Origin of the sequence: Streptomyces venezuelae ATCC 10712, assembly GCF_008639165.1 — a bacterium.
Taxonomy (GTDB): domain Bacteria; phylum Actinomycetota; class Actinomycetes; order Streptomycetales; family Streptomycetaceae; genus Streptomyces; species Streptomyces venezuelae.
In genome coordinates this window covers 6,134,840-6,250,182 of the sequence record NZ_CP029197.1, presented here as the reverse complement: position 1 = coordinate 6,250,182, position 115,343 = coordinate 6,134,840, and the positions used below count along the sequence as shown (strand labels likewise).

General features: G+C 69.8%; 97 protein-coding genes and 2 pseudogenes (2 of these 99 running past the window's edge). 63 read left to right on the top strand and 36 right to left on the bottom strand.

Annotated elements, in window-relative coordinates; translation table 11 throughout:
- Positions 1 to 203: pseudogene (locus tag DEJ43_RS38345) on the bottom strand (hypothetical protein); its annotated part reaches 49 nt to the left of the window's first position; the annotation flags it as partial.
- 85 nt (positions 204 to 288) lie between these two features.
- A complete protein-coding gene (gene fabV / locus DEJ43_RS28850) occupies positions 289 to 1,503 on the bottom strand; it encodes an enoyl-[acyl-carrier-protein] reductase FabV (protein WP_071891556.1) in 1,215 nt (404 codons plus the stop codon).
- Between the two features lie 397 nt (positions 1,504 to 1,900).
- Between fabV and DEJ43_RS28845 the strand changes: the two genes are divergently transcribed.
- Complete coding sequence (locus DEJ43_RS28845) at positions 1,901 to 2,239, top strand: transposase (protein WP_015036929.1); 339 nt, start codon at positions 1,901 to 1,903, stop codon at positions 2,237 to 2,239.
- 139 nt (positions 2,240 to 2,378) lie between these two features.
- Here the strand turns inward: DEJ43_RS28845 and DEJ43_RS28840 are convergent, their stop codons facing one another.
- The 7 genes from DEJ43_RS28840 to DEJ43_RS28810 form a co-directional block, all read right to left on the bottom strand.
- Positions 2,379 to 2,852, bottom strand: coding sequence for a hypothetical protein (locus DEJ43_RS28840; protein WP_106433761.1), 474 nt, complete (start codon positions 2,850 to 2,852; stop codon positions 2,379 to 2,381).
- A gap of 812 nt (positions 2,853 to 3,664) precedes the next feature.
- A complete protein-coding gene (gene drmC, locus DEJ43_RS28835; protein WP_015036926.1) occupies positions 3,665 to 4,426 on the bottom strand; it encodes a DISARM system phospholipase D-like protein DrmC in 762 nt (253 codons plus the stop codon).
- Positions 4,423 to 6,333 carry a DUF1998 domain-containing protein gene (drmB, locus tag DEJ43_RS28830; protein WP_015036925.1) on the bottom strand — a complete coding sequence of 637 codons (1,911 nt, stop codon included), beginning with the start codon at positions 6,331 to 6,333 and terminating at the stop codon, positions 4,423 to 4,425. Before drmB ends, drmC begins: the two co-directional genes overlap by 4 nt.
- Positions 6,330 to 10,190 carry a DISARM system helicase DrmA gene (gene drmA / locus DEJ43_RS28825; RefSeq protein ID WP_015036924.1) on the bottom strand — a complete coding sequence of 1,287 codons (3,861 nt, stop codon included), beginning with the start codon at positions 10,188 to 10,190 and terminating at the stop codon, positions 6,330 to 6,332. Before drmA ends, drmB begins: the two co-directional genes overlap by 4 nt.
- 125 nt (positions 10,191 to 10,315) lie before the next feature.
- Positions 10,316 to 12,568 carry a sigma factor-like helix-turn-helix DNA-binding protein gene (locus DEJ43_RS28820; RefSeq protein WP_015036923.1) on the bottom strand — a complete coding sequence of 751 codons (2,253 nt, stop codon included), beginning with the start codon at positions 12,566 to 12,568 and terminating at the stop codon, positions 10,316 to 10,318.
- A 133-nt stretch (positions 12,569 to 12,701) separates the two neighbouring features.
- The gene (locus tag DEJ43_RS28815; RefSeq protein WP_015036922.1) at positions 12,702 to 13,175 is read right to left on the bottom strand and encodes a hypothetical protein; all 474 of its coding nucleotides are present in this window, start codon (positions 13,173 to 13,175) and stop codon (positions 12,702 to 12,704) included.
- Positions 13,176 to 13,178: 3 nt separating this feature from the next.
- Positions 13,179 to 14,495 (bottom strand): AAA family ATPase, encoded by a 1,317-nt coding sequence (locus tag DEJ43_RS28810; protein ID WP_015036921.1) that lies wholly within the window; start codon positions 14,493 to 14,495, stop codon positions 13,179 to 13,181.
- A gap of 117 nt (positions 14,496 to 14,612) precedes the next feature.
- On the opposite strand from DEJ43_RS28810, the gene DEJ43_RS28805 reads away from it, so the two are divergent.
- Together DEJ43_RS28805 and DEJ43_RS28800 are read left to right on the top strand one after the other, a co-directional pair.
- Positions 14,613 to 16,262, top strand: coding sequence for a restriction endonuclease fold toxin-2 domain-containing protein (locus tag DEJ43_RS28805; RefSeq protein ID WP_015036920.1), 1,650 nt, complete (start codon positions 14,613 to 14,615; stop codon positions 16,260 to 16,262).
- Between the two features lie 86 nt (positions 16,263 to 16,348).
- A complete protein-coding gene (locus DEJ43_RS28800; protein WP_015036919.1) occupies positions 16,349 to 16,801 on the top strand; it encodes a hypothetical protein in 453 nt (150 codons plus the stop codon).
- A 1,098-nt stretch (positions 16,802 to 17,899) separates the two neighbouring features.
- On the opposite strand, the gene DEJ43_RS28790 is transcribed toward DEJ43_RS28800, so the two are convergent.
- The 7 genes from DEJ43_RS28790 to DEJ43_RS28755 form a co-directional block, all read right to left on the bottom strand.
- Positions 17,900 to 18,097, bottom strand: a complete 198-nt coding sequence (locus DEJ43_RS28790) for a DUF397 domain-containing protein (RefSeq protein WP_041663013.1) — start codon at positions 18,095 to 18,097, stop codon at positions 17,900 to 17,902.
- On the bottom strand, positions 18,012 to 18,929 hold the full coding sequence (locus tag DEJ43_RS28785) for a helix-turn-helix domain-containing protein (RefSeq protein WP_015036916.1): 918 nt from the start codon (positions 18,927 to 18,929) through the stop codon (positions 18,012 to 18,014). Before DEJ43_RS28785 ends, DEJ43_RS28790 begins: the two co-directional genes overlap by 86 nt.
- 392 nt (positions 18,930 to 19,321) lie before the next feature.
- Complete coding sequence (locus tag DEJ43_RS28775; RefSeq protein ID WP_015036915.1) at positions 19,322 to 23,554, bottom strand: Eco57I restriction-modification methylase domain-containing protein; 4,233 nt, start codon at positions 23,552 to 23,554, stop codon at positions 19,322 to 19,324.
- Positions 23,551 to 26,799, bottom strand: a complete 3,249-nt coding sequence (gene drmD / locus DEJ43_RS28770) for a DISARM system SNF2-like helicase DrmD (RefSeq protein WP_015036914.1) — start codon at positions 26,797 to 26,799, stop codon at positions 23,551 to 23,553. The genes DEJ43_RS28775 and drmD overlap by 4 nt, the downstream gene beginning before the upstream one ends.
- A 125-nt stretch (positions 26,800 to 26,924) precedes the next feature.
- Positions 26,925 to 28,112, bottom strand: a complete 1,188-nt coding sequence (locus DEJ43_RS28765) for a hypothetical protein (RefSeq protein ID WP_015036913.1) — start codon at positions 28,110 to 28,112, stop codon at positions 26,925 to 26,927.
- Positions 28,109 to 28,606, bottom strand: coding sequence for a DUF4365 domain-containing protein (locus DEJ43_RS28760; protein ID WP_015036912.1), 498 nt, complete (start codon positions 28,604 to 28,606; stop codon positions 28,109 to 28,111). Before DEJ43_RS28760 ends, DEJ43_RS28765 begins: the two co-directional genes overlap by 4 nt.
- Positions 28,607 to 28,755: 149 nt before the next feature.
- Entirely contained in the window at positions 28,756 to 31,374 is a 2,619-nt protein-coding gene (locus DEJ43_RS28755; RefSeq protein WP_041664308.1) for a GmrSD restriction endonuclease domain-containing protein, read from the bottom strand.
- Between the two features lie 223 nt (positions 31,375 to 31,597).
- Here DEJ43_RS28755 and DEJ43_RS28750 point away from each other — a divergent pair, with 223 nt between their 5' ends.
- Entirely contained in the window at positions 31,598 to 33,670 is a 2,073-nt protein-coding gene (locus DEJ43_RS28750; RefSeq protein ID WP_306663840.1) for a UvrD-helicase domain-containing protein, read from the top strand.
- 566 nt (positions 33,671 to 34,236) lie between these two features.
- Here the strand turns inward: DEJ43_RS28750 and DEJ43_RS28745 are convergent.
- The 3 genes from DEJ43_RS28745 to DEJ43_RS28730 all read right to left on the bottom strand — a co-directional run bounded on the left by DEJ43_RS28745 (position 34,237) and on the right by DEJ43_RS28730 (position 36,541).
- Positions 34,237 to 35,352 (bottom strand): tyrosine-type recombinase/integrase, encoded by a 1,116-nt coding sequence (locus tag DEJ43_RS28745; RefSeq protein WP_041663010.1) that lies wholly within the window; start codon positions 35,350 to 35,352, stop codon positions 34,237 to 34,239.
- Between the two features lie 49 nt (positions 35,353 to 35,401).
- Complete coding sequence (locus tag DEJ43_RS38625; protein WP_015036908.1) at positions 35,402 to 35,713, bottom strand: helix-turn-helix domain-containing protein; 312 nt, start codon at positions 35,711 to 35,713, stop codon at positions 35,402 to 35,404.
- Positions 35,714 to 36,352: 639 nt separating this feature from the next.
- Positions 36,353 to 36,541 (bottom strand): hypothetical protein, encoded by a 189-nt coding sequence (locus DEJ43_RS28730; protein WP_041663009.1) that lies wholly within the window; start codon positions 36,539 to 36,541, stop codon positions 36,353 to 36,355.
- Positions 36,542 to 37,075: 534 nt separating this feature from the next.
- On the opposite strand from DEJ43_RS28730, the gene DEJ43_RS28725 reads away from it, so the two are divergent.
- From DEJ43_RS28725 to DEJ43_RS28715, 3 genes are read left to right on the top strand one after another with little or no spacing between them, the layout of a single operon-like run.
- Complete coding sequence (locus DEJ43_RS28725; protein WP_041664307.1) at positions 37,076 to 37,780, top strand: hypothetical protein; 705 nt, start codon at positions 37,076 to 37,078, stop codon at positions 37,778 to 37,780.
- A complete protein-coding gene (locus DEJ43_RS28720; protein WP_015036905.1) occupies positions 37,777 to 39,759 on the top strand; it encodes a hypothetical protein in 1,983 nt (660 codons plus the stop codon). The genes DEJ43_RS28725 and DEJ43_RS28720 overlap by 4 nt, the downstream gene beginning before the upstream one ends.
- A gap of 36 nt (positions 39,760 to 39,795) precedes the next feature.
- Positions 39,796 to 41,880: a hypothetical protein gene (locus tag DEJ43_RS28715; protein WP_015036904.1), complete on the top strand. Its 2,085-nt coding sequence runs from the start codon at positions 39,796 to 39,798 to the stop codon at positions 41,878 to 41,880.
- A 15-nt stretch (positions 41,881 to 41,895) separates the two neighbouring features.
- On the opposite strand, the gene DEJ43_RS28710 is transcribed toward DEJ43_RS28715, so the two are convergent.
- Positions 41,896 to 42,237: a hypothetical protein gene (locus tag DEJ43_RS28710; protein ID WP_051025947.1), complete on the bottom strand. Its 342-nt coding sequence runs from the start codon at positions 42,235 to 42,237 to the stop codon at positions 41,896 to 41,898.
- Positions 42,238 to 42,420: 183 nt separating this feature from the next.
- On the opposite strand from DEJ43_RS28710, the gene DEJ43_RS28705 reads away from it, so the two are divergent.
- The gene (locus DEJ43_RS28705; RefSeq protein WP_015036902.1) at positions 42,421 to 43,536 is read left to right on the top strand and encodes a hypothetical protein; all 1,116 of its coding nucleotides are present in this window, start codon (positions 42,421 to 42,423) and stop codon (positions 43,534 to 43,536) included.
- Between the two features lie 45 nt (positions 43,537 to 43,581).
- On the opposite strand, the gene DEJ43_RS28700 is transcribed toward DEJ43_RS28705, so the two are convergent.
- From DEJ43_RS28700 to DEJ43_RS28685, 4 genes are all read right to left on the bottom strand, one after another.
- Positions 43,582 to 44,475, bottom strand: a complete 894-nt coding sequence (locus tag DEJ43_RS28700) for a phosphotransferase family protein (protein ID WP_015036901.1) — start codon at positions 44,473 to 44,475, stop codon at positions 43,582 to 43,584.
- Positions 44,472 to 45,854, bottom strand: coding sequence for an NsdA family TPR-like regulatory protein (locus DEJ43_RS28695; RefSeq protein ID WP_015036900.1), 1,383 nt, complete (start codon positions 45,852 to 45,854; stop codon positions 44,472 to 44,474). Before DEJ43_RS28695 ends, DEJ43_RS28700 begins: the two co-directional genes overlap by 4 nt.
- A gap of 197 nt (positions 45,855 to 46,051) precedes the next feature.
- Positions 46,052 to 46,240: a DUF397 domain-containing protein gene (locus DEJ43_RS28690; protein ID WP_041663008.1), complete on the bottom strand. Its 189-nt coding sequence runs from the start codon at positions 46,238 to 46,240 to the stop codon at positions 46,052 to 46,054.
- 7 nt (positions 46,241 to 46,247) lie between these two features.
- Positions 46,248 to 47,168 carry a helix-turn-helix domain-containing protein gene (locus DEJ43_RS28685; protein WP_015036899.1) on the bottom strand — a complete coding sequence of 307 codons (921 nt, stop codon included), beginning with the start codon at positions 47,166 to 47,168 and terminating at the stop codon, positions 46,248 to 46,250.
- 287 nt (positions 47,169 to 47,455) lie between these two features.
- Here DEJ43_RS28685 and DEJ43_RS28680 point away from each other — a divergent pair, with 287 nt between their 5' ends.
- The 9 genes from DEJ43_RS28680 to DEJ43_RS28645 all read left to right on the top strand — a co-directional run bounded on the left by DEJ43_RS28680 (position 47,456) and on the right by DEJ43_RS28645 (position 56,496).
- Positions 47,456 to 48,061, top strand: a complete 606-nt coding sequence (locus DEJ43_RS28680) for a DUF6624 domain-containing protein (protein ID WP_015036898.1) — start codon at positions 47,456 to 47,458, stop codon at positions 48,059 to 48,061.
- Positions 48,062 to 48,415: 354 nt separating this feature from the next.
- Positions 48,416 to 49,156 (top strand): hypothetical protein, encoded by a 741-nt coding sequence (locus tag DEJ43_RS28675; protein WP_015036897.1) that lies wholly within the window; start codon positions 48,416 to 48,418, stop codon positions 49,154 to 49,156.
- Complete coding sequence (locus DEJ43_RS28670; protein ID WP_015036896.1) at positions 49,153 to 49,866, top strand: hypothetical protein; 714 nt, start codon at positions 49,153 to 49,155, stop codon at positions 49,864 to 49,866. Before DEJ43_RS28675 ends, DEJ43_RS28670 begins: the two co-directional genes overlap by 4 nt.
- Positions 49,863 to 50,504 carry a GntR family transcriptional regulator gene (locus tag DEJ43_RS28665; protein ID WP_015036895.1) on the top strand — a complete coding sequence of 214 codons (642 nt, stop codon included), beginning with the start codon at positions 49,863 to 49,865 and terminating at the stop codon, positions 50,502 to 50,504. Before DEJ43_RS28670 ends, DEJ43_RS28665 begins: the two co-directional genes overlap by 4 nt.
- Before the next feature lie 854 nt (positions 50,505 to 51,358).
- Entirely contained in the window at positions 51,359 to 51,556 is a 198-nt protein-coding gene (locus DEJ43_RS28660; protein ID WP_041664300.1) for a DUF5999 family protein, read from the top strand.
- A 353-nt stretch (positions 51,557 to 51,909) separates the two neighbouring features.
- Positions 51,910 to 53,856, top strand: a complete 1,947-nt coding sequence (locus DEJ43_RS28655) for a glycoside hydrolase family 15 protein (RefSeq protein WP_078508914.1) — start codon at positions 51,910 to 51,912, stop codon at positions 53,854 to 53,856.
- Complete coding sequence (locus tag DEJ43_RS28650) at positions 53,853 to 54,752, top strand: helix-turn-helix domain-containing protein (RefSeq protein ID WP_015036892.1); 900 nt, start codon at positions 53,853 to 53,855, stop codon at positions 54,750 to 54,752. The genes DEJ43_RS28655 and DEJ43_RS28650 overlap by 4 nt, the downstream gene beginning before the upstream one ends.
- Positions 54,749 to 55,093, top strand: coding sequence for a hypothetical protein (locus DEJ43_RS37610; protein WP_015036891.1), 345 nt, complete (start codon positions 54,749 to 54,751; stop codon positions 55,091 to 55,093). Before DEJ43_RS28650 ends, DEJ43_RS37610 begins: the two co-directional genes overlap by 4 nt.
- A gap of 182 nt (positions 55,094 to 55,275) precedes the next feature.
- Positions 55,276 to 56,496, top strand: a complete 1,221-nt coding sequence (locus tag DEJ43_RS28645) for an MFS transporter (RefSeq protein ID WP_158506270.1) — start codon at positions 55,276 to 55,278, stop codon at positions 56,494 to 56,496.
- Positions 56,497 to 56,540: 44 nt separating this feature from the next.
- On the opposite strand, the gene DEJ43_RS28640 is transcribed toward DEJ43_RS28645, so the two are convergent.
- Positions 56,541 to 57,968 (bottom strand): NsdA family TPR-like regulatory protein, encoded by a 1,428-nt coding sequence (locus tag DEJ43_RS28640; RefSeq protein WP_233448002.1) that lies wholly within the window; start codon positions 57,966 to 57,968, stop codon positions 56,541 to 56,543.
- A 383-nt stretch (positions 57,969 to 58,351) separates the two neighbouring features.
- Between DEJ43_RS28640 and queC the strand changes: the two genes are divergently transcribed.
- From queC to DEJ43_RS28495, 29 genes are all read left to right on the top strand, one after another.
- A complete protein-coding gene (gene queC / locus DEJ43_RS28635) occupies positions 58,352 to 59,062 on the top strand; it encodes a 7-cyano-7-deazaguanine synthase QueC (RefSeq protein WP_015036888.1) in 711 nt (236 codons plus the stop codon).
- Positions 59,059 to 59,763, top strand: a complete 705-nt coding sequence (locus tag DEJ43_RS28630) for a 6-pyruvoyl trahydropterin synthase family protein (RefSeq protein WP_015036887.1) — start codon at positions 59,059 to 59,061, stop codon at positions 59,761 to 59,763. Before queC ends, DEJ43_RS28630 begins: the two co-directional genes overlap by 4 nt.
- On the top strand, positions 59,760 to 60,476 hold the full coding sequence (locus DEJ43_RS28625; protein ID WP_015036886.1) for a 7-carboxy-7-deazaguanine synthase QueE: 717 nt from the start codon (positions 59,760 to 59,762) through the stop codon (positions 60,474 to 60,476). Before DEJ43_RS28630 ends, DEJ43_RS28625 begins: the two co-directional genes overlap by 4 nt.
- On the top strand, positions 60,466 to 60,915 hold the full coding sequence (locus DEJ43_RS37605; protein ID WP_041664298.1) for a DUF6884 domain-containing protein: 450 nt from the start codon (positions 60,466 to 60,468) through the stop codon (positions 60,913 to 60,915). Before DEJ43_RS28625 ends, DEJ43_RS37605 begins: the two co-directional genes overlap by 11 nt.
- Entirely contained in the window at positions 60,912 to 61,481 is a 570-nt protein-coding gene (locus tag DEJ43_RS37600; protein ID WP_015036884.1) for a phosphoribosyltransferase, read from the top strand. Before DEJ43_RS37605 ends, DEJ43_RS37600 begins: the two co-directional genes overlap by 4 nt.
- Positions 61,482 to 61,533: 52 nt before the next feature.
- Positions 61,534 to 62,232: a PIG-L deacetylase family protein gene (locus DEJ43_RS28615; protein WP_015036883.1), complete on the top strand. Its 699-nt coding sequence runs from the start codon at positions 61,534 to 61,536 to the stop codon at positions 62,230 to 62,232.
- Positions 62,232 to 62,936: a WbqC family protein gene (locus tag DEJ43_RS28610; protein WP_015036882.1), complete on the top strand. Its 705-nt coding sequence runs from the start codon at positions 62,232 to 62,234 to the stop codon at positions 62,934 to 62,936. The genes DEJ43_RS28615 and DEJ43_RS28610 overlap by 1 nt, the downstream gene beginning before the upstream one ends.
- Positions 62,936 to 63,535: a GTP cyclohydrolase I gene (folE, locus tag DEJ43_RS28605; RefSeq protein ID WP_015036881.1), complete on the top strand. Its 600-nt coding sequence runs from the start codon at positions 62,936 to 62,938 to the stop codon at positions 63,533 to 63,535. The genes DEJ43_RS28610 and folE overlap by 1 nt, the downstream gene beginning before the upstream one ends.
- Before the next feature lie 134 nt (positions 63,536 to 63,669).
- Positions 63,670 to 64,221 carry a formylglycine-generating enzyme family protein gene (locus DEJ43_RS28600; protein ID WP_069202178.1) on the top strand — a complete coding sequence of 184 codons (552 nt, stop codon included), beginning with the start codon at positions 63,670 to 63,672 and terminating at the stop codon, positions 64,219 to 64,221.
- Positions 64,218 to 65,321: a glycosyltransferase family 4 protein gene (locus DEJ43_RS28595; protein WP_015036879.1), complete on the top strand. Its 1,104-nt coding sequence runs from the start codon at positions 64,218 to 64,220 to the stop codon at positions 65,319 to 65,321. The genes DEJ43_RS28600 and DEJ43_RS28595 overlap by 4 nt, the downstream gene beginning before the upstream one ends.
- On the top strand, positions 65,318 to 66,121 hold the full coding sequence (locus DEJ43_RS28590; protein WP_015036878.1) for a reverse transcriptase domain-containing protein: 804 nt from the start codon (positions 65,318 to 65,320) through the stop codon (positions 66,119 to 66,121). Before DEJ43_RS28595 ends, DEJ43_RS28590 begins: the two co-directional genes overlap by 4 nt.
- A 20-nt stretch (positions 66,122 to 66,141) precedes the next feature.
- Positions 66,142 to 67,521 carry a glycosyltransferase family 4 protein gene (locus tag DEJ43_RS28585; RefSeq protein ID WP_015036877.1) on the top strand — a complete coding sequence of 460 codons (1,380 nt, stop codon included), beginning with the start codon at positions 66,142 to 66,144 and terminating at the stop codon, positions 67,519 to 67,521.
- The gene (locus DEJ43_RS28580; RefSeq protein WP_015036876.1) at positions 67,518 to 68,351 is read left to right on the top strand and encodes a 5'-3' exonuclease; all 834 of its coding nucleotides are present in this window, start codon (positions 67,518 to 67,520) and stop codon (positions 68,349 to 68,351) included. Before DEJ43_RS28585 ends, DEJ43_RS28580 begins: the two co-directional genes overlap by 4 nt.
- Positions 68,348 to 69,112: an HAD family hydrolase gene (locus DEJ43_RS28575; protein ID WP_015036875.1), complete on the top strand. Its 765-nt coding sequence runs from the start codon at positions 68,348 to 68,350 to the stop codon at positions 69,110 to 69,112. Before DEJ43_RS28580 ends, DEJ43_RS28575 begins: the two co-directional genes overlap by 4 nt.
- 65 nt (positions 69,113 to 69,177) lie before the next feature.
- A complete protein-coding gene (locus DEJ43_RS28570) occupies positions 69,178 to 70,521 on the top strand; it encodes an aminotransferase class I/II-fold pyridoxal phosphate-dependent enzyme (protein WP_015036874.1) in 1,344 nt (447 codons plus the stop codon).
- A 541-nt stretch (positions 70,522 to 71,062) separates the two neighbouring features.
- Positions 71,063 to 73,030: an ATP-binding cassette domain-containing protein gene (locus DEJ43_RS28565; RefSeq protein WP_041664294.1), complete on the top strand. Its 1,968-nt coding sequence runs from the start codon at positions 71,063 to 71,065 to the stop codon at positions 73,028 to 73,030.
- Positions 73,031 to 73,103: 73 nt separating this feature from the next.
- A complete protein-coding gene (locus DEJ43_RS28560; protein WP_015036872.1) occupies positions 73,104 to 74,666 on the top strand; it encodes an NUDIX hydrolase in 1,563 nt (520 codons plus the stop codon).
- Between the two features lie 62 nt (positions 74,667 to 74,728).
- Complete coding sequence (locus DEJ43_RS28555; RefSeq protein WP_233448001.1) at positions 74,729 to 75,976, top strand: methyltransferase domain-containing protein; 1,248 nt, start codon at positions 74,729 to 74,731, stop codon at positions 75,974 to 75,976.
- Positions 75,977 to 76,121: 145 nt separating this feature from the next.
- Positions 76,122 to 76,550 carry an HIT family protein gene (locus tag DEJ43_RS28550; RefSeq protein WP_041664291.1) on the top strand — a complete coding sequence of 143 codons (429 nt, stop codon included), beginning with the start codon at positions 76,122 to 76,124 and terminating at the stop codon, positions 76,548 to 76,550.
- Positions 76,547 to 77,383, top strand: coding sequence for a class I SAM-dependent methyltransferase (locus DEJ43_RS28545; RefSeq protein WP_015036869.1), 837 nt, complete (start codon positions 76,547 to 76,549; stop codon positions 77,381 to 77,383). Before DEJ43_RS28550 ends, DEJ43_RS28545 begins: the two co-directional genes overlap by 4 nt.
- Complete coding sequence (locus DEJ43_RS28540; protein WP_015036868.1) at positions 77,380 to 79,269, top strand: phosphotransferase; 1,890 nt, start codon at positions 77,380 to 77,382, stop codon at positions 79,267 to 79,269. Before DEJ43_RS28545 ends, DEJ43_RS28540 begins: the two co-directional genes overlap by 4 nt.
- A complete protein-coding gene (gene fxlM, locus DEJ43_RS37860) occupies positions 79,175 to 81,163 on the top strand; it encodes a methyltransferase, FxLD system (protein ID WP_237531838.1) in 1,989 nt (662 codons plus the stop codon). Before DEJ43_RS28540 ends, fxlM begins: the two co-directional genes overlap by 95 nt.
- A 2-nt stretch (positions 81,164 to 81,165) precedes the next feature.
- On the top strand, positions 81,166 to 82,026 hold the full coding sequence (locus tag DEJ43_RS28525) for a hypothetical protein (protein ID WP_233448000.1): 861 nt from the start codon (positions 81,166 to 81,168) through the stop codon (positions 82,024 to 82,026).
- 25 nt (positions 82,027 to 82,051) lie between these two features.
- On the top strand, positions 82,052 to 82,861 hold the full coding sequence (locus DEJ43_RS28520) for a PIG-L deacetylase family protein (protein ID WP_015036865.1): 810 nt from the start codon (positions 82,052 to 82,054) through the stop codon (positions 82,859 to 82,861).
- A 74-nt stretch (positions 82,862 to 82,935) separates the two neighbouring features.
- A complete protein-coding gene (locus tag DEJ43_RS28515; protein WP_324603807.1) occupies positions 82,936 to 83,994 on the top strand; it encodes an NUDIX hydrolase in 1,059 nt (352 codons plus the stop codon).
- A 239-nt stretch (positions 83,995 to 84,233) separates the two neighbouring features.
- A complete protein-coding gene (locus DEJ43_RS28510) occupies positions 84,234 to 85,814 on the top strand; it encodes an ISL3 family transposase (protein WP_202491755.1) in 1,581 nt (526 codons plus the stop codon).
- Between the two features lie 62 nt (positions 85,815 to 85,876).
- Positions 85,877 to 86,239 carry a DUF4259 domain-containing protein gene (locus DEJ43_RS28505; protein WP_041663001.1) on the top strand — a complete coding sequence of 121 codons (363 nt, stop codon included), beginning with the start codon at positions 85,877 to 85,879 and terminating at the stop codon, positions 86,237 to 86,239.
- A 2-nt stretch (positions 86,240 to 86,241) separates the two neighbouring features.
- On the top strand, positions 86,242 to 86,781 hold the full coding sequence (locus tag DEJ43_RS28500) for an NUDIX hydrolase (RefSeq protein WP_308339655.1): 540 nt from the start codon (positions 86,242 to 86,244) through the stop codon (positions 86,779 to 86,781).
- A gap of 356 nt (positions 86,782 to 87,137) precedes the next feature.
- Positions 87,138 to 87,572: an NUDIX hydrolase gene (locus DEJ43_RS28495; RefSeq protein ID WP_015036859.1), complete on the top strand. Its 435-nt coding sequence runs from the start codon at positions 87,138 to 87,140 to the stop codon at positions 87,570 to 87,572.
- Positions 87,573 to 87,937: 365 nt separating this feature from the next.
- On the opposite strand, the gene DEJ43_RS28490 is transcribed toward DEJ43_RS28495, so the two are convergent.
- From DEJ43_RS28490 to DEJ43_RS28480, 3 genes are all read right to left on the bottom strand, one after another.
- Positions 87,938 to 88,195: a hypothetical protein gene (locus tag DEJ43_RS28490; protein ID WP_015036857.1), complete on the bottom strand. Its 258-nt coding sequence runs from the start codon at positions 88,193 to 88,195 to the stop codon at positions 87,938 to 87,940.
- 125 nt (positions 88,196 to 88,320) lie between these two features.
- Positions 88,321 to 88,986 carry a response regulator gene (locus tag DEJ43_RS28485; RefSeq protein WP_015036856.1) on the bottom strand — a complete coding sequence of 222 codons (666 nt, stop codon included), beginning with the start codon at positions 88,984 to 88,986 and terminating at the stop codon, positions 88,321 to 88,323.
- Positions 88,983 to 89,936 (bottom strand): HAMP domain-containing sensor histidine kinase, encoded by a 954-nt coding sequence (locus tag DEJ43_RS28480; RefSeq protein ID WP_041664289.1) that lies wholly within the window; start codon positions 89,934 to 89,936, stop codon positions 88,983 to 88,985. The genes DEJ43_RS28485 and DEJ43_RS28480 overlap by 4 nt, the downstream gene beginning before the upstream one ends.
- A 277-nt stretch (positions 89,937 to 90,213) precedes the next feature.
- Here DEJ43_RS28480 and DEJ43_RS28475 point away from each other — a divergent pair, with 277 nt between their 5' ends.
- Genes DEJ43_RS28475 through DEJ43_RS28465 form a run of 3 tightly spaced genes read left to right on the top strand, consistent with a single transcriptional unit; the run spans position 90,214 to position 92,279 of the window.
- The gene (locus tag DEJ43_RS28475; RefSeq protein ID WP_041663000.1) at positions 90,214 to 90,684 is read left to right on the top strand and encodes a cation:proton antiporter regulatory subunit; all 471 of its coding nucleotides are present in this window, start codon (positions 90,214 to 90,216) and stop codon (positions 90,682 to 90,684) included.
- A 6-nt stretch (positions 90,685 to 90,690) separates the two neighbouring features.
- Positions 90,691 to 91,944 (top strand): cation:proton antiporter, encoded by a 1,254-nt coding sequence (locus DEJ43_RS28470; protein WP_015036853.1) that lies wholly within the window; start codon positions 90,691 to 90,693, stop codon positions 91,942 to 91,944.
- Positions 91,941 to 92,279: a hypothetical protein gene (locus tag DEJ43_RS28465; RefSeq protein WP_015036852.1), complete on the top strand. Its 339-nt coding sequence runs from the start codon at positions 91,941 to 91,943 to the stop codon at positions 92,277 to 92,279. Before DEJ43_RS28470 ends, DEJ43_RS28465 begins: the two co-directional genes overlap by 4 nt.
- Position 92,280: 1 nt before the next feature.
- On the opposite strand, the gene DEJ43_RS28460 is transcribed toward DEJ43_RS28465, so the two are convergent.
- The 3 genes from DEJ43_RS28460 to DEJ43_RS28450 are packed head-to-tail and all read right to left on the bottom strand — an operon-like array spanning position 92,281 to position 95,412.
- The gene (locus tag DEJ43_RS28460; protein WP_015036851.1) at positions 92,281 to 93,801 is read right to left on the bottom strand and encodes a potassium/proton antiporter; all 1,521 of its coding nucleotides are present in this window, start codon (positions 93,799 to 93,801) and stop codon (positions 92,281 to 92,283) included.
- A 9-nt stretch (positions 93,802 to 93,810) separates the two neighbouring features.
- Positions 93,811 to 94,092, bottom strand: a complete 282-nt coding sequence (locus DEJ43_RS28455) for a DUF3040 domain-containing protein (protein ID WP_015036850.1) — start codon at positions 94,090 to 94,092, stop codon at positions 93,811 to 93,813.
- Between the two features lie 21 nt (positions 94,093 to 94,113).
- Positions 94,114 to 95,412, bottom strand: coding sequence for an ArsB/NhaD family transporter (locus DEJ43_RS28450; protein WP_015036849.1), 1,299 nt, complete (start codon positions 95,410 to 95,412; stop codon positions 94,114 to 94,116).
- Between the two features lie 939 nt (positions 95,413 to 96,351).
- Here DEJ43_RS28450 and DEJ43_RS28445 point away from each other — a divergent pair.
- The 3 genes from DEJ43_RS28445 to DEJ43_RS28435 all read left to right on the top strand — a co-directional run bounded on the left by DEJ43_RS28445 (position 96,352) and on the right by DEJ43_RS28435 (position 99,065).
- Positions 96,352 to 96,795: a hypothetical protein gene (locus tag DEJ43_RS28445; protein WP_306663856.1), complete on the top strand. Its 444-nt coding sequence runs from the start codon at positions 96,352 to 96,354 to the stop codon at positions 96,793 to 96,795.
- Positions 96,796 to 96,925: 130 nt separating this feature from the next.
- The gene (locus DEJ43_RS28440) at positions 96,926 to 98,161 is read left to right on the top strand and encodes an MAB_1171c family putative transporter (protein ID WP_015036847.1); all 1,236 of its coding nucleotides are present in this window, start codon (positions 96,926 to 96,928) and stop codon (positions 98,159 to 98,161) included.
- Positions 98,162 to 98,435: 274 nt separating this feature from the next.
- Complete coding sequence (locus tag DEJ43_RS28435) at positions 98,436 to 99,065, top strand: HAD-IA family hydrolase (RefSeq protein ID WP_015036846.1); 630 nt, start codon at positions 98,436 to 98,438, stop codon at positions 99,063 to 99,065.
- Between the two features lie 129 nt (positions 99,066 to 99,194).
- Here the strand turns inward: DEJ43_RS28435 and DEJ43_RS28430 are convergent, their stop codons facing one another.
- A complete protein-coding gene (locus tag DEJ43_RS28430; protein ID WP_015036845.1) occupies positions 99,195 to 100,052 on the bottom strand; it encodes a helix-turn-helix domain-containing protein in 858 nt (285 codons plus the stop codon).
- 672 nt (positions 100,053 to 100,724) lie between these two features.
- On the opposite strand from DEJ43_RS28430, the gene DEJ43_RS28425 reads away from it, so the two are divergent.
- The 9 genes and pseudogenes from DEJ43_RS28425 (at position 100,725) to DEJ43_RS28380 (ending at position 108,382) form a co-directional block, all read left to right on the top strand.
- Entirely contained in the window at positions 100,725 to 101,777 is a 1,053-nt protein-coding gene (locus DEJ43_RS28425) for a hypothetical protein (RefSeq protein WP_051025943.1), read from the top strand.
- The gene (locus tag DEJ43_RS28420; protein WP_015036843.1) at positions 101,774 to 102,526 is read left to right on the top strand and encodes an ATP-binding protein; all 753 of its coding nucleotides are present in this window, start codon (positions 101,774 to 101,776) and stop codon (positions 102,524 to 102,526) included. Before DEJ43_RS28425 ends, DEJ43_RS28420 begins: the two co-directional genes overlap by 4 nt.
- A 118-nt stretch (positions 102,527 to 102,644) precedes the next feature.
- Positions 102,645 to 103,328, top strand: a complete 684-nt coding sequence (locus DEJ43_RS28415) for a WhiB family transcriptional regulator (RefSeq protein ID WP_015036842.1) — start codon at positions 102,645 to 102,647, stop codon at positions 103,326 to 103,328.
- Positions 103,325 to 103,774, top strand: a pseudogene (locus DEJ43_RS28410) (DUF2637 domain-containing protein); the annotation flags it as partial. The gene DEJ43_RS28415 and the pseudogene DEJ43_RS28410, both read left to right, overlap by 4 nt.
- Positions 103,775 to 104,478: 704 nt before the next feature.
- Positions 104,479 to 104,658 carry a hypothetical protein gene (locus DEJ43_RS28400; RefSeq protein WP_041662999.1) on the top strand — a complete coding sequence of 60 codons (180 nt, stop codon included), beginning with the start codon at positions 104,479 to 104,481 and terminating at the stop codon, positions 104,656 to 104,658.
- Between the two features lie 236 nt (positions 104,659 to 104,894).
- Positions 104,895 to 105,389 (top strand): plasmid mobilization protein, encoded by a 495-nt coding sequence (locus DEJ43_RS28395; RefSeq protein ID WP_233447997.1) that lies wholly within the window; start codon positions 104,895 to 104,897, stop codon positions 105,387 to 105,389.
- Positions 105,390 to 105,393: 4 nt separating this feature from the next.
- On the top strand, positions 105,394 to 107,103 hold the full coding sequence (locus tag DEJ43_RS28390) for a relaxase/mobilization nuclease domain-containing protein (protein WP_015036839.1): 1,710 nt from the start codon (positions 105,394 to 105,396) through the stop codon (positions 107,101 to 107,103).
- Between the two features lie 268 nt (positions 107,104 to 107,371).
- On the top strand, positions 107,372 to 107,605 hold the full coding sequence (locus DEJ43_RS28385; protein ID WP_233447996.1) for a hypothetical protein: 234 nt from the start codon (positions 107,372 to 107,374) through the stop codon (positions 107,603 to 107,605).
- A gap of 81 nt (positions 107,606 to 107,686) precedes the next feature.
- Complete coding sequence (locus tag DEJ43_RS28380; RefSeq protein WP_015036837.1) at positions 107,687 to 108,382, top strand: hypothetical protein; 696 nt, start codon at positions 107,687 to 107,689, stop codon at positions 108,380 to 108,382.
- A gap of 341 nt (positions 108,383 to 108,723) precedes the next feature.
- Here the strand turns inward: DEJ43_RS28380 and DEJ43_RS28375 are convergent, their stop codons facing one another.
- The 3 genes from DEJ43_RS28375 to DEJ43_RS28365 form a co-directional block, all read right to left on the bottom strand.
- Entirely contained in the window at positions 108,724 to 109,401 is a 678-nt protein-coding gene (locus DEJ43_RS28375; RefSeq protein ID WP_015036836.1) for an SPDY domain-containing protein, read from the bottom strand.
- A 73-nt stretch (positions 109,402 to 109,474) separates the two neighbouring features.
- A complete protein-coding gene (locus DEJ43_RS28370; protein WP_015036835.1) occupies positions 109,475 to 109,780 on the bottom strand; it encodes a hypothetical protein in 306 nt (101 codons plus the stop codon).
- Positions 109,781 to 109,790: 10 nt separating this feature from the next.
- Positions 109,791 to 110,153 carry an SPDY domain-containing protein gene (locus DEJ43_RS28365; protein WP_041662995.1) on the bottom strand — a complete coding sequence of 121 codons (363 nt, stop codon included), beginning with the start codon at positions 110,151 to 110,153 and terminating at the stop codon, positions 109,791 to 109,793.
- 503 nt (positions 110,154 to 110,656) lie between these two features.
- Between DEJ43_RS28365 and DEJ43_RS28360 the strand changes: the two genes are divergently transcribed.
- Positions 110,657 to 112,480, top strand: a complete 1,824-nt coding sequence (locus DEJ43_RS28360) for an ATP-dependent nuclease (protein ID WP_199868642.1) — start codon at positions 110,657 to 110,659, stop codon at positions 112,478 to 112,480.
- Positions 112,470 to 114,179: a UvrD-helicase domain-containing protein gene (locus DEJ43_RS28355; RefSeq protein ID WP_015036832.1), complete on the top strand. Its 1,710-nt coding sequence runs from the start codon at positions 112,470 to 112,472 to the stop codon at positions 114,177 to 114,179. The genes DEJ43_RS28360 and DEJ43_RS28355 overlap by 11 nt, the downstream gene beginning before the upstream one ends.
- 339 nt (positions 114,180 to 114,518) lie before the next feature.
- On the opposite strand, the gene DEJ43_RS28350 is transcribed toward DEJ43_RS28355, so the two are convergent.
- Positions 114,519 to 115,343: the 3' portion of an MSCRAMM family protein gene (locus tag DEJ43_RS28350; protein WP_015036831.1), read on the bottom strand. It continues 153 nt past the right edge of the window; 825 of the gene's 978 nt are visible here — the last part of the coding sequence; its start codon lies off the right edge, out of view; it ends in the stop codon at positions 114,519 to 114,521.

Genomic DNA, 115,343 nt, shown 5'->3' with positions numbered 1-115,343 from the left:
CCGGCCGTGGGGTTGCAGCCGGTCCATGCATTCAGGGCGGCCTCGGCCTGGTCGACCCGTTCGGCTCGTTCGGCGGGGGTCAGCACGGTCTCGGCGAGGCGGGCGAGGTAGGCGCGCAGGGACAGGCCCTCGGCGGCGGCCACGGCGGCCAGCCGGTCGCGGGCTTCTCGGGGATTCCACCTCCCGGACCTTTCCGGCGGCATGCGGCCCCTACGTGACAAGTACGCCATCGACGAATAGTGAGAGCCTCCCAGCGGGGGCGTTCCGCGTGGCGGATTCGTGCCGGGATCAGGACGCGGGGGCGGGCCAGGGAATGTCGGTGGCCACTGCGGCGGTGTAGTCGACGCCCGGGACGGAGAATCCGTACAGGCGTTGGACTTCGGCATGGAACCAGCCGAGGTCGGCGAGACCGGCGATGGTGTCGGTCGTGGCGGCCTCCCAGCGTTCGGCGACTGCCGCCTGGACGTCGTCAGTGAGTTCCCAGGCGTCCAGACGGATTCGGCCTTCGTCATCCAGGGCGAGCGGCGCGGCACCGGTGAGCTGGTCCCACAGGGCGGCGAGCTGATGTACCGGTGGAAGCAAGTCCCGTCCAAGGACGCCGCGCAGCAAGCCGGTGTACAGGGCGATGCCGGGGATGGCGGTGGAGGACTGGGTGACGGCGGCGCCGTTGACGGAGGTCACGGCCCGCCCGCCCACCGTTTTGTCGAGCCGCTCGTTCAGGGTGCGGGCGGTGGCCTCCAGGTGAGCCTTGGCCGCGCCGATGGTGCCCTGCCGGTAGATCGCCGCGGTCAGCGGCGATCCGATGTATGACAGCGCGGCGGTAGCGAAGCCCTTGCCGAGCAGTCCCCGACCGGCCAGGTGGTCGATCCAGCGTTCCCAGTCCGCACCGCCCATAACGGCCACAGTCTGCTCGACATCGTCGCCCTCGGCCGGCCCGGTCTCGACCTCGCGCACCTCGGGAACGCCCTGGTCGTCGAAGACAAGGGTCTTGGTGCGGTTCGCCTGGCCGATCGGCTTGAGGACGGAGGTGTACGTGGTGCCGGTGTCCGGGTCGGTGCGCCGTGGCGCGGCCACCGAGTAGATCAGGTAGTCCAGCCTGCCGCCGAAACGCTGCTCGATGAGGTCGGCGACCTGGTCCTTCATCGTGTCGGAGAACGCGTCGCCGTTGAGAAAGACCAGATCCCTCCCGGCGGCACGGGCGATGTCGGCGGTGGTGGCGGTGCGGTACCAGCCTGCCGTAGCGGTACGCCGTTCGGTGGGGGCCTTCTCAAAGGAGACCATGATGCCGCGGATGCCGGCGCGCTTGAGTCCGGCGACAGCGGCCGCCAAGCCATATCCGGCCGAGGAGCCGATGATCAGAGCCACCGGACCGTCACCCTGCGGCACGTCGGCAGAGTCGGGGCATGCCTGCCACATGTCGGCCACCAGCCGCTCGCAGCCCGCTGGGTGGGAGTCGAGGAAGAGGAAGCCCCGGTTGCGGGGGATGAGAACGCGCTCGCTCACGATTGCAGTCCTTGGGTCGACTGGGCCAAAGCCGCGGCAACCAGCCAGGGTCACCACGCCTTGCAAGTCTGCGACAGGACGGACACGGAAAGTGGCCCCACTGGGGACAAGGATCATCAGCCGATCTTGGTGTGTTTCACTACTTCCAGCAGAGCCTCAGCCCCACAGCATTGTCTCTGAAGCGGCCGTCGCTCCCACGCCCGTGGCTCGTGGGATGCAGTCGAACGTCCCCTTCACCGGCTGCACGGACGCCGGCCGGCTCTTCCGTGAAGTCCGTGAGCGTGGATTCGGTGGGACGGTTCAGACGGTCCGCAGATACGTCGCGACTCTTCGAGACGGCACTGCCATACCTGTGCCAGCACCGATCCCAAGCCCACGCGCGATCACGTCCTGGATCATGCGTCGCCGTGAGCCGTTGAGCGAAGAGGACGAGGTCCGGCTCGGCGAGGTCTGCCTGGCCTGCCCCGACATCGCACGCACCCGCGAGATCGCGCAAGGGTTCACCACCCTGGTCCGCGACCGCACAGGTCATCTGCTGCCCGACTGGATCAGCGATGTGGAGCGTGACGCACCTCAGCCGATCCGCGGGTTCGCCCGGTTCATGAAGTTCGACATCGACGCCGTCACCGCTGGCCTGACCCTGCAATACAGCTCCGGCGTCGTAGCAGGCCATGTCAACCGCATCAAAAAACGATCAAACGGCAGATGTACGGCCGAGCCTCGTTCCACGTCCTGAGAGCCCGCATTCTCATCCAGTCGTAGTCATCACGGAAGCGCGGTCACAGCCTTGAAAAGGGCCGAGGTCGCTCCTCGCCTCACTTGGTTGGTCCTTGATCCGCGTGGGGAGGGGCCGACCGCTCCCGGCCGCAGTCCTCTTACGCCACGGCCTGCCGGGCCGCCGCCTCGGCCGTTGCCCGCTCCCGCTCGACCGCCGCCTGCGCCTCGACCTCGGCGCGGGCCGCCGCACGGCGCTCCGCCCGCTCCCGGGCCTCAGCCTGACGGGCTACGAAGTCGGCGGCCTCGGCGTGACGGCGCATCCGGGCCTCGATCTCCCGGTACCGCGCGTCCGTCTCCAGTCCGGGCAGCTCCTGGTTGACGTCGGCGGCGATCCGCACCCGCCACGCCCGGCGCGAGTGCAGGACGTTGTCGCAGTTGTCGCAGTCGGCGCCGGTGTCGAGCCGCACGCCGTCATCGCACCGTACGTCCGAGCACGACGGTCGGCGCACTAGCCCACGGCGGGTGATCCAGCCGAACGGGCGGGTGACCAGGGCCTCGCCGCCGGTCTCCTCGAGCCGGGCCGTCAGGCGGGCGGCCAGCACCGACGGGGCCTGCCCCGACCACTCCAGCACCCGGCCGTCATCGGAAACGCGTCAACAACAAACATGTCAAGAAAAATTGCAGGGCAGGAGCGTGCGCGACACAAATCGGATTCGAGATCGATGTGCATTGCGTGCGCTATGGGCGCTACGTGCACACCTTCGACGCGCCATGCCTCCAAAGAGGGCCTCTGAGACCGACCGACAACAAGGGGTAAACCTAGGAGCACTCGCCCCATGGCTGACGGCGACACCAACTCCCCTCACGGCCGGCACGCTGCAAGCGATCCGGAAGTGAGTCGGCAAGCGGGACGCGTCAGCGTGCCTGGAGTGGGCCGCGCAACGGCAGATCGAGCCTGACACCTGGACGAGCTGATCGCCCGCTTCGACAAGCCGCATGGCTCTACCGACCGGAAGCGGTCGCCGCAAAGCGGGCCAAGCACACCGACCGAGCCCCCCCGACTCCGGGGCGGCCGCTCGAGCGGCGCCCTCGTCCTGTATGGCGAGGGACTAGCCAAGGCTGCACGATGCGACCACGACGTCCACGAGTGCTTCACCGCCGCCCGCTACGCTTACCCTGCGGGGCATCTGGACGCATTCGGCTGCCCGAGCATCTCTACCGCTCGGCGGAGGTGCACCTTTGACGGGGTGCCAGGCAGACGCCTGAACCAGGGAAACGCCGGAATCGGCAACCGCCTCCGGAGCCGTGTGCGGAGGTTCGAAGCCTGCCGGGGGCACTTCGCATAGAGTGCCGAAAGGCTCCGTGATCGGCGGAAACGCTGCCAGCGAGGTCTTGGTGCCTGCCATGAGGTCTGGATGCTGTTCACAGTGAGCGGCCCCAGACTTCACCAGTAGCGCTCGAGTACTCCCCGACGCTGGAGCTCCTGCACATGCTCGGCCGCTCGCGCAGGTGCGGAGCCACCAGTGATGAGCACGCCTGCCTCTATGTTGCGGTCGACTCCCGAGAGGGTGAAGTTCGCGCTCGTCGTCAGGAGCGTATGTCGGTCCGCCACCGCCAATTTCGCGTGGGTCTTGGCCCCCTTATCGGTTCTGCGGACTGTGGGCCAGTGCCAGAGGCGAATCCCGGTCACATCGGCGAATGCCGTTGCGGGCTCCACTCCCGTGAGGGCGTTGCCCGCGCCTTGCAGGGTCTCCACGACGACGTCGACGACGACACCCCGGGCGATCGCGGCCCGAAGAGCTCCTTCCAGCGGCGCGTAGCGTCTTGCCGAGTAGGTCATCAGTGTCAGCTCGGCTTTCGCCTCCGTGACGAGCTGGAGCAGCACCCGGGCTGTCGATCTCACCGGGACGCGATGGGTCGACGGCCCGCTCCACACCAGGGAGACGTCTTGTTCAAGCGTTCTGAGTTCGTATCCGGCGGCGAGGCCATGCAGGTACGCGGCTGCCTCCTGCGGTGACGCCCCGTCGGTCACCGCGGCGTCCAGGACCGCGGCCGCTGCCTCCATGTAGCCCGTGGAGGCACGGGTCGTCAGCAGCTCTGCCCGGGGGCTGCCCGACGCCATGGCGTCGGCCAGCGTCCTGAGTGCTTCGGCACCTATCGAGGCCAGTGCTTGCGAGGCTGCCGAGTGCAAGGTCGCCGGTTTCACTTGAGGCCCTGGAGAAGAACGAGTTCCGGGTCGTCGATGGGGACGACGAATCGACGGTCCAGGAACCGGTTGCCTCGTTCACATGTCGTTTCGGAGACGAAAAGGCAGACATGGCAGGCCGCGCCGTGCAGGAAGTCCTCGTGCGGGGGGCGGGGCAGCCGGTCCGCACAGAGCGGGTCGGAGGAGCAGCGCTGGGCGTCCCTGAGCGCACGCTGGACGATCCGTACGAACTTCTCCGGCTCGGCGAGCGACACCAGGCCGCCCAGCGTGCCCTCCGCGTCCGGGACGGCCGTGTAGATGAGGATGCCGGTACGCCGGTCGTCCTCGCGGCCCGCGTAGATCCGTTCGGACAGGCTCGCCGAGGAGTAGCCGCATTCCAAGGAGATCGCACGGATCAGCAGGTGCGACAAGGTGTGCAGGGCGATATAGCGGGCCCCGGGCCAACCACGCAGGGGGTCGTCGGCGTCCTGCACCCTTCCCGAGTACCGGTTGCGGCGGAACTCGACGTAGGCGTCGCGATGCGCCGCGAGAGCGGCGGATCCCGCGACGCGCTGCTCCCAGTCGGCGACCAGGGAATCCGCGACGCGCAGGAAGATCCCCTCGCCGCGCACCTCGCTCGCCGGCACCCACGAGGGAACCCGGGCACGGGACAGCGGGGCACGGGCGACGAGGGTCGGATCCTCGGGGTCCGGCGCGTCGAGCCGAGTGAATCCGATGAGCGCGCGCACCTCTCGCAGCCGCTCCGCCTGGACCACGTGGGAGAACACGCCGCTCAGGGCCGAGGGTACGGGGACGTCGTGGAGTGCGAAGTCCTCGGTCGGTTCGGGTACCTGCGGGCTGGTGAAAATCTCCCACTCGGGGGTCAGGAGGTCGGGGTACGCGGGAGGCTGCGCGGCCGCCGTGTCCTGGGCCCCCGAGCGCTGTGCCTCGATCGCCTCCCACACCTCGGGCTGGCTCCATTGGTGCAGGGGGCGGAACTGTTGGAGCCCCCAGAAGGCATTGAGGATCTCGGGAGACGTCGCAGCCTGGAGATCCCCCCACAGCTGCTCGACCTTGCCCTGGAGGGCGCTGCCGCTCGTCGGGGGAACGGCGAGCACACTGAGGGTCTGCGCGAACCACTGGTTGGAGGCACCGATGACCAGCGGCTTGGGAGACTGGCGGCATCCCTGGGGGGCGAACGTCGCCAAGTGAGGGTGTCGGCCCCGGCAGCGCGGCAGGGTGGACTCACCGCGCTGCCCCATGGCGTCGCGGATGTTGCGGTCCTTGCCGCAGTTCACACAGCGCACCTTGACGTTGGCCGCCTGGTTGCCGCCGTGGTCGAGCATCTCCAGACGGGGATGACTCGCCTTGTCGCACTCGCCTCCCCGGTGCACGAACCAGGTGTAGGGAAAGTCGTCCAGATGTCCGTCGGAGCAGGTCAGGACGAAACGAGCGGCCACCGCGAGCGGACGCTTGCCCTTGCGCTTGGCCGTGCAGCTCTCGTGGAAATAACGGGCGCGATCGGGACGGCGCGGTGTGGCGTTCTCGAACTTGAAGATCTTCGAGTCCAGTCCGCCGAGCGCGTTGCAGGCGGTGCAGCGGAGCCACTGCGGGAACGGGAGAACGGGCACTCCCACTCGGGCGGCGGGGCCGTTGGGGTCGGAGTCCGTCCCGTCCGTCCAAGGGGCCGGCCGCAGCTGGGTGACCTGTGATCCGTTCTGGTCGCCGAGGAGTCCGTTGACCGCCCGCAGGAGCCGAGGCTCCTTGAGGTCCGTCCAGTCGAAGGAGTCGTAGTTCCAGTCGTCGATCCCCCTGACGAGTACGGCGAAGTTGGGCAGGTCGACGAGCGCGCCGACACCGCCGGTGAACATCAGATGGCTGGGGCGCACCGATCCGACGCGTCGGCGGTACTGGGGCTGGTCCGTCATGCCTGGGCCTTCTTCCCGTGCTGCCCGGCGGCTCCGGATCGGGTGTCCAGGACCGCGCCGGTCTCGTCTCCTTCGGGCGATTCCTCGTCCCCGGTGCCGTCTGGTCCACCAGAGCCGGAGTAGCTCCAGTCGGGGGCTCCGCCGACCACGTCGAACAGACCGCTGCCCGGCAACAGCAGATTGATCTCGTTCTCCGTCTCACGCATCGACTGGGCGACCGTGAGTTCGTCCCAGCCGGCGCCCGTCGCCCGGTTGAGCAGTCCGCTGAGCTGTTGCCCCTGCCACTTGGCCTCTTCGTAGCCGAGACGGGCGCTGCCCTGTTTCTTGCGTGCCCAGGCGTCCTTGAGCACCTCGATGCGTTCGGACAGGTAGCCCCGCGCCCGTGGGCCGCCCACGACGTCTGCCCGGGCCAGGAAGCGCTCGGTGACGCTCTGCGCGATCGCGCCGTCCAGGTCCACGTCGTACGCGTCCTGGTTACGGGAGTGGGGTGCGGTCGCGTTGCGTACGGCAGCGATCCAGGCGGCCGCGGTCGTGCGGTCCAGGGAGCGGCGCGCGAACGGGGTGACGGAGAGGGCCTCGACCTGCCGGTAGAAGGTGGCGTGGTAGTGGCCGAAGTTCTCGAAGTGCGCCAGGTCCCGGGGCCGGGTCCAGTTGTAGAGCGTGACCACGAGTCCGGGGCGCTTGGCGTCACGGCCCACGCGCGAGGACGCCTGGATGTACTCGGCGGTGTTCTTGGGCTGGCCCACCACCAGCATCAGGCCGAAGCGGGACACGTCCACACCGACCTGGAGCATGGAGGTGGCGAGCACCACGTCCACGGCCCCGGCCCCCTCGTTGCGGAGGCCCAGCTTCGACACGTCCAGACGCTGCTTGTGTTGTGCCGCCGCCTTCAGTTCCTCGACGACCGCCTGGCGGCGGATCGTCGTGTCCATCTCTTCGTCGAAACCGACCTCCAGTCGGGCCAGGACCTCCGTGATGTCGCCCGAGGAGATGCGGGAGGTGAGCTCCTGGACGGAGAGCATCTCGGTCCGGCGGAGCAGGCGGTTCGAGAGCCCCTTTCGGGTGCCGTGGACACGCACGCGCGTGGAGATGTCGTCGTCCAGGAAGCGCCGCATGCCGGCCAGTTCACGGGTGGCGTTGAAGTAGCCGACGAGCGTCATGTAGGGGTCGGCGACGGCTCCGTGCTTGTCGAACAAGGTCTGGCCCGCCAGCAGGAGGATCTCCGCCACCCTGATCTCGGCCTGCTTCATCCTGACGCCGTGGGCGCAGATGCCTAGGTAGCGACGGCCCGGAGCCTTCTCCGAGAGCTCGACCTGCTGCGAGAAGAACGTGTCACCGATGTCGATGACCTGGGGCGGGAAGATCGCCGACTTCCGTGCGAAGACGCCTGTGATCTGCTCCGCCGCGCGTTTGGTGGTCGCCGTGGAGGCGACGATCTTGGGCCCGACGAGCCGGAGGCCGCCGTCCGGGGCGGGCGCACGCCAAGTGCACAGCTCGTCGACCGCCGCCTCGAAGAGCCCGACCGTCGTGCCCAGCGCGCCCGAGATCAGGTGGAGTTCGTCCTGGATGATCAAGTCAGGCGGGCGCAGCCGGGTCACCTCCGTGCTCTTGACGGCCTCCAGCTTTCCCTTGGCGTGGTGCCTTTCGCCGCACTTCGTGCGGGCGTCGAGATCGGCGTGTCGGTAGCCGTGGCGCGGGCAGAGGTCGGTGACCCGGCCGAAGAGCATGCCCGCCGCCCCGCGCCACGGCAGCTGCGCGAGCTTGTCCACGGTGGCGATCAGCAGGCTGGGCGCCAGCCGGTAGATCTCCTCGTCCACGGTGAGGATGGGCAGGCCCTCGCGGGGCGAGCGGCGCTTCGAGAAGGGGCAGGCGCCCTTGCCCTCGCCGTTGGCGCAGTAGAGGAGGACTCGGCGCAGGTCGTCGTCGGGGTGCAGGTCGTCCTGGGCGTTCAGGGCCGTGCCGCACCACGGGCAGGCGAGGGTCTGGAGCACCTTGGCGCCCCGCCCGCTGCCCGCCTGCTTCGCCTCGGCGATCTGCTGCGCGGCTTCCTCGTAGCGGTTCGGCGAGACCGCTCCGCCGACCCACAGCCCGATGCGGAAGGGGGTGGCGCCCCACCGGTAGTCGCCCCCGTCGTACGCCTCACGGCGCAGAACCTCGGCGGCGCAGACCAGCGCGGCGGCACGCTGGAACTGCTGGGCGGTGAGCAGGCGCAGGGTGTACCGCATCAGGACGGCCACTCCCGCTTCGCCGCTGCGTGCGTCCTCACCTGTGCCGATGGTGCCCTGGAGTCTGCGGATGGCGAAGGTGAAGGCGGCGAGTCCCAGGTACGCCTCGGTCTTGCCGCCACCGGTCGGGAAGAACAGGAGGTCGACCAGGGCCGCGGGCGAGGCCTCCCGCTCCGCCGAGGTGGGATTGGCTAGCGCCCTCAGGTTGAGCAGGAAGAACGCCAGCTGGAACGGGCGCCAGGACGCGGCTTCCGGGCCCTGCTCCGCGACCCGCTCGCGCGCCGTCTCGAAGCCGAGGCCCTCCCGCTCGCGGAGGGCGGCGATGGCCGTGTGGCGCCGCTGGAGGGCCATGGCCCGGTTGGCGAAGCGGAATGCCTCCAGGACGTCCGGACGGTCGGGGTGCGACAGCAGGTCCACGCCGAGCGCGATGCGGACGGACGAGTCCCGGGCCTGCCGTACGGCGTTCAGGGCGCTGTTCCGGAGGGTTCGTGGCAACCGCTCGGCCTCGGACTCGCGCTCGTCGAGCCACGCGCTGTACCCGTCCGCGAGCGGGGCGAGAGCCTCTCGCAGTGCCGCGGGAGGCAGTTGGGCGAGCTCGTCCATGGAGAGCTCGAGACCGTTCAGGTGCGTCGTCTGCCCCCCGGACGGGGCGATCGTCGCCGGTACGTCGTGCGCGGGAAGCCAGGTCGTGGTGAGGGCGCGTGCCCGGCGGCTGCCGTCCTCGCGGACGACGTCCACGGCGACGTTGCGGCCCGCCGCGTGCTTCAGGCGGTCGCGGTAGAGGAGCGTGAGGTGCTGCTCCTCGGGGTCGTCGAGCCCCCAGGCGTCCTCGTCCTGCGACGCATCGTCGAGAGGGTCGGAGATCGGCAGGAAGACGGCGGAGCCCCCGTCCAGGGCCGTGACGTGCAGCTCGGTCTGGAACAGCCAGACCGTGTCCTTGGCCGCCGCGGGCTCTTCCTGGGCGTTGACCAGGGCGAGCTCCACGACGCGGGTGGGGCCGGCGGGCCCGGGGCGGTGCCGGACCTCGGCGAGCAGACGCACTCCGGGCGCCTCCGGGTCCTCGGAGGTCAGCGGCAGCACCTGCCGGGCGGGACCGTCGAGCCGGACCTCACGGGTCTCCTCGACCTGCTCCCGCGTCCACGTCGACCGCGCGACGCCCTCGTCGTTCAGCACCTGGGAACGGTGGTAGCGGCCCCAGCGGGCCCTGACGGAGATCGCGTCCACGCCCTCGTCCGCCGGTACGGCGCACATGAGACCCATCGAGGAGGCCCACATGCGCCCGGCGTTCTGCGTGGTGAGCCGTTCGGGAAGCCCCTGGTCGGTGCCGTCCCCCTCGCCGTCGGAGTCGTCCAGGGTCTGGGTGTCAGCGGCCGTGAGCGAGGTGGACAGCGCCCGCTTGGGTCCGATCAGCCCCACCAGATAGCGGTCCCTGGGGCCGGCGGCCCGGTGGTCAAACTCCTCGTCGGAGCCGTCCCAAGGCCCCAGCAGGTCACGGCTGATGAGCTCACCCAGCTCCTCCCTGACCTGGTAGGACGTCGCGGGGTTGAACGACTGCGATACCTCACGGACCCGCTGGAGGAGGTCCTGCTCCAGCGATCCGGGCGACACATCGGCGTTCTTGGTCGGCGGCATCCGCGGCGTCCCCTTCTCGTCCCTCGTACGTGGCCCCGTGCGGGCCGTTCGGTCGTGCGGCTGTGCCGCCGGGACCGTGACGACCCGCCACGGTCCCGATGCTAACGGCCTGCTCCGACAGCCAGTCAGTTCACTGGAACAGTCCCGGTCAGCGCCTGCTCAAGCAGCCCGACGATGTCCCGGTCCCCTCGGTCACCGAGGTGCTGGAGAAGAGCGGTCGCTTCCTGCCCGGGGCCCATGCCGGTCCGGAGCCCGATGACGTCGATCGCTTCGGACGCAGTCACGGCGGCGGTCCAGCCGGTGAGCCGGGCCGCTCTGGCCTCCGGGCGGGCTTCCGGCTGCGCGGCCGGCAGCCGCAGCGCCGACAGCTCCCCATCGGTCACGTTGAGGAAGACCTGGTCGCCGACGGTTGACCCGATGTGCTCCATCAGCGGACGGATCGATCCGAGTACGGGCTGGGTCCGCCACTGGAGCACGCTCTCGCCGGCCTCGTGCCGCAGTTGGATCGGCTCACAGGCGGGCGCGGCACCGAGGTGGGCCGCCCAGCCGGACGGGACGGGGGCGCCGGAACCTCGCAGGTGGTCCCCGGTGACCTCGAAGCGGTACCACCAACGGCCGTCGGTGCCGACGAAGCACCGTCTGGTCCCGGCCACGTCCTTGCGCGGGTTGTACGGAGCGGCTTCGCCGTCACTCGGCTGCTCTGTGGCGAGCCCCACCCAGCCGCGTCGGGTGCGCGTGAACTCGGGTGCGGCGAGGTTCGTACGTACGGAGGCCGGGACGACGTCGAAGCGGCCGCAGATCGCGTCGACGAGGGCGTTGACCTCGATCTCTCCGCCGGCCTGCCGGATCTCCCGGGTGATCATCTCCCGGATGCCCAGGTACTCTTCTCCGCCCCACTGACGCAGCCCGTACAGGTTCCGGTCGAGCCGGACGAAGCGCTCGTCGGTCCAGATCTGGTTGCGCATGCTGTTGATGGTGGTGCCGTCGGCGAGCCGGTCGTGGATGTCCTCCATGGACATCGGCGCTCCACGCAGGGAGAGCACGGCCACCGCGCGGTCGTTGACCGATCGGCCCCAGTACAGCATGTGTCCGTCCATGGTCTTGAACCGGCCGATCTCGGCCGCCCAGTCCGCCAGTACCTCGGCCCGGACTCCGTGGTGCTCACCGACGGCGACGGCCTCGTCCCACGCGAGCGGGGTCCCACCGCAGGCGGCGAGCAGGTCGTTTGCCATGGCCGTCCTCAGCGCTGCGTTCCCCTGGACGATCCACTCGCCGTCGACGGCGCGGTCGGGCAGGAGGCGGGCGACGACATCCCTGAGCGGCAGGCCGAGCGCGTCCACGGGCCGGGGGTGGTCGGGGTGCATCGTATGGACCTCCGCGAGGCGTCCCACCGCGCCGAGACGTCCCGCGACGACGGCCAAGTGCGAGGCGAAGGCACGGCCTTGCTCGTCGTACGCGAGCCACTGCGCGATCGAGTCCAGAATGGACCGCTCCAGCTGACGGACGCGCTCCCGGCTGACCTCGAAGCGGTCGCCGAGCGCCGCAAAGGTCTCCGGCTGCTCGGCGAAGATCCGCCGCGCGGCGATCGTACGCTCCCTCTCGTCCCAGGTGGAGGCGTAAGCGGCGAAGGCCGCGAGCGGGGTATCCGCCAGGTTCAGGTGGGCGGCGGGAAGCTCGCTGCCGGGCTGGGCCTCCGCGTCCGCCGACTCGGAAGCCCTCGGCTCCGACCCTTTCCCCACCACGTCTTCCGCCGCCGGCTCACCGGCCTCGGCAGCCGGTGGTGCGGCGACTTCCTCGGGGGCGCGCTGCGCGGGCAGGGCGACGGGCTCCGGCACGGCGGCTGCCGCAGAGCGGCGCTCGGCACCGTCCCGCGCCCCATGCTCCTCCGGCGTCTCAGCAGAGTCCTGTTCCAGCTTCCGGAGCACCGCGAGGGCCGCGCGCACCTCGGCCGGCGCGTCGGCGGGCAGCCACTCGGAGATCACGGCCACCGCGGCCCGGGCGTCCAGGGTGGCACGGGGCGCGCTGCGCCCGTGGAGCCGGTCGAGCAGCGCGCGTACCAGAGCGGCGAGCGCCTCCTCGCCGGCCTCTTCCGCGCTCGTGTGCGGCGGGACCGCTTCGGCGTCCAGGAGCCGCGACACGGGGAGGAGTTCGCGGGTCCGGATCTGCGGCCACAGGGCCCGAAGCGCCCGGGCCACGACGTACGCCAGCGCCGGGGATCCGATCGTCCGCTCGGCCGTCGTGAGCGGGGTCGCGTACCACCAGCCGAGCGGGAGCCGCTCCTCGCCGAGCCGCTCCGCGAGCGCATGCGGGTCGGCGTACCGGAGGGCGGGGACGAGGTCGGCGAGGCAGGTTGACGCGTGGGGCGCGGGCGAGGTCATGATCGGGCGGCACTCCTGGGAAGGGGACGACGGCCACGGCTGACGTGTTGTCCATGACCTTAGGAGCCCCCACTGACAAGCCCCCATGATCACGACATGTCACCGCTCTGACCAGGGGTGGAGCGGATTTCCGTCAGGTGTGCGCGGCCAGTCCCCCGTCGAGCGTCCACACCGTGGCCTCCACCCCGGAGGTACGGGCGAGGTAACGGTCGCGCTCGATGAGGATGTTGACGTCTCCGCAGCCGACCCTGTTGACGGCATGGTCGACCAGGCTCATTCCCGAGCTGCCGCCCGCGATCAGCGCTTCGAGGTGGGCCGCGTTCCACTCGACCTCGTTCAGCGCCCACGGCGCCTCACCCGCCACGACCAAGCGCAGCACGGCGACGAACTTCTCCGCGCAGGTGCGGCGCTGAAACCCGTCGGCCAGCTGCGCGATGTGGTTGCCGGTCTCGATGACGGCGGTCACCGGGAGCAGGAGGTCGCAGTCGTGCGCCGCCAGCTTTCCCCGCAGTTCTTCCCTGACCTTCTCCAGGTCCTGGCATTTGCCCGGCACCTCGAGGAGGTTGCACAGGATCGACGTGTCGACGAATTCCACTCGGCGGGCCATGCCTCACCCGATCCCGAAGAGCCGGTTGAACTCGCTGTAGTCGCGCTCGGCCCGGCCGGTCAGGTCGAGTCTCCCTCGGGTGACGACGTCCCCCAGGGACCCGGCCGCCATCGCCTTGGGGTAGCCGTCGAGCTCGGTGAGCCGGGTGAGTCTGCTCGTACCCGTCTTCCGGTCACGGGAGCACACCACGACCCCTTCGTGGTCGGTGCTCTCGAGGGCGGAGAGGAGTGCCGGACTGTGGGTGGTGACGAGGACCTGGGTGCCGTTCGCCGCGCTGGCGTTCCGTACGAGCCTAAGCACTTGGGAAGCCTGGGTGGGGTGCAGTCCGTTCTCCAGTTCCTCGACCACCATCATCAGGAACGTCCCCTCCTTGAAGCTGGAGGAGGGCGAGGAGCCGAGGTCGAGCCCGTCGCCGCCGGTGAGCAGTGCCGTGGTGACGGCGAGGAAGCGGAGCATGCCGTCGCTCATCTCACGGGCGGGGGTCAGCCCGAGCGCGCCTTCGTCGAGCGCGAGCATCACGTCACCGAGTTCGGACTTGGTGACGGACAGCCGTTCGATGTCGTGGTCGGCAAGGTCCCTGAGCTGGTGCACCAGGGACTCGAACAGCTCGGGCTGGGTTCGCTGGATCCCGCCGACGGCGGCCGAGAGGTTCTCGGCGGTACGGCGGAGGCGGCTGTCCCGGGACTGGACGTACTGGCGCATGAGGTGCGGGACCGGGTCGAGGTGGAACACTCCGACGAGGGCGGCCAGCATGGCCTCGGCGCACCAGATGGTCTCCCACTCCCCCTCGCTCTCGCCGGCGACGCGGCCGGGGAGCTGGGAGGTCAGCAGACGGGAACCGCGGAAGGGGCCGCTGGGGTTCTTGCCGGGTTTGCCGTTGTGCCAGGACGCCTGGATGTCGCCGGAGTACGGGCTCGGCTCGCCGCTGACGAGGATCTTCCGGGGTCCCTTGGCCGTACGCCTGGTCAGTCTCTCGTCGATGATCCGCACCTCGGGCTCCACCTGGACCGTCACGTCCAGGTCCAAGGGGCCGTCCTCAGTCCGTACCGTGCAGCCGAGGGAGAACCGGTCGGATCCGTGCGGCACGCAGCCGGCGAGACCACCGCGCACCGGTCCGGAGGAGCTGCGCCGGCTCTCCAGGGCCTCGATGACGTCCTCGCCGCGGGCGAGCCTGGACAGCACTTCGAGGCCGTCGAACGCGTTCGACTTGCCGCTGCTGTTGCGCCCGATGAGGACGGTCAGCGGCGCGAGCGGGAACCTCTCGTCCCGGAAGCTCTTGAACGCGGTGAGGCGGACCTCTTCGATGGCCAGGGCAGTCACACCGGCCAAGTTACCGCAGCGCACTGCCGTCGCACCTGGTTGTCGTCGCCGTGCGATAGAACTGTCGTCACACGGTCCATTGTTCGCACCCGCGATGCGGGGCACGGGAGGGGCGAAGTGACGAGTGGGCTGGCACCACACCTCAAGTTCATCGCCGAGGGGATGATCAAGGGCGCGATGGGCCTGACCGACACCATGCGGGAGGCTCGGGACACCGCCATCGCCCTGTACCACGAGCTGGACCGGCAGCGCGGGATGGCAGGGGACGACGACGCGGGGCGCGCGTTCGCGAAGGTGTATCGATCGGCGGCCGCCGCCACGCTGGACAAGATCGGCTCCAGCTCGTACGTGCTCGGCGAGGCAAGCCGCGGGCTGATGCGCAACGCCCGCGAGTTCATGGCCCAGGAGAGCGCGGTCGTGGCCGCGCTCCTCGGCAGGCAGGCCGATCTGACCGCCGGCATGGGCGACCCGGGGGACGGCTGTCCCGAGAACTACCTCGGCCTGGGCCGGGAACTGCCGGAGACGGTCGGGGAGACCGCGTGGTACGAGCAGTACGCCCCCGGCGGCGGCAGCGACCGCTACCGCGGATCACCCGAGAAGCTGCGCGAGGTGGCGGGGTCCTGGCGCCGTGGCGGCAGGCTGATGCTGCGGTTCCTGGAGGACGCCCAGGCATCGGCCATGACGGCCGACAAGGCGCACTCGGGTGAAGCCGCCGACGCGTTCCGGACGTATTTCAAGATGTCCGTCGGACTGACCTGCCCGCCCGGCCAGGTCCAGGAGGACGAGCCGCTCGTCGCCAACCTCGTGGCCGCCTGCAACGAGATCGCCAAAGCCTGCGACCGGTACGCCGAGCACGTCGAAGCGGCCGAGTCGGCGATCCGGCAGCACAAGCTGGACCTGTTCGCCGTCGACATGCCCTGGGACAGTCCGATGTTCGGTGGGAACGGCTTCGACGGGGGCCTGCTCGACGCCGTCCTGGGAGACCCGTGGATCCGTCGCCTGGGCGAAGTGGGGCATGCCCTGGACTCTGCCGAGAAGCGGGTACGGCTGCCGGAGGGCGGTAAGGCGCCAAGCTCACCAGGGCTGCCGTTCCTGCCTCCGCTGATCCCCGTTCCGGTGCCGGTACCGGCGCCCGTGCCGCTCGTCCTCGCCTCGTACACCGGCGGGATGCCGGGGATCGTGCCCGCGGTCTACCGGGACCCCGATCCGGGCATCCCGTGGCGGGATCCGATTCCGCCGGCCGCGGCTCCTCCGCCACGGTTGCTCACGCCGGAGGAGCGGAAGGACTTCGTCAGCTGGGTCAACGGCCTGAAGGCGGCGGGCTTCGGGGGCAAGCCGGACGCCACCACTCCGGAGAACGCCTACCAACTGCGGATCGCCGGTTACCCCGAGCGGATCATCCCCCTGCCCGCCGACTACGAGAAGCCCGCGATCGGCGCGGACGGCATGCGGCCCGCCGACGGGATGATGGTGGACGCCAAGTACGTCAAGGACGCCGACGACGACTGCCGGAAGAGCACCTGGCGTCGCCAGTCCACGTTCGAGATCGAGGACGAGTACAAGGAGGACGGGACGAAGAAGTGGAACAAGAAGGACGTCCTTATCGGCAAGGACGAGGGTGAACTCGAGAAGTACCGCCAGGCGATGAACGAACACGAGCAGATCCGGGGCCTGGAGATCGTCACCAACGACAAGGAGGCCGTGCCGTACTGGCAGACGCTCATGGCCCTTCAACAGGTGCCCGGCACTGCCCGCTATGTGAAGTGACGCCGGGCTCACCGACCCCGAGTCCGCCCCGGCTTCCCGCTCCCGTTCCCGTTTCCCTTTACCTCTCCTCCCGCAAGGACTTGCCCGTGGCTCACGATGACGACGACCGGACCACCTTCCTCTTCTACGCGCCGGAGCGGCAGCCGCACGCCTGGTCCCTGGATCTCGCCGGCCTGGGCGAAGCGCTGCGGCAGTCGTTCACCGAGGCCCGCTACAAGGTCCGCCAGGACCACACCCACCAGGGCGAGCCGTACCTCTCCTTCTGGGCCGCCACCGACGACGGCACCGAGTACGACGGCACGGCCACCGTCCACGGGCGGGACTGCCTGGTGCTGGCCGACACGACGGCCTGTGAGGCCGCGTCCTTCCTCCTCTGGCTGCGGGACGACCACCTGCCCTCTCCCGATCTGATCCGCTTCAGCAGCGAGGCGGCCGTGGACCAGGGCATCGAGACGGACTGGCGCCTGCCGGGTACGGGCGACGCCGCGCGAGTGGCCGACGAACTGCGCCACCACCTGGCGGTCGTGGACGAGGCCTGATGCACGCGACGGCGGCCTCACGGCAGTCCCCGCAGGACGCGCCCGGGTCGTGGCTGCGGAAGGCCCGCTCACAGCCGTCGCAGGTGACGAGGGGCGCCGGGCCGGGCGGCCGTGACTCCTCCGCCGAGAGGGACGGCGGGAGGAGATGACCGAGCCGGTACTCCAGGAACCGGGCCGGATGGTGGATCGGTACGGGCTCGGGCGGAAGGTTCGCGGTCAGGGTCCGGGTGATCTGGGCGGGCGTCGCGGCGCGGGAGAGCCAGGTCTCGACGGCGGGCACGAGGCGCTGGACGTCTCCGGCGGAGAGCAGCAGCCGGGTGTCGGTGAGCCGGAAGCGGGCGAGGAGGTCGGCGGCCGGGCCGGTGGGAGGCTGCTGCGGCGGCTCTGGAGGGGCCGAGGGCTGGGGCTGTGCCTGGGGCTCGCTCGGTGCGGGTGGGACCGCAGAGGCGAAGGCAGGTGCGGGAGCCTGCGCCAGGGCCGGTTTCGGCTTCGACTTCGGTACGCAGCCGGGCTTGTCGTACGAGAGCGTGCGGGTGGCGAACCTGCCGCCGCCGAGGGGGATGCGGGGGCGGGCGATGTACCCGGCGCGCTCCAGTTCGTTCAGGGCCCGGCGGATGGTCGTCTTCGCTGAAGTGGAGTGCCAGGGCTTTGGCGGTCACGGAGACGCCGTCCGGGAGTGACTGGATGTAGACGGCGATGCCGATCGCGGCGGCGGAGAGCTCGGCGTGCTGGGCGAGGTGGTTGCCGCCCACCGTAAAGCGCTCGGTGTGGCGGTGCCGGATGTGGATCACGCCGGAGGGTGGGGCGTCGGCGGGGATCGCGGGGTATGCGGACGTGGCCGCGTTAGACTGCGGGTCAGCCATCGGGAAGCTTCTCTCTTCCAGATTGGTCAGGCCCTCGTCAGGATTGCAGTCCTGTCGGGGGCCGAATGCGTTTATGAGGTTGTCGGGGCCGACCGTACCGCAGCTGTCCGGTTTCCGGACGATCTGTCACCCGAGCGTGTGAGGACGGGGATTGGTTGGGTGGGTTCTCATCCGGTCCTTTTTCTTTGGGTGACGCGGGCGACCGAGACGCGCAGGGGCGCGCCCCGGTGAGCGATCACGGGCGCTTGATCGCCTCGACGAAGGTGGCCCAAGCGAGGGCGGGAATGAGGAGGGCGGGGCCGGCGGAGTTCTTGCTGTCCCGGACGGGGACGGTGTGGGGCATGTTGTCAGCGATCTCTACGCAGTCGCCGCCCTGCGTGTTGCTGTAGCTGGACTTGCGCCAGGTTGCGGCGCTGAGCTCGGGTTGGGACACGGGCTTCACGAGACAAGTCCTCCATCGCAGATCGGATCAGGCCTGCGGACCGGGCAGGAGACAGCGCCATGGCGCGCAGATGATCAAGTGCCAGTACGTACTCTGCGACGGTGTCACGGGACTCGACAAGTTCACCGGAGTGCGAACTCTCCAGGTAGGCCACGCAAGTGCGCCTCGGCGACGTCAGAATACTGAGCGAACCCCCGAGGAGCGGATGCTCCCCTTGCTCGAACGGCAGGACTTGCACGGTCACGTGCTCCCACTCATCGACGACGCGCAGCAGATGTCTCAGCTGCTCCCGGAACATTTGCCTGTCTCCGATGGGACGGCGAAGCACGGCTTCGTCAAGAATGGCCCAGAGGACCGGAGGCTCCGCGCGCGTAAGCGCTGCCTTCCGCCTCATCCGGGCTTCCAGCATCCGCCCCAGACCTGGCCCCACGCTTGGCCGCGCCACGGTGAGCAAGGCCCGCGCATAGGCCTCTGTCTGGAGCAGACCGGGAACGATGTGCGCCATGTACTTCTCGATCTTGAGCGCCTGCTGCTCCAACGACATGTACTTGCTGGCCCAGTCCGGGAACGGCGTCCGGTGGATGTGACCCCACAGGTCCGTCAGATCACCGTCAGCGCCCAGGATCGTGTCCAGCTTGGCGTCCACATCCTCTGGGGGGACCTCGTTGCCCAGTTCGAACTGAGCGACCCGGCTGTGGGCGATGGGGACCTCAGCGCCCAACTGGCGCTGGGTGAGACCGGCCCGCAAGCGGAGTTTGCGCAACTTCGCGCCGTACAGGGCCGCGAGGGAGGCCGATGGGTCGAGTTCCTTCGGTGCGGGCACTGACGGTCCCCCCGTTTTCGCTCTGCGGTTCCGAAAACCGTTACCCTGAGTGATCGTAGCCACACGCATCCATGCTCGTCACAGGAAGTCACGAACGACGAGGAGAGTGTGCGGACTATGGGAACGGCGAGTCAGGGGGCAAGTGTTGAGGCGATCGCGGACGCGAGGGCCGCGCGGGACGAACTACGGCAGGCACTGACAGAAGCGGACGTGCTACTGCCGTCCCTGGGACTCGACACCATCCCCCTGGCCTGCGCGTACGGCCCCGTCCTCGTGGACCTCGGGCGGTGCCGGCCGGATGTGGCGAGGCGGCTGGCTTCGGTGTTGCGGAGCTGCTCGGGGTGAGGGTGGGGTGGAGGCGTCTTGGGACGTCTCCACCCTTCCCCTGCGGGTCAGAACAAGCTCGGCGGCTCCTCGGCAGGAGGCTTCGGCTTCCGCTTGGCGGGGGCCGCCGCCTTCTTCTTGGCGCCCTTCTTGTCGTGCAGGCCAGCCGTGACTTCGGCGGCGTAGCGGCGCTGGTTCTCTTCGAGGAGCCGGTCGAGGATTTCCTGACGGACGGCGGGGCCGACGGTGTAGCGGGGGCCTTGGCGTGTGTCGTGGAAACCGTGGTCGAGACCGCCGGGCTGGGTGAGGAGGTCGTCCCAGCCGTAGGCGCGGGCGACTTCCTCGTCGATGGCGCGGTGAATCTCGCGGAGTTCGGCGATGTCGGGGTCGGTGCAGGTCTCGTCATGGACGAGGTTGTAGGTGGCGGTCAGCCCACCGCGCTTGAGCATGATCTCGCGGCGGCGGGTGTCAAGCTGGTCGCCCAGCTCGCGGAGGGCGGGAGTAAGTTCGGGGCGAGCGAAGGTCTCGAACACGTCGGACGGAGTGTAGCGAATCCGTGTTTCGAGCGTTGAAGCGCGCTCAACCGTCCACCAGTAGTGCGGCGCGCTGCTCAGTAGCGCCAGCAGCGCCGTGTCGTCCGACACGAAGACAATCGCGGCTTCGCTAATGACCTGCCGTGTGGAGACCAAAAGCGGCATGACAGCCTTGCTCACCCTGGTAATAGCCAGCACGCGATCAAACTTCTTCATCCCCGTGACCAACGCTGGGCGCTTGTCCGCGTAATGCCAGTAGCGCTGCGGCAGCGGGCTTCGGAGAACGTATTCGCCCTTCGCATCCTTCCTCTGACGTTCCGGCTTAACTTCATGCTCAATAATTTGGAACACGTCGCCATACGTCCGCGCTCGCTCTTGAGTCCAGTCGTGAAAGTTGATCACCCAGCGACTAGCCGAGAAATCTGGACGGGAGTTCAGATCCTGCCCATTGAGATACGGGAACAGCACGTCGCGGTTACGTTCATCCCGTGCGATCAAATCCCGGGCTTCTTCAGGCGACATCATGAATCCTAGCCCCAAGACGATAGACCCTTGAAACGAAATACCCTGGTTCGAATCGAGGCGTTCGGCGCTGCCAGTCACCCTCGACGCTGCGTCCAGCGAAGGCGTGATGCCCTGGACGGGTACTCCGTCGGCCACCCGGACCCCATCATTGGCAATAGGCGCTCGACTCGTCCACACAGCGCAGTACTCCAGAACTGCGCTTCGCGACGGCCAAGGACTACTCTTGACAGACTGACGAATTGCAACGCCTTCATCAACCAGCTGATCGAGTCCGACTTCGCGACTGTCTCCCTGCGCGAGAGTGTTCGTCGCGATAAGACCTGTCTGGCCGAAGTTGTTGAGAACATCGTGAGCTCTCAAAAGGAAGTAGGCCACCAAGTCCGCACTCCCCCGGACGCCACCTCCCAATTCCCCTACTAGATATTCGCGATACTCGTCCCCCATGGCTCCGGTGAGTTTCTTGCCTCCCAGAAACGGCGGGTTCCCCACCACTGCATCGAACCCGCCCCTCTCCTCCCACACCTCCGGGAACACCAGCGGCAAGTGCACCGGCTCCCTATCAAACGCGCCCTCCGGCTGCCCCGTAGCCAGCCACTCCCGCGCCAGCCGCTCCGCAGCCCGCAGCTCCTCCGCCTCCGCCTCGCCCTCCGGCGCGTCCGCCACGTTGTGCGCAGCGGTCACCGCCTCGAATGACAGGCGGTCCTGCTCCTTCTCGCCCCGGCCCGCGCTCGCCAGTGCCGCGCCCACCACCAAATCCGCGTACACGCTCGCCTGGCGGGTCTTCTCCCGCACCCGCGCCAGGATCGCGCGCTTCTCCGCCAGCTGCTCCAGGTCCGTGCCTGGAATGCCCGCCAGCTTCCGCCGCTCGGCGGCGACCTCCGTCACCACCCGCCGTACGCCGCCCGTGAAGTCGATGCCGTCGCCGTGAAGCTTCCGCCCCCGCGCCGGGTCCAGGTGCATCGCCTCCAGCTGGTCCACCGACGTCACGCCCAGCAGCGAGTCACCCGCCACCAGCCTGTCGTCCAGGAACGTGAACGGGCGCTCCCGGTCCATCGAGACCAGCCACAGCGACAGCTTCGCCATCTCCACGGCCATCGGATTGATGTCAACGCCGTACAGGCAGTGCTCTATGACCTGCCGCCGCGCCTCCACCATCACCGGGTCCGCCTCCGCGTCTACCGCCGAGGCGGACAACGATCCCGCCGCCTCCAGGTAAGCCGCAGCCCGCTCGTCGCCTTCGCGACTCCAGGCTTCCACCAGCGCGTTCGCCAGGTAGCGGCACGCCGCCACCAGGAACGCCGCCGAGCCCATCGCGATGTCCGCGACCTTCAGCTTGAGCAGCTCGCTCGACGGCTTCGGGCGCCACTGGGTCTTGTTCGCCGTCTGGAGCGGGCCGTACTCGTAGATCAGCGGCTCCAGCGCGCCGTCCGCGACCTGCTGGGCCAGGGTCTTCGGGGTGTAGTGCGTGCCCGTGTTCTTGCGGAGCGAGGACTCCGTCACGTACAGGGCTCCGGGCTGGATCACGACCGGGAGACCGCGCAGGTCCGGGCGGATGATGCCCTGGAAGGGGAGCAGACGCTCGGTGAGCTCCGCGTCGCCGCCGGTCGCGGCGAGGAGCTTGCGCCGGGCCTCGCCAAGTGCCGGCTCCTCCAAGGGGGCCAGCGCCTTGGTCACCTTGGCCGCCGCGCCCAGACCGGTCGTCTTGTTGTACTCGTCCGCGAGGGCCGCGCCCAGGCCGTCCCCGTGCGTGCGGGCCAACGATTCAAGGCGGGTCAGCAGGACCTCCGCCTCCAGGCCCGGCTTGCCCACCAGGCCCACGATCGTGTCCTCGGCGCGCCGGCCCTGGTACGAGAGCAGGCCCTCGTACACGTAACCGATCTGCTCGACGTCCAGCGTGCGGAAGGTAAGGCGGCGGCGCTCGCGCTTCTTGCCCGTCCCGATGGAGACGTACTGCACGGACTGGAGCATGTGGAGGACGGTCCGGTCGTCGATCGGGAGTGGGTCCGTGGGGTCGTCGGCACCCGTGCCTCGCCCCTCCAGCCAGGGGAAGGCGTTCGGGTCGAAGATCGAGCCGTCGTAGGCGTGCATCGACAACGACGGGTGGTCGACTCCGCCGTAGACCGCGTTGAAGAGGGCGATGAGCCGGTGCCAGCCGGCCCAGGACAGCTCCAGGTCCTCCTCGGTGGTCTCCGCGGCGCGGTCCTCCAGGTCCTTGCTGAGCCGGCCGGCTGAATAGGACTGGACGTACAGCTCGTTGTCGCTGGGGAGGAGACCGCGTTCCTCGGCGAAGAGGAGGAAGACGACGCGCATCATGATGGCGACGGCGCCCCGGTAGACGTCGTGGGCGGGGACCTCGGCGAGTCCGCGGCGGCCTTCGGCGCGTTCGTTAATGTCGGCGCGGCCGATGGCCTCGACGAGGAGTTCGACGGCCTGGCGTACCTGTACACCGAGGGCGTCGGTGACGTCTTCCTGGCTGTCCAGGGACTCGCGGAGCAGCGGCAGCAGCATCTCGTCGTCCTCGACGGAGAAGAAGCGACGGCGGCTGAGGAGCGAGCGGAAGGCGCGGACGACCACGCGCTCGGCGGGTGCGGGCCAGTCGACGGTGTCGAAGACGGCGGAGGTGGTGACGCCGCCGCGCGGCGCCCACACCAGGGCCCACCAGCGGCCGTCGGTGACGAGGCCGAGTTCGATGCCGTGGTGGCGGCAGAGGTGGGCCATGCGGTCGATGGGGGTGGCGGACCAGGTGGAGGCGGGGACGCGCTTGGCGGGGTGCTGGCCGGCGGGGACGGACAGGCCGAGGATCGCGCAGTCGGCGACCAGGGAGGCCGTGTCGGTGGCTGTGCTGCCGGGCTCCAGGAGGGCGAAGGTGGGGGCCACCCGCTCGCCGTCGTGTTCCGGGATGTCGACGGCGAGGGCCTCGGTCAGGCTCTCGCCCGTCCGCAACGCGTCTCCCCAGCCGAGGAGTTCGCCGAGGATGAAGTCGGTCCACGCCTCCTGGCCGGCCGCCGGGTCGGAGAGCCAGACGCCGTGTTCGTAGCGGAGGCTCGTCCGCAGGGGCTTGTCGATCGCGTCGAGCTGCGGCCAGGCCTTGAGCAGGACGGGCAGCGTGAGGAAGGGGCCAGACACGTCGACCAGGCTGAGCCAGTCGAGGTGCTGCTGCTTTCCGTCGGGAGCCGCCGGGCGGAAGGCTCCGCCTCGGGCGCGGCCCCGGCCGCCGGTACCGCTCGTACGGTTGGTGCTCACTTGACGGCCTCCCGGCGGGGAACGACGAAGACGACGGCGACGGGGAAAAGGAGCGCCTTGGGGTCGGCATAGCGCGCGGCGACGGAGGCGAGTTCGCGTTCCTTCTCGCTCTCCAGGGCGTGGACGCGCCGCTCCCAGTTCTCTCGGTCGCGACGCTGCTGCTCGGCCTCCTCGAACTCCAGCTCCAGCTGGCCCTCCTCGGTGTCCGTCCGGCCGATGGCCGCGCGCAGGGAGTCGCGGAAGCGGTCGATCTGGGCGGAGATCCGCTCCGCCTCGTCGCGGCGGCGATTCTCCAGGCGGCTCTCCAGGGCGGTCTGGCGGTTGCGGGCGCGCCACTCCAGCGAGGAGACGAGGCCTTCGCCCACGTGGGGCCAGGCCGCGGTGAGCCGGTCGCGGAGCAGTGGGGAGGCCTGGGTGGAGTCGGTGAGGGCGTCGTCGAGGATCTCGCGGACCGTGGTGACCTTCTCCAGACGGCTGAAGCGGGCCGGGGCTCCGGTCTCCTCGCGGAGCCAGCCGCCGGCCTGGAGCACTTCCTCGTGGAGGCGGATGCCGTCCGCGCCGACGAGGACGAAGCGAGCGAACGCGCCGACGAGGGTGGTCTCCAGCTCGGGGTGGTCGCTGACGACGGCGGCGACACGGGCGAGGCCGGCCTGGTTCTTGTTCCACACGGCGGCGCGCAGCAGGCGCGTGGACATGGAGACCAGGGGGTGGCCGAGGTGGGCGAGGACAACGTCGTCGCGGCCCTTCGCCGAGGCGGCGTCGAAGGTGACGGGGCGCTGGACCTCGGGGCGCAGCTTGTCCGCGAGGCCCTGCGAGGCGCGCTCCCAGGAGCTGGTGAGCGTGGGGACCTCGTAGAAGCCCTCCGCGAGAGCCCGCTCGTCGGGGATCGGGCGGATGTCGTGCTGGCGCGCGAGCGGGAGGGCGGTGGAGACGACCCGGGCCACCCTGCCCGGGGTGATGCCGAGCGTGTCGACCGTGGCCTCGACCTGCTCCTTGAGGCGCTGGGCCTGGGCCTGGGCGTCGCGCTCGGCGGCGACGTTGCCGCCGCGCCGGGCCTTCTTGTTCGCGTACATCTCGGCGCGGTCGACATCGAAGTCGGCGCCGAGGTCGCCGGTCATCCGCCGCTGGACGGCCTCCGCGAGGACGGCGTTGACCTTGCCCAGGTCCTCTTCCATACGGGCGACCTTGATGGCGACCCGGGAGAGGAATTCGAGGTCGGCGTCGTAGGTGTCGAGGGTCTTCTCGAAGCCGCTGCCGATGAAGTGGACGATCTGCGGCGCGGTGGTCTGGCCGTAGCGGTCGATGCGGCCGATCCGCTGCTCCAGCTTGTTGGGGTTGAAGGGGATGTCGTAGTTGACCAGGCGGTGGCAGTGCCGCTGGAGGTCGATGCCCTCGCTGGCGGCGTCGGTGGCCAGCAGGATGCGGACGTCGTTCTCCGCGGGCTCGGCCTGGAAGGCGAGACGGAGCCGTTCGCGTTCCTCGGCGTTCATGCCGCCATGGAGGAGGGCGACGCGGTCGCCGCCGAAGCCGTGGTCGCGGAGGAGGTTCTGGAGCCAGATCTGGGTGTCGCGGTACTCGGTGAAGACGACCACGCGCTCGTTGAGCCAGTGTCCGCCGTCGGCGGTCAGGCACTCCGCCTTGAGGTAGTCGATCAGTTCGCGGGCCTTGGAGTCGGCCTGGGCCTGGTGGCGGACGGCCCACTCCCGCATCTGCTCCAGAAGGCCCGCCTCGTCGCCGTCGGTGCCGGGCTGGAGGGTGGTCGCGCGGGCGATGGCGTCGTCCTCGGCGTCCGCCAGGGGCTCGTCGTCGTAGTCCGCGTAGTCGTCGAAGAAGGTCTCCTGCCAGTCCTCGATCTTCTCAGCCGCCTCCTGCTTCCTGGTCCGCAGGGTCTCCAGGTAGACCTCGATGGTGCGGGCGAAGGCGTCCGGTGAGGAGAAGAGGCGCTTCTTCAGGAGCAGGGTGACGAGGTCGGCGGCCTTGCGTCCGCCCTTGAAGCGGGTGCCGAGCTTGGCGCGGCGCAGCGCGGCGTACTCCTTGAGGAGCCGGTGGATGCGCCGCTCGTCCTCGGTGTAGTCGACGGGCAGCGCCTTGGTCCCGCGCTTCAGGAAGCGGCGTTCGCCGGTCTCCGGGTCGCGGATGTCGTCCTTGAGGCGGCGGACGACGGTGTCCTTGACCGCTTCCGGGTCGGGCTCGACGCCCCGGGCGAAGCGCTGGCCGTCGATGATCTCGAGCAGGGCGGTGTACGACTCCTGGTAGCCGTTGTGCGGGGTGGCGGACAGGAAGAGCCGGTGCTCGAAGTACGGGGCGAGGCGGCGGATCAGCTTGGTCTGCTGCGAGTCGACGGGGTACAGCTGCTTGGGCGCGGAGGGGGCGACGTGGTGCGCCTCGTCGAGGATCAGCAGGTCGAAGGGGCGCTTGGTGGGTACGGCGGTGTCGGCGTCGGAGTCCTGGGCGGGCAGGACCTCGGAGAGCAGGCGCTGCGCCTTGGCGCCGCGCAGCCAGGGGAGGCTGACGATCGACAGCGGGTAGATGTTGAAGGGGTTGGCGGCGCTTCCGTGGGTGCGGCGGACCTCGGCGCTGCGCTCGGAGTCGATGACCGTGAAGTCAAGACCGAACTTCTCGGCCATCTCGTCCCGCCACTTCACGGTGAGACCGGCGGGGCAGACGATCATGATCTTGTGGGCGCGGTTGCGGAGGATCAGCTCGAGGGCGACGAGGCCGGCCTCGATCGTCTTGCCGAGGCCGACGTCGTCGGCGAGGAGCAGGTTGACGCGGGGCGCCGCGATGGCCCGGGATACCGGTTCGAGTTGATAGGGCTCGATGGCGACGCCGGACCGGAAGGGCGCCTGAAGCGTCCGCACGTCCGCCGAGGTGACCGCCGACCAGCGGACGGCGTCGAGGAACGCGGCGAGACGCTCCGGCGGGTCGAACTTGCCGGCCGATACGTCGGGGAGGGAGCCGGTGGGCAGCCTTCGCCGCCCCGGCTCGACCTCCCAGATGACGGAGAGGGTGTCGTTGTAGCGGCCCTCCTCGACACTGTTGAGGGTCACGAGCGAGCCCGCGCCTGGCCTGCCGGTCCCGCCCGTGTCCGTACCACCCTGGTCGACCTCGGCGACGACCCAGCGCAGGCCCCGGACCTCGACGAGGTCGCCGATCTCGGGGACCGCCCGCTCGTCGCCGGCCTCGGCGCTCCGGCGGACCGCCCGCTGTGCCACACCCGCCAGGTCGGTGGTCGGCGTCGTCATCGCTCTCCGCACTCCTCTTACCGCCCCGGCCTGGGCGAATACGTCAAACACAGCCATTCAAGCACGTGGGCGACGGCCCACCGGGCCCACTCTGGCACGGCCGGGCACCCGGCGTACCGGTGTTGTCACAGCACGTCGAAGCCGGTGATCCGGGTCAGCTCGTGGTAATTGCCGCGCCGTGTCAGGTCGCCCTCGATCCGAAGGTCCCGCCGGTCCCGGTGGGCCTCGGTGGCGCGGTCGTACTCGGCTTCCGTGAGGTGGATGTGGATCTGCCGCTCCTGACCGACGAGGTCGCCGTTCTCTCTCATCAACCGGGCTACGACGGTCACATCGCCGGGGCCGATGTCGGCGGCGCGCTTGAGCTTCGTGGTCCGGCCCACGATCGTCACGCCTCGCTCGGGCGCCTGACGCCGCAGGTCCTGCGCGCCTTCGCGCAGGATTCGCACATCTCTCGGCGAGAACTCCAGAGGGCCGCTGCCGTACGGCACGGGCCAGCGCGGCGACCAGCCGAACGAGAGCGAGAAGCCGTGCAGCGACGCCTCGTCCCGCCCCTCACGTCCGTCGTGGCCTCCCATGCCGGCGAGCGCCTCGCAGAGGTCGGCCGAGACTCCCTCGTCGACGGCTGACGTGAACGGGTCCGCGTCATCGAGATCGTCGGCGTCGTACGCCGCCGACCGAGCCGCGCTTACCGCCTCGTACATCCGACGGGAGACTCGGCGGGCGAACGGCTCCGGCGCCATGTCCCACTCGGGCACGTCCTCGAAGAGGTGTCCCTGCGGCCCTTCCTCCGGCAACGGCACCTGGACCTGGAAGACGTAACTTCCCGGCGCCGACGGGCCGAACCGGGCGTTGTCGACGAAGTCCTTGGCCCGCTGGGGCTTGCGCCGGGGATGGACCAGGCGTGGCCCGTCCAGGACGGTGTCGCACGCGGCCGCCATCAGCAGGTCCCGCGCACTGGTGACCGCGAGTACCGCCGCCTGCACCGGAATGGTGCCCGACGGGGTGCGCGGCATGGTCCGGATGTACTGCACGTCGAGCCCGGACAGGGTCAGGTCCTGGTGGACGGCGGCCGGGGGCCGCCCCTCCAGCTCGGCGAGCGCACCGATCAGATCGGCCATGCGGTCCGTGTAGTCGGCGAGCTCGCGGTCCAGGGGAAGCAGTACGCGGCGCGGCCGGCCGTCCCACTCCCGCTCCCAGCGATCGCTGTAGCGGACACGGCCGCCCGGGCGCCAGCCCCTCTGGTACAGATACCGCTCCACGTCGCGCGGCCGCAACCGCTCCAGCTCAGGCTCGGGCACCCCTACTGCCGTCATGGTGCGGGCACCTCCTCGCACGCCCGGTGGAAGAACTCGTGCGCGTCGACCGTGAGCAGATTCTCCCTCGGGACAGTGACGGTGACACTCTTCTGACCCTGCTGGATCGGGAGCGGGCGGTCTTCCAGCGAGACCCAGTACGCGGAGTGCCAGAGGACCAACTCGAACCCGCTCACGCGGACGTAGGCGGCGGGGTCCTGCGGCACCAGGACGACCACCAGATAGCACGGCACCTGCCGGCGGCCGCGCAACCGCTTGAACTGGTCGATCGTCAGGGTGATCTTGAGGCCGCCGGCCGGGTCGAGGTCGCCGATCCTCCGGGTCTTCACCTGGAGGGCGATCTGGACATCGAGCTCGGGATCCTCGTGGTCCCGCCCGAGGATCATGTCCTTGCCGATGTCCGGATAGGGCACGGCCACCTGGAAACCCGCCGCGGCGGCGATGGCGGCCACGAAGGTCTCCCCGTACCACCCCTGGTGGTTGTTGTGCTCCATCCGCCCCCGCGCTCCGGTCGCAGGCCACCCGCCACGCGCCCACGCCCGGAGTGACACCGATCACTGCCGGCAGAGTAACCGAACGGTGATCTTGCGTTAAGGGCAGATCCGGCCAGGGTCCGCGACCATGTCAGGTCGCGTCGGTCGGGTCACCCGGCACCCCCGGGAGCATCGTCGACAGGGCGGCGGGCCTCCGCGAGCGCGACGGTGTGGACGAACCACTCCAGGACGCCGCGCAACTCCTCACCGTGGTCGGCGAAGACCTCCAGCGGGAACGAGGGACGCAGGTCCAGCTTCGCCTCCGCGAGCACGATGCCCTCCACCCGGTTCAGTCGCGCCATCAGCTCGCGCCGCAGCACCTCGTCGTCGAAGGGCGGCCGACGCTTCAGGTGCTGAAAGACCACCTCGGCGGTGCCCGTCACCGGATACAGGGCCAGAGGCCAGAGCGATCGGGCGCGCGCACCGTCCAGGGACAGCATCGGGAAGCAGCTGGTCTCGCTCTTCTTCCCGTAGTCGAGGGAGCCGCCCTGCTCCTCCCAGAACCGCAGGGTGGCGAGCACTCCCTCCGCCGTGCCGGGCGTCTGGTTGTCGCGCAACAGCATCTCGAAGCGCGCCGCCGCGGGCTCCCCGTCAGCAATGCCCCCGGAGCCTCCTGCCCCCTCGGCGGTCCGAACCGGTGTCTCGTCCTCGAAGTCGTCCTTGCCCACCAAAGCGGCCAGGTCCCCCGCCGTGAGTCGATGGGCCCGGCGAGCACGACCCCACTCGTCGAACGGAACGCCCTCGGACTCCAGAACGCTCTGCGGATCGGGCGTGTCCTCCTGCCCCTCGGGCCAGCGGAAACCAGGCGAGATCTTGCCGTCGGCCGTCAGCACGCGATAGGCCCCGTGCAGCGCGGGACGGGTGCTGATGTGGTTGCCGACCGCGACGGCATGAGTACCGATGAGGGCGGCGAGGTCACCGTACGTCGTCCACGTACCGGCCGGCATGCTCAGCAGTGCCCGGCGCAGCTCTCCCCAGCCGGCCCACTCGGCGTCGGCGTGGACCACCCCGTCGATGGGCCCGGGCCACAGCTCCACGGCCCGGTCACTCATCTCCTCGGCGCGCGCGAGGATCTCCGCCCTCCCCCAACGCTCCTGGGCCGCGATGTGCTGGTTCATGCGCAAGGCGCTGGAGTCGAGGATCTGCTGCTTGCGGTGGAAGGGGTGGTTGGAGAGGCGGGTGTTGTCGCCGGAGAGCGTAAGGTTGCCGAGGGTGTGCACCAGCTGGGTGTGCAGCTCCTCCGGGCTCTCGGTCTCTCCGGCCTCCTCCGCAAGGAGGTCGAACCACTGCTGGGCGGGGTGCTGCGGCAGCACGTGCTCCACGGTGAGCTTCGCCTTGCCGTAGTCGACGGGCTCGCTGGCGGCGTAGCTCTCCTCGAAGCGGCGCAGGATCTCGAAGCGCTGGTGCGAACGCCCCGTCTTGTAGAAGGGGCGGCTGCGGATCGACTCCCGCGTCACCGCGTCGGAGGGCCAGACCCGCGTCCCCGTCTTGGCGGACAGAGCGCGTCGTACCGCGTCCGCGAGCGAACGCCCGTTCTCCAGCTCCTTCTCCACCTCCTTGGGCAGTTCCATGAAGGTGCGGTTGTTACCCGTAGTGGAGTGGCCGGCGAACAGGCGCCGCACCATGTAGCTCTCTGCGTACGCGAGAGCGGCGCTCGCTTCCTTGGGGTCGCAGTCCCCCTCGTCCAGCCGGTCGAGTAGCTGGAGCGCGAGCGGATAGTGGGTCTGGCCGCCCCAGCGGGCGAGCCTTTCCAGGACCTCGCGCAGACCGGGGTCGCTCTCCCTCGACGGCTCGACGATCCGCATGAGGCGACCGGCCCGCACGTACAGCCTCGAGACCTCCGCCTCCAGTGCGTCCTCGTCCGAACTGATCGGTTCGAGACGCCTCTTCTGGTCCCGGTAGATCTCGCTCTGCTTGGCCCGGTTGTCACCGTCGACGACCAGGTCGAGCCAGACGAGCAGCTCCAGCCTGGCCGGGCCGAGCAGCTCCTGCATCGGCAGCCACAAGGTGCGGTAGACAGTCTCGCCACGCTTGGGAAGGCACATGAAAAGGTAGTTGCGCAGCAGATCGCTCTGACTGAGGCCGACACCCGTGTTGTTGATGGACTCGAAGATCCGGTACACGTTGTCGCCCTCGGTGGCGGTGATCGACACGATGGAGAGGAAGCCCCTGAGTACGGACTCCACGGCGCCGGTCCATTGATCGTCGGCGCGCTCCTCACCCTCGGTCAGAGCGGCCAGGAAGAACCGGTAGGCGCCACCGATGTTGCCCGCGCCGCCGGCCGTGGGGAGCGACTCCACGCAGGCGACGAACGCCTCACGGTCGGCCTGCGTCGGCAGGAGACGGTAGTGGTCGTTCCCGTCCTGGTAGCCGTTGACCAGGATGAGGTCGTGGATGCGGGCGGCCTTCTTCTCCCGCCCGCGAGCGCGGTGGTGATCCCGCAGGGCGGTGAAGGCGAGCATCAGCGTGGTCAGCCGCTGCTGGCCGTCGACGACGAGCCAGCGCTGCATCCCGCCCGCCGCGACCCGCTCCGGCGCGAGCACCACCGACCCGAGGAAGTGAGCCGCCGGCTCCCCGCCCTCCAGCTTGTCCTCGACGAGTTCCAGCACGTCGTCCCACAGCTGCCGCAGCTCGTCACGCTGCCAGGTGTAGGTGCGCTGATACAGCGGGACCTGGAACTGCGTCTCGCCGTGGACCAGCTTGCTGAACGTCGTCTGCTGCGCGTGCACGCCCATTCCCTCCCCAAGTCTTGCCCCGTCGGCCCGTCATTGTGCCGTACCCAGGTACGGTGATCAGCGGAATCGACGACCGTACGACCGGGGGCGCACCATGGCGACACTGGGAATCCACAAGGACTTCCTCCTGGAATTCGCCAAGTTGGAAAAGCCTGTCCAAAAACGTGTGCATGAGGTCTTCGACAAGTTTCGGAAACACCGCCACGCGGGGCTGCACTTGGAGAAGCTGGAGAAGTCCCGCGACCCCCGCATCCGGACCATCCGCATCAACCAGTTCATGCGCGGCGTGGTTCTGGCTCCGGAGGTGGGGGACAGCTTCCTCCTGCTCAAGGTCATGCCTCACGACGACGCCATCGCCTGGGCGGTCAAGCACCGGGCGACCGTCAACTCGGCTACCCACGGCATCGAGTTGCGCGACGACGTCGCTCTGGAACGCGCGACGGCCGGCATCGACGCCCTTCCGGGCGACCGGCCCGGTGCCGCCGATGACACCCGACGACTGTTCGGGGGGGTTGCGGACAAGGACCTGATCAGGCTGGGCATCGACGCCGACCTGCTTCCCCTGGTCCGGCATCTCGGCACCGAGGTCCATCTCGACGCCCTGCACAAGGTCCTTCCCGAGCAGCAGTACGACGTGCTGGCGGGGCTTGCGGCGGGCATGACTCCGGAGGACGTGTGGCGCGAGGTCGTCGCCATACAGCTGGAGCAGCGCTCCGCGGCCCCACGCGAGACCCGGGCACCACGGACCGAGTCGTCCGCGGCGCCGGTCGAGCAGGACGAGTTCTCCGCGGCCATGGCGCGGTCCCAGGGGCGGATCGCGCTCGTCTCCGGCCCCGACGAGTTGACGGACATCCTGTCCCGACCCTTCGACGCCTGGCGGATCTTCCTCCACCCCAGCCAGCGCAAGCTCGCCTACCGTTCCTCGTACACGGGTCCGGCACGCGTCACCGGCGGCCCGGGCACCGGGAAGACCGTGGTCGCGCTGCACCGCGCCCTGCACCTCGCCCAACAGCTGCCGGCGGACGCACCTGACGAGTCGATCCTCCTGACCACCTTCACCCGCGACCTCGCGGCCGACCTGCGCAGCAACCTCGAACTGCTGATCCCCGAGCCCGCGCTGCGGGCGAAGATCCGGGTCGTCAACGTGGACGCGCTGGCGAACCAGGTCGTCCGGGAGGAGCGCGGCGCACCGCTGGCGCTGCTGGCCGCACAGAAGGAGATCCTCAACCGCTGGAGCCGGACGGCCCAGAGGCTGGAGATCGATTTCACCGACGTCTTTCTCGACCAGGAATGGCGGCACGTCATCCTGGCCCAGGACCTCCGGTCACCGGAGACGTACCTGAAGGCTTCCCGCTCCGGGCGCGGAGCCGCGCTCAGCCCGCTCAAGCGGGCCCAGGTGTGGCGCGCCGTCGAAGCGTTCACCCAGGAGCTGCGCCGGGCCGACGAGTGGACCTTCCTCCAGGTGTGTGCGGAGGCCGCGCGCATCCTCCAGGACCGAGGCGGGGACCGCCCCTTCCGTCATGTGGTGATCGACGAGGCGCAGGATCTCCACCCGGCTCAGTGGCGCATGCTGCGCGCTCTGGTCGCCCCGGGGCCGGACGACCTCTTCATCGCGGGCGACACCCACCAACGGATCTACGGGAACCGGGTGTCCCTGCGCGGCCTCGGCATTTCGGTGGCCGGCCGGTCGACCCGCCTGCGCATCAACTACCGCACGACGAAGGAGATCCTGACCTGGTCGACCCGGCTCCTCGCGGACGCGAGCGTGGACGACATGGACGGCGGGCAGGACTCACTCGCCGGCTACCGGTCCGCGTACCGGGGTGCCAGGCCGGAACTCGGAGGCGCAGCCACCAAGCCGGAGGAGATCACGGGCCTGGTCACCCGGATCTCCGAGTGGATCGGAACGGGGGTCGCGCCGCACGAGATCGGTGTCGCCGTGCGGTACGTCCAGCTGGGCAAGGACATCGCCCAGGCCCTGGAAGAGGCGGGGATTCCCTCGCTCGTCCTGGGGGCGTCGGCGGCGGCCGTTGAGGGGGTCCGGGTCGGGACCATGCACCGCATGAAGGGGCTCGAATTCCGCTGCGTGGCCGTCGCCGGGGTGAGCGACACGGTCGTGCCGATGCAGAGCGCCCTCACCCCGGAGGAGGTCGACCCCCAGCAGCACCGCGAGGACCTCATGGGCGAACTGAGTCTGCTGTTCGTCGCCTGCACGCGGGCGAGGGACGCCTTGCGTGTCTCCTGGCACGGCATCCCCAGCCCCTTCCTTCCCGAGCAGGTCACCGCCTGAGGCAGTCGGCCGATGAAACCGGGCGGCGCCGGAACAGCCCGTCGACGGAGATTCACAAAACCGTGCTCCTTACGGGCGGTCCGGCGGAGGTGGGCGGTGAGGCTGTCGCGGTGCGGTGCTCGTCAGCGAGGGTGAGTCCCTGACTGTCGAGGGCACCGCACTCGTCGGCCGTCTGCCAGGCGGCGCACATAGCCCACCCGCAAAACCGCAGGCCAGCCGCTTTACTTCGCCGGCTCCAGAATCGCCACGCACTCCACATGATGCGTCATCGGGAACGCGTAGAGGCGCCTCACCGCCGAAGAACGTGCAGGTCAGAGGCGAAATCCTCTTGACGCACGGAGCGCCGTGCGTCAAACGTGCGTCACACCCGAAGGCGCATGCGTCAGAGGCTCGTTGCCCGTGCTCAAGCCGATCACCGATCGAACCGCTGCTGCTGACGGTACCGGAAACGCAGCAGCGTCGGAGGGTGCACCCGCAACGGGTGCGCCCTCCGACGCTGGGAAAGTGCGGCGTGCAAGGTCTGCTCGCCTCGACCACGACCACGCTCGGTTATCAAGTTGGGATGCTCAGGCCGCCGCAGCAGGGATGATCAGCTGGGACTCCAGACGCGTCCAGCCACCCAGCACCGCCTGATGGGCGTCCGGGGCGAGGTGGGCATACCGCTGCGTCGTCTGGTAGCTCTCATGGCCGAGCAGGTGCTGCACCTCGTACAGCGACACTCCGTTCTGCACCAGCCACGAAGCGCACGTGTGGCGCATGGAGTGTGGAGGATAGTGCGGCAGCGGACGCAGGTCCCCGGCAAAATCAAGGAACGTCGCCTCCTTCACCGCTGGCCACCAGACGTACTTCCGCCAATTACCGTCGTCGAGCAGCCGCCCAGCCCGCCCTTTAGTAACGGTGGTGAAAACAACACCGTCCTTCTCACGTCCGTGCATATGGCGCGCCAGCGCTTCGAGCACGTGATCAGGGATGGGGACCTCCCGGCGGCTCCTGGAGCTCTTCGGGTACTCCTTGATCCCGGACTTGGTGTTGACCTCCACCACGAACAGGCGACTGCGGCGCCAGTCAATGCGATGGCCATGCAGCCCCGCGAGTTCACCCCATCGCAGTCCGGTGTAGAAGGCCAGCAAGGCCATGGTCTGCCAGGGCTGGTCCAGCTTCGCGAGGATCGCCTGCGCCTGCGGCACCGTGAACCACTGAGGCGGTTTGACCGCTTCCTTAGGAAGATCAATACCGCGACACGGAGTGACCGATATGAGGTCCTCCTCGACCGCTGCCTTCATGATGGACGATGTCAGGTTGTAGGCCCTGCGGATCGCCGAGGCCCCGGTACCGGCCACCGTCATCTTGCGGACCCAGGACTGCACGTCGAGTCGCGCGATGTCACGAAGCTCCCAGTCGGCCCAGTGGGGAGTCACGTGGTTACGGATGGACGACTCATCGCCTCGGCGAGTGTGCGGTTCAACGACGCGCGCTTCCCACCATCGATCGTGCCAGGCACCAAACTTGATCTTTCCAGCAAGAGGATCGCGGTAGGCGGACCTACTGAGCTTCGCCTCTTCGTCCCTGCCCCAGGCATGGGCCTGAGACCTCAGGGGAAACGTTTCGCTAATCCGATCACCGGCCCGGTTCCTGACAGTTACCTGCCACTTGCCGGACGGAAGTTTACGAAGGTAGGCCATTCATTCTCTCTGTGACGCGATGCATACGATCGAAAAGTAGGAGGCGGAGCTAGGCGGAGCGCCTACACGAAGTTGCTGACGTACGTCGACCCACGAATTCATGCACATCGCGACTGGGTATCCGCACACGCGAGCGCCCATTCCCTGTGCGGAGGTCAACGACCGACAGTTCCCCCAACTCGATGTATCGGTAGACGGACCTGCGGCTGATATCGAGCATCTCTGCGACTCGCGGAACTGAGAGCAGGGAATCGCACACAGTTGGACCTTTCACCTCACGCGGCAAGCCCCGTGAGCGCGATCGCAAGTCGGCTGCCACGAGAGCGGAGCTCACAGGAATGGACAGGGAGGCCAGCACCATCCACCGCCAAGTAGTCGGCGCGGCCGATATCCATGGTCTCCAGAATCGCCGGTTAGGCTAACCGGCGTTCATGGGCTATGTTGCGCACCGCTTCAGACGCCTGAGGCAGCCCCTCGTCACAGCTGGACTCGTCAGCGAGCAATCCGATACACCCTCTCGCCTGACGTTTGGCGGTCCACAGCCCAAGCAAGAAGACCTTCCTTTGTGAGTCGAGCGAGGCTTCGGAAGGCGACGCGTTCGCAATCTTCAATGGCACGAGCCACCTGTCGAACATCGACTCCGGGATGCCTGGCCACGTAGGCAAGGACAGCCCGGTCCCGACGGTAGTCACGTTGCAGAAGATCCTCTCCGAACAGCCCAGCAGTACACGCGCACAGACACAGTCCAGTCGATACACCCCCGAAATCAACACGCGCCTGGGCCAGGGCAGCATTCAGCGCACCTAGGGCAAACAAGAGGGGGCATGAAACCCGAACGAACCCCGAAATACCTGAAGCACGAAGACTTGCCAAAATCCACCCGTCTAGGCCACTGCGACAATTGAAAAGGGGACGGAGGTGTAGGTTGACATGCTTCTACGCAGGGTTCCACTCCCACTCAGGAAGTTTCGTCTGCTGTGAGCGATTCCGAACCCCGACCTCACCCCTCGGCGGCACCGCGCACCCACTCGAAGGAATCCCACGTCGAAATAGCGACCACCAAGTTGAGCTTCTTGACGTGCAAGGGCTGCACAGCGGCGATCACGCACGTCGGGATGGAGCTGGGCAGGATGCCCCGGCTGATGACGGCCGTACGGATGGCCAGGGCCGATGAAACCGGCCGGCTCACGCGTCCACGGTGCTCGCGTGCGCAGAGCCGGGGCAGCCGACGAGTATCCGCTGAATAGGGGGCCGCCGGTGCTGCGGCGCGGGAGGACACGGGCTCACGCTCTGGTCCGCCGACGTGCAGCTCGATGCCTGCAAGCACGACACCCTGGCCCGCCTGGGGCTCGCGCAGGCGTCTGCGGTGACGTGCCGCCAGGTGCAGATGGAGGGGCAGCCCTCCTGGTGTTCCTGGTGTCGAACGGGGCGCCCGACCAGGTCTAGCCGGAGGACGACTACACGGGCGATGCCACCGTGGTGGCCTTCCGCCTGGGCTGACGACCACTCCGCGGGCCCAACGTCGGCATTGCGCCTTCCGAGAGAGCCGGCGTCCGGGCCTCCGGTCTTCATTGAACTCCAGGTGCCTGCCCGGCATCAGCCAGTCGGCAGCATGCTGTTCCATCGCCGCGCCCGGATCTCCTCGATTCTCGGGTGCCACGAATTGTGGCGGGAATCCGAAGACCCCATGGGCAGAGCGTGCGCGGCTCACTACGCTGGCGCAATGGATCACAACAGAGCGGGCGCGGAACCTGAAGGCCCGCCGACCAGCCGCGAGCAGGACGCCGTCCGCCTTCTGCTGCTGATCGATGGGGCCTGCGAGCCGCTCTCCGTACCGGAGCTGGCCGAGCCCGTCCTGCAGCAAGCCGTCGGGGTCATGCGGACGCAGGTCAAGCTGCAGAAGCTCGACTTCTGGCTGCGGAACCCGGACTTCCTCGCCAACGAGCTCCTCAACGGCTACGAGGCCACGGGAGAAGGTGAGCTCCTGGAGCACGCTGCGGCGATCCTGGATTCCGAAGAACCCGAGGTTCGCCGTTATCCGATGCTGCGCCACCATTTCGGTGCCTACGGCTGGCTGGATGACGCTCTGTCGGTTCTGCGTAGTGCCGGACTGATCATCCGCCAGCGGCGAGGAACGATCGATCGTGTGCGCCAGCACGACTACTACCTGCTGCAGCACGGCCGCCAAGTGGTGCAGGAGATCATCCGTGAAGCGCCCGCCTTCGCGTACTACGTCGACCGGGTCGGGCTTGTCCTGGCTCTCGCAGGCGACCGGCGGGGAAGCGAACTCAAGGACATGCAGTACCGGATCCCCGAGTACGCGGAGACGCCGCGGGGACAGGAGATCCGGTCGATCAGCGCGAAAGCGCGAGGGCGCCTGGCGGCGCTTCGCCAGGAACTCGCGACACACGGAGGGGGACAGGTGTGAGTGCGCCACAGGCTGAGGTAGCCCTTGAGGACAGGATCGCGAAGAAGGCGGGCGTTCCGGTCGACGACGTCCGTGACGTGTTCGCGGCCTACGGCCTGCCCCTCGTCGTTACGCCCGCCCGCGCCCGACCTCTGCGACTGCATCGGCTGCGGCTAGCTGGGGAGCGGACCGGTGACGTCCAGCCGGGTCCGTTCGATACCCCGCTCTACTTCTCGGAAGGTCTCACCGCCTTCGTGGCCTCGAATTTCCGGGGTAAGAGTTCGGTGTTGGAGCTGGTGACGTGGTGCCTGCGCGGAACCTGGCGCGACGCGCTGCAGACCCGGGTTCGCCACTGGCTCCGGCATGTCGATCTAGACGCGACCGTCGCCGGCACTCCCATGGCGTTCCGTCTGGACCTCGAGGAGGGGGAGATCGTCTCCGCTGTCGTCTTGACCGGCCCGGATATCACCGCGCTCGAAGAAGTACGCGTCCCCGACCCCCGTCGGGGGATCACACCCCTGCTCCGGGCGGCGAGCACCGCAAGCTACGCGGAGCAGATCGCTGGGCTGATGCTGGGCCGGATGGACCTGCAACCCCTCCTCAACAGCCGCAAGGAAACCAGCACCACAACGCACGGATGGCCTGCGTACTTCGGAGCGATCTATCTCCCCACCGGCGCCGACAAGCCGCTCATGGGCGACGTTATGACCGACGGCCTGCCAGGACGCCTGCTGCAGGTCTTCCTCGACCTGCCGGCCGCTGCGGCTCTGACCCGGGTCAAGACGGTCCGCGACGTGCGGGTCGCCGGCAACAAGGCACGCCGCAAGGAGGCCGAAGCGGCGGCTGCCGCGCGTACGACGGAGCGGAACCGCCTTCAGGACGAACTCGGCAAGGCCCAGGAACTTCTGGCCAGCTTGAGTCCGATCGGCACGAGCGATGTCTCGCTGGTCGACCTCGCGCACACCGCCATGGACCTCGCGCAAGCCGTAGCCGACGCGCAAGATGTCTGGGAGGAGGCAGACCGCACTTTCCGCCGGGCGCGCACGGAACGGCAGCACGCCGCGAAACTCCTCAACGACGTCACCGAGAGCGCAACCGCCCGCCTCCTGTTCCACGGACTCAACCCGACCAGCTGCCCTCGATGCGACCAGACCATCGACGACGAGCGTCGCCGCGAAGAGCGCCAGGCGCACACCTGTGCGGTCTGCGCCAGGGAAGTAGTGGGTGATGACGAAGACCCGCAGGCCGTGACCGCCGAAGCCGAGACCCGACTCGAAGCCACCACCGCCGCCGAAGAAGCCGCGAAGACCGAACGCGAGCAGGCCCGAACCGAAGTTCGGCGGCTCACCGGCCAGCTGGAGGAAGCCCAAGCAGAGCTGCGGCGCGCCCAGTCGGCCGCCGACCTGCCGGCGCGGCTCGCCGCACACGAAGCCGTACTGCGCCTCGAAGGCGCACTCAGCGTGCTGGAAGCCCCGCAGGAGACCCCTCCGGACGAGGCGGAGGAGAAGGCCATCCGCATCCTCGATGCTGCCGCCAGCCTGCTTGACGGTGACAGCAAGGCCACAGCGGCGAAGCTCTTCGAAGAGATCAACGACGAGATCGCCAGTCTCGCCACCGGGTTCGGGGTGCCGTCCCTGCAGTCCGTGTCCATTGACCGCGCAGCCCGCCTGAAGATCTACCCCGTCGGTAGCGCACAGGAATGGTTCCAAGGCCAGACAGCCGGCGCGAAACTCCGGCTACGTGTCGCGGTCGCCATCGCCCTCCTGCGGATCGGCCGACGCAACGGCGTGTCGACTCACCCCGGCCTGCTGCTGATCGACAGCCCGAAGTCTGAGGAAATGCAGTCCGCAGACGCCCATAAGCTCTTCCGAGAACTGGCCGCGGTCGCAGCCGACAGCGAGCTCCAGGTCCTCCTCACCACGGCGGACTTCGATCTTGCCAACGCCACGCTCCCCAAGGACACCATCCGGCAGGCGGCCGAGGGCGCCCCGCTGTGGTGACCCACCTCCGGCACGTTACGAGAAAGGACGAGGGACATGCTCCAGCTCGCCGACCGGCTCACTGAACTGGCCGCGGGCAGCGAGCCCATCACCTTCCCCGCCATCGGTCTGCCCCCTGACACGGTGGTGGGCCAAGCCGGGGCAGTCGCCGCCGGCCCTCTCGCCCCCTTCCTCGCCGAGGCCGTCGCCGACGCCTACAACCGCGGGGACGCGCAGTGGCAGACCGTCGCAACGACCCTTCCGCCAGGCCTCGCCACCCAACCCAGCGTGCTCCACCTGACCGCCTCGCTCGATGCCCTGCTCGACAGCGCACCGGCGGCCAAAGCCCTCGGAAAGCCGCTGACCACCGCCCTCCTGAACGACCTACTGTCCCGCATCGAGACGACGCCGCTGCTGGCCGCCGCCCAGCTCGAAGGAGCCGTACGGCTGGCGATCGCCGAAGCCGTCAGCCCCTTCAAGGTGTGGCAAGCCCTCGAAGAGGTCCCTGTCGACGGACCCGAGGACTTTCTTGAGCGGCTGCCGCGCATTCTCGGCCTCACTCTCGACCGCTGGGCCCAGGAGGACACGATCGCCGACAGCGTCCGAGACCTCCTCGTGCAGCTCACGAATGACGAAGCCGCCGACGCCGATGCCATGTTCGAACTCGGCTGCGACCTGCTGCGCCGCGCACTCTCCTCGAAGACTGTTGGTGAGGTGACCAACCACCTCGTCCAGGCCCGCAGGCACTTCACGCGCGCGGCCCAGGCCGACGAGGCCCGCCACGACGCCGAGACCTTCGCCGCAGTCTGCGACGCAATCATGGCGTTCAGCCGGCACGACGCGAACGCCATCACCGATGCCGCAGACCGGATCGCGAACCTCCTGGACCGGCGCGAGGCCTGGATCCACCGCACTCACCAGCCCGCCTGGCTGCAGCCCAGACGCTCGGCCGAGATCGCCTGGCACGAGCTCGTCCTGCAACTGCGCGGCGCCGCCCACGCCCTCAACGAGGATGCCTGGCTGGACGGCTGGCAGGCCCTGGGCACGGTGCTCACCGCCTACCGGGCCAGCCGCACCGTCCAGCCGATGACCAGCGACAGCAGCCACGGACTCGCCACCCTGGTCCAGCCAGTGATCGAAGACAGCTTCCTGTGCCAGCAGGCCTTCCTCGCACAGCTACGCCGAGCCACCCAAGAGACTGAGCGCCACGCAGACAGCGGTTTCGACGCGGAGACCGCCAACGCCCTGCTCAACGCGATCGAGAACACCTCATCACAGCGCGAATCCCGCGACGCCAGCTCGACAGGCCGAGATCACTCCGAGGACGACGACCCCGACCGGGCCCTCCTGGCCCGCCTGCAGCGCCGGGCCCCAACCCTGCTGATCCTCCTCGGAGCCGATCAGGCGCTGCGCATCGCCGCCGCCCTGGACGATCCCACGCTCCTCGCCCTCGAGGGGATGGCCCACGACAACGACGTCGCCCGTCTCGAAGCCACAGACCCAGTCATCGTCCCCAAGCTCGACGAACTAATGGAAGCGCTGCAAGAGCATCCCGCGTTCACCGGCGAGACACGAAGGACCTTCTCGGCCCTAGTGCGACAGACCCTGCTGTTCCTCAAGAGCCGCTCCGACCTCACCCGGACAAACCTCGTTGGCAGCAGCAAGAAGGGCCAACCTCCGCCTTTCGACTACAGGCGCAAACCCGAAGGAAGCAACGCCCGCAAGCCGGTCGAGGCCGACCTCCAGCGCGACTTTCACCAATGGCTGCAAATGGGTCCGCTCCACAACGCGGTCATGGTCGAACCCGTCGACGTGGCCATGGGCCGCGGCGACGTCATGGTGCACTTGGGCAGCCTGCGCTACCTCACCGAGATCAAGAAGGACGATTCCGACAACAGTCGCCAGTACCTGGAAGGCCGCTACCTCACGCAGACAGCGGACTACAGCAACACCAACGCGCCGTTCGGACAACTCCTTGTCCTCGACCTCACCTCCAAGACCGGCACCAAGGGCAACCTCCGACTCGAAGAGAGCGTGTGGAGCACAACCCACCGGCCGCACGGAGCAACCGTGGACCGCGCCGTCGTCGTCGGCATCGTCGCCGGTAACCGCACGACGCCCTCCAGCTACTCCCGGAAGTAGCCGGTCCCGTGCAGCTCAGCGGTACCAGTCGAGGGGTTCCGCCGCGTACGTGCCGTCGGAGAGGACCGCGTCCGTCAGCTCGAACCGCTGCCGGCGATCGCTGGCCGGCTCCGGCCAGGTGATGACGGTGCCGGCAGGCCGGCTGCTGGCGAGCTGGACCACGTGGCCGTCCGGGGCCCGCGTGCCGATCAGGGTGTACGTGCGGGCGGGTCGCGTCGCCGCCCCGCCTCCGCCTGGTGCGGTGCTGCGCCGGGCACCACGTCGACGGCGGGCCCCTGAGACGAGGGCGACAGTCACGAACACGGCGCAACCCCCCAGCAGCTCCGCGATCGAGCCGGTGATCACATCGTTCAGCATGTCGGTGAGTTCTCTCCCTCTCTGCCCTTTGCCCGCGTCGCACGTGCCCCTGGGCCCGGTCGCGTGACCGCGCGGGGACCGCAAGGCGCCGGTGAAGTTGCCCACTTCCGCCCCTGCGGCCCCATTGAGCCAGACGTTGAATTTCCAGCTCCACGGCACTTCGCGGGGTTCTAAAGTGCGGACGTGAATCGCGACGACACCTCGCCCGCAGACCGGGAGCTGCTCAGGCACCTCCACGACCGCGACCTGGCCACATCAGCGGCGCAGCTGGAACGCTGGCGGCGAGCGGGCCTGTTGCCGCGGCACGCCCGCAAGGCACTGGGCAGAGGCCGCGGCTCATCATCCGTTCTGGACCCCCGCACCGTGGAGATCGCCGATGTCCTGACGCGGTGCAGCGGGCAGGGCAAGGACCTACGCGCCACGGTCCTGGCCTGGTACATGCGAGCCGGTGCACCAGGAGCGCACTCCCGCAGGCCGGTCCCGGAGCCACCCTTCGAACCCGTCCGTGACGCCCTCGTCTGGGCCCTGTGCCGCAGTCCTGTCCAACGCCTGATCGAGCAGGCCCGTCGGGCGCGCGACGACACTGATACGGACGTTCTCTACGCCGACGCGGAGAAATACCTGGCCCGCTCGCCGGGCCCGTTCGGTCATCCGGCACGTATGCGCGAAGCGATGCTCGACGGCGGTCAGGACATCCAGCCGCCACCACGCACTGGGCAGCGCAGCATGGTCAACCTGATCGCGCTACTCGGACTGCCGCAGGGGGAGGTGAGTGGGGAGAGCTTCGCGCAGGCGGTGACCGCCTCTGGGGCACTGCCGGGAGCGGACGGCGCGACGCTGGCCGCAGCTTTCGAGCAAGCTGAGCAGGACGGAACCCTAGAGCACCTCCTACACGTGGTACAGCAGCGTGACATGGTCGCCGAAGCCGAGACCGTCAGCCCCGAGAGGCTGGCCCGCGCCCGGGAAGCCGCCCGCGTCCTGGGCTTCTGCGGCGGCCTATACCTCATGCATGGCCTGCTGCTCCCGGACACCCCCGGCCAGCAAGCCATCCGCGCAAAAATCGACGAGCTGGGCCTGGGCGAAGCCGCAATCACGGCAGCCCAATGCGTCAACAAAGTCATCGCGGCCAACGTGCTCAGCTTCTGCTTGGACCCATCCTTCGACCACCTCATTGCCCAGCTCAACGAGGTCATGATGGAGCACATGGCCGGCGTCTTCCGCCTCCCCGGAGAAGTGGACTCGGCAGAGGACCTCATGGTCCAGTGGCTGGCAGCGCTCCGGGATGAAGCAGAGCAGTAGCGGGGTTGACCGGCAGTTCCCACCACGAACTGCACGGCGGTGTCCCTACCCGACTGCGTTCCATCCCCACGGGCGCGGCCCCCTCCTTCCTCGTAGGCAGTCAACCCGGCCATGTGCTTCACTCCTCGCCGAGGGATCAAGGTCCGCAATCTGTAGAGCGAAGGTGACGAGCCGGAGCTCGCGGATGCCGCGGAGCGTTGGATACCCAGCCCAGTCCATGACGTCGTAACCGTACTGATCGCAGAAGACCCGATACTTCTCGGCGGAGAGGCTCCCGAAGGTATCGACCTCGATAGCAGTCGACGTCAGGTCCCATTCAGGAGGGCCGAGGGAGGTTCGCTCGTAGTCGAGGAGAACGGCTCGCCGGAACGGTCCCTTGATCACCGCACAGTTTCCCGTCCAGGCATCGCCGTGGACGACGCAGTCCCCACGGCTGCCGGGCAGACTCTGCCATTGGCCTTCGAGTTCACGAAGATGACTCAAGAGCCAGGCGCGATCTTCTTCGGATACGGCACGGGAGGCAACGAGCCGTTCCTTGATCCGGACAAACGGGTTGAGCCGACCGATCGCGAAGGTCGGAACAGGGAGGCTATGGAGCTGGGCCAGAAGGCCAGCGAGGTCTGCCTCGGTGCCGGCCTCGTGTGGAGGGAGTAGCGCCCAGAAGGTTGCCGCTCGACCGCCCGCGAGCACCGGCTGGTCTATCGCGAGAGGTTCGACCGTCGGCACGCCGGCGGCACTTAGCCACCGTGCCACGGCGACTTCGCGAGCGGCGGCTGCCTCTTGACCGGGCCTGGCGATCCTGACGACGATATCGGCGGTCAGCCGCCATATCGCGTTCTCGGCCAGTCGGATGAGGGTGGCGCCCTGGGCGGAGAAGCCGCGTGCCGCCGCAGCTTCCGCGAGCAGTGCCCGGGACGCCTCGATGTCGGTCGTGGTCATGCCAGTACGGTACCGATTCTGGCTCGGAGCTCGGCGAGCTCCGGCCTCCGGCTGAAGGGAGCTGCGGCCCTCGCCAAGGAGGCGACATCGGTAGCGGCACGCCGGGAGCGTAGGCGTCCGACGTCGTCCAGGGCCCGGGTGGCCACAGCAACGGCTCGATCCGGCTCGCCTGTCGACATCAGCAGCGTCGCGAGCTTGGTTCCGGATAGTGCTCGGGACCGGGTGAATTCGCTGGTGTGTCCCTCCACCGCGGCCTCAAGACGGTTGCGCGCCAGCTCCACTGCTCCCCGGCTGCCTGGAAGCATCGCGATGTCGAAGGCCGCATGCCCTGTGTCGCCCAGGTGCTGGGCGTGGTCGTAGAAGACCATCCAGGGAGCTTCCTCGCCGGCGCCCTTCGCCCGAGTGACGATGTCGTCGGAGAGGCCGATCGCGGCACGGGCCTCGTCAGCACGCTTCATCTTGGCCAGAGCGCGCGCCCTCGCGTTGTGGAGCATCGCCTGCTCGCGCGGAGTCAGTCGATCGGACCGCACCAGACCAACCTCCGCAAAGGTGAGCCCTTCCTCTGGATGGCCGCGCCAGATCTCCTGCCTCGCACGCCAGTTGAGGGCGCTGGCCCGCAGGCTCCAGTTGTCGGCCTCCTCGGCGCACTGGCGCCCCAGCTCCAGGAGCGTGGTGGCCTCGTCGTGCTGGAGGCGATCGAAGGCTGCGGCGCCGAGCACGATCGCCAGCCGGCTGACGTCCGTGAAGAGGTCCTGCTTGAGCGAGGTGGGGCAGTCGAGCTGCAGGAGGGCTCGGGCCCTGGTCATCTCCCCCTCGGCGGCGCTCTGGACGAGCCCGTCCCCGCCGAACCGAGCATCCCATTGAGACAGGGCAATGGAGGCAGCTCGGACCTGTTGGATGTCCTCCACACGTACTGCCCTCGGACGGGCCAGATCAGAGGTCACAGCCGTGGCTGCAACGCCGAGCCCTCCAAGCAAGACCATCAGCTTCCGGCGTTCCACTGCAGACATCCTCTTCAGGTAGGAGACCGGGATCTCCCCCACCTTGCCCGAGGGCCGGTCGTCCATGCCGCCCTCCAAGGGAAGGGCTGCACCGTTGTCCGCATGGGAGCCCTCCCGCTGCTCCTCGCGTTCCACGTATCGCCACAGTCGCACTAACGCTCCGCCGGCGTCGAGCGCAACGTCGAACTTGGCCGCCAGCTGTGCCGTGCACCTTCGCTGATTCTTCTCGATTCGCTCGATCAACGTGCCACTGAGCTGCACCAACTCGCCCAGGGCCCTGGAGGAGAGCCGCCGCACCCGCCGCCAGTTCCGAAGTTCCTTGCCCCACCAGGCACGCACCGAGTGGTTCTCGTCCAACGGCACCGGCCTCTGCGCCATGGCTCCCCCTTTCGGATTCCCCATGCGGACAAGGGGCTTGTCCGCATGAACAGATTTCTTGAATACCCCACTCCACGCTCCGAGTTAGGCCAAACCGACAGACTCCACCCGCCCAGGCGCGGGCGATCGTGGGGACGGACACGACGAAGCCCGGCTCCTCCCAGGGAGGCGCCGGGCCGACACAGGTGGGGCAGGGGTCAGATCACGCCTTGATCCACCGCGGCAGTGAAGGCTTCCCACGCCTCGGGGCCCACGCTGATCGTGCCGTCGCCGGGTCGCTTGGAGTCACGTACGCGGAGGCCGTTCGACGTGAACGCGCACTCCACGCACTCGTTGTTGGGGGAGCCACTGTACGAGCTGGTGAAGTATTCGAGCTGGTCTTCCACTGGTCCTCTACTTACTTGCGAGCTGCAGGAATCGATCACGCGCATCGGCGATGAGGGCCGCCGATGCGGATGGGTCCAGCGCCTCCCGGCGCAGGTAGGTGTGGCCACCCGCGTATTCCTCAACCGCCTCTGCGTTCTCCAGGAAGACGCCGCCGGTCTGGTGCTCCAGAAAGACGACGTCGAGGGCCGGGTCGGGCCCACCGAATCCACCGTAGATCACGTAGGCGCCGAGCCCCGCGCTATAGGCGCCACCTTCGAATGGGAGCACCTGGATCGTGATGGCATCCTGGCTGCCGCGCTGCAGAAGCTGCGACATCTGGGCCGCCATCACCTCGTGTCCGCCGACGGTACGCCGTAGTACGGCCTCGTCGAGAAACACGTCGTACCGGGGCGGCATCTCGCGGTCGAGGATCTCCTGCCGCCGCATCCGGAGGCCCAGACGGTCCCCCAGGTCGGCCTCTGGCAGAGACCAATCTGGGGTTGCCTTGATGCTCTTGGCGTAGTCCATCGTCTGCAACAGACCTGGTATCACTCCGCCGGCGAGCTGACGGATGTGGGTCGCCTCGTCCTCCAAGGCCAGCAAGAGGCGCATGTGCTCCGGAAGATCGCCTCCGAAGTCCATCCACCACCCACCACGGTCCTGGCTGCTCTTGGCCAGGTCGACCAGCTCCAGGCGCTCATCGTCCGACGCTTCGTAGACCCGGCACAACTGGTCCACGAGGGGCCACCGAACCTTGGTCTTCGCGCGCTCATACCGGCTCAAAGTCGCCTTGGAGATCCCTACCCTGGCCCCGGCCTCCTCCAAGGACAGCCCTGAGCCCTTCCGGAGGGCGGCAAGACGGATGCCGAGCAGGCGAAGGCGGGTGGTCGGACCTTCCCAGCCGGGGACATCAGCCGAGGCGGCTGGCCCTGTCGGCCCTGACAGCATGGCGTACTCCCTTTACGCGAGTGCCGCCATCCTTCCCGCTCACGCGGGGCGGCCACAAGGCAAGTTACACGGCGCGGTTTCGGCAGCTGCATATGCGTGATCCGCTCATGCGGACACTCTCACCGTGAGAGTTTCACGGCTGCCCGCTCAGCGACATACTCCAGTCGCCGCGCCAAGCAGGAAGCGGACTTCGGTCCCGAGCGCTACGCAGCCGTCCCAGTTCAGCGGCTGCAGAGCCGTGCACATCCCGCAGCAGTCCGCCGTCGCGTACGCCTGAGGAGCCTTCCATGGCAAATGAGCGCAACACGATCGCCTCCCCGCGAAGCCCGAACCTCGCACGTGAGCTGATTACCCGGGCGAAGCAGTCCGACGAGCACTGGGCCCGTCTCACCCGGCTGCCGCCGTCCGACCACCAGGTCGGCGTGGGCCGGCACATCGACCACACCAACGCCGAAGTCCTGAGCCGCGCTCTCGCGGAGCACGGGTGGCCGGATGTGCCGCTCGTGGGAGAGGGCGGCGCGAAGGCGGCGTGGAAGCTCGCGCTTCGGGCCGACACCCGCCCCGACCTGCAGCGGCTCGCCTACCGAATGATGCACGCAGCGGTGGAGCATGGCACCGCGTCGAAGCAGCAGTGGGCCCACCTGTACGACCGATGCCTCCTGGGGGCCGGCCGGCCGCAGTTCTACGGCACCCAGTACCGGCTCGGCGCCTCCGGACCGGAACTGGAACCCGTATCCGAGCCGGACGATCTCGACGCGCGCCGGGCCGCCATCGGCCTCCCGTCGGCCTCGATGGCTCTGCATCGGCTGCGACGCCGCCTCGCAGTGGCTCCCCACTTCGACGACGACGAGTACGTCGATTCGTTGGGGCCGCCGCTGAGAGACGTGGCGTAGTAGCTGCCCGCGCGAATGAACCACCCCGCCCCTGGCCACCGAGGGGGCAGATCTGGACCGGGGCCCCTCTACCGGCAATCCGCATTTGGCGGGGGCGGGGTGGCGGCGCACCGACAGGAGTGTGTGCCGCCCCGGCCGCCGAGTGGTCCGTCCCGACCCGAACAGCGGCGGCCGGCTCCTTCCTCTTCTCCTGCTCCTGCTCCTGCTCCTGTACCGAAACCGGCGAAGGATACCGGAATGCCCTGCCTTGCCCCGGCCGGTTTGGTCGTACTGGTGCTCTTCGCGCTTGTGGCCATCGCCGGCCCGTACGTCTCCCGCCGCTTCCGCCCCGCTACCCGATCCACGGTGCCCACTATGACCGACAGCCCCCCTGATCGCTCATCACCGCAGTCCCAGCCCGCTCAGCTCCAGGCCGTCCAGGACCGGCTGAAGGACATCCTGGCCGATGCTCCAGGCCGCCATGTCGTGTCCTTCGAACTGCCCTCTCGGTTGTCGGTGCTCTCCTACCACGGCCCGATCCTGGGGCTGCCCGGGACGGAGTCGAGCGACGTCACCACCATCGGCATCGTCCGTGAGGCCCTGGCCGACGCCGGGATCACCGCGGAAGTCGAGCAGTGCTCCGCCAACCTCGCCTACCCCGGTGTGCGCACGACCCCTTTCGACGTCAGGGACGCCGATCGGCTCGTCCGCCTGGTCCTCGACCGGATGCCGCAGCCGATCCTCGTCGCGCGAAGGCTGGCGCAGGTGCTGGCCGCGCACCGGTGCGTCTACGCCGACAGGGTGGAAGCGCGAGCGGGCATGGTGTGGGACCTGCTGCTCACCCTGGATGACGTCCGTACCGTACTCGGCGCGCTCGGTGAGAGCACAAAGGAGCTGAGCACCTACGGGGCCGAGTTGTACGGACTGGCCGACCGTGTCGCTCAGATCCTGCAGGACCAGCTCGGTGGCAAGCGGATCAGGATCAGCGCGTTCCCTTCCCGCGGTCAATTGTGCGGCACGTGCCACGAAGAGATCCTGGCGGTCGAGCCGCTGTCGCCCGAGCAGGCCGAAGCCCTGGCGGCCGCGCTCGTCCGGATGCTGCCGGAGCCCTCGTGAACCGCCAGCCCCAGCTGGAGCTGGTCCCCGCCGTCGCCCTGTGGAGCGACCAGAGCGTCGACATACCTCCTGTGTGCCTCGCTCCCGAAGGCATCCACCACCAGGGCCCCGAGGAGCGGGAGATGGGGGTTCTGTGGCCGCGGATCTCCGGCACCGCGACCGGAACTCCCCGGTACGCGGACGTCAACCCCTTCCAGCAGCGCAAGGCCATGGCCGAGCTGCGATGCCAGATCGGCATGGGCCCGGCCACCCGGTCGTCGCTGGGCGTGCTGTGGCTTCTGCCCGTGCCAGCAGGCACGGAGGACGACCCGGCACGCGACTGGGAGGCGGGCGAGAACGTGATCGAACCGCCCACCTGTCTGTTCCACGCCCGCGATGCCACCGTCAGATGCCCCGAACTGCGCCATGGCCACGAGGCGGTGTGGGCGGGCGTCACCGAGCTGGTCGGCGTCGCGGGGGTCTACTACCCGCCCGACCGGCCGCAGCCGGTCGAGCGGACGCTCGCCCTCGGCGACCCGAACCTCGCCTTCATGGTCGCCACGGCGCTGGTCCGCTATCTGGGCGCCATCACACCTGTGGACCTGAACGATTCCCGGCTCTTCACCGACGCGGTGCCCTGTAACGCGCCGTCCGGCGACGCAGCCGCAGTCCGCTGTCCCTCACGGCCATCTCTCTCTCCGTGCTCCGACTCTCTCCTGGATTTGACGTGATCGCCTCCTTCCTGGATCGCCGCCGGCCGTCGGCGGCGGACCCCGCCGCCGCGCAGACCGCAGGCATGCTGAGACAGGACATCAGCATGCTGCAGTCGGTGAAGGGCAGACGCACCATCGCGTCGGCCGAGACCGTCGAGGATGCCTACCACCTCGTGTACGCGTCGACGGGACCGTGGCTCGGCGTTGCCCGGACCCGGCGCGCCACGAGCCACTCCCCGGCTGACCAGGCACGGTGGGATGCTTGGATCGCGGCCCTCACCCCGTCCCCCCACGGCATCCGAGGCACCTGGCCCCAGGCATGCCTCCTAGCAGGCCAGGGCCGCGAGATGCTGCGGACGCTCCTCGGGGCCCTCGTGCCGTGCCTTCCCGTCGACCTGGTTGCCCAGGAAATCCAGCGGCGCATCGAGAGCGGGACCTTGGCCCCGTCATCCCGTATTCGCCAGCGTGCGATGGCGAAGTCGCTGCGGGTACCGACCTCCTACATCGGCCTGGCGCTCGTGGACCTCGCCACGACCGGGCTGGTGGAGCTCCACGCCAGCGGGCGCTTTGCTGTCGCGCCCGGCGGCCACCGGGTGAGCCGGCCCGGCCGCTGGCAGCACATCGCCATAGGCGCGACCGAGGCACGTGAGGCATGAGGGCCCGCATGCTCACCCTCGCCGAGGCTCCCCTGCCGCACCTGGAACGGCAGGTCCTGGAGCTGATCGCCGAGGGCCACGAGGACCCGGAGGTCGCAGCCCAGCTCGGGCTGAAGAACCCAGCTCTCGTGCGGTACCGGCTCGCTCGGATCGCGTGCCGTTTCCGGCTCGACGCCGTGGTCCGGCCGCAGCTCGTCGACTACGCCTATACCCACGGCGCTCTGCCCACCCCCGTTGTTCTCCAGCCGCTGGTGCTGGAGGCGAACGCGTACGACCTGGTCCGCACGCTCGCCGCCGGCGAGCCGGTCAACGCCTACGCACGGCGCCTGGGACTGAAGCCCTACCAAGCGGATTACCTGTTGAAGGCGACGCGGGCCAGGCTGGGTGCCACGTCGCGGCCCTCGATGATCCGGCGGGCCTGGCAGCGGCAGGTCCTCGGCCCGACGCCGTTCGCCGCGGACCTGGGCCGCATGTACGACGAAGGCCCACAGCCGCCGGGGGCGGGGCGCTGGGTGATCGTGCCGCTCCTGAGCGGCTACCGTCTCGCGGGCCCGGCCGATGGTCTCCAGCGCACCCGGCACCTCGACGTCCCCGACCAGGAGGCGGCCGACGCCGCCGCGCGGTTCCTCTCCGGCCGTGCGGGCTTCGCCCCCCTGTGGACCACCAAGCCCCCGCGCCCGGGCGACCCAGTCCGCGTCAGCTGGGGCCGATCGCTCCCGGCGGTCCTCGCGGGGCCCAGAGTCGCGCCGGTCCGGCCGCCGCGGCACGCCGCGGCCTCTGCCTCCCCCAGCATGCCTGACCGACGCGCTCCTGCCTCACTTCTCCCCCGTTCATCTCCGGCAAGGACCTCACCTATGTGCGAGCACCCGACCCCCTGCCCGTCCGCCAACTCCCCCGATCGGGAGGCGGCCAAGCCGGTAGCCCCTCACCCCGAGCAGGGCTGGACCCTCCTTTGCAATGGCGTACTTCTGTTCGAGGACACCGGTGAGCTGCTTCCCGACGGCAGCATCATCGCCCCGCACCGCGGCCTGATTGCGGCGGTGGCCGCGTGAGCGTGACCGCCTCCAACGGGCCGACCCCCCTTCAGCTGGCGGGTGCCGCCCTGCGCGCGTTCGTCTCCAACCACCCGTACGACACGGCTCTGCCCGCGGTCGAGGACCTGGCGCGCCGGATCCAGCAGACGGTGCGGCTCACCCGTGCCGCACTCAGAGAGCTTGACCAGGCCGGCGACATCGCCCGGGCAGGCCGCCAGCCCACGCGGCGGTTACGTCCGCACGAGGCGCACCCGAAGGACGCCACCTACGTGCAGGAGATCCGTGACGAGATCGGATCGGGCCGGTACGCCCCCGGGCGCCCGTTCCCCGTGGGCCTGTTCGCCCACCGGCACCGTCTCGGAGCCCCCCGGATGGCCCGGATCTGCCGCCCCCTGCTCGCCGAGGGGCTCTTGACCAACCGTGCCGAGGCCGACGGCGCCCGCCTGTACGTGGCCGACCGGACGCCCGCTCCCGGTGGGGGCCCGGGGCGGATCGAGGACTACGGCCTCCTCGGGGACCAGAGGGGCAGCGCCCTGGTCCGGCGCGATGGGTCCATCGACTGGCTGTGCATGCCGCGGTTCGACTCCGCCTCCGCCCTCTCGCATCTCCTGGGCACCGCCGATCACGGCTTCTGGCAGATCGCCCCCACCGCGCTCATGGCCGGCACCGGCATCCCCGCCTCCTACCGCCAGTACGCGGGCAACTCGCTCGTCCTACAGACCCGTTGGAGCAGCGGCACCGACGCCGTCGTTGTCTCCGACTTCATGGTGCCTGGCGGCGGAACACCCCGTTTGGTGCGGAGCGTGACCGGAATCTCCGGCCAGGTCACCATGCGGTCCCTCCTGCGGGCCCGCCCTGGCTACGGACACATCGTCCCCCGAATCAGCGTGTTCGACCAGCGTCACGCCATCGACCTCTCGGACGAGCACGGCGAAGCCCGGCTGTGGCTCGATGCCGACACGCCCGTCCATCTCGACGGCGCCAACCTCGTCGCGGACTTCACCGTCACCGAGGGCAAGACGGTTGCCTTCGACCTCTCCTGGCGGGAGGGGGTGGACAGCCCCCCGCCGGCGCCCATCGACGACGCGCTGATGAAGTTCACGCTCGACTTCTGGGAGGAGTGGGCGGCTCGCTGCACGTACACCGGGCCGGACCGCGAGGACGTCGCACGCTCCCTGCTGACCCTGGGCGCCCTCATCTACTCCCCCACGGGCGCGATCGCGGCCGCGCCCACCACGTCCCTGCCCGAGGAGATCGGCGGCGTCCGCAACTACGACTACCGCTATGCGTGGCTGCGCGACGGCGCTCTCACCGCTGGTGTCCTGGCGGACTACGGCTACCTGCGCGAAGCCCACGCCTGGGTCGACTGGATGGAACAGACCAGCAGCACCGCGCGCGGACGGCGACAGATCATGTACGGGGTCGGCGGCGAGACGAACCTGACCGAGCGGACCCTGCCCTGGCTGCCGGGATACGAAGGCTCGACGCCGGTGCGCATCGGCAACGGCGCCGCCTCGCAGCTCCAGGTCGACATCTACGGCGAACTCGCGGACGCCCTCTACAAGATCGCGATGGCCGACCTCAGCTGGGCACGGCGGATCGGCGCCCTCGTCGTCACCCTCGCCGCGGAGGCGGAGGAGCTCTGGGAGCTGCCCGACGCAAGCCTGTGGGAAATCCGCGGCGAGGAACGCCACTTCACTCACTCCAAGGTCATGGCCTGGACCGCCGTCGACCGCGGCGTCTGGTTCATTGAGGCCGGCTACGCCGAAGGTCCCCTGGAGCGATGGCGTGCCCTTCGCGAGACGATCCACGCCGAGGTCTGCGAGAAGGGCTACGACGCCGACCGGAACACGTTCACCCAGTCCTACGGGGCGCCGGAGCTGGACGCCGCCCTCCTGCACGCCATGCTGTCCGGCTTCCTGCCCGCCGACGACAAGCGGGTCATCGGCACCATCGAGGCGGTCCAGCGCGAGCTGGGGACCGACGACGGGTTCCTCCTGCGCTACCACACCGCTGGCGAGGAGATCGCGCTGGACGGATTCCCCGGCGACGAGGGCCGGTTCCTGTTCTGCACCGGATTGCTGGCCGAGGCCCTCGCTCTGATCGGCCGTCCCGACGAGGCCCGGACCGTTCTCGACAGCCTCCTCGCCGTCCGCAACGGCCTCGGTCTGCTCGCCGAGGAGTACGACCCGCACACCGGCCGCCAGCTCGGCAACTTCCCCCAAGCGTTCAGCCACATCGGCCACCTGGGCGCCGTCGCACGACTCAGCAGCCTGGCCAGCACCGCCGCGCACCGTCCGAACGGAGCTGCTTCGTGAGGCCCTTGTGGGATCTGCCGGACTGGATGCCGCGCACTGGCGAAACCCTCCCCCGCCCGTGCGGTCAGGACTTCGACGCCGTTCGCGTCGCCGCCGACCTGGCGGTGCCGGCCCTCACCGCGCTCGGGTCGAACGCCGGTCCGGTCCTCGCCAACCACACCACTCGGACGTATTTCTTCCTGGTGAAGCCGGGATCCGTCCTGCCCGGGCGCTGGACCTTGGGAGTTCGGGTCATGCCGCGTGGCGCGATCATCGGCATCCCCCCGATCGGAACGACCGGCGGCCGGGACATCCACTGGGCCATACCCCCTGGCCGTGGCACCACCTACGCCGATGATCTGAAGCGGATCCTGACCAGCGCCGTCCCCTCGGCCGTCATGGCAGCCAGGCCGGGCGGCAAAGCCTCCGTCATACCCGCCGCCTCGGGCCGCACCGCCACCCAGGCCCGCACACGCCCGCTGTCCCCGACTCTGCTTGCGGTCGGTGAACTGCTGCTCGCCGGTCATTCGGAGGCGCAGATCGCCCAGGCACTGAGCCGGCCCCTCTGGACCGTCCGCAAGCACCTGACCAACATCGGACGCCTCTTCGACGCGCCCAACCCCGCCCGGAAAGCCGCCGCCCTCCTGGCCGGTGGCCATCTCTCCCCGCCAACGACCCAGATGCTCGCCCCCGACCTCATCCCGACCGACCTCGCCGTCCTGCGCGTCCTCGCCGGCATCGCCAGGGATGCCGAACTGCCCCCTGAGCTGCGGCCCACCGGGCGGTTTCTCGACTACGTCGACGACCTGCGCGAGCGGTGCGGCGCCCGCACCGACCCCCACCTCATCGCCCTGGCCGCCGTCTGGGGCCATCTGCCCAGCCTCACCAACCCCGCCTCCGGAAAGGAGCAGCCGTGACCCGAAGCGCACGCTTACCCGTCCCCTCGATCAGACTCCGGTGGTCCGCATCCGACCTCGCCGAGATCATCCCCGGCCTCATCGTCATCGGCTGGAACGTCGCAGGCATCGCCCTGGCCGGAACTCTGGTCATCGACGAGATCGACAGCCCCCGCGAACTCGCAGCCGCGACCGCACCGGACCTGGACCCGCACGCCGAAGAGCAGCCGCAGCACGAAGCGACCAACGCCACGGCAAGCACCCTGACGTACCACGGCAAGGCCCCCGCAACGCACCCGGTCCACCAGACCGCCCCGCCGCCGCTCCACAGCGACGACCCCCACGAGGAGCTCTGGTCGTGACCCAGCACCCGACCCCAGAGCACATCGGCGAACGGCCGACCACCTTGGACGAGCTAAACCAGGAGCTGAAGAACGCCGCCGCCGAGCACCCGGAAATCTGCAGGCTGTCTCCCGGGTCCCTTTCTGTGACAGCGGCACCCGAGATCCACCCCAGCCTGTCCCTCCCCGGTCGCGCCCAATTCGTGAGGCGGTCGCTCGCCCTGCTGTTGACGGGCGAGGGCATCCGCTATGCGGGGTCCTCCGTGCACGCCGTGGCCCTGCCAGCCCTCGCCGTCCTCTACCTCCACGCCGGCCCTGGGCAGGTCGCCCTCCTGGCCTTCGCCGCGAAGGTGCCCGCGCTGGTGGTCTCGCTGCCTGCGGGCGTGGTCCTGGACCGCTACCCGCTGCGGACCGTCCTGATCTCCACGGACCTGACCGCAGGCGCCCTGGCGAGCGTGATCCCCCTTGCCGCCGTCCTCGACCAGCTGTCGATGCCGCTCCTCTGCGCCGTCGCCCTGGCCCTTGGTGCCGTTTCAACCCTGCACACGGCCGCGTCGATGGCAGCTGTCCCCCTGCTGGCCGACCCCGCAGAGCTGCACCGGGCGAACTCGCGCTTCACCGCCGTGCTCACCATCGCCGGCACCAGCGGAACCGCGCTGGGCACCCTGCTCATCGCGACGATCGGTGCCGCCCGGGCCTTCGCCGCCGACTCCCTCTCGTACCTCGTCTCCGCGTGGTGTGCCGCCCGGATCCGCGCCCTACCCGCCCCCGACCGCAGAAGGCCGGATCGGCGGTCGGCCATCCAGGAGATCCGCGCGGGAATGGCCTACTGTGCGAGCCATCCGGTACTGCGCCCCCTGTTCCTGGCCCTGGCCGTCACCGGGGTAGGGGACGGGTTGGCCGCGACCCTCCTTCCCTACCACCTCCTGACCAACGTGGAGGTGGGGGCCACGGGCCTCGGCGTCATCATGGGCGCTGGCAGCCTCGGCGGTCTCACTGGGGCACTCGCCGCGCCTCGGCTCGTCCGCCGATACGGGACCGGCCGGGTCCTCCTTGGCGCCTGGCTTGCGTTCGCGCTGATGCCCGTCCCCGCGCTGCTCGCCCGGCCCGGTCCGGCCTGGCTCGCGATCCTCGCCGTCAGCGGATTCCTGCAGTGGGCAACGGCGACCTGCATCGGCACGACCCAGCGTTCCGTGCAACAGCAGTTCAGTCCCGTGCAGCTCCGTTCTCGCGTCCAGCAGACCAGCTTGTGGCTGACCACTGGCATCCTGCCGCTGACCGCGCTCGCCGCCGGTGCCCTCACCGCCCTCATCGGCATCCGCACCGTGATGGCCATCGGCGTGATCGTCCTCCTGCTGCCGGTGGGGATGCTGTGGCGCTCCCCCGTCCGGCGCCTGCCCACCATGGATGAGAGAGCCCGATGAAGGGCCGCCCCCTCCGAATGTGGAGGGCTGTGCCTGTCGGACGTCTACGCGGCGGTGCCGTCAGTGCGGATCGGCGCCGGCAGAACGCGCAGACGCTCAACCAGCTCGACGCCCGCACCGTTCGCCGCCCGGTCGAGAAGGCCAGCGAGACGGGCAAGACGAGTGCGTGCCGTAGCACGGAGCCGCGTGGGCGGGATGAGGTCCAGGACGTCCAACGCACGGCCGGCAGCCTGCTCGGGGGTATCGCGGGCCTCGGCGAGAGCGAGCACGAGGGTGGCCGCCACCCATCCCGGGGTGTGCTCAGGAGCTGCCGCGATGGAGGTGCGGGCGACTTCGGCGGCGCGGTCGTAGCGCTCCAGCGTCAGGTGGGCCTCGGCGACATGGAGGCGGTGCTCGGCGCGGTCGTATCCGAAACGTCCGGGCAGTTCGACAGCGGACCGCATGATCTCGTCGCTCTCGCTGACGACCTCGTCCGCCCGGGAGGCGTGCCCGAGGGCGGCGAGTGTCGGCAGCAGGGCCCAACCCAGAAGCTGGGCGCGGCGCAGGCCGGCGGGGGCGTGCTGAAGTCCGTGTTCGGCGTGCCCGCGGGCGTGGTCCCAGTCCTGGCGGGCGGTTGCCACCATCGCCAGGGCGCCGCTGGACCAAGCGGTGAGGGCCGCTTCTCCAGCGGACTCGCCGATGGCACCGGCCAGGGTCAGGTGGGCGCGTGCTCCGGCGCGATCGTCCAAGTGGAAGGCCAGGTTCCCGAGGAGCGCGGAGAGCCAGCCGACCTGTCGGCGCAGGTCTCGGGCGGTGGCGCGGTCGGCGGCGGGCACCACGGTGGAGAGCAGGTTGCGGGTCGCGCGGACCTCGTCGTGGAGCGTGGCCGGCGGATGCTTGCTGTAGTTGAGGGCGTAGTGCTCCACCGCGGCCTCGGCGAGGGCGACGATCGACGGCGAGCCCTCGGGCGCGTCCAAGACGGCCCACTGCACGGATTCACGGATGGCGGGCAGCCCGCTCGCGGTCGTCATGGATGCCTTTCGGTCGATGCTCTGTTCCTCGCGCTGCCGCCGACCGTAGTCGACAGGCAGCGGGGCCGCGCACGTACGGCACCACAGGTGGTTCGTGGCGAGCCCGAGTTGCTCCGGGTCTGCCCCGTACGCCCGGCAGATCATGATCCTGTATTCGTCGCCGGGCTGTGCCTGCCCGTGCTCGTACCGGCACAGCAGCGCCTGCGACAGAGCCGGCGGCAGCAGGCCGTCCGCCAGATAGACCTGGGCGACCTCGCGGATCGCCTGTGCTCGGGACCATCCCAGAGCCAGGCGCCACGCCTCCAGCGCCGTCAGCTCGGGAAGCTCCGCCCGGAGCACGGTGACGGTCCGCTCCTGGCTGTTGCCGTCCCGCTGGCACTGAGCCCGCAGCCGGTTCGCCTCACGCTGGATCTCCGCACGACGCGCTCGCGTAACTTTCGCCACCGTCCGCCCCTCGGTCACTCTGCCGCACTCCTCGGCCGTGCGGCTTCCGGGGGAATCGGAGCCGACATTGACCGCCGCCATCAATGTTCCTACAGCGCACTGGCAATGACTGCTGGTCAGCACAAGGCGCATCGTGGAATCCGTCGCGGAGCCGTACCGGACCGACCTGAGACTCCGCACCAGCGCTCCCGATTTTTGAACAGCGTGCAGCCCACCCGTGCCGTGCCTCCTGCTCGTTCCGCGCTCCCCCTGACCCGCTTCGGGCTGACCGTCACCAGGCGGTGGCGGAAGTAGTCCGGCCTCGCTCGCATGGCTGGCGGATTCCTCTCCGCCGGCAGACCCCTGGTCCACAAAATCCACTGCCCCGGACACGGTTCGGGGGACCTCGGAAGGACACACCCATGCCTCGAACTGCCGCACCACGTCACGCGGTGCTCATCTTCTCCGGCGGCCTGGACAGCGCCGTGACGGCCTACAAGCTCCTCGACGCGGGCGTCACCGTCAGCCTGCTGTCGTTCAACTACGGGCAGCGCCACGTCAAGGAACTGGCCCAAGCCGCGACCCTGGCCGACCAGCTCGGCGTGTCCCACGACATCGTCGACCTGACATCGCTGAACCGGATCCTGGGCGGCTCCGCCCTCACCGATCCGGCCATCGAGGTACCGCACGGCCACTACCGCGCCGAGACCATGCGCAGCACGGTCGTCCCGAACAGGAACGCGATCATGCTGGAGATCGCGGCCGGCGCCGCGGTCGCAGCGGGGGCGGACGCCGTGGCGTTCGGCGCGCACTCCGGGGATCACGCGATATACCCGGACTGCCGGCCGGAGTTCTTCACCCTCATCGAGGCGGCCATGAAGGCCGGGAACGAGGGGCACATCGTCGCCGACTTCCAGCTCGTCGCCCCGTTCCTGCAGCTCACCAAGGCCGACATCGTGCGCGAGGGTGCTCGCCTTGACGTGCCGTTCAAGCTGACCTGGTCGTGCTACGAGGGCGGCGAGCTGCACTGCGGAGCCTGCGGGACCTGCGTGGAGCGCCGGGAGGCGTTCGACGAGGCCGGGGTGGCCGACCCCACCCTCTACGCGGCGGCGCCGAAGGGAGCCGCCCGATGAGCAGCACCCAGCAGCCCCTCTTCCGGATCGGGAAGAGCTTCCGTTTCGAGGCCACGCGACGCCTCGACGGCGGCACCTATGACGGCCACTCGTTCACCGCGGAGGCCGTGCTCACCTCCATGAGGCTGACCCCGGAGGGGTTCGTCGCCGACTTCGGCGACTTGGCCCCGCTCAAGCGGTACATCGACGGGACGCTCGACCACCAGGTCCTCAACGACTACGTCGAGGACGTCTCCAACGAGGGGCTCGCACGGCACCTCCTCGGGTGGGCGAAGAGCCACCTGCCAGCCGACGTCGTCTCCGTGCTGGAAGATGTCCGGGTGCGGACCGGGAGGCCGCAGGCTCTCCCGTCGGCTGCGTTCGCCTCGTTCGAGGCGTCGCACCAGCTGCACGGGCTCCGCGACGGACATCCGTGCGGGCGCCTGCACGGCCACTCCTACATGCTCAGTGTGCCCGTCTCCGCCGTCCCCCGGCTCGGGGACGTCCCCGTGCTGCTGCGGAACCACCTGCGCAGCGCCATACACGGCAAGGTGCTGAACCAGGTGATTCCCGGGTTGAACCCGACGTCGGAGAACCTCGCCCAGTACTTCTCGCAGTGGCTGACCGACCGAGCCATGGGCGGCCCCGGCTGGGATGGCACGTGCGTGCGGATCTCTGAGACGGAGACCAGCTGGGCCGAGTACATGGGAGGCCCGGCGTGAGCACGCTGCAGCACACCGGCTTACGCCTTCGGGTCTCGGAGAAGTTCGGCGGCACGGTTCAGGGCGAGGGCCCGAGCACCGGCGTGCCCGCGTGCTTCATCCGTCTCGCCCTGTGCAACCTCATCTGCTCGCCGTGCGACACCCCGTACACCTGGGACACGACGCGATTCGACCTGCGCAAGGAGGCCCACTACGAGAACGTCGAGGAGCTGCTCGCGTGGGCGCTGGACCAGCCCGAGGACCTGGTGGTCGTCACCGGCGGCGAGCCGCTGATTCAGATGGCCGGCCTGACCGAGCTGGTCAAGGGACTGCGGGCCGCCGGACGGACGGTGGAGATCGAGACGAACGGCACCATCGCCCCCTCCGAGGCTCTGGTCGCGGCAGGCCCCTACTTCAACGTCTCCCCGAAGCTGTCCCGATTCGGCGCGGCCATGCCGGAGACGCGGCGGCTCGTCCCCGACGTTCTGCGGGCCTTCGTCACCACCGGCCGGTCCCGATTCAAGTTCGTCGTCTCCGAGGCGGCCGAGCTGGCGGAGATCGCCGCGCTGGAAGCGGCCTACGCCCTGACCGACATCTCGGTGATGCCGGAGGGCACGGATCCGGAGGTGATCCTCGCGGGGATGCGCACCCTGGAGGGCCCGGTACGTGAGCGGGGCTACCGGCTCGGCACCCGCCTGCATGTGCTGCTGTGGGGTGACGAGCGTGGCCGCTGAACACGGCGGCCCGGGCGGGTTGGTGGTCGTGGCGTGCTGCAAGGAGAAGCGGGTGACCACCGACCCGGTGCCCGCGCTCGACCTGTACGAGGGGTGGGTCGTCCCGCTCATCCGCGACAGGGTCACCGGGTACAGCGGGCTACGGGCCCGGGTCCTGGTGCTGTCGGCGCTGTACGGGTTGGTCACCGCCGACGCGCCCGTCTCCACGTACGAGCAGCCCATGACCGAGGAGCGGGCACGCGTTCTGGCAGAGACGGCGCCCAATGTCCTGCGCCGGCATCTGGCCCGGTTCCCCTCCTCCGAGGCCCTGTTGCTGATGGAGCCCCCGTACGCCCAGGTGCTGGGCCCGGTCCCGGTGGCCAGGACACGTCTGATCACCGACCCCATGGAACGCCACGCAGAGATCCACTCCGTCCTCGATTCCTGGAGCTGGCCGTGACCACCCGCATTTTCGAGAATCGCCGCGTCTGGCAGCTCACCCGTGACGAGTTCCTCGCCGCGGCGTGCCTGATCGCGGACCAGGAAGCCGAGCGGTCGCCGGCAGCCGTCTTGGGCATCGCCCGCGGCGGTATTCGCCTGGCCGAGACCGTGGCCGGGCAGCTCGGTGTCCCGGCCGTCGTCGTCCGGGCCCGCCACAACGAGCCCGAGGGCATCCAGCAGGCCGCCACCGGCCGGATCCTCCTCGACCACGAGTACAACCAGGACGCGCTCGCCACGCTGCCGGTCTCCTCCCCGCTGCTGGTCGTCGACGACATCTGCGGTTCGGGGGCGACCCTGCGCGCGGTCGTGGACATGCTCACCATCACGGTGAGCCCGTCCGAGGTCCGAACGGCTGTGCTCTGCCGCAACGAGGGCACCGACTACCGGCTCGACAGCTGGGGCTGGGACGTCGCCGACTGGGTCCACTTCCCGTGGGAGCCCGAGCCGGACAACGGCCGCATCGAAGCCCTGCCCCCGCTGACCGGTCTACGCACCCGTGCAAGGCCGCCGCGGCCCCGTGCCTGACCGCCAATGTTCCCGCCCGTCCCCCTTCCACGGATCAAGAGGAGGCAGGCCCATGTTCGGCCTGAACCCCGGCGACCGCGTCCTGGCCGTCGCCCCGCACCCCGACGACGAGACCCTCGGCGCCGGCGGCACCATCGCCCGCCTCACCGCCGCGGGCATCGCCGTGCACGTCCTGGCCGTGGCGTGCCTGACCCAGCCGCGGTGGGGAGCGCCCACCGACAGCCGCCTGCGGCAGGACGAGTTCGACGCGGCCTGTGACGTCCTGGGCGTCAGCGGCCGCCGCATCGCCTGGAGTGACGCCACCCCGGCCGGTGACCTCGCCGGTCACGTCGCGGAACTGGTCCGGCTCATCGAGGCCGGCCCGGACCTGTCCCTGGCCGCGCTGGAGCCGGCCGCGCTCCTCATCCCGGCGGCAGGAGCCGTCCACCAGGACCACCAGGTCGTTCACCAGGCCGCATTCGCGGCCGCCCGGCCCAGCGGGGCGCTGCGTCACTGGCCCCGGATGGTTCTCGGCTTCCACGGTCCCGAGGATCACGCCTGGGGCCGGGAGCTTCCCCGGCCCACCGTGTGGGTCGACATCACAGCCACGGCGGCGGTGAAGGACAAGGCGCTGGAGTGCTATGCCCGCGAGCTGCGCGACGGGGACCACCCTCGGTCGCTGGAGCGGATCCGGGCGATCGACCTGGCGACCGGTGCGGCGTGCGGCGCCGAGCGGGCGGAGGCGTTCGTTGCCTACCGGATGGCGTGCTGATGGGCGGCGTACTGGTCGCGCACCAGCCGGCCTACCTGCCCTGGCCCGGCTACTTCTCGCGGCTGGCCGACGCGGACGAACTGGTCCTGCTGGACCATGTGCAGTTCAGCGAACGGGGCTGGCAGAACCGCAACTACATCCGGGGCAATCCCGAGCCGGTCAGGATGACCGTGCCGGTGCGCCGCCGGTTCGGCCAGAGCATCGCCGACACCCAGGTCGCCGACGGCGTCTGGGCCGGGCGGCACTGGCGCAGCCTCGGCCAGGCGTACGGGCGTTCTCCGTACTGGCCTGAGCACCGGGAGGCTCTCGAAGCCGTCTACCGGACGTCGTGGACGCAGCTTGCGCACCTGAACGAGGCGCTGTTGCGGCTGCTGCTCGACGCGTTGGGCCTGCCCGTTCCGATGGTCAGGACCAGCGATCTGCCCCCCGAGGGCCGGCAGACCGACATGCTCATCAACCTCTGCCGCCAGCGGGGCGCGACGCGCCTGCGGGTGGGGACCGGCGCGCTGGCCTACCTCGACCACCGCCTCCTGGCCGAGCACGCCATCACGGTCGAGGTGGCCACGTACTCCCATCCCCTCTACGGCAGCGCGCCGGGATGGCGGCCGGGCCTGAGCGCCCTGGACCTGTTGCTGCACGAGGGCCCGAACGCCCTTTCCGTTCTCCGTGCCGGTGCGCGGACCGAGACGAAGGCCAGCGCCTGATGACGAGCCTGGACAACCCGATCCCGCGGCCGCGCGTGGATGGCGAGCGGGTCGCCGACCTGTGCCGGCAACTCCTGGAAGCTGTAGGTGAAGACCCGCAGCGTGAGGGGCTGCAGGGCACCCCGGAGCGGTTCGCCCGCTGGTGGACGGAGTTCCTCGACCACGACCCCGGACGGACGGACACCGTCTTCGAGGAGGACCTGCCCGCCGGCACCGACCGCGTCGTCATAGTGCGGGGCATCGTCGCCTGGAGCCTGTGTGAGCATCATCTGATGCCCATGAGGCTGGAGTTGACGATCGGCTACCGGCCCTTCGGAAGCGTGCTCGGTCTGTCGAAGTTCGCCCGGATCGTGGGCGCGCACGCGCACCGTCTCCAGCTCCAGGAGCGGATCGTCGACGGCGTCGCCGCGGACGTGGCCAAGGCGACCGGGTCGGCAGACGTCGGGGTGGTCGCCGATGGCGCGCACCTGTGCATGAGTATGCGGGGCGTCCGACAGGACCAGGCCCGCACCCTGAGCCACAGCCTCAGCGGCGCCTTCGCCGACGGGGGCGCCCTCGGCGGCCAGCTCCTCGCGGCGGCCGGGGCCGGTCCCCGGTGAGCGGGCGAGCGCCCGGACAGGGCCGTCTTTCGCCGGAGGCAAGCCCGCGTGTGCTGGTGAGCGGACCGGTTCTTCCTCCGGGGAACGTACCTGCTGCCCGGGACGCCTCCACGGTAGCGGCTGCAGTAGATCCGGTGGAGTGGATCCGCATATCCGGCGGCCCCGTTGCGGCCGGGGAGTGGCACCCGGCTCAGGAGGTGGGCACGCTGTGGTGGGCGGCGACGCCCCTGGCGGTCGCCGGGATGCCGGTCACCGGCCTGGCACTGCCCCACGCCGCCCAGCTCGCCCACCAGCTCGGAGCACGGATCCCGACGTCCGCCGAGTGGGAGTGGATGGCCTCCGGCGCGGTGCGCCGCTTCCCCTGGGGCGACCACGCCCCGAAACGGGGCCACGCCAACCTGCGCGGCCTCGGTCCCGGCCTCCCCACACCCGTCCGGGCCCATGCGGCCGGCCGCACCCCGGACGGCCTCTGGGATGTCGGCGGCAACGTCTGGGAGTGGACGACAGCGCCGTGGCGCCGCGACCGCGTCGCCCTGCTCCGCGGCGGCTCATACAACTCCCTTGCCCAGTACGCCGAGTGCGCCCACGCCAACGACGTCCCGCCTGGCATCAGCTCGCCGGGCATCGGGCTGCGGCCCGTCCGAGACACCGCCCCTACCTCGCCGAGCAGTGGAGACACCCCGTGAACATCGCCTTCGTCCTGCTCACCCACAACCCCGACGAGCCCGCCGGGATCGAGCGTAGCGTCGCTGCGCTCGCCGTCGGCCTGTGCGAACTCGGCCACCGCGCCCTGATCATCGCCGCCGGACCGGGAACCCCCGCCGACGGCGAGGGCCTGCTCCGCCTGAACAGCCTGACCCTGCCCCGGCCCGCGCTGGAGGAGCACCTCACCGCCCTCTTGGCCGATCCGGCCCCGGTGGAGCGGGAGGTCCGCGAGCTTCTGGACGGCCACGCGGTGGATCTGGTGTGCTGGGTGGACGCGGTGTGGGGGCTTGGCTACCTCAGTCCGGCCCCGGCCGGCACGGCCACCGCGCTGATGGTGCACGTCCCGCGCACCGACGCCCCCCTCTACCGCAGCCTGGAACACCGCCCGGGCCGGGTCCTGACGGTCAGCGGCTTCATGGTCGAGGAACTGGCCCGCGAGGGCGTGGACTCCCGTACCTGGGCCGTGGTCCCCAACGCCCTCATGCACACGCTCACCCCGCCGGCGCCGGACGAGCGGGAGGAGCTGCGCGAGCGCGGTCCGGTACGGATCGTGGCCCGGGCCGAGCCCCACAAGGGCATCGCCGAACTGCTGAAGGCGTACCCGGCCGGGCTGGGCAGGCCGCTGCAGATCGTGCTGGCCGAGGCCGGATTCGAGTACTGGCCGGGCATGCAGAACGACGTGGTCGCCGAGTGCCGGGCCCTGGCCGCTGGCCTGCCCGGAGTGGAGATCCTTCCGGCCCTGCCCTGGCAGGAGGTTCCGGGCTTCCTCGCGGGAGCGGCTGTCACGGTCGTCTCCTCGACCAGCCCGGAGACGTTCGGGAACGTCGCCGCGGAGGCCCTCTCGGTGGGAACGCCGGTGGTCGGCTACGGGCTCGGGCACCTGCCGGCCCTCACCGGGCCCGCCGGGCGGATGACCGCGCTGGAGAGCGGGCCCTTGGTCCTGTGGGAGGCGGTCACGAGTCTGCTCGGCGACCCGGCGGGCTACCACGCGGCCTCCGCCCAGGGGCCGCGCCAGGTCGCCGCCCACACGCCGACGGCTGTCGCCCAGGCCTTCCTGGACGCCACCGGCCCGGCCAGGTGAGCGGGAGGACGGCGGCGCACTCGCTGATGCGGCAGGCCGTCGGCGAGCGGGCGCTGAAGCGGGCCGCTCGCCAGTGCATGGGGCGCACCGGCTCCCCCGGTGCCGACGGCATGACCTGGAAGACGTTCCGACAGAGCATGCCCTCGCGTATCGAGGCGCTGTCCGCTGCCCTGTCCGACGGCTCGTGGCGGCCGGGGCCGCTGCGCATCGAGGAGTTCGACGCCTGGGGCAAGCGGCACACCGTCACCATCCCCACGGTCGCCGACCGGATCGTCCACCGGGCGGTGCGCAACGCGATCGAGCCCGTCCTGGAGCGGGACGCCTACCCGCCCTGGATGTTCGGCTGGCACCGGCGGGCCGGTCGGCCCCTCGCGGTCGCAGCCGCCGCCCGCCACCTGCACGCGGGCCTGCCTTGGGTCGCCGACATCGACGTCGCCGCCGCCAGCCGCGGCGTCGCTCTGGAGGACGCGATCACCTCCGTCGCCCGCTTCGTCCACGACGGCCGCATCCTCACCCTGCTGCGCCGCATCCTGACCGCGCTCCCCGACCCGCTCGCCCCGGGCAGCGGCCTGAGCCCGATGCTGACCAATCTCCGGATGACCCCCGTCGACCAGCAGCTGACCGGATGGGCGGCCGTGCGGATGACGGACAACTACACCCTGTTCGCCGTCACCGAGCCCGAGGCGGAAGCCGCCTACCGGCACCTGGCCCACCTGCTCACCGCCCACGGTATGAAGCCGGCACCGGCGAAGTCGAAGATCTGGCGCCCGAACCCGGAAGACCTCTACGCCGCCGGCTGACATACAAGGAGAGGCCCTCGTTGTCCCCGACCAACGCGCTGCTGTACTGCGCCGTGAACGGTATCGCCAACAACACCAACGGCATCGGCCGTCAGACCAAGACCTTCTTGGCTACCCTCGCCCGCCACCACCACCGCCTGAGCGCGCACGTCGGCGCCTTCATTCCGTACCTCGCCGTCCCCGAGCCGACCCCGGCCACCTGGGGCTACAACGAGGACGATCTCCTCTACGCCCGACGCGTCGTCGAAGGGCTCGGCGGCAAGGTGATCATCCTGCCGTACGACACGCGCCGCCCCTTCTGGCAGCCGGACGCCTGGCGGGAACTGTGCGTCGAAGCCGCCCGCGTCGCCACGCACCTCGCCGACCGGCACGCCAAGGTGCTGGCCATCGGCGTCGACACCCCCTTCGCCGGACTCGCCCACCACGTCGGCGTCCACCCGGCCGTGGAGGTCCTGCTGGCCTTGTTCTCCACCGCCCGCATCACCGAACGCCCCCGCCCCGACCCCGGCCGCGTCACCTGGGAGGAGGAGGCCATCGCCGCCGCCAAGCTCCACCCGCGCACCTGGGTCGCCGACATCGGCGACTTCCTCACCCGCCACCTTCAGGGCCAGTACGGCCTCGACCCGGCCAGCCTCCGGCCCTGGCCGTCCGGACTCCACCTCACCTCCGCCGACCTCACCCCACCGACCAGGACCGAAGCCGAACGCATCGTGCGCGCCCTCGGCATCCCCGCTGGCCGGCCGGTCGTCGCCGCAGTCGGCCGCACCGACCACACCAAGGGCCTCGACGTCCTCATCGAGGAACTCGCCCCGCTGCGCGACGACGTCCACCTGGCGATGGTCGCCGTCCCGACCGATGACGACCGCGCCGCCCTGCTGAACTCCTACCGCGACCGCAGCGCCGAGCTCGGACTCAGCGCCACCATCGTCGGCCGCTACGACCGGGACATCCCCCGCGCGCTGGCCGCCTGGCCCGACACCGTCACCATGGCGGTCCCCAGCCGCGGCGAGACCCTGGCCAACATCGTCTTCGAGACCGCCCTGTGGGCCCAGCACACCGGAGCCGTCGTCCTGGCCCCGAACATCGACGGCTTCCCCGAACAGATCACCGACGGCCACAACGGCCTGCTCTACGACCCCGCCCCCGGCGCCCTGACCGCCGGCCTACGCCGGGCGCTCACCCTGACCAACGACGAACGCACCCGGCTGCGCACCGCCGCCCACAGCAGGGTCGTCGCCGAACGTAACGCTGCCGAACACCTCGCGGCGCTGCTGGCCACGTTCTGGCAGTCTCACACCACCCCCGTGGCTAGACTCCATGGTCATCCGGCAACGGACGCCCGTACGCCGCGGTCACAGGCACCCACCAGCACGCACCAGACCCTGGAGGCCACGCCGTGACCGCAACCGCACCCCTGCTGCTCGTCGACGGCCACTACCTCCTCCACCGCGCCTGGTACGGCTTCGCCGCCCGCATCATGAGCCGCGACAAGACCATCGACCGCACCGGCGTGTTCGGCTTCACCGCGCTGCTGCGCAAGGCACAGATCCAGCACGCCGACGCATCCGAGATCTTCGTGGTCTTCGACTCCGAGGACGGCTCCCAGGCCCGCGCCGGGCAGGACAGCGACTACAAGGCCCAGCGTCCCGCCCCCGAGCCCGGCCTGATCGAGTCGCTCGCCCTGGTCAAAAACGCGCTCGAACACACGGGCGTCCGGTGGATCGAGCAGGACGGCTGCGAGGCGGACGACGTCATCGCCACCCTGGCAACCGGCGCCCGCGCCGCGGGCCGCGCAGTCGACATCATGACCACCGACAAGGACTACCTCCAGCTGCTGACCGACCCCAGCGTGCGCCTGCTGAACACCGGCCTCGCCATGGAGCGCCGCTACACCGCGGGCGAGCACATCCTCCCCCGTTACGGCGTTCTCGCCGAGCAGTGGCCGGATTTCCGCGCCCTGATGGGCGACCCCGCCGACAACATTCCCGGCGTCCGCGGGATCGGTGCCACGACCGCCGCCCGCCTCCTGGCCGACGGACGCCAGCTCGAAAACATCCCGGCCGACGAGCTGCGCCCCGCCTGGACGTCGCAGTGGCAACAGGTCCTGCGCTGGCGCGAGATGATCAAGCTCGACACCAAGACCGACCTCCCCGACAACCTCCTCACCGCCACCCCCACCGCGCCGCTGCCCACGGCGGCGCAGGTCCTGGAAGCGCTGGATCTGTGGTGACGGCCAAGGTCGCCATATGGGACTTCGACGGGACGCTCGGCCACCGCCGCCGCGGAACCTGGGCCGAGTGCCTCCTCGAAGTCCTGGACACCCAGCAGCCGGGCCACGGGTGGGCGTTCCCCGAGATGTTCGAGGCTCTCGCGACCGGCTTCCCCTGGCACGCCGCGCAGGACCCGCACCCGCACCTGAACGAGCCGGACGCCTGGTGGGACCACATCACCGCTGTCGTCGCCGAAGCACTCACCCGCCTTGGCACGGCCGGCCCGCAGGCCGCGGCGGCGGCCACCCGCGCCGCCTACACCGACCCCGCCGCCTGGAGCCTCTACCCGCAGGCCCTGCGCGTCCTCGACAGGCTCACCGCGCAAGGCTGGCAGCACGTGCTCCTCTCCAACCACGTTCCCGAACTCCCCACGCTTCTGGCCGCCCTCGGCATCGACAACCGGTTTCGCGCGGTGATCAACTCCGCCGCCAGCGGCTACGAGAAGCCCCACCCCGAGGCATTCCGCCTCGCCCGGGAAGCCGCAGGCCCCGCGCGGCTTGTCATGATCGGCGACAACCCCCGGGCCGACGCCGCGGGCGCCCGGCGCGCCGGCATCGACGCCATCTGGGTCCGGCGCAACCAGCACACCGACACACCCGACCTCGACGCGGCCGCAGGCATCCTCCTGACCTCCACCCCCACCCGGGACTGGCGCCACCCGGCTCTGCATGAGGTACCCCCGCTGGAGGCAACCGCCCCCGGAGCCCTGCCGATCCGGTAACGTCACCGACGTCCGCACCGCGGAAGCCCGGCAGCGCCCCGGCCCATGGCGCACCGGAGCCACCCGTGCACGACACCATCCCCGCGCCCGCGCAGGCCGACTGCCTCACCGCCTTCGGCGCCCTACGCGCCGATGCTGACTCGGACCCCGAGACGACGATCGAGCTCGGGGAGGGCTGCAACCGCTTCCCGCCCTCCCCGGACCTCGCCCGCTACCTGTCCACACTGCTGGACCGGTTCATCCGCGACGGGACCCTCTCCGCATACGCGGGCCGCCGCCCTTCCGACACACGGGCGGCGATGGCCGAACTCCTCGGCAGCCACCTGAACATGCACCTGGACGCCTCGGACATCTTCTTCACTCGCGGCGGCACCGAGGCCATCAACCTGACCATCGCCCACCTCGCCGACACCGGCCACGGTCTCGTCCTGCCGCTTCCGAACTACTACGCCTTCGACCAGTCCGCCGTCCGCTGGGGAGCACCCGTCACCGCCTACTACCGGCACGACGGTGCACTCCACGCCACCAGCGCGGCGCCCACGCCGCGCACCTGCCTCGTCGAAGTCCTTCCCAACGGCGTCACCGGCACTCGCTACGACCTGCCGCAGCTGGCCAGGCCGGACTTCACCCTCATCGACATTCCCTTCCAGGTCGGCTCCGAAGGCCCACAGCCGGCCGCGATACTCCGCGACCGCGCCCACGGCCTCGACCTGAACGCGTGCGCCCTGATCCTCACCGCCTCGAAGGATCTCTCCCTGCCCGGCCTTCGCGCGGCGGTCGTCGTCACGCGGAACAAGGCGCTGCTGAGTCACTTCGGACGCGACCGGTTCGAGCGGATGGCCATGAGTAGCGACCCCGTCGGCGAGGTCGTCATGCTCTTCTACGCCTCCCTACTCGCCCTCGTGGAGGCCCCCCGCGAGCAGACCTCCAAGCTGGTCCAGACAGCTCAGGACTGCATTCACCGCGCCGGTCTACCTGACCTTCCCGACGAAGAGACCTACCGCCGCGTACGCGACCACCTGACCGCCATGGGCGAACGCTTCCGCCGCAACGCGCTCGCCATCGCCAGCCCCCAGTCGCCGCTCCGGCCCGTCACCGGCCTCCAGCCCGCCACCGGCTACTCCGCCTTCGCCGAACTCCGCACACCCCGAGCAGACTTCCTCCAGTGGGTCGCACGGTGCGGGCGATCCGGCCTGCGGCTCAACCCGACCGTCGTCCACGGCGGCACCTCCGGCGCTTGGGAGGCGCTCTACCCCGGTGGCCAACTGCTGAGGATCAATCTCTCGGAGGAGCCGGCCACTCTCGACCACGGCCTGAGCCTTCTCCGCCGCCACGCCACCAACCAGCTCCAGCAGGGCTTGAAGGCCCGCAGCGAGGTGTCCAGGGAGCAGAAGGACACCGACCGATGACCTCCCCCGTCGAGGCGCTATCTCTGCTCACCCCGGGAGAATCCGCGCCTCGGCCAACCGGCGGCGCACGCACGGCTGTTGCTCGATGCGGAGCACGTCTGCCCGCAGCACTCCGGGCGCCAGGCGGCGTGAATCAGGGCTTGCCTGCGAGCAGCACCAGGAGGCCGGCAATGACGCCCTCGGCCCCTGCGTTCGCGAGGCTGAGCTTGATCCTTTCGTCCGCTTCGGCAAGCAGGGTGAGGCATCAGGTTGAAGGCCTTGCCGACCGCGTGCCGCCGCCGCGCTTGGAGGTCGGCGTTTCGGCCATTCCGCGCCCGGCCGAGTGCTCTTGCGCGGCAAGGGTCGATGCACTGCACACCTTCGGAAAGCCGCGGAATCACAGGGCGCCCGATCCGTCCGAAAGGAACAGGCGCTCGAATCGCGCGGCGTCGTTGAGCATGCCGACGCCACCACCACGTCCACGAGGGGGAACACGTTGACGTCAGTCGAACCAGGCAGCGATGAGATCGCAAGCCCGCAGAAGGCCGGAGCCACGGACAGCATCTCGGATGCCGAGCGGGAGCTTTATGGCGGCCGGCTGCGCTACGACCAGTCCTACGTCCGGCACGAAGGCCCGCTGACCCGGCTGAAGTTCGGGCACATGGCTGCCGCGCTGCCGCAGATGGTGGGCATGGTGCTGCGCACCGGCTGGAAGGCGGACCGGCGCGCGCTGATGGGGGTCGTGGCAGCCGAGCTCGGGCAGGGCGTGACGGCCGGGTGGGGCCTGGTGGCGGTCAACGGCGTCCTCGCGCAGTTGTTCGCCGACGGCCCCACCGTGGACAAGCTCCACGACGCCCTGCCGTCGCTCGTGGCGCTCGCGGTCGCGGCGGTGGCCACCGCCGTGCTGTCGGCGTGGTCGACGGCGATGTCGGGCCGTCTGGAGCCGCAGGTGGAGCGGGCGGTCTCCGCCCGGTACTACAGGGCCGTCACCGGCGTGGAGGTGGAGGCGACCGAGCGGCCGGAGATCCAGCGGATCCTGGAGGCGGGAAGGTTCGGCACCGACTCGGCCCGCAGCATGCTGCGGCTGTCGGTCGGCGTGGGCAATGTGGTGATCGGCATGGCTGCGGCCGCCGTCGTGCTCGCGGCGCTGCACTGGACGCTGTTGCCGATGCTGCTGGCGATCGCCCTGCCCAAGGGGTGGGGCGCGGTCCGCTCCGCGCGCCGTGACTACCTCTCCCGGATGGCCTGGGTCGACCACCGCAGAGCGATCGCCTCCTTGCTGGCCTACCTGACACGCCCGCACGCCGCCGGGGAGATCCGCGTGCACGCGGCCGGCACGAAGCTGCTGTCCAGCTACGAGGAGATGTCGAGGCAGACGGAGGCGGAGCAGCGGCGCCTGGCCCGGGCGCAGGCGTCCACGGATCTGGTCGCCGGCGCGTTCGCCGGTGTGGCGTCGCTGGCCTGCTACGGCGTGCTGTGGTGGCTGCTGTCGACCGGTGGCCTGCCGCTCGCCGTCGGCGGGACCGCGGTGATCGCCATCCGTACGTCGACGGCGCGACTCACGTCGCTGGTGCAGCAGGTCAACCGACTGTACGAGGAGCTGCTGTTCCTCACCGACACCGAGGACGCCATCGCAGTGGCGGGCGAGAACGCAATCCCGCACACCGGGACCCCGCTGCCCGCGCCGGCGCGGGAGGTGAGGACGGAGGCGGTGTCCTTCACCTATCCGGGTGCCGAGGGTCCTTCCCTGAAGGGCGTGAGCGTGCGGGTCCCGCGGGGGAAAGTAACGGCCCTGGTGGGTGCGAACGGCTCGGGGAAGACCACGCTCACGAAGGTGCTTGCCGGTCTACTGCTCCCCTCCGAGGGGGACGTGTGGTGGGTGGGTGAGTCGGGCGAGCGGGTCGGGCTGCGTGAGGCGGACCGCGCCCAGGTCTTCGCCGAGGTCGGGCTGCTGGCGCAGGACTTCCCGCGTTGGGAGATGACGGCGGCCGCGAACGTGGCCATCGGTGCCGGCGACCGCCCCCGGGACATGGACCGCGTCCGCAAGGCCGCAGGAGAAGCAAGCGTGCTCAAGCTGGTCGAGGGTCTGCCGCACGGATGGGACTCGATCGTGTTCAAGGGCTACGAGCGCGGTGTCCAACTCTCGAGAGGGCAGTGGCAGAAGCTGGGGTCCGCTCGAACTCGGTACCGGCAGGCGCCGTTCCTGCTGGTCGACGAGCCGACCAGCGCCCTGGATCCCCATGCGGAAATCGCCGCGTTCGAGGGGCTGTGGTCCCTGGCCGAGGAGGGGCACGCGGTCGTGCTCGTCACGCACCGGCTCGCCGCGACCATGCACGCCGACCACATCTACGTCCTCGATCAGGGGTGTGCCGTCGAGGACGGCACCCACGAGGACCTGATGTCCCACGAGGGCGGCCTGTACCAGGGAATGTTCACCGCCCAGGCCGCGCAATACGGCATCGCGCCCGTGGCCGACGTCGTTCCCGGCCCCCGCAGCACCCAGCCGTCCGGACAGGAGACGCCGAGCTGACCCACCCGAGCGCCCCCTTCCCCTCAGCCTGCCCGCCACCCCGCTCTCACGACTTCGAAGGCGAGAGAAGCCCATGTCACCCAGCCCCACCGCGATCCGCAAGACCGTCGAGGCGTACCTCGGCCGACACCCCGGCGAGCGTGACGCCTTGGCAGGACTCCTTGCCGCTCTGGACCGGCCTGTCGACCTGACCGCCCGGACGACGCGGCCCGGGCACGTCACGTGCAGCGCTGTCGTCATCGACCGGCAGGGCCGGGTCCTGCACATCCGGCACCGGGCCACCGGCGGCCACATTCTCACTCCCGGCGGCCACATCGAGCCCGGGGACCGCACACTGCTCGCCGCGGCGCTGCGCGAGGTGTCGGAGGAGGCCGGGATCGCGCCGGGCGCCCTGTGCCTGACCCGGCAGCTGCTCGGCTCTCCTATCGACATCGACGTCCACGACATCGACGCCAACCCGTCCAAGGGGGAACCGGCCCACTGCCACTACGACTTCCGCTACGTCTTCTACCTCGCCGGCGAGGAGCCGCCGACGATCGTGCTGCAGGACGCGGAGGTCTCCGGCGCCCAATGGCTCCCGCAGCCGGAAGTCACCTCGCCGACACTGCGCGCGAAACTCATCGCGGCGGGCCTGGACGGCCGGCCGGAGCCGGTGAACGCTTCCGCGCTGATCCACAACGGGGCGGGCCGATACCTGCTTCATCTGCGCGACCACAAGCCCGGCGTCATCTGGCAGTCGGGCGCCTTCGCCCTTCTCGGCGGCGGCCGCACCCACGACGACCAGAGCCTTGAGGGCACCCTGCTGCGGGAGCTGTCCGAGGAAGTGCCCGACCTCCGCCTTGAGGATGTGAAGCCCTACGCCGTGGAGGCCGCCACGAGCATCGACGGCCTCAGCGTCCCGGTCCAGGTCTTCACCGGCCGGTGGGGCGGCAACACCGACCGGCTCCGGCTGCACGAAGGCGTGCTGGTGCGTTGGTTCACGCCCGACGAACTGGACCGGCTACGCCTGAGCCCCGCAACCCGGGACCTGATTCGCCAGCACGCGGCCGAGAACCCCCCGGACACCGGGTCGGCCGTGGCTCCTGCCGTGTGGGACGGGGGCAGCCGGACCGTGCTCAACGGTGTCGGGGTCCACCTCCACCTCGAAGACGCAGAAGGCCGGGTACTTCTCGGCCTGCGTCACCCCGAGTCGAAGTACGCGGGCGACACCTGGCACTACCTCGCCGGGCGGTGCGAGCAGGAATCTGCCCTCTCATGCCTGGTCCGCGAGGCGTGGGAGGAAGCGGGGCTGGTCATCGACCCCGCGGACGTGGAGCTGGCGCACGTCGTCCACGTCGTCGACGCTCCGGGCAGCCTGCCCCTGATGCAGCTCGTCTTCCGAGCACGCCGGTGGGAGGGCACCCCCGAGGTTCGCGAGACCGACAAGTGTCTGGACTGGCAGTGGTGGCCGCGGCACGAGCTTCCGGACCGCCTCGTGTCCTACACCCGCACGGCCATCACCGCGATCTCCGAAGGCCGCGCCTATTCTCAGCTGGGCTGGCCTCCCGCAGCCCGGACCGCCCCTCCCACCGTGCCCACTGCAGCGGGCACGGACGACGCGCAGCACGACCGCTCGCTCGGAGGCGATGCCTCGTGAACGAGGTGCCGAACTCGACGGCGCCTCCAACTGCCGCGCCACCCGATCCCCTGGTGCAACCCGTGCTGACCGACAACACCGTGCCCGCCGCGCCCCTCCTTCCGCCGCAGTCCGCCGCCGAGACTGCGGCGGCCCGGGCGGCGATGGTCGCCCGGCTCGAGAAGAGCGGAGAACTCGGCCGCGGTCCCGTGCGAGAGGCTCTGCTCGCACTGCCACGCGAGGTCCTGCTCCCGCACGCGTACGTCCGGGTCAGCGGACCGGGCGCGGATCCGATCGACTGGCGCCTCCTCGACGGCTCCCACCCCGACGACCGTCAGGAGTGGCTTGAGCTGATCCACAGCGACGAGTCGATCCTGCTCCAGCGCGACCGAGAACCCCTTGACGCTCTCCCCCGCGGGCCGGTGACCGGCGGACACATGACGTCCATGTCCACCTACACCCCTGCCACGGTCGAAGCTCTCCAAGCCATGGAACTCGGTTCCGGGCAGCGGTATCTGGAGCTCGGGCCGGGTCCCGGCGTCTCCCTCGCACTCGCCGCCGCCATCACCGGCCCCGGCCTCGCCACCGGCGTGGAGCGGGACGGACACATGGCAGCCTTCGCCCAGCGGAATCTGGACCACCTTGGCGTCGGCGCGGAGGTGATCGAGGGTGACGCGCTCGAAGGGCACGAGGCGAGGGCGCCCTACGACCGGATCCACTCCGGCATCGGCGTGCCGTGTGTCCCGGTGCCGTGGGTGGAGCAGCTCGCGCCGGGCGGCCGGCTGCTCACCACGCTCGCGACCCGTACGCCGAGCTGGCCGGGACACCTCCTCGTCACCCGCACTACGGCCGGCACGGTCGAGGCGGTCCTGCGAGGCCGGCCGCGCGGATACCGGCCCTTGCTCGGCTACCGCTGGCTCACTGCCCTGGACCACCGCGCCCGCATCAAGGCCGACCCAGGCACGGCACGGTCCACACCGCTCGCGCCGCCGCCGGACGACGCCTACGGGTTCTGGCTCGCCGCCGCCTACCTCGCCCCCGGTGTGGTCCGGGACTTCCAGGCCGAGACGATGACGATCGTCGCACCCGAGGACGACTCCTGGGCCGTGACCGGCCCAGGCAACGGCACTGTCCGAGTCCATGGGCCGCGTGATGTGTGGGCCGAACTCGAGGATCTGCACGCTCGCTGGGAGCAGGCCGGACGGCCCGAGCGGTACCGGGTCGACCTCCGCGACAGCTCCGGGGGCCAGCACGTCACCTCCGGCGCGGGCCCGAAGACCCTGTCCTGGACGCTGCCTCCGCTCGCCGCCGTGCCCCGGCAGACGCCATGACCGCACCGCACACCAGCCGCACAGCAACAAGGAGTTACGGGTGCTCCAGCCATCAAGCCCTCTTCACCCCCAAGCGGTCAGCCCCGCCGTGCCGTCCGGCTGGCCCGAGACCTTCCTGCGCCACCGCGCCGGCGACGGATGCCCCATGTGCGCGAACGACTACTCCACGGACGACATCGGCTGGGGCCTCCTGCTCCGCCGCGGTGAAGTGGCCAACGCCTACCTGTGGCGAAGCGGACGCCTGCGCGGCTACTGCGTGCTCATCCACCGCGGTGCCCCGCACGCGGCCGAGCCCACCGACCTGTCCGAAGCCGACGCCGCCGCCTACTGGCACGACACCCTCGCGCTCGGCAGAGCCCTGACGGCCTTCTACGAACCGATCAAGCTGAACTTCTCCACGCTCGGCAACGTCGTACCCCATCTACACAGCCACATCTGCCCCCGTTACGCCGGTGACACCGACCCGGCGCCTGGCGGGCCACTGCCCTGGGACGTCCTCGACAACGGGCGCCAGGACGAGGCACAGCTGCAAGCCGACGCCGCCGCGCTGAGGGAACTGCTGGAGGACGCATGACCACCCCACCGCACGACGAGCCCAAGGGTCTGTTCACGTCGACGGCGGCGGACTACGCCCGCCACCGCCCCGGCATCCCGCCGGAGGCCGTCTCGCTCCTCGCCGACACGATGCGGAAAGCCGACCGCCCGGCCCTCCTGGACCTCGGCTCCGGCACGGGCCAGGTGCCTGCCGCTCTACTCCCGGCCGTTCCCCGGATCGACCGCGTGGACCTGGTCGACCCGGACCAGGACATGCTCCGCCAGGCCGCCGCCACACTCGAACCCCTGCTGGGCGGCCGTCCGGCCGGCTACCACCCGGTGGCGGCCGAGGACTTCACGCCCCCGTTCGACGGCTACCGGGCAGACCTGATCACCTGCGCGCGGTCCTTCCACTGGATGAACCGGTCCGCCGTCCTGAAGATGGCCGACCGTGCCACCGCTCCCGAGGCCACGGTGGCGATCATGGGGGACGGCAGCCTGTGGACCTACCGGGCGGACTGGACGGCCGCCCTCAAGCACCTGATCCAGTCCTACCTGGGCGAGGCGCGCCGCGCGGGCACGGGCGGCGTGTATGCCGGACCGGGCCGTCGGTACGAGGACGACCTCGCCTCATCGCCGTTCAGCCAGGTCACCGAGCGCCGATTCCCTGTCCGCCGTGTCTGGACGCCGGCTCAGGTCTTCGGCTACCTGCGCAGCACGAGCTTCGCCCGCCCTGACCTCTTCGGCGACCGCCACGGCCGCTTCGAAGCCGAAGCCCTGGAGCTGCTGGAGCGGCACGGCGAGCCCGGCGGCCTTGTCGAAGACGCGGTGTTCACCGTGCTGCTCGCGCGCCGCCCCGGCGGTGACGCGTGAGCGGCACCCAGCGGCACACCGAGCCGCTCGACGTCCACCTGATCGCCGTACGCGAGGGCGCGGCGGGACCCGAGGTGCTGCTGTCCCGGCGGGCCGGTGATGTGTACGCGCCGGGCTGCTGGCATCTCGTGTCCGGGCACTTGGACGGCCCGTGGGAGGACATGGTCACCGCCCTGGTGCGCGAGGCCCGGGAGGAGTCCGGCGTCGTCATCGACCCGGCAGACGTCCGGGCGGCCGTCACCGTGCACCACCGCGCCCCCGCCGGCGGCGCCCGGATTGGGGTGTTCTTCGAGGTGACGCGTTGGGAGGGCACCCCGGAGGTCATGGAGCACCATGTGTGCGACGCCATGGGGTGGTTCTCCTTCGACGCCCTGCCGGAGCCGATGGTGGCGTACTGCCGCGCCGGGTTGGATGGCTACCGGGCCGGCGCGCGGATGGCCGTGCACTTCCAGGAGCCCGACGACCCGATCGCCTACGACCAGTCAGTCGACCGGCTGGTCCTAGTCCCCGAACCCGACGCGCGCGGCGCGGTCCCGGCGCAGGCAGTGCGCGCGTTCGCCGAGCAGGCGGTCGGCCGGATCACCGCGTGGACGGACGTGTCCTGGGCGCGGGAGGAGAGCCGCGTATGGCGGGCGCGCGGCGCCGAGGGCGGCGAGTGGTACGTCAAGATCCACCAGAACGACCGATTCCACCAGCGTGAAGTGGCCGCCCTCCGCAGCTGGGTCTCCGGTCTCGGGGCGGCCGCACCCCGGCTGGTGGCCGCCGACCCCACGCTGCGGGCTGTCGTGCTCACCGCGGTGGGCGGCCGAACCCTGCACGGCGCCGTCCACCCGCCCGAGCAGCAGCGCCTCATCTTCCACCGCATCGGACAGCTCGCGGCGGCCATCCACCACAGCGCCCCGCCCCGGCCGGCCGCCGACGGCCTGCCGCTGGGGAAGCTGGAGCGCCACCTTGCGGGCGCCCTGCCCCACCTCGCTCCCGGCGACGAGAAATTCATCCGCGCCACCGCCGACAGTGCCGCCGGTCTGGCTCCCTTGCAGACGGTGTCCACGCACGGTGACTTCCAGCTGCGCAACCTGCGTTGGGACGAGAGCGCCGGCGCTCTGTACGTCATCGACTTCGAGCGGTCGGAGGAAGGCCCGGCCGTGCGGGACTTCGTACGGCTCTCCGACGCCTGGCACGGCCGGCCCGATCTCTTCCAGGCCGTGATGGACGGCTACGGCCGCCCCTTCACTCCCGAGGAAGAGGCACAGCTCACGGTCCTGTCCGTCCTCGATGCCATCTCCGGCATCTCCTACGGCGCCGTCCACGGTGATCCCGAGCTGGTGGAACGCGGCCTGCGCACCCTGGCTCGGCTGCGCACCGAACAGCGTTTTGACCCCGCCCCGCCCACCATGAGGAGCAGCACGTTGACGTACACAGCCCGCGACGAGTGGGAGCAGCACTACGGCGAGGGGAAGGGGTGGCGCCGGCTCGGTGAGCGCGAGCAGCAACTCCTTGCCGAGCACGCCCCGGTCCCCGAGGGCGGGGGTCGGGCCCTGGATGTGGGCTGCGGGACCGGGGAGCTGGCCGCCCACCTGGCCGGGGTGGGCTACACCGTGGACGCCGTCGACTTCACGGACGGCGCGATCGCCCGGGCCCGTGAGGAGCACGCCGCCGTCGAGGGGGTGCGCTGGCTGCAGCTGGACATCGAGCGTGACGACCCGGCCCCGCTGCGCGAGGAGGGGTACGACCTGATCCCTGCGGCTGGTGTACCCGTTCGTGAGGGACCGCGGCCGGACCGTTCACGGGCTGGGCGAGCGGCTGCGCGACGGTGGCGCGCTCGTCGTCATCACCCCGGTCGTCGAGAGCACGCCGGAGGAGCGGCGCGGGATCGCCCTGGATGAGGACGAGATCACGCTGCTCGGTGCCGGCTGGGAAACGGTGGAACGGCTGGACGCGGACGGTCTGGCCTTCCTGGTCCTGCGTGGGCCGTGCCACGTCGACACCCGGGCCGTCGAGAAGCGGCCGACCACCGGCCACGCACTGACCGGCGCGCTCGCCGTCGTCACCGACTCCGCCGGCCGGGTCCTGCTGGGCCGCTCCCGGCGCGGCATGTTGGAGCTGCCGGGCGGCAAGACCACCGGCCCGGAGGACTTCGCCTCGGCCGCGGTGCGGGAACTCGCAGAGGAGACCGGGCTGGTCGCCAATCCGGCCGACGCGCACGTGGTGACGATGCTGGTCGACGACAGCCACGGGGTCCCGCGGCTCACGGCCGTCGTCCGCATCACCGCCTGGACGGGCACTCTGACCAACCCCGAGCCGGACAAGTTCGACCGGTGGGAGTTCTTCGACCTCCACGCCCTCGCCTGCGCCGGGGACGTGTTCGTCCCAGCCGCTCTCGCGATCGATGCCGTGTGGCCCGGCATCATTCCCGGCCTGCCGCTGGCGACCTCCTACCCCATCGCCGCCGCCCAGCCGCCCGTGCCGGGGGAACCGGCCGAGGCCGCCAGGCTGCGCGCCGCGATGACCCAGACGGTCATCGACGGCGGCTGGGCCCCCTCCGCGCCGGTGCAGGAGGCTCTGCGGACCGTGCCCCGGCACCGCTTCGCCCCGGAAGTGAACTTCCTGGCGGCGTACGACGGCGGCGACCGGGCCGTCATCACCCGCTACGACGAGACCGGGACGGCGATCAGCTCGGTATCCGCGGCCTGGCTCCAGGCCGACATGATCGAGCACCTGGGCCTGAAGCCGGGCGCGGTCGTGTTCGAGGCGGGATCCGGCGGCTACAACGCCGAGCTGATCGCCCACGTCACCGGACCCGGCGGACGCGTGGTCACCGTCGACATCGACCCGTGGGTCGTGCGCCGCACCCGCCGGTTCCTCACGGAGGCCGGCAGCGGACGCGTCACCGCCGTCGAAGCCGACGCCGCCCTCGGCGCCCCCGCCCCTCTCGTACCGCGCGGTGGCTTCGACGCCAGCATGATCACGTACAACTGCTGGGACATCGCCCCGGCCTGGCGGGAGCAACTGACCGAGGGCGGCCGCCTGGTCCTGCCGCTGGAGATGGGCGGCTACACACGGGCGGTCACCTTCGAACGGCGTGGCCAGGTGCTGCATGCCCTCCACTTCACATACTGCGGCTTCGTCCGCGACCAAGGGCAACAGGCCCGCACCATCCCGGTCCTCTCCCTCCTCGACGGCGGGCTGACGCTCCGCTTCGAGCACGGCGCCGCCGCCGATACGACGGGCTTGGAGGAGGCACTGCGCGGGCCGCGGCACGAGGTCCCCACAGGCGTGACCATGGGAGCAAACGCCTACTTCGGCTCGTTGCAGCTGTACGCGGCCACCACCCTGGCCGGCTTCTGCCGCCTGGCCGCCCATCAGGAACCCGACGAGGGTGTGACCGGCATCGCGAAGGACCGCGACGCTCCCGCGATCGTCGGCGACGCCTCGTTCGCCTACCTGATCCACGTGAAGACCAAGGACGGCGACAGCCCGCAGGACAAGAAGTGGGAGTGGACCGTCCACGCCTTCGGCGAGCAGGGACCCGCGCTCGCCGAGCGGCTGGCGGACACGGTCCGGGCCTGGGACCGCCACATCCGCGCCGAGGCGAACGACCAGCACGCCGATCCCGTCCTGACGGTCCACCCGGCCGGCACGCCCGACCATGCGCTGCCCGCCGGCGACGTCCTGGACAAGGACCTCTGCCGTCTTGTGTTCCGCTGGCCTGGGCGTGACGTGCCGCCGCCCCGGCCTGTTGAGCACTCCGGGGCCGACATCGTGACGAAGGGGGTGTGACGGTGGAACGGGCAGCAGCCGAGGCGGTGTTCGTCGCACCGGCAGAACGTGGTGATCGCGAACGGATGCGGCGCGCGCACGCGGCCGCCGCCCGGCAGTTCCAGGTGGCCGCGTCGGGTCCCGAGGTGTGGGGGTGGCAGGGCCGCACCCTGGGGCGCCGAGCCGGACACTGCTGGCTGCGCATCGTCTCCGCCCAGGTGGACAAGGCGGGCGGACGGCTGTGGGAGGGGACGGCGACCGCGGACACGCACGTCCCCCGGTCGGTACCGCGGCCGCGGCTTCGCGGCGTCCTCGACTGGATCTCACGGGACGTCGCCCACCGGGCCGAGCTCACCGAGTACGTGTCCGTCCCGCCCGTCACCCGAGGCACTCCCGCCCTCGACCAGGACGTCAATCTGCCCGACTCGTGGTGGGCAGAGCTGAAGTCCGCACTCGGCACGCTCGCGACGGTGCCCACCGACCGGGAGTCCGTACGGCAAAACTGGGTCGACCGGAACTTCCGCCGCTTCCTCGGCATCGACTCCATCCGGATCCGTGAGACGACCACCGGGCACGCCGACCTGCACTGGGCGAACCTCACCCGCGCGCCCCTGGTCCTGCTCGACTGGGAGAACTGGGGCCGCCTACCCGCCGGCTACGACCTGGGGCTGCTCCACGCGTACTCGCTCGCCGCTCCGGCGACCGCCGCCCGGATCCGGAGCGAGTTCGCCCACGTCCTGGACACCGACGCCGGCCGAACAGGCGAACTTGTCGCCCTCGCCCAGCTCCTCCAAGCCTGCTCCCGCGGCGTACACCCCACCCTCGCCCCGCTCATCGCCCGCCGGGCCGAAGAGCTCACCCACACTCCCGTCCCCACGCGCTGACCGAACAGCTCTCGGAGGCACCCCTGTGACACAACCCAGCGCACCCTCCGTTCTCGGAGTCTTCGCACACCCGGACGACGAATCCCTCCTCGCCGGCGGCGTCCTCGCCCAACACGCCGCCGCGGGCGCCCGCACCGCAGTCGTCACCGCTACCTGGACCGCCGACACCCACCGCATCCCCGAGCTCACCGACGCCTTGGCTGTCTTGGGTGCCGGTGCCCCGCGCCTTCTCGGCTACGCCGACGCCCGCAACCCCGCCTCTGCACCAGATAGCTCCGCACGCCTCGTCGACGCGCCCCTCGACGAAGCCGTCGGACGCCTCGTCGCACACATCCGCCAAGTCCAGCCCGACATCGTGATCGGCCACGACGTTTTCGGCCAGCTCACCGGGCACCCCGACCACCGGCGCGCCCACCAGATCACCCTCCTCGCCGTCGAGGCTGCCGGCCTGCCGCACCTGTATCCCGACGCAGGCGAGCCCTGGCAACCGGCGGCCCTATATGCGGCCACGCACCCGGAATCCGGGGTCCGCCTGCTCGGACCGCGCCTTCAGAGCGTCGGGAAGACGGTCCACGCGGCGCCGGAGGCGTACGTGACCACGACCGTCGACGTCTCACCGTGGGCCGCAGTGAAGTGGGAGGCGATCCTCGCCCACCGCAGCGAGGCCGCCCGCCCCCGGCCCCTGCCGGGCCTGCTCGCCCGGCTGCCCGAAGCCGAACGCACCGAGATCATCGGCACCGAGTTCTTCACCCGGCTCTCCCCCGGCCCTGCCCCCGGCGACCCCCACCAGCTCTGCGCCCTGCCCGCGGCTGTCTCCAGCGCCTTGCCTGCCTAAGCGGACCTTCGCACGATCGGAGACCGAGATGACCGCCACGCCCTCCCCAGACGCGGTGCCGAACACGTTGATGACTGACGAGGAGTACGGAGCGTTGCGCGGCGTCGGCCGCGCTGTGGGCCGGAACATCCGTTCTCATCACCGACCGGCGCGGCCGGGTCCTGATCCAGCGCGTCGACTACCGCACGACCTGCCTCCTGCCAGGCGGCGCCGTCGACAAGGACGAGTCACCCGCCCAGGGCGCCGCGCGGGAACTGCGCGAGGAACTCGGCGTCGCCATGACCGTCGACCGCGGGCTCGCCGTGGACTGGGTCAGCGCCGACAGCATCAACACGCCCGCAGACATGCGCTTCCCCGGCGAGATCCTGCACGTCTACGACGGCGGTACCTGGAACAACGAACAGATCGCCTCCATCCAGCTCCCCGAAGGCGAGATCGATTCCGTCGAGTTCGTCGAACCCTCCCGCCTGCACGCCCTCATGTCCCCCGGCGACGCCCGCCGGGCCCTGTCCGCTCTGCGCGCACGCATCAACAACGCCGGTCCCGCCCTGCTGGAAGACGGCCGCCCGATCGCCCCCACCGTCCTGGACCGGGCCGGCATCCTCAGTACCCCCCGCGCCCGGCACCACCTCCCCTTCCACACCGGCCCCGCCCCAGAACCGCTCGTGGTGATCCAGTCCTGGGGATGGCTCCTCGCACCAGACGGCCGCGTCCTGCTCCTCGTAGAGCCGGACACCGGCTCGGCCTGCCTACCCGGCGGCACCCCAGAACCCCAAGACAGCGACAACCCGCTCGTGACGCTGCGCCGGGAAGCACACGAGGAAGCTGCGGCCGAGTTCGCCGAACCACTGCTCCTCGGCCACCTCTCCGAGACCAACAGGCCGTATGCCCGCCTCCGCTACGCCGCGCCCCTCACCCACCTCGGCCCTCCAGACACCGATCCGGCCACCGGCCGCACCCACATCCGGGTCCTGGCCACACCCGAACAGACCTTGGAGCTCTTCGACTGGGGTCCCCCGGCGGCCGACCAGCTCGCAGCCGTCCACCAGGCCCGAACGCGGTTCGGGATCCCCCGCGCCGAGCAGCAGCCCGTCACCGAACTTCCGGACGCCGCCGACCTGACCACCTGGTAGCCCCCACGCCCGACCCACATCGAAGCGAGGCCCTCATCCCCACGCCGGACTAGTGTTCCCTCGTGCGGCCGGGGGACTGGCTTTGTCCACGAGAACGGGTTCTGGCTCAAGTTCTGTGGTCTGGCCACGTTGGGTGACGGCATGGGTCGTGAGGTGGGCATCTGAGGTTGCCCGAAAATGGCTCTCTGTTCGGGTGGTTGGGCTGACAGTTCGGGGCCGTGGATGACCTTGGGGCTCGGCTGGAGGATCTGTTGCTCCCGCGCGGTGCGGATGTGGCGGTGCTGTCCATAGACGTGGATATCGCGATAGTGCGTGTCGATGTCCGGTGCACCGCCGCTGGGGCGTCATGCCCGATGTGTGGGACGTGGTCGGATCGGGTTCACGGTTCCTACGTTCGGTTTCCTGCTGATGTACCGAGTGGCGGCAGAAGCGTGGTTCTCCGGTTGCGAGTGAGGCGGTTCACCTGCCCGAACGCCTCCTGCGAGCGGCGGACGTTTGTCGAGCAGGTGCCAGGGCTGACGCGCCGCCACGGCCAGCGCACGGAAAGGCTCCGTTCGACGCTCGCCGACATCGGGCTGGCTCTGGCCGGCCGGGCTGGCGCTCGCATGTCCCGGGTGCTTGGCGCCGGTGTCAGCCGAAGCACGGTCTTGCGCCTGGTCGACGCGTTGGCCGAGCCTGATCCGCCTGCTCCGCGGGTCGTCGGTGTCGACGAGTACGCGACCCGCAAAGGACGGCACTACGGGACCGTCCTGGTCGATGTCGAGACCCGCCGGCCGGTCGACCTGCTGCCCGACCGGGAGGCGTCCAGCCTCGCGGCCTGGCTCGCCGAACGGCCGGGCATTGAGGTCGTCTGCCGGGATCGGGCCCCTTTCTTTGCCGAGGGGGCCGCCGCCGGCGCCCCGCAGGCCGTCCAGGTCGCGGACCGGTGGCACCTGTGGCACAACGTGGGCGAAGCCGCCGAACGGGCCGTCGCCCAGCACCGCCGCTGCCTGCGAGTCCTCGTCCCCGCCGCCGAGCCAGAACCGGCCCCCGATCCAGCAGACGATGAGCCGTCCGGCTCGCCCTGGCCGACCGGCCACCGGTTCGCCGACCGCACCCGGGCCCGGCATGCTGCCGTCCACGCCCTGCTGGAGGCTGGGCACAGCCACCGCTCGATCCAGCGTCAGCTCGGCATGACCTGGCGCACGGTCAAACAGCTCGCCGACGCTACCGCCCCTGAGGAGTTGTTCACCGGCCAGTGGCAGAACCGGCCCTCGGTCCTCGACGACTACAAGCCCTACCTGGACGAGCGGTGGACGGACGGCTGCACCAACGCCTGGAAGCTGTGGGAGGAGATCGTGCCGCTCGGCTACAAGGGTAGCTACCAGCGCGTTCGCGCCTACCTGCACAGGAAGCGAACCTCACCGCGGCCGGTGACCGCCCGGCCGCCCTCGCCCCGAACGGTCACCAGATGGATCCTCAGCCGCCCGGAAACCCTCACGGAACCCGAGCAGCTCCAGCTCAAGACCGTCCGCACCCACTGCCCCGAACTTGACGCTCTCACCCGCCACGTCCGAGCCTTCGCCACCATGCTCACCCAGCGTCAGGGCGAGCACCTTCCAGCTTGGCTCGACGCCGTCCGCCAGGACGACCTGCCTAGCCTCCACACCCTCGCAGCCGGCATCGATCGCGACCTCGATGCTGTCACCGCCGGACTGACCCTGCCCTGGAACTCAGGCGTGGTCGAAGGCCATGTCAACCGCATCAAGATGCTCAAGCGCCAGATGTTCGGCCGGGCCGGCTTTGCCCTGCTCCGCAAGCGAGTGCTCCTTGCGCCGTGAAAGGTGTCAGTGGCTGCTGAGATGCTGGCCGCGGCTCAACGAGCGGATACCAGGAGACGTATATGGGCACGTGGGGAACAGGACCGTTCCAGAGCGATCTCGCCGACGACTTCAGAGACTGGCTCCACAGCCTGCCGCCGCAGGAGGCATTGACCGCCATTAGGGATGCATTCCAGCGAGTCGTCGATTCCGGCTCGGTTGTCGATGGCGAGGACGGAGCGGAGGCAGTTGCCGCCGCTGCCTACGTCACCAGCCAGAACCGGAGACCACTGCCCGAGATGCCGGAGTCGGTGCGTGCCTTGGCTCGTCTGGCGCTCCACCGGGTATTGGGGGACGGGTCCAAACTCGCTCAGGGATGGGTGGACAGCCGCACCGCTGCGGAGTGGCGCCAAGAAGTTCAGCTCATCCTTCGCACTTTCGATTAGCCGTGATCACTCACCGTATCGGCACCACAGAACTTGAGCCAGAACCGGAAGTCGTGAACAGAGCCACTGATTTCGTATCAGATCTCCGGAAGGCGGTCGGCCCGGACTTCCTTCTCTGGCTCCCGGGGGTGGTCGCGGTCGTGCGCGACCAGAACCGGAGGGTGTTGCTGCAACGCAGGACTGCTGCCAGCCAATGGACGCCGCTGAGCGGGATCGTGGAGCCGGGCGAGGCCCCGGCTGCCGCGGTGGCACGGGAGGTGCATGAGGAGACCGGAGTACGGGTGGTGGTCGAGCGTCTGGCAGCAGTGACGAACTCCCCGCCGGTGCAGCACTCCAACGGGGACCGGGCTCAGTACCTGGAGATCATTTTCGCCTGCCGGCCTGCAGGCCCGGACTCCTCGCCCCGTGTCTGCGACGACGAGTCGGTGGAGGTCGGCTGGTTCTCGCTGGACGCGCTGCCGCCGATGAGCGCGCGGATGCGGGAGATCATCGCGGTGGTCGAGAAGGATGAGACCGCGGCGTGGTTCGCGCCGGTTGAGTGACCGCGCGGCGCCAGCATCTTCAACCGTTCGGGGCATCTACCACCTGCAACGCGGCTACGCCGGTCTGCTGCCCAAACTCACCGCGCTGGGCGCCGAGCTGAAGGTCGTGCAGGAGTAGGAACACCCCGAAGTCCTGCTGGGACGCGCCGCCCGCGGCATAGCACGGGCACTGCCTTGGGCACGAGAGCCTCAACTTGGCTGGAGTGGGACGCAATGGGGGTCCCTTCGGCTCTGCGGGCTCCGCCCGGGGCCTCCTCACGAGACCTAGACTCAGCGCCTTCGTCCCGGCCGGTCCGTTGCCGCCCGACTCAGGGTGTGGCGGGCGGCACGATCCGACGATTCCTGAGGAGAACCCCGTGTCTAGGAAGCTCACCAAAGCCAAGGCCCTGTGCTACATCGTGCGCGACGGCATGCTGCTGGTCCACCGTCACGTCGACTTCCCCTGGGAGGAGGTCGGCGTCCAGGTCCCGGCCGGCAGCATCCGCGAGGGCGAGACCCCCGAGGCGGCGGCATTGCGCGAGGCCGCCGAGGAGACCGGCTTCAAGGACTTCACGATCGTGCGCAAGCTCGGCGTGAGCGAGTACGACATGGGCCCGTACCGGGCCGAAATCCAGGAGCGGCACATCTTCCACCTGGAGCTGACCGAGCCGACCCCCGTGCGGTGGCCGAGCCAGGAGGACCACGACGGTGAGCAAGAGCCGACCCGGTTCGAGTGTTTCTGGATCCCGCTGGAGACCGCCCACGTGCTCCAGTCCGGACAGGGCGCGCTGCTCGGACGCCTGCACGACTGACCCATTCGCCTCAACCGGTCAGGGAGACGACTCCTTGGCAAACTGCCCGCCGCCGCAAGCGCCGCCAAGGACTGGTAGCCCCGCGCACCCGCCGACCGACTTCCAGCGCATCGTCACCGCAGACGATCATCGGCCCGGGTATCGAGTCGCTCTGCGTCACCCTGTTCTCCTCGTTCTGCGCCGCAGGCGCTGCCTCAGCCCGTTGCCCGCCTCGCCCACCGCGATCAGGAACACCGCGGACGCACCGCACCCCACCAGGGTCACCGGTTGGCTGGTAACCGCGCTGAGCAGCACCAGTACGAGGGTGACGATGGCCCACCACACAAGGAGGGATCCCATCTGCCGCCGCCAGTTCCGTATCCCGCTCACGGGGCACCTACTCCCGGGGCGCCTGTCGTCGGCAGGGGCGGCCACGGCTGCTCGTACGCCGGGGGGTTCCACGTTTTGGGGGCGGGAGGGGCCGCAAACGGTCCGGCCCGGTTGGCCATGAGGATCATCATCGTCCCGACGAAGAGCACGGTGATGACGATCAGTGCGAGGCCGACGGGGTTGCGCGGGTTGTAGTAGTAGCGGTTGGTTCCCCACTTGCTGCGTTTGAAGACGGGCTCGTCGTCGTGGTGCACAGGCTCTCCCCCGGGTCGAAACCGATTGGGCGCCCCACCGCACACAGGTGTGAAGCGCGGGCGGCCGGATGGCTTGCGGAATTCGATGTGTCCCCCGGTGCGCGCCGGGGCGACTACGGCTGCGGCTAGGGCTCGATCAGGCCGACGCGGATGGCGTAGCGGGTGAGTTCGAGGCGGTCGCGCAGGCCGAGTTTCTGGAGCAGGTTGGCGCGGTGGCGCTCCACCGTCTTGGGGCTGATGACGAGGAGGTCGCCGATCTCCTTGGAACTGTGGCCCTCGGCGACGAGTTTGAGGATCTCCTCTTCGCGTTCGGTGATGGCCCGGTCCGGGATCGGGCCGCCGGTGCGGGCGCGGTCGAGGTAGCTGCGGATGAGGGTGGTCTCCGCGCCGGGGTAGATGAACGGCTCGTCGCGCAGGGCGGCGCGGCAGGCTTCGACGAGGTCGCGGTCGGCGACGGATTTGAGGACGTAGCCGGAGGCTCCGGCGCGCAGGGCTTCGAAGAAGTACTGCTCGTTGTCGTACATCGTGAGCATCAGGATCCGCAGGCCGGGACGGATGCGGGCGAGTTCGCGGGCGGCCTGCAGGCCGGTCTGGCCGGGCATGGCGATGTCGAGGACGGCGAGGTCGATGTCGAGGCTGCGGGCCTGGGTGACGGCTACGGCTCCGTCGGCGGCCTCGGCAACCACGGCCAGGTCGGGTTCGGCGTCCAGGATGAGGCGTACGCCCCGGCGGACGAGGGTGTGGTCGTCGGCGAGCAGGATGCGGGCGGGCCCGCCCTCCGGCTGACTCATGCTGTTGCCCCCGTGGTGTCGTGGATTTCGAGTCGGACCTGGGTGCCGCCGTGTGGGCTGGCCCCGACGAGGAGTTCGGCGCCGATGAGCAGGGCGCGTTCGCGCATCCCGCGGATGCCGGCGCCCTCAGGGGCGTCCCCGAGCCCGTGGCCGTTGTCGCGGACCAGGAGCCCGGTGCCGCCGCGGGGCAGGGGACGCAGGTGGACTTCGACGCGGGTGGCGTCCGAGTGGCGGGCGGCGTTGGTCAGGCCCTCTTGCGCGACGCGGTACAGGACGAGTTCGGTGGCCGGGTCCAGGTGGGGCAGGCCGGGGGTGATGTGGGCGGTGACGCCCAGGCGCGGGGTGGTGAACTCGGCGGCCAGGGAACGCAGCGCGCTGTGCAGGCCGAGTTCTTCCAGGACGCCGGGGCGCAGGCGGCGGGCGATGCGGCGGATCTCGTCGAGGCTGGCGCGGGTGGTCTCCTGCGCCTGGTGCAGGTCGGTGCGAATCGGTTCGGGGGCGCGGTCGGCGGCGTGCTTGACCTGGAGGAGCACAGCGGTGAGGGTCTGGCCGATCTCGTCGTGGAGCTCCTGGGCGATGCGCTTGCGTTCGCCCTCCAGCGCGGTGAGCACCCGGCCGCTGCTGGTGGCCCGCTCGGCCTCGAGCCGATCCAGCATGGCGTTGAAGGTCCGGGTGAGGGCGGCGATCTCCCCGCCGCCGGTGACCGTCGGCCGGGTGCCGGGCTTGAGGAGGTCGGCGGTGGCCATGGCCCGGTTCAGACGGGCGAGCGGGGCCAAGCCGACCTTGAGGAGGACCGCGTTGATGATGAGCATCGCGGCCAGCCCGCCGAGCAGCACGAGCGCCTCCCCGAACAGGACCGGCGTGGATACGGTGACCGGGCCCAGCAGCAAGGCCACCGCGAGGGCCAGAACACCTGCGTTCAGCAGGAAGATCCGCCAGTACAACGACACGGCCACACGCCTTTCCAGCCAGTCCCCCAGCATCTTCCGCGGCCGCCCGGCCTCTCCGCATCCAGGCCCTTTGACCTGCGACGAAGCCCACTTCCCCGCCCCATCCTCACGCCGATGGAACGCTGCTGTCCATCCGTGCCGACACCCATATTTCGGACACGCGGAAAGTGGCACGATGGGCCCGCCGAGCGGCTTCTCCTGCCCGAGACCAGTGTCCGCCGCAGCAGCGTCACGTAGGAAAGCGAACACGAGGGGGACAGCTGTGCCTGCTCCACGGATGAGCACCACACCACTGCCCGGCATCGGGGTCCAGTACGACCTCACCACCCGCGAACACCGCCACCTGTCCGTGGTCGCGCACCGCGACGGCACCCGGACGGTGAACCTCTACCGGGCCGACGACCCCGACGCCTGCGCCCAGTCCCTGCACCTGACCGGTGCGGAGACCACCTCGCTGATCGACGCGCTGATGCCGGCCCACCACAGCCCCAACGTGCTCCACACCACCGACCTCGGCCTGGTCGCCGAACGGATCGAGCTGTCCGGGCACTCGTACTGGAACGGCCGGGTGCTGGGCGAGACCCGCATGCGTACGGAGACCGGTGTCTCGATCGTGGCCGTGCTGCGCCGCGCGGAGGCCCGCCCCTCCCCAGCGCCGGACTTCCGCCTCGCAGGCGGGGACACCCTCATCGTGATCGGCACCCGCGAGGGCGTCGACGCCGCTGCCTCCATACTCGGACGGGAGTGATCGCCTGTGCATTCCGCTCTGTTCCTGATCGAGTTCGGTGCGATCATCCTCGGCCTGGGCCTGCTGGGCCGGGTCGCCGGGCGCCTGAAGTTCTCCCCCATCCCCCTGTACCTCCTGGCCGGCCTCGCCTTCGGCACCGGCGGACTGCTGCCCATGGGCGCCAGCGAGGAGTTCGTCGCGATCGGCGCCGAGATCGGCGTCATCCTCCTGCTTCTCATGCTCGGCCTCGAGTACACCGCCTCGGACCTGGTCTCCAACCTCAAGACCCAATACCCCGCCGGCCTGGTCGACTTCGGCCTCAACGCGGTCCCCGGCGCCGTGGCAGCACTCTTGATGGGCTGGGGCCCGGTCGCCGCCGTGGTCCTGGCAGGCGTCACCTGGATCTCCTCCTCAGGGGTGATCGCCAAGGTCATGGGCGACCTGGGCCGGGTCGGCAACCGCGAGACCCCGGTCATCCTGTCCATCCTGGTCCTCGAAGACCTCGCGATGGCGGTCTACCTGCCGATCATCACCGCCCTCCTCGCCGGCGTGAGCCTCGCCGCGGGCAGTGCGACCCTGGCCATCGCCCTCGGCGTCGCCGGAGCGGTCCTGTTCATCGCCGTGCGCTTCGGGCGCCACATCTCCCGCTTCGTCTCCAGCGACGACCCCGAGAAACTCCTCTTGGTGGTCCTCGGCCTGACCCTGCTCGTCGCCGGCATCGCCCAGCAGCTCCAGGTGTCGGCCGCCGTCGGCGCGTTCCTCGTCGGCATCGCCCTCTCCGGTGAGGTCGCCGAGGGCACCCACACGCTGCTCAGCCCGCTGCGCGACCTGTTCGCCGCGGTGTTCTTCGTGTTCTTCGGCCTGCACACCGACCCCGCGAGCATCCCGCCCGTGCTGTTGCCCGCGCTCGCGCTCGCCGTCGTCACAGCGGGTACGAAAATCGCCACCGGGTACTGGGCGGCGAAGCGCGCCGGGATCGGCGTCAAGGGACGCTGGCGGGCCGGCGGCACGCTGGTGGCCCGCGGCGAGTTCTCCATCGTCATCGCCGGACTCGCCGTCACGGCCGGCATCGAGCCCGCGATGGGCCCGCTCGCGACCGCGTACGTGCTGATCCTCGTGGTGATCGGCCCGCTGACCGCCCGCTACACCGAACCTGTGGCCGCGTGGGTGAGCAGTCGCCGCACCCCGCCGGGGCCGGCTGCCTTGGCCGCGGTGCCGTCCCAGCCGGTATCCCCGGAGGACTTCAAGGACCAGGCGCAGGATCCGGCCGGCCGCGCGTGAGTGAGGACACCTGGGCGGCGATCACCAGCCGGGAGACTGTGCTGCTGCTCGCCGCCCTGGCTGTCTACCTCGGCGGCGCGGTCGGCTTCGCCCACCGCCTGCCCCGCCTCCTGGCCCGTCACCCGGGCTGGCGCCGGGACATCGAACGCGACCCGGTCTCCAGCGCCCTCACCCTGACCCTGCTGATCGTCCTGTGGCCAGCGACCGCCGTATACATGGCAGGGGCGCTCGCGGGGGCGCCCGCATTGCCCTTCACGGTCTTCGTGCCGCTCCTGATGGCCGGTGTCGCCCTGGTCGGCTTCGCACAGGTCTCCCGCCCGTCGAACAGCTCCTAGGTCACTCGGTGCCGCCACCGACCGGTTCGGACCTGCCGTGTTCGCCGAGCCAGCGGGCGAGTTTGCCCCGGCGGCCGACAGCGCGCAGGCGTCGTTCGGTGGCCTGCCGGGTCGCCTGGGTGGTGACGAGGAGGAGCTCGTCGCCGGCCGCGAGGACCGTGTCGGGGCCGGGGACGTGTGTGATCCCGCCGCGGACGAGGAGGGTGATCACCGCCGGGGGTGGGAGGCGGAGTTCGAAGACGGCGACGCCGTGGAGGCGTGAGCCGGGCGGGATGGTCACGGTCAGCAGGTCGGCGTCCAGGACGTCCAGGGGCGCGCTTTCGACCTGGAGCTCCCGCACGGCCCCGGGCCGGGCGATGTGCAGGAGGCGGGCTGCGGCGGGCAGGGTGGGGCCCTGGACGAGGGTGAAGACCACCACGAGGACGAAGACGATGTTGAGCAGGTGCCGGGCACCGTCGACGGCGGCGACGATCGGGAAGGTGGCGAGGACGATCGGCACGGCGCCGCGCAGGCCCGCCCAGGAGATGAAGGCCTGTTCCCGCCAGGGGGTGCGGAAGGGCTGCAGGCAGGTGGCGACCGAGACGGGGCGGGCGATCAGCAGCAGGACGAGTCCGACCGCGAGGGCGGGCAGGACGGCGGAGGGCAGTTCGCTGGGGTCGACGAGCAGCCCGAGCATGACGAACAGGCCGATCTGGGCGAGCCATCCGGTGCCCTCGGCGAAGGAGCGGGTCGCCGCGCGGTGGGGCAGGCGCGAGTTGCCCAGGACCAGCCCGGCCAGGTAGGCGGCGATGATGCCGCTGGCGTTGACGAATCCGCCGGCGGCGAAGGCGATGACGCCGAACCCGACGGTCGCCAGCGGATACAGCCCGGTGGCCGGCAGCGCGATGTGCCGCAGCGCGGCCACCCCGATCCTGCCGATGGCCAGCCCCAGCAGACCGCCGACGACCAGCTGGTAGACGACGTTGCCGAGAATCGCGGCCGGGCCGGGGAGGTCGGCGACGGCGGTGGAGAAGACCAGCACCAGGATGATGGTCGGGGCATCGTTGAACCCCGACTCCGCCTCCAGCAGCCCCGTGGTCTTCCGAGGCAGGGGCAGGGAGCGCAGCACTGCGAAGACCGCGGCGGCGTCAGTGGAGGAGACGATCGCACCCAGGAGCAGGGCCAGGTGCCAGTCCATGCCCAGGAGGTAGTGGGCCCCGGCACCCGTGACCACAACCGACACGGCAACGCCCACGGTCGCCAGCACACCGGCCGGTGCCAGCCGGCACCTGACGTCAGGCCAGTGCGTACTCAGACCACCCTCGACGAGAATGACGGCAAGGCCCGCGGTTCCCAGGGACTGGGCGAGCTGCGCGTCGTCGAACTCGATGCCGATCACGTCCTCGCCCGCGATCACGCCGACGGCGAGGAACAGCAGCAGGCTCGGCAGGCCGAGCCGGTGCGCGGTGCGGGCGGCGGCGATGCTGGCCATGAGGACGACGCCGCCCACCAGCAGCACCAGGTACAGCTGCTGCAGCGTCACAGCGCGCCCCTAGGGCCTGCGCCGGCGCAGGCGGCGCAGGCGGTTGCTGTCGAGGAGGTTGACCGCGAGCGCGGCCATGATCAGGCCCGCCGCCAGCAGCAGCCCGTGCGGGACCAGTACCCCGGTGACCACGGCGGCCAGGGCCAGCAGCAGGGCCAGCCAGGCTCGGCCGCGCCGGTACTCGCGGGGCCGGCGGGGGCGGCCCTTGCCCAGGCCGCGGGCGAAGTGAGGATCGTCGTGCCACAGCGCGGCTTCGAGGTCGGCGATCCGTTCATCATCGGAGTCGGTCATGGCCTTGCCTCCTTTCATCGGTCAGGCGAGGGCGAAGTAGCGCAGCCACACGTACGCCCCGGCCAGCACGGTGGTGACAGCGGTGACGACCAGGCCGTAGCGGCTGAACTGCCAGAAGGAGATGTGGTGTCCGGCGCGGTCTGCGATGCCGACGGTGACGACGTTGGCGGAGGAGGCGATGATCGTGGCGTTGCCCGCCAGGTCCGCGCCCAGTGCGAAGGACCACCACAACACCTGCGCCTGCTCGCCTCCTCCGGAGGCGGCGACGATCTCGGAGACGACCGGGCTGGTCGAGGCGACGAAGGGGATGTTGTCGATGACCGCGGACGGCACGATCGATCCGAACAGCAGGGCCATGGAGGCGCCGAACAGGTTGCCTTCCAGTGCGCGGGCCGCGGCCTGCCCGAGGTCGGTGAGGATCCCTGTCTGGACCATGGCGCCGACCATCACGAACAGGCCGGCGAAGAACGCCAGGGTCTCCCACTCGACGTCCGCCGCGACCTTGCGCGCATCGAGCCGGGAGACGGCGAGGAGGATCAGGCCGCCGGAGATCGCGACGACCGACGGCTCCAGGTGGAGGGTGGTGTGCAGGACGAAGCAGGCCATGACGATCGTGACGACGATGCCGCTCACGGCCAGGAGCCGGGGGTCGGTGATGGCGTCCCGCTCGCGCATGGCCATGACGTGCGCGGCCCGCTTGGGGTCGTAAGAGAAAGCGCCGCGGAACATCCAGCGGGCCATCAGCGCGAACACCACGACCAGCAGGGCCGCGATGGGTGCCATGTGGAGCAGGAAGTCGTTGAAGGACAGGCCGGCGCGGGAGCCGATCATGATGTTGGGCGGGTCACCGATCAGGGTGGCGGCGCCGCCGATGTTGCAGGCCATCACCTCGGCGATCAGGTACGGCACGACGGGAACGCCGAGCTTGGTGCAGACCGCGATGGTCACGGGGGCGATCAGCATGACGGTGGTGACGTTGTCCAGCCACGCCGAGAGGAACGCGGTCGCGATGATGAGGAGCACCATGAGCCGGTAGGGGCGGCCGTGCGACCGTTTGGCGGCCCAGATCGCGACGAACTCGAACAGGCCGGTGCGTTTGAGGACGGAGACGATCAGCATCATGCCCAGCAGCAGGAAAATGACGTTCCAGTCGATGCCGGCCACGTCGGAGAAGAACGCGTGCTCCGGGCTCGTCGCGCCGATCAGGAGCATGACGACCGCGCCGCCCAGGGCCGCGGCCACCCGGTGAACCTTCTCCGTGGCGATCAGCACGTAGACAGCCCCGAACACCGCCACGGCCAGCCACGCGGTGACGCTCATGGCGGACCCGCCCAGCAGATGCGGGGGTGATGCGGAGGCGGGGGCGGGGTCGTCATCGGCGCGGCTCCGTTCACAGGTGCTGCCGCGAGCACCCGCGCTCCACGAGGGCCTCCCCGAACAGAAGGTGCTCCGGACCCCCACCATCACCTGGCGCCCCCGCCCGGCGCATCGGGGCCAACACCCATCTTCGCCACCCCGGTAACGGAGGAGGAATCTTGCGTCGCGGAGTTGGGCGGAGGAACCAGGTGCCGCGCTTGCGGTCTGACCGGGAGGCCTTTCTCGGCAAGGATCGATCTGGACCCGCACGTCACGCTGGCATTCGCCTTGCAGGACACGAAGTACGCCGCACTGCTCGGTGCCGGCGCGGCCATCTCCCACCCCGCTCGCTACCGCCACTACCGATCAGACCAGCGCGCTCGCTCCCGCCCCGCACCCCGGACTCCGACGGCGCCTGCACAACGCCCTCCCCCTCCCCCTCTAACCGCCCCGGGCGCACTCATGGACGACTGGGACAAGCCAAAGATCAATTGAAGACTCGGCACTGAAATTCGATCTTGGAATTCCAGATTGCGAGACCCTGACCCTTAGGTGACCTTCACAACACGCTGCCCCCATATGGATCATGATTACCTACTTGTAAGATCAGGGAAGACAGGGTGCGCGGTTAGACGGCCGCACATCCTCCATAGGCTCCTGGCTACTAGCGCCTCGCGTACGAGTAAGCGGGACGAGGCTGGCAGTAATCACCTCAGTGGCATCGATGGAGCAACCATGCGTTGGCTTAGGGACTTGTGGCGACGCGCCCTCGCGAGGGAACGCAAGGGGCTGTTTGCTTGGCGCAGAGACCCCTCGCGTCGTGCCCTCGTGCGGGAATGCGAAAGACTACTCGCCGATCTCCCCATCCCCTCCCCATTCAGCGTTGAGGCGCTGGTGCGCAACATGGAGGAAGCACTAGGGCGCCGGATTCTGCTCATACCGATGGACGATCGGGATGGCGGCCTGGGTACGGCTTGTGGCCTTCGGGTCAAGGCCCCTGGTTTCACTCTGATCCTCTACCGCCGCCGCTCGAGCCGCAATCAGACCGTGCACATCATCCTTCACGAGCTCTCACATGAATGGCTGGACCATGGCACGTCCTTGACGGATGAGCAGGTCAAGAAGTACGTCCCCAAGCGGATTCGCGATGAAGTGCTCCGCCATTTCCCTGGGGCACTGGTCCAGGGGCGGGTAGATTTCGACAGCCTTGAGGAGAAGCAGGCCGAGGTTTCGGCCTCTTTGATAAAGCGGTTGGGGCGGAGGCTGTCGGTCACTGGAGATGACATGGTGAGCCTTCTTGAGCATTCACTCGCCCACCCAGTCGCCCCACCACGACGCCGGCACTAGCCTCTAGCGAGTTCCAGGCTCCGCCGACGCCAGGAGCTTCGCAAGACCACACCATCCATCTGTCGGAAACAAGGCCGAGAAGAGCCGACTTGGTCGGTGCCAGACTCAGCCCGTAGACCCCCCTGGTTCCGTGTTCGACTACTTCAAATACCTGACTGCGGCAGTGATGACCATCATCGCCGTGTGGCGTTTCCCCGCGGTGCGATACGGCGACGCTCACCGACGAGCCCTCTGGGGCGGCTACGCGGGATTCGCTGTAGCGCTGTGGCTTTACACGCCGGCGGCGATGGATGCGGTGGATCGCATCCCGGTCATAGACCTGAGTGCGCTGCTCCGGCACTTCGCCAGCACGGCGGCAATCATTGCGGCCCTGACGTACGTCGCTACCAGCTACGGGAGGAGCGCGGAGGCGGTGGTGCCGCGGCACGTGGCCGTCTCCCGCTGGATCGCCCGAGCCTCCTACAGGGCCGGGGCGGTGGGCGTAACACTGCTGACGGTGCTCTTCTTCACTGTCGTGCAGCGCGACAAGCCGAGCGACAACTTTCTGATCGATCATGCTGGGCAATGGGGCGCAGCGGTCTATATGACCGTGTTTTATTTCTTCCCTCTCGTTACGACGGCTGTTTGCGGATATCAGTGGACGAGAGCAGCACGGCAGGCCGAGTGCACCAGCATGCGAATCGGGCTGAGCTTGATGGGTGTGGCCATGTGGATGGGGCTGACCCATACAATGGCACGCATCACGATGCTATGGGCCGATGTCGCCTTCCCGCTGAGCCCTTCCACAATGCGGCTGCTTGTTGACGCGACGTCGATGTGGATGAACCTTCTCTTCCTAATCGTCGCCATCGGGGCGAGCATTCCGACAACTCGTGCCGCGGTGGCACGCTGGAAGACGTGGTGCACCCTGTACAAGATCTATCCACTTTGGTTTGACCTGGTGCAGGCATTTCCGGGTACCAGCCTCTACCCGCCAGGGCGCCGCCTCGCAGAACTCAGACACGTCCGGGTTCCCATCGAAGTCCGCCTTGACCGGTGGACGCAGGATATTGCCGATGCCTGCGAGAAGCTGCGCTACTACGCACCGCGCGATCTGATGTTCGCCGCAGAGGATGTCACAGCCTCACATCCAGACCCCGATCTGGCAGCGGAGGCCTACTGGATCAAGGCCGCCTTGCAGGCCGCCGAGTCGACGCCGGCATATACGCACGCGGCTGCTCCTCTGAGGGAAAAGCCGTTCGTCGACACCGACGGCGAGGCGGCGTGGCTGGCCCGAGTCAGCACGGCCTATTCACACGTCACCCCGGAGCAAGCACAAGATCTTCTCCAGCGGTCGATCGCGGCCGAAGCCGATCCGCGCTCGTAATCCGCGTCCACGGGAACACCTGGCGACTACTCTATGTAGGCGACGGACGACTGCAGAGGACATCAATTCCCGCCCTGGTGGGTGAGATTTCGCACCCATGCCCCCGTGAACCCGGCTGGTACCTTGGTTGATGTCGACTGGAAGGCCCTGCCTCCACCCCGCAAATGCACCCCGGCCTGCGACGCATTCCTGCTCCCGTCGCCACACGTAGCCGGGCCGTGACCCTATCCGGTCCGGATGGGCGTCCGAAATCTCAGCAACCTGGAGTTCTCGCATGTCCAACCGCCCCAAGGGCCTCATCCTCGATTTCGGAGGCGTTCTCACCACCCCTCTGCTGCCCGCAGTGCTGGCTTTCGAACGGCGCGAAGGCCTGCCGCAGGGCGCCTGCCTCACAGCGCTCTACAAGGACGACGAAGGCGTCCGGATCACCAGCGACCTGGAGCGCGGAGCGGTCTCCCAGACCGAGTGGAATGAGTTCGCCGGCAAGATGCTCGGCGTCTCCCCCGAGAACCTCATGGGCAGGATCTTCGGAGACCTCCGCCCCGAGCCTCTGCTGATCGACGCGGCTGCTGCAGCGAGGAGGGCAGGGATCAAGGTGAGCATCCTGTCCAACAGCGTGGGGCTCGCCCCTTGGGACCTGTACGACGGCTACGAGCTTGAGCGGCTGTACGACGTCGTCGTGATCTCCGAGCACCACCTGCTGCGCAAGCCCGACCCCGAGCTGTTCGAGATCACCCTCAAGCTCATGGGCCTGTCGGCCGACGAGTGCGTCTTCGTAGACGACACCGTCGCCTACACCGAGGCAGCAGAGAAGCTGGGCATTACGGGCGTGCACAACCAAGACCCCAAGGAGACGGTGGCCGCCCTTTCCGAGCTGTTCGGCGTGGACCTCGCCACGGCCTGATCCACCGACTGCCCGAGATGGCCTGAAACGCGAAGGACGCTGGTGCACCCCCCTGCAGGGGGGTGCACCAGCGTCCTTCGCGTTTCAGGGCGCCTCGGGCGAGCGCGCGACCCGGGGTGCAGGGCGGCCCTACTCCCCGTCCGGGGCCTCTGGCAGCTTGTGTCTCAGTTCTCCGACGACCTCGTTGATCTTGGCCATCATCTCGACGGACAGGCCCTCGCCGTTGCCTCGGGCCGCCAGGCCGAGGATCTGCCCTCGGCTGATCGAGCCGAGAAACACCAGCGACTCCAGGATCTGGCGCTCATCGGGGCCGAGTTCGGCGTCGTCCCGGAAGACGCGAGGAGGGACCTGGAGGGCGTGGGCAAGGCCGACGCGCACCACGTCGGAAGCCTCGGCCGCCGCACCCGCACGGAGAGCAACGATGTCGTCGGTCGTGACAGCCGTCCCGGCATGCTCGTTGACCCGTCGCGCGATCTCCTCGTCGGAGGGCGCTTCCTGTCCAAAGTAGCCGTGCTGCACGAGATAGTTGATCTTTTCCCCGACCGTCCGGGGCGCAGCCGGGGTGTCCGGGCGCAGCCCGAAACTTACATCCTGGGCCGCGAGCAGCTCCTCCTCGGTCACGCCGTACGCCTGCGCGAGCGGCTGCACGTACGCATCGTTCAGCCTGCGCCGACCGCTCTCGGCGTTGCTCACCGGAACTCGGCTCGCATTGATGACCTCAGCGGCCTGCGTGATGCTGAGGCCGGCATCACAGCGAAGCAGCTGAAGGTCCGCTGGACCGTCATTGGGGAAGAGATCGTCAAGCCGCTCGCCGACAGCTTCGGCAAGCCCAGGGAGCTTCTCGCCTTTGGGGAATTCCTGGTTGTCCTCCCACCGCGAGACGGCCGGCGCCTTGACGCCCACAGCCGCGCCCACATCCTTCTGGCTGAGCTCTTTGGCCCGCCGGGCAGCACGGAGGCGTCTGCCGTCGAACTGACGAGGGGGCACGTGAACTCCTGCGGGGTCGCGATACGGCCGGTGGGTGCGGCCTCTAGGGCTACTGTAAGCCAGGCTTGATGCATCTGGGAAACTGACGTAAGTTTCCGTATCGCACCTGGTGGCCGGGCCTCGCCCTTTCATGGTGCCAGCCCCGGGGAGGACCCTCCATGCATGTTGCTTCTGCGTCGCCACGTGCGCAACGCGCCGTAGACACCGATACGAAGTCGTTGCTGACGGCGGGGCCTCTGACCCGGCGACCCGTCGGCGCCGGCCAGGTTGGCGGGGCGTCGCGGGAAGTTGTACGGGGTTGTAGAGCTATGTCTAGACCTTTCGGCAACGTCCTCGTATGTTCGTCGTCGCTCGCCGGGCAGCCCGCCCGGCCCCAGGGGGAACGGAGGAGGGGACATGAAGAGCAACGGCAGCAACGGCCCCGGATAGCCGGCAGAAACAGCGACGGCGCCTGAGAGCTGGAACTCTCAGACGCCGGACGCTCACGATGCTCCCGCCCAGGCAAGGGCGGAGATCACCTTCATCCGCACCGATCCTTCTCACGGGACCACCGGTGCGGCTTCACTGCACAGGAGAGTGTCGCATGTCTGCTGCCCAGCGCAAAAGACCCAAGCCTTCGGCCCGCGCGGCAAAGGCCCCCCTTCGCAACCCCGCCCGCGGGGGTGCTGCCTGATGGCCCGCATCCGAACGATCAAGCCCGAGGCGTTCGAGTCCGAGGATCTTGCCTCGGTAGGTGTCACGGCGATGGTGACCTTCTTCGGCCTGCTGACCCAGGCCGATGACGCCGGCCGCTTCCGCGACCACCCCGCGATCATCGCGGGACGGCTCTGGGCCCTGCGCGCCGACCACACACCGGCGAACGTGGCCATAGACCTGGAGCAGCTCGCCGAGGCTGGCCTGATCTGCCGCTACACCGGCTGTGACGGGCACTCCTACCTCCACGTGGTGACGTGGGACAAGCACCAGAAGATCGACCGCCCCTCCGCCTCCCGACGCCCGCGGTGCCCGGCCCACCAGGGCCACCAGAAGTGCGGCGCCTGCACGAACGACTCCTGCCCGACGGCCGGGCCTACTCACACCTCGACTATCGGTCTCCCGCGCACCGCCCAGGGCGCTTCGCTGCAACCTCGTCGAACGCTCGATACGCGGGATTCCGCCGCGCCCGCGCCGCTCACGGCCGTCTCGGAGGAGGCCGTGAGCGGCGGGCAGGTGCGAGTGAGCAGCAGCGAGCAGCCTGCCCGGGCCGACTCGGCTCAGTCCGACGAATCCGCAGGTCACGAGGGATTCGTGGATGATTCGGCGAAGCCTCGCGAGGGTGAAGCGGCTGGATCTAGGATCCTGGATCCTGGATCCTTCCCCAAGGGGGGCGAGGCCCCCGCCCCGCAGACCAGCTCGGCGGGCACCTCGGTCAAGGCCCTTGTGGCCGAGTACGTGAGGGAGTCCGCGCACAAGCCTCCGAGGGACGTCGTGGGGCTGGTCGGTCGCCAGGTGAAGCTCCTGCTGGACGAGGGCTTCGACCCGGAGGTCATCCGCGGCGCCCTGAAGCGGCTGCGTCTGAAGGGCCTGCACGGGAGCGTGCTGCCGAGCCTGGTCAACGAGGCGCTGAACGCCGCACGGTCTCCGGCCGCAGTCGGCGCCTCCGGCGCGGGGCCCTGGGCCACCGCCAGCCACCTGCCCTACCTCGACCCCACGTCCGAGCCGACCGGATTCGGAGGCCGGCTGTGACCCGCTACCGCCTCGACGACCCGCAGCCGCCGGTGCCTGAGCGCCTGCGAGCCCGCCTGGAGGCCAAGCTCGCCGAGCGCGGGATCAATCCCGCCGCGGAGCTGCCGGACACCCCGGAGTCGATCCCGGCCCTGGAGGCCGCGCAGCTGCGCATCCCGATCGCGTACCGCGAGGCCCTGGTGGAGCAACCCGATGTCGCGGCCTGGGTGCGGAAGGTCTCCGAGGGCGCGGTAGCCCCGTCCGCCGGCGGACTGAACCCGCAGTTCGGCGCATCCGGGCGGCGGCGGATCATGCACGGGCCGTCGCTGCTGCTCTGGGGGAACGTCGGGACCGGCAAGACACACCAGGCGTACGCCGCGATCCGGGCCCTGACCGCCTCCGGGTGCGGGGTGTCCTGGCACGCGACGACCGCCGCCGACCTGTACGGCGATACCCGCCCGCAGGCCGGCGTGGACCTGGAGCACCAGCTCCGCAGGATCGTCCGGGTACCGCTGCTGCTCCTGGACGACGTCGGCGCGGCGAAGACCTCGGCGTGGACCGAGGAGGTCCTCTTCCGGCTGGTGAACTGGCGCTGCCAGAACCAGCTGCCGACGATCTTTACCACGAACCTGCCGCCGGTCCGCGACCTGGCCGACTCGCCCAGCCAGCCGGTCCTGCGCGACCTGGTAGGCGACCGCGTGCTGAGCCGCATGTCCGGCATGTGCACCCCAGTCCGCTTCACCGGCCCCGACCGCCGCTTCCAGCGCTGACACGCACCTCCTCTCCTCGGCCCGCCGCCGCAGCCGGGCCAATCCCCCCGCCTCACCCCTGCCCCTCCGCCGCCACGCGGCGTCGAGGGAGGCCGAGGCGTACCCGAAAGACACCCTGATGCGCTACATCACCACCAACACCGGTCCGCAGCCGACCATCCGCTCGATCGCCGACCACAGCTGGCACTCCCGCGCCGCCTGCTACGGGATCAACCCCAAGGAAGCCGACCGGCTGTTCTTCCACGGCCCCCGCAACTTCCGCGACCGCCAGCAGGCCAAGCAGGTCTGCGCGACCTGCCCCGTGCAGCGGGACTGCCTCAACTTCTCGCTCGAGAACAAGGTCGAGCACGGCATGTGGGGCGGCCTGACCCTCAAGGAACGCGCCGCCTGGCGCAAGAAGCTGGACAACCGCCTCGACTACGCCCGGGTGCGCTCCGCGATCAACGGGCGGGATGTCCACCTCAGCAGCCTGGAGCGCAAGGCGGTCGTTCGGTATGCCTGCGCCCGGGGCTGGAGCACGACCCGCCTAGCCCACGTCCTGGGCGTCACGGTCGAGTGGGCCCGCGACGTGATGAGCGAGGAAGCCCGCGCCATCGAGGACCGCGACCGGCACAACGTGCACGTTGACCCCGCCCCGGCCACCGACGCAAAGGGAGACGAGTCGAGCGCGGCGGAACCGCCCCTGACCAGTGACCAGGACGCGGACAGCCCCGGCGACAGTCGTCCCAGCGACGAAGTGGTCCCGGTGGACCGGCACGTCCATGCCCCCGTCATCGTCGACACCTTCCGAAAGGCAGCATGACTCACCCTCACGACCCGGCCAGCCGCCCCGCGCAGAGGGCGGCTGAGCGGTACGTCCTGATCGCCGCCGGCGCCGTCATCCTGGCCCTGACGATCGCATCCTTCTGGCTGTCCTACGCTCACCTGGCCGAAGTCGCCGGCCAGCACGGACTGGGCAGCGCCCGTGCTCGGCAGTGGGCGTGGCCGGGGACGGTGGATGCCTTCATCGTGACCGGCGAGCTGCTCATGCTGCGGGCAGGGCTGAGACGGGTCACGGACTGGTGGGCCATCGGCCTCACGGTCACTGGGTCGGTGGGGTCCATCGCGCTGAATGTGGCCGGCGTCCGCGGTAGCAGCGATGGGGCGATCCCTGTGCTCGACTACATCGTCGCCGCCGTCCCGCCGACCGCTGCCCTACTGGCCTTCGGAGTCCTCATGCGGCAGATCCACCAACTCGTCGCCCCGCCGGACAGCGGCAAGGGCGAGGCGGCGTCGGAGACCGACACCGGAACCGAGGCGGGGACCGGGACCGACTCCTACTCCGGAACCGAGACAGTGACAAGGACCGAGACCGGGACCGAGGCCGGGACCGGGACCGAGGCGGGGACGGGGACCGGGACCGACACCGGGACCCAGGCCGGGACGGGGACCGGGACCGACACCGGGACCGAGGCCGGGACCGGGACCGAGGCCGGGACCGACACCGGGACCGGGACCGAGACCGAGGCGGGGACCGAGACCGAGGCCGGGACCGGGACCGAGGCCGGGACCGACACCGGGACCGGGACCGAGACCGAGGCGGGGACCGAGACCGAGACCGAGGCCGGGACCGAGACCGACACCGGGACCGAGACCGAGGCCGGGACCGGGACCGGGACCGGGACCGGGACCGGGACCGGGACCGACACCGAGACCGACACCGGGACCGGGAGCAGCCAGGGGGCGTCACCGGGACCAGGAGGGCGACGCCCCAAGCTGACCGACGACGAGATCGTCGACCTGATCCGGCCACACGTCCCGGACGCCCTGGCGCGGGACGGCAACGAAGCGGTCACCCGCGTACAGCTCCGGGGAATCATGCGCGAACACGCCATCCCGATCCGAAACGAGCGGCTGACCCCGATTCTGGCCCGCCTGAGGACACCACAGCCCGCCGCTGCTAGGAGCACCCGATGAATACGTGCCCGAAGTTCGCCCGCATCCGGGCCAAGTACGAGCAGGAGACCACCTACCTGCTCAACCACGCTGCTCGCTCGACCACCAGGGGCAGCGCGGGGCTGGCCAAGAGCAGCAAGCACCGAATGGCACGGGACCTGTCCGGGCACGTCGCCCGGTGCCTCGAATGCGGGTAGTCCCGCGCCGGCAGGACTGCCAGTGACCCCCACCGCTCCGGATTCTGTCCGGAGCGGTCCCGCTTCCTCCCCGACTCAAGAACGCAGAGATCATGCCGGATTCGCAGGAACCACCCCTCCCCTCGACCAGCCAGCCGAGGACCAACTCGTCACCAGACGAAGCAAGTTATCGGCCAAGACACTCTTCCCCGTCGGGGAAGCGCGTCTTGGCCATGCCCGCCCCGCAGGGGGCGGGAGTGGTCCAGCACCGGGGGGTGCTGGACCACGGGGCAGCGACCGAGGGCGGATCGCAGCCGGAGAAGCTCGAGCCTCGCCGCAAGCGCCGTGCCACGAAGACCACTTCGCGCAAGCGCTCACCCAAGACCACCCCTGACAAGCGCGCCTACGTATGCAGCGTCCGTCTCAACGACGTCGAGAAGCAGCAGCTCGCCGACGCCGCCGCTGCCGCTCGTACGAGCCTTCCCGCCTTCCTCGCCCGTGCCGGCCTAGCCGCCGCCCGCAACCCGGAGTCCGCCGCCGCGTCGATCGCAGGCGAGCGCGAGCTGATAGCGGAAGTCTTCGCGGCCCGCCGGCACCTCGGGCAGGTCGGCAACAACGTCAACCAGATCGCAAGGGCCATCAACCTGGGCGACCGCCCGGCGGACGCTCAGCTCGATGCTGTGCTCAACGCCGTCCGCCGGGCGACCGAGCGCGTCCAGGCCGCCACAGACAAGCTCCTCGAAAGCCGCTAGGAACATGGTCCCGAAGATCCACAAGCGCGGGAAGCGCACCATCGGCCTGCTCTACTACCTGTACGGACCGGGCAAGGCCGAAGAGCACGTCGACCCGCACCTCGTGGCGTCCTGGGACCACTCCGCCCCCGACCCCGGCCGCGACGCCGAGGCCACGTACAAGGAACTCCAGCAGCTCCTCGACCAGCCCCTCGCCCTCCTCACCGACGCCCAGCGGGCGAAGCCGCACGTGTGGCACCTGTCCGTCCGCAACGGCCCCACCGACCGGATCCTGTCCGACGAGGAGTGGGGCGACATCGCCCGGCGCATGGTCGCCGCCGCAGGCATCGACGACCCCGATCAGGGCGCGGGCTGCCGCTGGGTCGCCGTCCGGCACGCCGACGACCACATCCACATCCTCGCCACCCTCGCCCGCGAGGACGGCTACCGGCCCGACCTCGACCGCGATGCCGTACGCGTCCAGGCCGAGGCCCGCCTCCTGGAACAGGAACTCGGGCTGCGCCGACTCAAGCCAGGTGACGGCACCGCCGCCCAGCGTCCCACCAGCGCCGAACGGCACAAGGCCGAGCGCCAGGGCCGCGAGCGTACTGCCCGCGAGGAGCTGCGCGAGACCGTACGCCGAGCCGTGGCCGGCGCGGTCAGCGAGGACGAGTTCTTCGGCCGCCTGGCCGCCGCCGGCCTCCTGGTGAAGACACGCGTGGCCCCTTCCGGTGACCTCCTTGGCTACAAGGTCGCGCTGCCCGACGACCGCAACAAGGACGGTGAGCCCGTGTACTATCCCGGCGCCCGCCTCGCTCCCGACCTCTCCCTGCCCCGCATCCGTGAGCGCTGGTCCGCGGACACCGCCGCCCAGGACGGAGGCTCGGTCCAGCCGCTGCGTCCGGTTCCTGCTGCCCCTGCCGCGGCCCGACGGGACACGGCGACCGTCGCCTGGCAGGCCGTCCTGGTTGTCGAGCATGGCGAGGACGGCCTCGCCGCCGCGCACATCGCCGCGGCCGGCGAAGTCCTCGACGCCCTCGCGAAGACGTCCGCCGCACACACGCGGCGCGAACTACACGAAGCGGCCTGGGCGTTCGAGCGTGCTTCCCGCTCACACATTCGCGCCGTACGAGGCCACGACCGCGCCCTGCGCCAGGCCGCCCGCGATCTCGTTCGCGGCGGGCCGGCCCTCGGACGCGGCGAAGACGGCGCGAGCACAGCCATGGCGATCGACATGCTGTTCTTCCTGGTCACCGCTGCTGCACACTGGCACGCACGGAAGGGCCACGCGCAGCAGGCCGACGCTGCCCAGCAGGCCGCCGAGCACCTTCGCTCCGCCTACCGCGCCGCCGCCGGCCACCCTCTCGCCGTGCTCCATCAGCGAGGCCGACGCCTCTCCCGTCCCCTGCTCCTGCGGCAGACCGCCGTCCTGCGCGAAGCGGTCCCCCACCTCGCCGAGCACGTCCTCACCGAGGAGGGCTGGTACGCCCTGGCAGCCACGCTCGCCGAGGCCGAGGCCGCGGGCCATGACCCCGGTGCCCTGCTCGCCGACGCTGCCGGCCGCCGCGAGCTGGGCACAGCCGAGTCGGTCAGCGATGTCCTCGTCTGGCGCCTGCGCCGCACTGCAGGGCTCCCCGCCGACGCGACCGGCATAGCAGGCGCTGCCCGGCTGGGCACGACGCCGTTCAAAGGAACGGCTCCGGACAGGGAACGGCGCGACCGTCGGCGCCGGTAGATGGTCAGCCCTCCACCACGGCGAGCAGCAAGCAAGGAACGCCGCGCGGGCATGACATTGGCATATCCAAGAGTTGAAGCAGCCTGGCACTGCGCGGCACTATCGCCGTCCACCGAACGCCGTACGAGGGGGAGACATGTTCGGACGCAGGCGTGTGGATCGTCAGCAGCGAGGAGCGTGGAAGTGGGCGGAGGACGTGAGCACGACGCACGTCGACCCCCCACTCAACGCACCCCCTGTAGTGCGCCAGGAGGTGGAGGGGCTCCTGATGACGCACCCCAACCCCTTGGTCGTCGACGGTGACGTGCGGGCCTGCGGGACATGCGGGTCCTACCGCGGCTGGGTCGTGATCAGCCTCCGTGACGAGGTGTGGCTGCGCTGCCCGGCCGGCCACGAGCAGCACGAACCCGGCCTCGACACCGCCTGGTACGACCGGCACAGCGGGCCGGTCACCCAGCGGCACGACACCTACGACGACGGCCTGCGGGACCTCGGCCACTAACCCACGCCCGTACGATCCCGCCGGAGGAGAGCCCGCTTCGGGCCCGGCGCCGTCAGACCCCCGACCACCGAAGGATCCACCGTGCAACGTCGTGCCTCTGCTGCTCTGTCCCTCACCGCCCTCGTCACCCTCGCCGTCACGGGCTGTGGGAACGACAGCTCCACATCCGCTCCCTCCGATTCAGCACCGGCCGCCAAAGCGAGGCCGACTCCCACCGCCGAGCCTGCCGGGGTCCCGCTCACCTCGGCGGCTCTCACTGCGCGGCTGCTCGACGAATCCGACCTCGGCGAGGGCTATACCCGCAGAGCGAAGTCCGACAACAGCGACCGTGACGATGTCACCGTGATCGGCTGCCCGGCGCTGGAGAAGCTCGGCGGTAACGGCGCCGCCGGCGGAGAGCTGGACTTCCCCAACAGCGCGGAGGTCACGTTCTCCTACGCACGCGGCTCGGGCTCCGAGGTGGCCGAGGAGCTCTACAGCGACACCGTCGACAAGCTGGGCCCGAACACCAGGACCGTGTTCGAGGCCATGACGGGATGCCCGCTGTACCAGGTCGTCGTGGGCGACGCCCCGATCGCCGTCGCGACCCAGAAGCTGCCCGCTCCCGCTCTCGGCGACGAAGCCTGGAGCCAGCTGCTGACCCTCACCGCGGGCGGGCGCGACACCGTGATGAAGCAGACCGCCGTGCGCGTCGGATCCGTCCTCGTCGTCGTGTCCGGGTCCCCCGCCCTGGTCGATACGCACCTGACCCGTGCGGTCGAGAAGGCGCGAGGCTGACCGAGCGGGTACGAAGACGGCCCCTGGGCTCCGTATTCGGAGCCCAGGGGCCGCTTTCGTTTCCCGTCGAATATCTCAGCCGCAGTCATGGCGGCGGCACTCGCCGTCGGTGATCACCTTCGCCGTGGCGGTGTGAGTCCACCCGCACGCGCAGACAGCGTCCCATCGAGCACGACCGGTGCACTGCGGTGTGCGGGGCACGCCGCTCGTGGACACCAGGTGTCGCGTTGGCCCGGTGGTCGGGCAGAGGGTGCCGTCCGGGTGGTGGGCTGTGAGACGAGGAAGACGACGTGGCACGAGAGCCTCCTTGGGGTTGCGCGATTGGCGTCGCGGGGCCCGCGTCAGGTTGCCGGGGTGGTGGAGAGTCGGCCGGCGGCGCTCTCCGGTGGGTTGCGGCGCCACACGGGGGCGGGTGAGGCGAGCGATGTTGCGAAGGCCGCGACGAGGTCGTGGGGGGCGCTGGCGCTGAAGACCGCGGTCCACTGATACGGATCGCCGATCACCGGCTCGGCCCACGCCTGCCAGCCGGACAGACCAGGGCGCGGGTCGCCGTCGCGAACCAATTCCGGCAGTTCGGCCCAGGCGAAGCCCGCGGACATGCCGGGGTCCCAGGCCCGGGTGTCGGGGATATCGATGTCCCGGGCCCAGCCTTGCGCACACAGCGCGTCGAGGACGCGCTCGCGGCCGTCGTAGTTGACGGCCGGGTCGGTGCGCGCCTCGATGGCGAGGAGGAAGTCGGCGATGGCTTCGGGAGGTGTACCGGTGGTGAAGCAGGCGGTCCACTCCATCACGGCGCTGGACGGGTGTTGGCGGGCCGAGACGTGCCAGGCGACCTGGAGGTCGCCGAGGAGGAAGTCGTGGGAGCCGCGCACCCACTCGGCCCCGGCGAGTCCGCGGGGGCTGAGGTGCAGCAGGGTGGAGCGAGCCGTCGTCCAGGTCGACCAGCCGGCGTCCGCCAGAGCATCGGCCACGCGGTCGGCGAGTTCGTCGTCGTCACCGGCCAGGTGGCGCGGTCGCACCCAGTAGGCCGGGCGGGCGGAGTGGAAGGGGTGGTTCGGGTTCAGTGGCGCCTCCAGGCGGTGGGGGATGGTGCTACTGCACGGCGATGCCGGTGCGCGAGCGGCGGGGTGCTTCGGTCGGCTCGTGCCAGGCAGCAGCGACGGTGACCTCCGGCGGGACGGGGCCCTGCTGATCCCCGTTCTCCGTCACGTAGACCGTCGTACGTCCGAGCGCGTCCTGCACGGCGATCACGTCGGCGATGCCATGCCGGAACGGGAAGATGGGGTTGATGGCGAGGCACACCGGGGTGTCGGGGTCGACTGCGGACAGCCGGTCGATGAGATCCCGAGCGGTGAGGGTGAAGGACAACAGCAGCTCCTGGAGAATCGTGCGGAACAAGGGCCCCAGGTCAGCAAGGGGCCGCGGGGACGGACGTGGCCAGCACGCTGCCGACGGCGGCGGCGACAATGGCGGCGGGGGTCTCCTTACGGAAGGAGACGCAGTAGCCGGGCACGTCCGCGGTGCCGGTGACGGCGAGCTTCCAGCCCTCTCCGTCGGTGCCGGGCCGGCCATCGGGAAACCAGCCGAGGTAGAGCCGCCCATCCCGGGAGTTGATGTGGACATCAGCGCGGTCGTCGACAACGACCTTGAAGTCGGCATCGGTAAACAGGTCGATGACGTCCACCGGCTGTCCCGGGCCGAGCAGCCACGTCCGCAGCCTCAGATCGGCGACAGTGGTGGAGAAGCCTGGCCTCGCAGCATCGACGGTCATGGGCATACACCTCTCTGACCTGGACTTTTTCGGGAAGGTGTCCACGTTGACATCCCTCTCGCCCGTCCACCAGTCCTTTCGCCGATCTTCCTGTCTGCCCCCGGCGAACCTGCGGAATTGTCCTTTGTCATCCCATCGAGTCGTTTGACAGCGAACCCAGTCGTACGAGGAAGCTCGCACGTTCCTGCTGCATGCCTGGGAATCCGACTGGCCAGATAGCCCCTACGGTCCGCGCCTGCCCTCTGCCGTCGCGGATTGGTCACCCACAAGGGCAGCACACGCGTTGCGGGGTGACGGCTCCTCCGTATGGCGCCGCCGCCAACCATTCGCGTCTAGGAGCGGTCTGAAGATCCCGCTTGTCGTAGAATCACCCCCAGTCTGCGTCAGGGGATGCTCCGATCTGTCCTCGTGGCGACGGCTTTCGCGCGAGGAAGCGCCAGCGGCGACGAGTCGACTAGGTCCTGCTCCCTCGAAGATGGGGGGCGGGCGTGCAGGTACGTCGGGTGGTCCTGGAGAACTTCCGTGGGGTGAAGAGCGGGACGATTCTCCTGGACGGCCACTCCTTGTTGGTCGGCTCGAACAGCGTCGGCAAGTCGACTGTGTGCGAGGGGCTGGAGCTCGTGCTGGGGCCCGAGCGCATGTTCCGACGACCGGTGGTCGACGAATACGACTTCTACGGCGGGTGCTACCAGGAACGGGAGGGCAAGCTACCCGAAGTGAGGATCGAAGTGGTCCTCACCAACCTGTCCGACGCTGCCGAGCGCCGATTCGGAAGCCATCTGCGCCGCTGGTCGGCGCAGACGAGTGACTTCCTCGACATGGTTCCGGCCGCTATCGAAGATGCCGAGACCGGCGAATGGTGCCTGCCGGTGGTCTTCCTCGGCCGCTATGACCCTCAGGAGGACGACTTCATCGGGGGTACGTTCTTCGCGCATCCCGAGAGCGTCCCGGACGGCCTAGACGGGGAGGAGAGCGGGCTCGGCGCGGGACTGAAATCATTCACCCGGGAGGACAAGCGGCACTGTGGATTCCTCTACCTGCGGCCGAACCGTACGGGCAACAGGGCGCTCACCTTTCAGCGTGGTTCGCTGCTGGACACGATCGTGCGGCTGGAAGCCGAGCTGGCGGGTCCGCTGTGGGAGAAGGCGCTGCGTGACCTGGAGCAGGTCGCCGTGGCCGCGGCCGAATCAGGATTCGGAAAGATCCGTACGGAGATCCGCGATCGCGTCGACCGCTTTGTCAGCCTCGGCGACACAGCGGATCCGGTCGACCTGCAGGCGTCTGAACTCACGCGCGAACACTTGCGTGAGGTATTGCGCCTGTTCATCGCTACCCAACCGGGGCCGCACGCCGTGCCGTTCAACCGACTGAGCACCGGGTCGCTGAACCTGCTGGTGTTCGCCCTGCTCACCTACATCGCTGAACTCAAGGGCGACAAGTCGGTGATCTTCGCGATGGAGGAGCCGGAGATCGCGCTCCCTCCGCACGCGCAGCGCCGTCTCATCGACTTCGTGGTCAAACGTATGGGTCAGGTGATCGTCACTTCTCATTCGCCGTACGTGATCGAGAAGTTCGAGCCCTCCCGCATTGTCGTGATCAACCGCGACTCAAAGGGCACGCTCAGCAGCAACCGTGTCGTCCTGCCTGGTGACTTCAAGCTGAAGAGGTACCGGGACAACCGCCGGCAGTTCGCTGAGGCCGTCCTGGGGCGTGCCGTACTGGTGGTGGAGGGTGCTGCGGAAGCGGCCCTGTTCCCAGCCGTATCGGATGTGCTTGAGGCTGATCCCTCCGTCGCGGGCTACGTCCCACTCGACCTGGCCGGTGTCACGATCTTCGACGCTCAGAACGACGTCTCCGTGCCCTTGTTCGCCCCCGTCTTCAAAGGGCTGGGCAAGCCGGTCTACGGGATCCACGACCAGCCCGACAAGCCGCTCGACCCCAAGGTCGCGGCCAAGACTGCCGACTTCACGCACTACACGGTGCTGAACTATAAAAGCGTCGAAAAGCTGCTGGTAGCCGAAGTACCGGTCGATGCCCAGCGTCGCTTCCTCGCCACCGCGGCCCAGCGCACGGACTACCCCTCCGGATGCGCCCGACCCGACCCGTCCGCCACGGACACGGCAGTAAACACCCTCACCCACGAGGTGTTGCGGGCCCGCAAGGGTGACGGCTATGCCGCGCTGCTCATCGCCGAGTGCACCGGCCGAAGTCAACTACCCGCCGTGCTAGCCGATCTCCTTCTCCAAATCGACCGCGACCTGGGAACCTCTGCGAGCGGCGGAGAGACCGACGACACCGCCCACTCGGACGAGACCGATGGAAATTGACCCGGTCAGGCAAGAGATCCTCGATGCCTCCGGCCACCTTCTGATCGTCGGCGGCCCCGGCTGCGGCAAGACCACCATCGCTCTGCTCAAGGCCCAGGCGAGACTGGCCGCCCTCGAACCCGAACAGCGAGTCCTCTTCCTGAGCTTCTCGCGCGCCGCCGTTCACCAGATCACGGACCGGATGTCCGGAGTGCTGGACCGAGCCAGCCGTCAGCGCCTGGAAGTACGCACCTTTCACGCCTTCTTCCTTGACGTCGTACGAAGCCACGGACGGCTGCTCACAGGTCGGCCGTCTTCGTTCATCACGCCCGATCGTGAACGGCAGATCCAGGCGGACTTCGACGGCGACTGGATGAGCGAGCGCCGACGCCTCGCGACCGAGGAGGGCCGCTACGTCTTCGACCTCCTCGCCGAGACAACGGCGACTCTCCTGGAACGCAGCGCCGCCCTGCGTGCCCTCTACAGCAGCATTTACCCGCTGGTCATCGTGGACGAATTCCAGGACACAAACACCGACCAATGGCGCGTGATCAAGGCTGTCAGCGGCGCCTCCACCGTCATCTGCCTAGCCGACCCCGACCAACGCATTTTCGACCACCTGGACGGCGTCGAGGAGCAACGCCTCGACGACGCCGTGGCGCACCTCGCGCCTACGCCCTTCGACCTGTCCAAGGACAACCACCGTAGCCCCGGCGGCGGACTCCTCGACTACGCCAACGCCGTCCTGAATAACACCCTCCACGCCGAGCCGGCCAACGTCCACACCTGGACCTACACCCCGGGCTACGGCGTTCCGTGGCAGACGCATGTCCACCACGGGGTCATCGCCATGCGGGATTACCTCACCACCCAGCTAGCGCACACACCGACCATCGCAGTCCTGGCGAGTGTCAACTCCCTGCTGGGCCAGGTCTCCGAGGCTCTGGCCACCGACACCATCACCGGCAACACCACACTTCCCGCAGTCGACCACGCCCTACAATGGGATCCCGAACTGACCGCCGCGGCCGGCTACGTCGTAGCGTCAATCATGGAATGGCCCGGTCTGCCCCGTGTGGAGGCAGTCACTCGCACCATGCAAGCCCTCGCCGACTTCTACCGGGTCAAGCTGACCAGCGGCACCGCCGGCGCACGCGACAAGATCAAAACCATGGAGAACGGGGTCAGCGCGTTCACGTCCGGCAAGACCGTCCGCTCCAAGACCGTCAAAGCCGTGACCGCCGCCTACGACGCGGGGATCTCCTACCTCGGACAACCGGTTGCTGACTGGCCAAGCGCTCGCGACCGCCTCCACGGCTCCAACGAACTCGAAGAAGTCCTCAAGCACGCACGCCTGTTGCGCCTACTCAACGCTACCGATGCACTGGCCTGGGGCCTATCCGATAGTTGGGACGGCGACTCCGCCTACAAAGACGCGGCAGCCACCGTCCGCGCTGTCCTTGCCGCCGAGACCCTCACCGCCGCCCAACAATCACCAGAGACCGTTTCCCTGATGAGCATGCACCGCTCCAAGGGCAAGGAATTCGACGGTGTCATCATCGTCGAAGGACGCTACACAGGTACCCTGCTCGACCCTAGCTGGTCACCCGAACGGCTCCGTGCCCAGCGACGCCTCCTGCGCGTCGCTATTACGCGGGCGCGCACTATGGTCCTTTTCGTCCGCCCACAGGGCAGTCAACAGCTCACGAGGACGCGCTAACCCCCGGAATCGCGGTTGCGCTAGGGGGCGATCTGCACTGCCTTTTGGACGAATGGCGAAATACTAAGACCGGGGGGAATGGCGGCTTCGTGTACTCGCGAAGCGGTGGGCCAACGCGAATGGCCCGAGCAGGGAACAAGGTCTCCTGCTCGCGTGGGCGGCCGGCTTCCTCGCTTCGGTGGCGGTCATGCGGGTCTGACTCCCGCTGGCGCGCTTCGGCGCGGCCGTCGCCAATACGTCGAGGGCCCCGGGAACCATGACGGTTCCCGGGGCCCTTCGGACTGGGCGTCTCCTACTGGGCGGGACGTGCTGGTGCCGGCCGCGGGGCCGTGTCCCTGGTCAGTTGGTGGCCGGGGTCTCCTCCTCGTCTTCCGTCTTCTTGCGCCGTGCCGCGATCAGGGCACCGCCGCCGGCAGCGATCAGGAGGCCGCCGCCCGCGAGGAGCCACGCGTTGGAGTCAGCGCCGGTGTGTGCGAGGGAGCCCTTTGCGGGCGGGGTGCTCGGGGTGTCGGTCGGGGGCACCGGTGCGGTGGAGGTGGACTGGCTCGGGGTCGGGGTGGCCGGCGGGGTGGTCGCCGGAGTGGTGGGAGGGGTGACCGGCGGCGGGGTCGTCGGGGGCGTGGTCGGCGGGGTGGTGGGCGGCTGGGTCGGCTTGTCCTTCTTGCTGTTGGTGAAAGTGGCGGTGGTCTTCTCACCGGGCCTGGCGGTGATCTTGACCGGGGTGGTGTCGAGCTCGTAGCCGGTGGGGGCCGTGGTTTCGGTGCCGGTGTAGGAGGTGCCGTTGCGGGAGGAGACGGGGAGCTTCGCCGTGACTGTGCCGTCCTTGCCGGTGGTCAGGGTGATCGCCTTGCTGGTGCCGGTGGAGGGGGTGATGTTGATGACGGCGCCGGCCAGGGGCGTGCCGGTCTTCTTGTCGGTCTTCTTCACCAGCAGCTCGGCGGGCTTGAAGGCGTCGATGATCGTGAGCTTCGCGGTGTGCTCGGGGGTGACGATGACGTCCTGGTCGGGGGCCAAGTCGTGGAGGGGGCTACCGGAGTCGGTCTCCTTGAGGCGGTAGGTGCCGGGGTGGACGTTCTCGAAGCGCAGGATCCCGTCGGAGTTCGTCTTGCCGGTCAGGGCTTTGGTGCCGTTGAGGGTGTCGAGGAGGGAGAACGCGGCGCCGGC

Coding starts and splice junctions, on each gene's coding strand:
- drmA (WP_015036924.1), bottom strand. CDS start 10,190: ATGCCGCCGACCAAGAACGCCGATGTGTCGCCCGGATCGCTGGAGCAG.
- DEJ43_RS28385 (WP_233447996.1), top strand. CDS start 107,372: ATGACGCACCCCAACCCCTTGGTCGTCGACGGTGACGTGCGGGCCTGC.
- DEJ43_RS28435 (WP_015036846.1), top strand. CDS start 98,436: ATGTCCAACCGCCCCAAGGGCCTCATCCTCGATTTCGGAGGCGTTCTC.
- DEJ43_RS28660 (WP_041664300.1), top strand. CDS start 51,359: ATGTGCGAGCACCCGACCCCCTGCCCGTCCGCCAACTCCCCCGATCGG.
- DEJ43_RS28550 (WP_041664291.1), top strand. CDS start 76,122: ATGTGCGCGAACGACTACTCCACGGACGACATCGGCTGGGGCCTCCTG.
- DEJ43_RS28400 (WP_041662999.1), top strand. CDS start 104,479: ATGAATACGTGCCCGAAGTTCGCCCGCATCCGGGCCAAGTACGAGCAG.
- DEJ43_RS28485 (WP_015036856.1), bottom strand. CDS start 88,986: ATGAGTCAGCCGGAGGGCGGGCCCGCCCGCATCCTGCTCGCCGACGAC.
- DEJ43_RS28505 (WP_041663001.1), top strand. CDS start 85,877: ATGGGCACGTGGGGAACAGGACCGTTCCAGAGCGATCTCGCCGACGAC.
- DEJ43_RS28615 (WP_015036883.1), top strand. CDS start 61,534: ATGTTCGGCCTGAACCCCGGCGACCGCGTCCTGGCCGTCGCCCCGCAC.
- DEJ43_RS28710 (WP_051025947.1), bottom strand. CDS start 42,237: ATGCTGAACGATGTGATCACCGGCTCGATCGCGGAGCTGCTGGGGGGT.
- DEJ43_RS28455 (WP_015036850.1), bottom strand. CDS start 94,092: ATGACCGACTCCGATGATGAACGGATCGCCGACCTCGAAGCCGCGCTG.
- DEJ43_RS28760 (WP_015036912.1), bottom strand. CDS start 28,606: ATGGAGCACAACAACCACCAGGGGTGGTACGGGGAGACCTTCGTGGCC.
- DEJ43_RS28680 (WP_015036898.1), top strand. CDS start 47,456: ATGGCAAATGAGCGCAACACGATCGCCTCCCCGCGAAGCCCGAACCTC.
- DEJ43_RS28845 (WP_015036929.1), top strand. CDS start 1,901: ATGCGTCGCCGTGAGCCGTTGAGCGAAGAGGACGAGGTCCGGCTCGGC.
- DEJ43_RS28685 (WP_015036899.1), bottom strand. CDS start 47,168: ATGCTGTCAGGGCCGACAGGGCCAGCCGCCTCGGCTGATGTCCCCGGC.
- DEJ43_RS28545 (WP_015036869.1), top strand. CDS start 76,547: ATGACCACCCCACCGCACGACGAGCCCAAGGGTCTGTTCACGTCGACG.
- DEJ43_RS28355 (WP_015036832.1), top strand. CDS start 112,470: ATGGAAATTGACCCGGTCAGGCAAGAGATCCTCGATGCCTCCGGCCAC.
- DEJ43_RS28765 (WP_015036913.1), bottom strand. CDS start 28,112: ATGACGGCAGTAGGGGTGCCCGAGCCTGAGCTGGAGCGGTTGCGGCCG.
- DEJ43_RS28450 (WP_015036849.1), bottom strand. CDS start 95,412: ATGAGCGTCACCGCGTGGCTGGCCGTGGCGGTGTTCGGGGCTGTCTAC.
- DEJ43_RS28815 (WP_015036922.1), bottom strand. CDS start 13,175: ATGGCCCGCCGAGTGGAATTCGTCGACACGTCGATCCTGTGCAACCTC.
- drmB (WP_015036925.1), bottom strand. CDS start 6,333: ATGACGGACCAGCCCCAGTACCGCCGACGCGTCGGATCGGTGCGCCCC.
- queC (WP_015036888.1), top strand. CDS start 58,352: ATGCCTCGAACTGCCGCACCACGTCACGCGGTGCTCATCTTCTCCGGC.
- DEJ43_RS28445 (WP_306663856.1), top strand. CDS start 96,352: ATGGAGGAAGCACTAGGGCGCCGGATTCTGCTCATACCGATGGACGAT.
- DEJ43_RS28695 (WP_015036900.1), bottom strand. CDS start 45,854: ATGGCGCAGAGGCCGGTGCCGTTGGACGAGAACCACTCGGTGCGTGCC.
- DEJ43_RS38625 (WP_015036908.1), bottom strand. CDS start 35,713: ATGGTGCTGGCCTCCCTGTCCATTCCTGTGAGCTCCGCTCTCGTGGCA.
- DEJ43_RS28560 (WP_015036872.1), top strand. CDS start 73,104: ATGTCACCCAGCCCCACCGCGATCCGCAAGACCGTCGAGGCGTACCTC.
- DEJ43_RS28725 (WP_041664307.1), top strand. CDS start 37,076: ATGGATCACAACAGAGCGGGCGCGGAACCTGAAGGCCCGCCGACCAGC.
- DEJ43_RS28745 (WP_041663010.1), bottom strand. CDS start 35,352: ATGGCCTACCTTCGTAAACTTCCGTCCGGCAAGTGGCAGGTAACTGTC.
- DEJ43_RS28390 (WP_015036839.1), top strand. CDS start 105,394: ATGGTCCCGAAGATCCACAAGCGCGGGAAGCGCACCATCGGCCTGCTC.
- drmD (WP_015036914.1), bottom strand. CDS start 26,799: ATGACGACGCCGACCACCGACCTGGCGGGTGTGGCACAGCGGGCGGTC.
- folE (WP_015036881.1), top strand. CDS start 62,936: ATGACGAGCCTGGACAACCCGATCCCGCGGCCGCGCGTGGATGGCGAG.
- DEJ43_RS28630 (WP_015036887.1), top strand. CDS start 59,059: ATGAGCAGCACCCAGCAGCCCCTCTTCCGGATCGGGAAGAGCTTCCGT.
- DEJ43_RS28365 (WP_041662995.1), bottom strand. CDS start 110,153: ATGACCGTCGATGCTGCGAGGCCAGGCTTCTCCACCACTGTCGCCGAT.
- DEJ43_RS28675 (WP_015036897.1), top strand. CDS start 48,416: ATGACCGACAGCCCCCCTGATCGCTCATCACCGCAGTCCCAGCCCGCT.
- DEJ43_RS28610 (WP_015036882.1), top strand. CDS start 62,232: ATGGGCGGCGTACTGGTCGCGCACCAGCCGGCCTACCTGCCCTGGCCC.
- DEJ43_RS28820 (WP_015036923.1), bottom strand. CDS start 12,568: ATGACCTCGCCCGCGCCCCACGCGTCAACCTGCCTCGCCGACCTCGTC.
- DEJ43_RS28655 (WP_078508914.1), top strand. CDS start 51,910: ATGGCCCGGATCTGCCGCCCCCTGCTCGCCGAGGGGCTCTTGACCAAC.
- DEJ43_RS28475 (WP_041663000.1), top strand. CDS start 90,214: ATGAGCACCACACCACTGCCCGGCATCGGGGTCCAGTACGACCTCACC.
- DEJ43_RS28700 (WP_015036901.1), bottom strand. CDS start 44,475: ATGACCACGACCGACATCGAGGCGTCCCGGGCACTGCTCGCGGAAGCT.
- DEJ43_RS28415 (WP_015036842.1), top strand. CDS start 102,645: ATGCGCTACATCACCACCAACACCGGTCCGCAGCCGACCATCCGCTCG.
- DEJ43_RS28425 (WP_051025943.1), top strand. CDS start 100,725: ATGGCCCGCATCCGAACGATCAAGCCCGAGGCGTTCGAGTCCGAGGAT.
- DEJ43_RS28715 (WP_015036904.1), top strand. CDS start 39,796: ATGCTCCAGCTCGCCGACCGGCTCACTGAACTGGCCGCGGGCAGCGAG.